Source organism: Bradyrhizobium sp. B117 (assembly GCF_038969555.1).
Classification (GTDB): Bacteria; Pseudomonadota; Alphaproteobacteria; order Rhizobiales; family Xanthobacteraceae; genus Bradyrhizobium.
In genome coordinates, this window is record NZ_CP152414.1 from 5239964 (window position 1) to 5353388 (window position 113425).

At 62.9% G+C, this 113425-nt stretch carries 106 protein-coding genes, 1 tRNA gene and 1 pseudogene (2 of these 108 cut by a window edge); 58 read left to right on the forward strand and 50 right to left on the reverse strand.

Annotated features, from left to right (window positions below; all coding sequences use genetic code 11):
* From AAFG16_RS25710 to AAFG16_RS25735, 6 genes are all read right to left on the reverse strand, one after another.
* Nucleotides 1-420 carry the 5' portion of a hypothetical protein gene (locus AAFG16_RS25710; RefSeq protein WP_342729820.1) on the reverse strand. It extends 72 nt beyond the left edge of the window, so the window shows 420 of its 492 coding nt (coding positions 1-420); it begins with the start codon at nt 418-420; its stop codon lies off the left edge, out of view.
* A 168-nt stretch (nt 421-588) separates the two neighbouring features.
* Nucleotides 589-1578, reverse strand: a complete 990-nt coding sequence (locus tag AAFG16_RS25715; protein ID WP_342729822.1) for a hydroxyacid dehydrogenase — start codon at nt 1576-1578, stop codon at nt 589-591.
* A gap of 34 nt (nt 1579-1612) precedes the next feature.
* A complete protein-coding gene (gene ugpC / locus AAFG16_RS25720; protein ID WP_283079188.1) occupies nt 1613-2713 on the reverse strand; it encodes a sn-glycerol-3-phosphate ABC transporter ATP-binding protein UgpC in 1101 nt (366 codons plus the stop codon).
* Nucleotides 2714-2733: 20 nt separating this feature from the next.
* Complete coding sequence (locus tag AAFG16_RS25725; RefSeq protein ID WP_342729824.1) at nt 2734-3645, reverse strand: carbohydrate ABC transporter permease; 912 nt, start codon at nt 3643-3645, stop codon at nt 2734-2736.
* Nucleotides 3645-4580, reverse strand: coding sequence for a sugar ABC transporter permease (locus tag AAFG16_RS25730; protein ID WP_283079190.1), 936 nt, complete (start codon nt 4578-4580; stop codon nt 3645-3647). Before AAFG16_RS25730 ends, AAFG16_RS25725 begins: the two co-directional genes overlap by 1 nt.
* 137 nt (nt 4581-4717) lie before the next feature.
* Entirely contained in the window at nt 4718-6058 is a 1341-nt protein-coding gene (locus AAFG16_RS25735; protein ID WP_283079191.1) for an extracellular solute-binding protein, read from the reverse strand.
* 472 nt (nt 6059-6530) lie between these two features.
* Between AAFG16_RS25735 and AAFG16_RS25740 the strand changes: the two genes are divergently transcribed.
* Together AAFG16_RS25740 and AAFG16_RS25745 are read left to right on the forward strand one after the other, a co-directional pair.
* The gene (locus tag AAFG16_RS25740; RefSeq protein WP_342729829.1) at nt 6531-7319 is read left to right on the forward strand and encodes a Spy/CpxP family protein refolding chaperone; all 789 of its coding nucleotides are present in this window, start codon (nt 6531-6533) and stop codon (nt 7317-7319) included.
* A gap of 111 nt (nt 7320-7430) precedes the next feature.
* A complete protein-coding gene (locus tag AAFG16_RS25745; protein ID WP_283079193.1) occupies nt 7431-7808 on the forward strand; it encodes a response regulator in 378 nt (125 codons plus the stop codon).
* A 128-nt stretch (nt 7809-7936) separates the two neighbouring features.
* Here the strand turns inward: AAFG16_RS25745 and AAFG16_RS25750 are convergent, their stop codons facing one another.
* From AAFG16_RS25750 to glk, 3 genes are all read right to left on the reverse strand, one after another.
* The gene (locus tag AAFG16_RS25750) at nt 7937-8092 is read right to left on the reverse strand and encodes a hypothetical protein (protein WP_283079194.1); all 156 of its coding nucleotides are present in this window, start codon (nt 8090-8092) and stop codon (nt 7937-7939) included.
* A gap of 145 nt (nt 8093-8237) precedes the next feature.
* On the reverse strand, nt 8238-8441 hold the full coding sequence (locus AAFG16_RS25755) for a hypothetical protein (RefSeq protein ID WP_342729831.1): 204 nt from the start codon (nt 8439-8441) through the stop codon (nt 8238-8240).
* 140 nt (nt 8442-8581) lie between these two features.
* Entirely contained in the window at nt 8582-9562 is a 981-nt protein-coding gene (gene glk, locus AAFG16_RS25760; protein WP_342740968.1) for a glucokinase, read from the reverse strand.
* A 267-nt stretch (nt 9563-9829) separates the two neighbouring features.
* On the opposite strand from glk, the gene pncA reads away from it, so the two are divergent.
* The 9 genes from pncA to AAFG16_RS25805 all read left to right on the forward strand — a co-directional run bounded on the left by pncA (nt 9830) and on the right by AAFG16_RS25805 (nt 20483).
* Entirely contained in the window at nt 9830-10456 is a 627-nt protein-coding gene (gene pncA, locus AAFG16_RS25765; protein WP_342729833.1) for a bifunctional nicotinamidase/pyrazinamidase, read from the forward strand.
* A gap of 16 nt (nt 10457-10472) precedes the next feature.
* Entirely contained in the window at nt 10473-11588 is a 1116-nt protein-coding gene (locus AAFG16_RS25770; protein ID WP_342729835.1) for an alpha/beta fold hydrolase, read from the forward strand.
* Between the two features lie 136 nt (nt 11589-11724).
* On the forward strand, nt 11725-13758 hold the full coding sequence (locus AAFG16_RS25775; protein WP_342729837.1) for an NAD(+) synthase: 2034 nt from the start codon (nt 11725-11727) through the stop codon (nt 13756-13758).
* A 479-nt stretch (nt 13759-14237) separates the two neighbouring features.
* A complete protein-coding gene (locus tag AAFG16_RS25780; RefSeq protein ID WP_283079199.1) occupies nt 14238-15053 on the forward strand; it encodes a sugar phosphate isomerase/epimerase family protein in 816 nt (271 codons plus the stop codon).
* A gap of 30 nt (nt 15054-15083) precedes the next feature.
* Nucleotides 15084-16721 carry an ABC transporter substrate-binding protein gene (locus tag AAFG16_RS25785; protein ID WP_342729839.1) on the forward strand — a complete coding sequence of 546 codons (1638 nt, stop codon included), beginning with the start codon at nt 15084-15086 and terminating at the stop codon, nt 16719-16721.
* Between the two features lie 3 nt (nt 16722-16724).
* Complete coding sequence (locus tag AAFG16_RS25790) at nt 16725-17708, forward strand: ABC transporter ATP-binding protein (RefSeq protein WP_342729841.1); 984 nt, start codon at nt 16725-16727, stop codon at nt 17706-17708.
* On the forward strand, nt 17705-18697 hold the full coding sequence (locus AAFG16_RS25795) for an ABC transporter ATP-binding protein (protein ID WP_342729843.1): 993 nt from the start codon (nt 17705-17707) through the stop codon (nt 18695-18697). Before AAFG16_RS25790 ends, AAFG16_RS25795 begins: the two co-directional genes overlap by 4 nt.
* Nucleotides 18697-19626: an ABC transporter permease gene (locus AAFG16_RS25800; protein WP_342729845.1), complete on the forward strand. Its 930-nt coding sequence runs from the start codon at nt 18697-18699 to the stop codon at nt 19624-19626. Before AAFG16_RS25795 ends, AAFG16_RS25800 begins: the two co-directional genes overlap by 1 nt.
* Nucleotides 19623-20483, forward strand: a complete 861-nt coding sequence (locus tag AAFG16_RS25805; protein WP_342729847.1) for an ABC transporter permease — start codon at nt 19623-19625, stop codon at nt 20481-20483. The genes AAFG16_RS25800 and AAFG16_RS25805 overlap by 4 nt, the downstream gene beginning before the upstream one ends.
* A 39-nt stretch (nt 20484-20522) precedes the next feature.
* Here AAFG16_RS25805 and AAFG16_RS25810 read toward each other — a convergent pair whose 3' ends face one another.
* Together AAFG16_RS25810 and AAFG16_RS25815 are read right to left on the reverse strand one after the other, a co-directional pair.
* Nucleotides 20523-21899, reverse strand: coding sequence for a SagB family peptide dehydrogenase (locus AAFG16_RS25810; protein WP_342740969.1), 1377 nt, complete (start codon nt 21897-21899; stop codon nt 20523-20525).
* A gap of 94 nt (nt 21900-21993) precedes the next feature.
* Nucleotides 21994-24240 carry a TOMM precursor leader peptide-binding protein gene (locus AAFG16_RS25815; protein WP_342729849.1) on the reverse strand — a complete coding sequence of 749 codons (2247 nt, stop codon included), beginning with the start codon at nt 24238-24240 and terminating at the stop codon, nt 21994-21996.
* Between the two features lie 905 nt (nt 24241-25145).
* Here AAFG16_RS25815 and AAFG16_RS25820 point away from each other — a divergent pair.
* The 5 genes from AAFG16_RS25820 to AAFG16_RS25840 all read left to right on the forward strand — a co-directional run bounded on the left by AAFG16_RS25820 (nt 25146) and on the right by AAFG16_RS25840 (nt 30408).
* Nucleotides 25146-26015 carry a VOC family protein gene (locus tag AAFG16_RS25820; RefSeq protein ID WP_342729851.1) on the forward strand — a complete coding sequence of 290 codons (870 nt, stop codon included), beginning with the start codon at nt 25146-25148 and terminating at the stop codon, nt 26013-26015.
* A gap of 200 nt (nt 26016-26215) precedes the next feature.
* Nucleotides 26216-28066: a dihydroxy-acid dehydratase gene (ilvD, locus tag AAFG16_RS25825; RefSeq protein ID WP_342729853.1), complete on the forward strand. Its 1851-nt coding sequence runs from the start codon at nt 26216-26218 to the stop codon at nt 28064-28066.
* Nucleotides 28067-28288: 222 nt separating this feature from the next.
* The gene (locus tag AAFG16_RS25830; protein ID WP_342740970.1) at nt 28289-28612 is read left to right on the forward strand and encodes a hypothetical protein; all 324 of its coding nucleotides are present in this window, start codon (nt 28289-28291) and stop codon (nt 28610-28612) included.
* A 315-nt stretch (nt 28613-28927) separates the two neighbouring features.
* A tRNA-Ser gene (locus AAFG16_RS25835) sits at nt 28928-29017 on the forward strand.
* Nucleotides 29018-29178: 161 nt separating this feature from the next.
* Nucleotides 29179-30408: an integrase arm-type DNA-binding domain-containing protein gene (locus AAFG16_RS25840; protein ID WP_342729855.1), complete on the forward strand. Its 1230-nt coding sequence runs from the start codon at nt 29179-29181 to the stop codon at nt 30406-30408.
* A gap of 293 nt (nt 30409-30701) precedes the next feature.
* Here the strand turns inward: AAFG16_RS25840 and fabG are convergent, their stop codons facing one another.
* From fabG to AAFG16_RS25860, 4 genes are all read right to left on the reverse strand, one after another.
* Entirely contained in the window at nt 30702-31382 is a 681-nt protein-coding gene (gene fabG, locus AAFG16_RS25845; protein ID WP_342729857.1) for a 3-oxoacyl-ACP reductase FabG, read from the reverse strand.
* Between the two features lie 69 nt (nt 31383-31451).
* Entirely contained in the window at nt 31452-32897 is a 1446-nt protein-coding gene (locus AAFG16_RS25850; RefSeq protein ID WP_342729859.1) for a coniferyl aldehyde dehydrogenase, read from the reverse strand.
* Nucleotides 32854-33111 (reverse strand): (2Fe-2S)-binding protein, encoded by a 258-nt coding sequence (locus tag AAFG16_RS25855; RefSeq protein ID WP_342729861.1) that lies wholly within the window; start codon nt 33109-33111, stop codon nt 32854-32856. The genes AAFG16_RS25850 and AAFG16_RS25855 overlap by 44 nt, the downstream gene beginning before the upstream one ends.
* A 46-nt stretch (nt 33112-33157) precedes the next feature.
* On the reverse strand, nt 33158-34045 hold the full coding sequence (locus AAFG16_RS25860) for a sterol desaturase family protein (protein ID WP_342729863.1): 888 nt from the start codon (nt 34043-34045) through the stop codon (nt 33158-33160).
* Between the two features lie 113 nt (nt 34046-34158).
* On the opposite strand from AAFG16_RS25860, the gene AAFG16_RS25865 reads away from it, so the two are divergent.
* The 6 genes from AAFG16_RS25865 to AAFG16_RS25890 all read left to right on the forward strand — a co-directional run bounded on the left by AAFG16_RS25865 (nt 34159) and on the right by AAFG16_RS25890 (nt 40653).
* Complete coding sequence (locus AAFG16_RS25865; protein WP_342729865.1) at nt 34159-35064, forward strand: LysR family transcriptional regulator; 906 nt, start codon at nt 34159-34161, stop codon at nt 35062-35064.
* A gap of 1037 nt (nt 35065-36101) precedes the next feature.
* Nucleotides 36102-36323: a DNA-binding protein gene (locus AAFG16_RS25870; RefSeq protein WP_342729867.1), complete on the forward strand. Its 222-nt coding sequence runs from the start codon at nt 36102-36104 to the stop codon at nt 36321-36323.
* A gap of 16 nt (nt 36324-36339) precedes the next feature.
* Nucleotides 36340-37962, forward strand: coding sequence for an AAA family ATPase (locus AAFG16_RS25875; protein WP_342729869.1), 1623 nt, complete (start codon nt 36340-36342; stop codon nt 37960-37962).
* 243 nt (nt 37963-38205) lie between these two features.
* Nucleotides 38206-38610, forward strand: a complete 405-nt coding sequence (locus tag AAFG16_RS25880; protein WP_080134401.1) for a transposase — start codon at nt 38206-38208, stop codon at nt 38608-38610.
* Nucleotides 38607-38954, forward strand: coding sequence for an IS66 family insertion sequence element accessory protein TnpB (tnpB, locus tag AAFG16_RS25885; RefSeq protein WP_080134400.1), 348 nt, complete (start codon nt 38607-38609; stop codon nt 38952-38954). Before AAFG16_RS25880 ends, tnpB begins: the two co-directional genes overlap by 4 nt.
* 70 nt (nt 38955-39024) lie before the next feature.
* Nucleotides 39025-40653 (forward strand): IS66 family transposase, encoded by a 1629-nt coding sequence (locus AAFG16_RS25890; RefSeq protein WP_194482923.1) that lies wholly within the window; start codon nt 39025-39027, stop codon nt 40651-40653.
* A 265-nt stretch (nt 40654-40918) separates the two neighbouring features.
* On the opposite strand, the gene AAFG16_RS25895 is transcribed toward AAFG16_RS25890, so the two are convergent.
* Together AAFG16_RS25895 and AAFG16_RS25900 are read right to left on the reverse strand one after the other, a co-directional pair.
* A complete protein-coding gene (locus AAFG16_RS25895; protein ID WP_342729879.1) occupies nt 40919-41887 on the reverse strand; it encodes a hypothetical protein in 969 nt (322 codons plus the stop codon).
* 182 nt (nt 41888-42069) lie between these two features.
* Entirely contained in the window at nt 42070-42273 is a 204-nt protein-coding gene (locus AAFG16_RS25900) for a hypothetical protein (RefSeq protein ID WP_342729881.1), read from the reverse strand.
* A 370-nt stretch (nt 42274-42643) separates the two neighbouring features.
* Here AAFG16_RS25900 and AAFG16_RS25905 point away from each other — a divergent pair, with 370 nt between their 5' ends.
* The 9 genes from AAFG16_RS25905 to AAFG16_RS25945 all read left to right on the forward strand — a co-directional run bounded on the left by AAFG16_RS25905 (nt 42644) and on the right by AAFG16_RS25945 (nt 50474).
* Nucleotides 42644-42820 (forward strand): helix-turn-helix transcriptional regulator, encoded by a 177-nt coding sequence (locus AAFG16_RS25905; protein ID WP_342740971.1) that lies wholly within the window; start codon nt 42644-42646, stop codon nt 42818-42820.
* Between the two features lie 497 nt (nt 42821-43317).
* Entirely contained in the window at nt 43318-43608 is a 291-nt protein-coding gene (hxsA2, locus tag AAFG16_RS25910; protein ID WP_342729883.1) for a His-Xaa-Ser repeat protein HxsA2, read from the forward strand.
* Complete coding sequence (locus AAFG16_RS25915; protein WP_342729885.1) at nt 43592-43933, forward strand: hypothetical protein; 342 nt, start codon at nt 43592-43594, stop codon at nt 43931-43933. Before hxsA2 ends, AAFG16_RS25915 begins: the two co-directional genes overlap by 17 nt.
* 17 nt (nt 43934-43950) lie before the next feature.
* Entirely contained in the window at nt 43951-45399 is a 1449-nt protein-coding gene (hxsB, locus tag AAFG16_RS25920) for a His-Xaa-Ser system radical SAM maturase HxsB (RefSeq protein ID WP_342729887.1), read from the forward strand.
* Nucleotides 45396-46604: a His-Xaa-Ser system radical SAM maturase HxsC gene (gene hxsC / locus AAFG16_RS25925; protein WP_342729889.1), complete on the forward strand. Its 1209-nt coding sequence runs from the start codon at nt 45396-45398 to the stop codon at nt 46602-46604. Before hxsB ends, hxsC begins: the two co-directional genes overlap by 4 nt.
* A 26-nt stretch (nt 46605-46630) precedes the next feature.
* Nucleotides 46631-47566 carry a hypothetical protein gene (locus AAFG16_RS25930; RefSeq protein WP_342729891.1) on the forward strand — a complete coding sequence of 312 codons (936 nt, stop codon included), beginning with the start codon at nt 46631-46633 and terminating at the stop codon, nt 47564-47566.
* Nucleotides 47567-47602: 36 nt separating this feature from the next.
* Nucleotides 47603-47947, forward strand: coding sequence for a KTSC domain-containing protein (locus AAFG16_RS25935; protein ID WP_342729893.1), 345 nt, complete (start codon nt 47603-47605; stop codon nt 47945-47947).
* Between the two features lie 97 nt (nt 47948-48044).
* Nucleotides 48045-48500, forward strand: coding sequence for a hypothetical protein (locus AAFG16_RS25940; protein WP_342729895.1), 456 nt, complete (start codon nt 48045-48047; stop codon nt 48498-48500).
* A 390-nt stretch (nt 48501-48890) separates the two neighbouring features.
* Nucleotides 48891-50474, forward strand: coding sequence for an NAD(P)/FAD-dependent oxidoreductase (locus tag AAFG16_RS25945; RefSeq protein ID WP_342729897.1), 1584 nt, complete (start codon nt 48891-48893; stop codon nt 50472-50474).
* Between the two features lie 452 nt (nt 50475-50926).
* Here the strand turns inward: AAFG16_RS25945 and AAFG16_RS25950 are convergent, their stop codons facing one another.
* The 4 genes and pseudogenes from AAFG16_RS25950 to AAFG16_RS25965 form a co-directional block, all read right to left on the reverse strand.
* Complete coding sequence (locus AAFG16_RS25950; RefSeq protein WP_342729899.1) at nt 50927-54307, reverse strand: AAA family ATPase; 3381 nt, start codon at nt 54305-54307, stop codon at nt 50927-50929.
* 1478 nt (nt 54308-55785) lie between these two features.
* Nucleotides 55786-56191: pseudogene (locus AAFG16_RS25955) on the reverse strand (hypothetical protein).
* Nucleotides 56192-56354: 163 nt separating this feature from the next.
* Nucleotides 56355-56624 carry a hypothetical protein gene (locus tag AAFG16_RS25960; protein WP_342729901.1) on the reverse strand — a complete coding sequence of 90 codons (270 nt, stop codon included), beginning with the start codon at nt 56622-56624 and terminating at the stop codon, nt 56355-56357.
* Between the two features lie 18 nt (nt 56625-56642).
* Complete coding sequence (locus AAFG16_RS25965) at nt 56643-56993, reverse strand: response regulator (protein WP_342729903.1); 351 nt, start codon at nt 56991-56993, stop codon at nt 56643-56645.
* A 1791-nt stretch (nt 56994-58784) separates the two neighbouring features.
* On the opposite strand from AAFG16_RS25965, the gene AAFG16_RS25970 reads away from it, so the two are divergent.
* On the forward strand, nt 58785-59141 hold the full coding sequence (locus tag AAFG16_RS25970; RefSeq protein ID WP_342729905.1) for a hypothetical protein: 357 nt from the start codon (nt 58785-58787) through the stop codon (nt 59139-59141).
* A gap of 120 nt (nt 59142-59261) precedes the next feature.
* On the opposite strand, the gene AAFG16_RS25975 is transcribed toward AAFG16_RS25970, so the two are convergent.
* A complete protein-coding gene (locus AAFG16_RS25975; protein WP_283079740.1) occupies nt 59262-60698 on the reverse strand; it encodes an IS1182 family transposase in 1437 nt (478 codons plus the stop codon).
* Nucleotides 60699-60763: 65 nt separating this feature from the next.
* Nucleotides 60764-60925, reverse strand: a complete 162-nt coding sequence (locus tag AAFG16_RS25980) for a hypothetical protein (protein WP_342729912.1) — start codon at nt 60923-60925, stop codon at nt 60764-60766.
* A 1100-nt stretch (nt 60926-62025) separates the two neighbouring features.
* On the opposite strand from AAFG16_RS25980, the gene AAFG16_RS25985 reads away from it, so the two are divergent.
* A complete protein-coding gene (locus AAFG16_RS25985) occupies nt 62026-62376 on the forward strand; it encodes a hypothetical protein (protein ID WP_283079233.1) in 351 nt (116 codons plus the stop codon).
* 319 nt (nt 62377-62695) lie between these two features.
* Here the strand turns inward: AAFG16_RS25985 and AAFG16_RS25990 are convergent, their stop codons facing one another.
* Together AAFG16_RS25990 and AAFG16_RS25995 are read right to left on the reverse strand one after the other, a co-directional pair.
* Nucleotides 62696-63133 carry an NUDIX domain-containing protein gene (locus AAFG16_RS25990; protein ID WP_342729915.1) on the reverse strand — a complete coding sequence of 146 codons (438 nt, stop codon included), beginning with the start codon at nt 63131-63133 and terminating at the stop codon, nt 62696-62698.
* 149 nt (nt 63134-63282) lie between these two features.
* Nucleotides 63283-63570: a DUF3551 domain-containing protein gene (locus AAFG16_RS25995; RefSeq protein ID WP_342740972.1), complete on the reverse strand. Its 288-nt coding sequence runs from the start codon at nt 63568-63570 to the stop codon at nt 63283-63285.
* Nucleotides 63571-64154: 584 nt separating this feature from the next.
* Here AAFG16_RS25995 and AAFG16_RS26000 point away from each other — a divergent pair.
* Nucleotides 64155-64346 (forward strand): hypothetical protein, encoded by a 192-nt coding sequence (locus AAFG16_RS26000; protein WP_027558095.1) that lies wholly within the window; start codon nt 64155-64157, stop codon nt 64344-64346.
* A gap of 436 nt (nt 64347-64782) precedes the next feature.
* A complete protein-coding gene (locus AAFG16_RS26005) occupies nt 64783-65103 on the forward strand; it encodes a DUF1476 domain-containing protein (protein ID WP_283079235.1) in 321 nt (106 codons plus the stop codon).
* Nucleotides 65104-65146: 43 nt separating this feature from the next.
* Here AAFG16_RS26005 and AAFG16_RS26010 read toward each other — a convergent pair whose 3' ends face one another.
* Nucleotides 65147-65737 carry a TIGR00645 family protein gene (locus AAFG16_RS26010; protein WP_342729920.1) on the reverse strand — a complete coding sequence of 197 codons (591 nt, stop codon included), beginning with the start codon at nt 65735-65737 and terminating at the stop codon, nt 65147-65149.
* Between the two features lie 157 nt (nt 65738-65894).
* On the opposite strand from AAFG16_RS26010, the gene AAFG16_RS26015 reads away from it, so the two are divergent.
* On the forward strand, nt 65895-66185 hold the full coding sequence (locus AAFG16_RS26015; protein ID WP_283079237.1) for a hypothetical protein: 291 nt from the start codon (nt 65895-65897) through the stop codon (nt 66183-66185).
* A gap of 34 nt (nt 66186-66219) precedes the next feature.
* Here the strand turns inward: AAFG16_RS26015 and AAFG16_RS26020 are convergent, their stop codons facing one another.
* Nucleotides 66220-66348, reverse strand: a complete 129-nt coding sequence (locus AAFG16_RS26020) for a hypothetical protein (protein WP_283079238.1) — start codon at nt 66346-66348, stop codon at nt 66220-66222.
* Nucleotides 66349-67154: 806 nt separating this feature from the next.
* Here AAFG16_RS26020 and AAFG16_RS26025 point away from each other — a divergent pair.
* Nucleotides 67155-68081 carry a septal ring lytic transglycosylase RlpA family protein gene (locus tag AAFG16_RS26025; RefSeq protein ID WP_342729923.1) on the forward strand — a complete coding sequence of 309 codons (927 nt, stop codon included), beginning with the start codon at nt 67155-67157 and terminating at the stop codon, nt 68079-68081.
* On the opposite strand, the gene AAFG16_RS26030 is transcribed toward AAFG16_RS26025, so the two are convergent.
* The gene (locus AAFG16_RS26030; protein ID WP_342729925.1) at nt 68075-69031 is read right to left on the reverse strand and encodes an alpha/beta hydrolase; all 957 of its coding nucleotides are present in this window, start codon (nt 69029-69031) and stop codon (nt 68075-68077) included. The two genes, AAFG16_RS26025 and AAFG16_RS26030, sit on opposite strands and share 7 nt — an antisense overlap.
* Nucleotides 69032-69184: 153 nt before the next feature.
* Here AAFG16_RS26030 and AAFG16_RS26035 point away from each other — a divergent pair, with 153 nt between their 5' ends.
* The 6 genes from AAFG16_RS26035 to AAFG16_RS26060 all read left to right on the forward strand — a co-directional run bounded on the left by AAFG16_RS26035 (nt 69185) and on the right by AAFG16_RS26060 (nt 75892).
* Nucleotides 69185-70447, forward strand: a complete 1263-nt coding sequence (locus AAFG16_RS26035) for a D-alanyl-D-alanine carboxypeptidase family protein (protein ID WP_342729927.1) — start codon at nt 69185-69187, stop codon at nt 70445-70447.
* A gap of 2 nt (nt 70448-70449) precedes the next feature.
* Complete coding sequence (gene tmk / locus AAFG16_RS26040) at nt 70450-71136, forward strand: dTMP kinase (RefSeq protein ID WP_283079242.1); 687 nt, start codon at nt 70450-70452, stop codon at nt 71134-71136.
* Nucleotides 71133-72179, forward strand: coding sequence for a DNA polymerase III subunit delta' (locus AAFG16_RS26045; protein ID WP_342729929.1), 1047 nt, complete (start codon nt 71133-71135; stop codon nt 72177-72179). The genes tmk and AAFG16_RS26045 overlap by 4 nt, the downstream gene beginning before the upstream one ends.
* A 109-nt stretch (nt 72180-72288) precedes the next feature.
* Nucleotides 72289-74292: a methionine--tRNA ligase gene (gene metG / locus AAFG16_RS26050; RefSeq protein ID WP_342729931.1), complete on the forward strand. Its 2004-nt coding sequence runs from the start codon at nt 72289-72291 to the stop codon at nt 74290-74292.
* A 12-nt stretch (nt 74293-74304) separates the two neighbouring features.
* Complete coding sequence (locus AAFG16_RS26055) at nt 74305-75081, forward strand: TatD family hydrolase (protein ID WP_342729933.1); 777 nt, start codon at nt 74305-74307, stop codon at nt 75079-75081.
* Nucleotides 75082-75094: 13 nt separating this feature from the next.
* Entirely contained in the window at nt 75095-75892 is a 798-nt protein-coding gene (locus tag AAFG16_RS26060; protein WP_283079246.1) for an MBL fold metallo-hydrolase, read from the forward strand.
* A gap of 159 nt (nt 75893-76051) precedes the next feature.
* Here AAFG16_RS26060 and AAFG16_RS26065 read toward each other — a convergent pair whose 3' ends face one another.
* The gene (locus tag AAFG16_RS26065) at nt 76052-76957 is read right to left on the reverse strand and encodes an AraC family transcriptional regulator (protein ID WP_342729935.1); all 906 of its coding nucleotides are present in this window, start codon (nt 76955-76957) and stop codon (nt 76052-76054) included.
* A gap of 488 nt (nt 76958-77445) precedes the next feature.
* Between AAFG16_RS26065 and AAFG16_RS26070 the strand changes: the two genes are divergently transcribed.
* Nucleotides 77446-77964, forward strand: coding sequence for a hypothetical protein (locus AAFG16_RS26070; RefSeq protein WP_342729937.1), 519 nt, complete (start codon nt 77446-77448; stop codon nt 77962-77964).
* Nucleotides 77965-78040: 76 nt separating this feature from the next.
* Here the strand turns inward: AAFG16_RS26070 and AAFG16_RS26075 are convergent, their stop codons facing one another.
* The 6 genes from AAFG16_RS26075 to AAFG16_RS26100 form a co-directional block, all read right to left on the reverse strand.
* Complete coding sequence (locus tag AAFG16_RS26075) at nt 78041-79690, reverse strand: acyl-CoA synthetase (protein WP_342729939.1); 1650 nt, start codon at nt 79688-79690, stop codon at nt 78041-78043.
* A 21-nt stretch (nt 79691-79711) separates the two neighbouring features.
* Nucleotides 79712-81601, reverse strand: coding sequence for a TRAP transporter large permease subunit (locus AAFG16_RS26080; protein ID WP_342729941.1), 1890 nt, complete (start codon nt 81599-81601; stop codon nt 79712-79714).
* 16 nt (nt 81602-81617) lie between these two features.
* Complete coding sequence (locus AAFG16_RS26085) at nt 81618-82637, reverse strand: TRAP transporter substrate-binding protein (RefSeq protein ID WP_342729943.1); 1020 nt, start codon at nt 82635-82637, stop codon at nt 81618-81620.
* 508 nt (nt 82638-83145) lie between these two features.
* Nucleotides 83146-83685 carry a DUF4863 family protein gene (locus tag AAFG16_RS26090; RefSeq protein ID WP_283079252.1) on the reverse strand — a complete coding sequence of 180 codons (540 nt, stop codon included), beginning with the start codon at nt 83683-83685 and terminating at the stop codon, nt 83146-83148.
* On the reverse strand, nt 83664-84413 hold the full coding sequence (locus AAFG16_RS26095) for a nitroreductase (protein WP_283079253.1): 750 nt from the start codon (nt 84411-84413) through the stop codon (nt 83664-83666). The genes AAFG16_RS26090 and AAFG16_RS26095 overlap by 22 nt, the downstream gene beginning before the upstream one ends.
* Nucleotides 84410-85618, reverse strand: a complete 1209-nt coding sequence (locus AAFG16_RS26100) for an ABC transporter substrate-binding protein (RefSeq protein ID WP_342729946.1) — start codon at nt 85616-85618, stop codon at nt 84410-84412. The genes AAFG16_RS26095 and AAFG16_RS26100 overlap by 4 nt, the downstream gene beginning before the upstream one ends.
* A 198-nt stretch (nt 85619-85816) precedes the next feature.
* Here AAFG16_RS26100 and AAFG16_RS26105 point away from each other — a divergent pair, with 198 nt between their 5' ends.
* Both AAFG16_RS26105 and AAFG16_RS26110 read left to right on the forward strand, forming a co-directional pair.
* Entirely contained in the window at nt 85817-86794 is a 978-nt protein-coding gene (locus tag AAFG16_RS26105; protein ID WP_342729948.1) for a LysR family transcriptional regulator, read from the forward strand.
* A 141-nt stretch (nt 86795-86935) separates the two neighbouring features.
* Nucleotides 86936-88132 (forward strand): Xaa-Pro peptidase family protein, encoded by a 1197-nt coding sequence (locus AAFG16_RS26110; RefSeq protein WP_342729950.1) that lies wholly within the window; start codon nt 86936-86938, stop codon nt 88130-88132.
* Nucleotides 88133-88165: 33 nt separating this feature from the next.
* Here AAFG16_RS26110 and AAFG16_RS26115 read toward each other — a convergent pair whose 3' ends face one another.
* The 5 genes from AAFG16_RS26115 to AAFG16_RS26135 form a co-directional block, all read right to left on the reverse strand.
* Nucleotides 88166-88891, reverse strand: coding sequence for a hypothetical protein (locus AAFG16_RS26115; protein WP_283079257.1), 726 nt, complete (start codon nt 88889-88891; stop codon nt 88166-88168).
* Nucleotides 88892-89162: 271 nt separating this feature from the next.
* On the reverse strand, nt 89163-89978 hold the full coding sequence (locus AAFG16_RS26120; protein WP_342729952.1) for a hypothetical protein: 816 nt from the start codon (nt 89976-89978) through the stop codon (nt 89163-89165).
* Between the two features lie 135 nt (nt 89979-90113).
* Nucleotides 90114-90779 carry a methionine ABC transporter permease gene (locus tag AAFG16_RS26125; protein ID WP_342729954.1) on the reverse strand — a complete coding sequence of 222 codons (666 nt, stop codon included), beginning with the start codon at nt 90777-90779 and terminating at the stop codon, nt 90114-90116.
* Complete coding sequence (locus tag AAFG16_RS26130) at nt 90769-91905, reverse strand: methionine ABC transporter ATP-binding protein (protein ID WP_342729956.1); 1137 nt, start codon at nt 91903-91905, stop codon at nt 90769-90771. Before AAFG16_RS26130 ends, AAFG16_RS26125 begins: the two co-directional genes overlap by 11 nt.
* A gap of 243 nt (nt 91906-92148) precedes the next feature.
* The gene (locus AAFG16_RS26135; protein ID WP_283079261.1) at nt 92149-93618 is read right to left on the reverse strand and encodes a DASS family sodium-coupled anion symporter; all 1470 of its coding nucleotides are present in this window, start codon (nt 93616-93618) and stop codon (nt 92149-92151) included.
* 210 nt (nt 93619-93828) lie between these two features.
* Here AAFG16_RS26135 and nthA point away from each other — a divergent pair, with 210 nt between their 5' ends.
* The 3 genes from nthA to AAFG16_RS26150 are packed head-to-tail and all read left to right on the forward strand — an operon-like array spanning nt 93829 to nt 95500.
* Nucleotides 93829-94464, forward strand: a complete 636-nt coding sequence (gene nthA / locus AAFG16_RS26140) for a nitrile hydratase subunit alpha (RefSeq protein WP_283079262.1) — start codon at nt 93829-93831, stop codon at nt 94462-94464.
* Nucleotides 94461-95120 (forward strand): nitrile hydratase subunit beta, encoded by a 660-nt coding sequence (gene nthB / locus AAFG16_RS26145; protein ID WP_342729959.1) that lies wholly within the window; start codon nt 94461-94463, stop codon nt 95118-95120. The genes nthA and nthB overlap by 4 nt, the downstream gene beginning before the upstream one ends.
* Nucleotides 95120-95500, forward strand: a complete 381-nt coding sequence (locus AAFG16_RS26150; protein WP_283079264.1) for a nitrile hydratase accessory protein — start codon at nt 95120-95122, stop codon at nt 95498-95500. Before nthB ends, AAFG16_RS26150 begins: the two co-directional genes overlap by 1 nt.
* Nucleotides 95501-95602: 102 nt before the next feature.
* On the opposite strand, the gene queC is transcribed toward AAFG16_RS26150, so the two are convergent.
* On the reverse strand, nt 95603-96316 hold the full coding sequence (gene queC, locus AAFG16_RS26155; RefSeq protein WP_342729961.1) for a 7-cyano-7-deazaguanine synthase QueC: 714 nt from the start codon (nt 96314-96316) through the stop codon (nt 95603-95605).
* A 126-nt stretch (nt 96317-96442) separates the two neighbouring features.
* On the opposite strand from queC, the gene mazG reads away from it, so the two are divergent.
* On the forward strand, nt 96443-97297 hold the full coding sequence (gene mazG / locus AAFG16_RS26160; protein WP_342729963.1) for a nucleoside triphosphate pyrophosphohydrolase: 855 nt from the start codon (nt 96443-96445) through the stop codon (nt 97295-97297).
* Between the two features lie 156 nt (nt 97298-97453).
* Here mazG and hflX read toward each other — a convergent pair whose 3' ends face one another.
* The 4 genes from hflX to AAFG16_RS26180 all read right to left on the reverse strand — a co-directional run bounded on the left by hflX (nt 97454) and on the right by AAFG16_RS26180 (nt 103238).
* The gene (gene hflX / locus AAFG16_RS26165; protein WP_342729965.1) at nt 97454-98851 is read right to left on the reverse strand and encodes a GTPase HflX; all 1398 of its coding nucleotides are present in this window, start codon (nt 98849-98851) and stop codon (nt 97454-97456) included.
* 11 nt (nt 98852-98862) lie between these two features.
* Nucleotides 98863-99111 (reverse strand): RNA chaperone Hfq, encoded by a 249-nt coding sequence (gene hfq / locus AAFG16_RS26170; protein WP_007591126.1) that lies wholly within the window; start codon nt 99109-99111, stop codon nt 98863-98865.
* A 336-nt stretch (nt 99112-99447) separates the two neighbouring features.
* Nucleotides 99448-100818, reverse strand: coding sequence for a sigma-54 dependent transcriptional regulator (locus AAFG16_RS26175; RefSeq protein WP_342729967.1), 1371 nt, complete (start codon nt 100816-100818; stop codon nt 99448-99450).
* A gap of 17 nt (nt 100819-100835) precedes the next feature.
* Nucleotides 100836-103238, reverse strand: a complete 2403-nt coding sequence (locus AAFG16_RS26180) for a PAS domain-containing sensor histidine kinase (RefSeq protein ID WP_342729969.1) — start codon at nt 103236-103238, stop codon at nt 100836-100838.
* Nucleotides 103239-103285: 47 nt separating this feature from the next.
* Between AAFG16_RS26180 and AAFG16_RS26185 the strand changes: the two genes are divergently transcribed.
* Nucleotides 103286-103660, forward strand: coding sequence for a histidine kinase (locus tag AAFG16_RS26185; protein WP_342729971.1), 375 nt, complete (start codon nt 103286-103288; stop codon nt 103658-103660).
* A 288-nt stretch (nt 103661-103948) separates the two neighbouring features.
* Here AAFG16_RS26185 and ntrC read toward each other — a convergent pair whose 3' ends face one another.
* The 3 genes from ntrC to dusB are packed head-to-tail and all read right to left on the reverse strand — an operon-like array spanning nt 103949 to nt 107574.
* A complete protein-coding gene (gene ntrC / locus AAFG16_RS26190) occupies nt 103949-105391 on the reverse strand; it encodes a nitrogen regulation protein NR(I) (RefSeq protein ID WP_283079273.1) in 1443 nt (480 codons plus the stop codon).
* Between the two features lie 9 nt (nt 105392-105400).
* On the reverse strand, nt 105401-106576 hold the full coding sequence (locus AAFG16_RS26195; RefSeq protein WP_283079274.1) for a nitrogen regulation protein NR(II): 1176 nt from the start codon (nt 106574-106576) through the stop codon (nt 105401-105403).
* Nucleotides 106573-107574: a tRNA dihydrouridine synthase DusB gene (gene dusB / locus AAFG16_RS26200; protein ID WP_342740973.1), complete on the reverse strand. Its 1002-nt coding sequence runs from the start codon at nt 107572-107574 to the stop codon at nt 106573-106575. Before dusB ends, AAFG16_RS26195 begins: the two co-directional genes overlap by 4 nt.
* Before the next feature lie 279 nt (nt 107575-107853).
* Here dusB and AAFG16_RS26205 point away from each other — a divergent pair, with 279 nt between their 5' ends.
* Nucleotides 107854-109035, forward strand: coding sequence for a bifunctional 2-C-methyl-D-erythritol 4-phosphate cytidylyltransferase/2-C-methyl-D-erythritol 2,4-cyclodiphosphate synthase (locus AAFG16_RS26205; RefSeq protein ID WP_342729974.1), 1182 nt, complete (start codon nt 107854-107856; stop codon nt 109033-109035).
* A 3-nt stretch (nt 109036-109038) separates the two neighbouring features.
* The gene (locus tag AAFG16_RS26210; protein ID WP_283079276.1) at nt 109039-109647 is read left to right on the forward strand and encodes a CinA family protein; all 609 of its coding nucleotides are present in this window, start codon (nt 109039-109041) and stop codon (nt 109645-109647) included.
* 6 nt (nt 109648-109653) lie between these two features.
* On the opposite strand, the gene AAFG16_RS26215 is transcribed toward AAFG16_RS26210, so the two are convergent.
* Together AAFG16_RS26215 and AAFG16_RS26220 are read right to left on the reverse strand one after the other, a co-directional pair.
* Complete coding sequence (locus tag AAFG16_RS26215; protein ID WP_342729976.1) at nt 109654-109917, reverse strand: hypothetical protein; 264 nt, start codon at nt 109915-109917, stop codon at nt 109654-109656.
* Between the two features lie 4 nt (nt 109918-109921).
* On the reverse strand, nt 109922-110110 hold the full coding sequence (locus AAFG16_RS26220; protein WP_283079278.1) for a hypothetical protein: 189 nt from the start codon (nt 110108-110110) through the stop codon (nt 109922-109924).
* 535 nt (nt 110111-110645) lie between these two features.
* Between AAFG16_RS26220 and AAFG16_RS26225 the strand changes: the two genes are divergently transcribed.
* The 5 genes in view from AAFG16_RS26225 to AAFG16_RS26245 are tightly spaced (at most 11 nt apart) and all read left to right on the forward strand, a layout consistent with a single transcriptional unit that may run on beyond the window.
* A complete protein-coding gene (locus tag AAFG16_RS26225; RefSeq protein ID WP_283079279.1) occupies nt 110646-111353 on the forward strand; it encodes a c-type cytochrome in 708 nt (235 codons plus the stop codon).
* Between the two features lie 11 nt (nt 111354-111364).
* The gene (locus AAFG16_RS26230; RefSeq protein WP_283086973.1) at nt 111365-112603 is read left to right on the forward strand and encodes a cytochrome c; all 1239 of its coding nucleotides are present in this window, start codon (nt 111365-111367) and stop codon (nt 112601-112603) included.
* An 8-nt stretch (nt 112604-112611) separates the two neighbouring features.
* Nucleotides 112612-112788, forward strand: coding sequence for a hypothetical protein (locus AAFG16_RS26235; RefSeq protein WP_018641890.1), 177 nt, complete (start codon nt 112612-112614; stop codon nt 112786-112788).
* Nucleotides 112785-113360 (forward strand): cytochrome C oxidase subunit II, encoded by a 576-nt coding sequence (locus AAFG16_RS26240; RefSeq protein WP_342729982.1) that lies wholly within the window; start codon nt 112785-112787, stop codon nt 113358-113360. The genes AAFG16_RS26235 and AAFG16_RS26240 overlap by 4 nt, the downstream gene beginning before the upstream one ends.
* Nucleotides 113347-113425, forward strand: the 5' end (the start) of a protein-coding gene (locus AAFG16_RS26245) for a b(o/a)3-type cytochrome-c oxidase subunit 1 (RefSeq protein WP_342729984.1). It continues 1544 nt past the right edge of the window; the window shows 79 of its 1623 coding nt (coding positions 1-79); its start codon is at nt 113347-113349; its stop codon lies beyond the right edge, outside the window. The genes AAFG16_RS26240 and AAFG16_RS26245 overlap by 14 nt, the downstream gene beginning before the upstream one ends.

The following is a 113425-nucleotide window of genomic DNA, read 5'->3' on the forward strand; positions in this document are numbered from 1 at the left end:
GCGGCGGTGTGCCTCGTCCTCGTGCTCGTCGACGAAGCGCACGGCGGCTTCGCTGGTCATCGGGCCGCTGACCACAGGCGCGGACTGCTCGCCGATGGTCTCGTGGACATAGTACTGTCCGTCGTCGCCGCGATGCACCGTCCATTTCAGGCGGATCGCCACCATCGGGCCGGGACCGACCTTGCTGTAGCCGTCGGCATCGGTGTGATCAGGCACCAAGGGCTGCTCGTCGACCACCGGATGCTCGTCGACCGCATGATGTTCTTCAGCATGTTCTTCTTCGGCGGTCGGCTGCTCACCGACGACGACCTCGGTCTCGCTGATGATCTCGATTTCGCGGACGACGAGGCCCGGCTCCGGGTGCTCCAAGATGCTTGCGATGGTCGCCAGCGCGTGGTCGGTCGGGTCGATCTCTGACAAGGGTCCATCCTCCAGCTCGACGCGGCCGGCATGTCTGTCCCACTGCCGCCGCGGCCGGATATATTACGCGGGTTCGATTAAGGCTGAGTTGGGGCCCGATCTGCACCAAAATGGGACGCATTCTGGCCTTCCGAAGGCGGGCGGATCACCCGCCCGCCTTTCGGTTTTTCAGCCGAGCACGTCCTGATTGATGACGTTCTGCCGGATCGGGTCGCCGTCCAGCACACTCAGGATGTTGCGCGCGGTCTGCTCGCTCATGCGCTGGACCGCCTCGACCGTGACGCCCGCGACATGCGGGGCCATGATGACGTTGGGCAGCGCGAACAGCGCGTTGCTGACCGGCGGCGGCTCCGCCTCGAACACGTCGATGCCGGCCCCGGCGATCTTGCCGGAGACGAGCGCGTCATACAGCGCCGCTTCCTTCACGATGCCGCCGCGGGCGGTGTTGATGAGGTAGGATTTCGGCTTCATCCGGCCGATCCGCGCCGCATCGAACAGGCCGACGGTCTCCGGCGTCTTCGGGCAGTGGATGCTGACGAAATCGGCGCTCGGCAGCGCGGCGTCGAGGTCAGTGACCGGCTCGCAGCCGGCGGCCTTGATGTCGGCGGCAGGCTTGTAGGGATCGTAGACCTGCACGTTCATTTCCATCGCCAGGCAGCGTTTGGCGGTGCGGCTGCCGATGCGACCGAAGCCGATGATCAGCACGGTCTTGCCGTAGAGGTCGAATGGCAGCATGCCGAGCCGGTCAGCCCATTTGCCGTCCTTGACGCAGGCGTGCATCTCATTGGCGCGCTTGGCGAGCGTCAGCATCATGAACAGCGCCGCTTCCGCGACCGAGGGCGAGTTCGCGCTGCCTGCGATCATCAGCGGCACCTTGCGGCGGGAGAGGGCGGGCACATCGACGGCGTCGTAGCCGACGCCGATGCGGGTCACCACCTTCATGTCCCTGGACGCCTCGAGCTCGGTCTCACCGAAGGCGGTGGCGCCGAGCGCCACGCCATGGACTGGCGCATGGCTCTTCAGCAGGGCCTCGAAATCCTTGGCCGAGATCAGGTTGGCAAACTCGACGAGCTCGATATCGTCCCGTTGGGTGAGGAGGGCACGTGCCCCTTGCGACAAAGTTTGTGTAACGAAAATCTTCTTCTTGTTGGTCGCCATTGCTCCCCGCCTGCTCGCGTTTCTTGAGCCGGCGTCACAGCACGACGCCGGTCTCCTCGTTTAGCAGGTGCATGTTGTTGAGGTCCATCGCCAAACGCATGGGAGCCCCGTCCGTAGCGCCGGCATTGGGATCGACGCGGCCGCACACGGGCGTGCCGTCGAGCCCGAAATAGACCAGAGTCTCCATGCCCATCGGCTCGGTGACGTCGAGCACCGTGTCGAAGGTCTCGATGCCCGGCCCGAGATGCGCATGCGCCTCGGTGAGATGCTCGGGCCGGAGGCCGAGCAGCAGCTTGTCGGTGCGGGGCAGCGCGTTGTAGCGCGCTGCGCGGGCCGGCGGCAGCGCGAAGGCGACGCGGTCGGTCAGGCGGATCTGGAGCGTGCCGCCGGAATCCTCGAGCCGGCACGGGATGAAGTTCATCGCGGGCGAGCCGATGAAGCCCGCAACGAAGCGCGTCGCCGGCTTGTGATAGAGCTCGTTCGGCGTGCCGATCTGCTCGATGCGGCCCTTGTTCATGACCACGACGCGGTCGGCCAAGGTCATTGCCTCGACCTGGTCGTGGGTGACGTAGACTGTCGTGGTGCGCACCTTCTGGTGCACCTTCTTGATCTCGATCCGCATCTGCACGCGGAGTTTCGCATCGAGATTGGACAGCGGCTCGTCGAACAGGAACACCTTCGGATTGCGCACGATGGCGCGGCCCATCGCGACGCGCTGGCGCTGGCCGCCGGAGAGCTGTTTCGGCTTGCGGTCGATCAGATCGGTGATGTCGAGCAGGCGCGCGGCCTCCGTCACCCGCGCCTTGATCTCGGCCTTGGGATAGTGCTTCAGGCGCAGCCCGAACGACATGTTCTCCGCGACCGTCATGTGCGGGTAGAGCGCGTAGTTCTGGAACACCATGGCGATGTCGCGGTCCTTGGGCGGCACGTCGTTGACGACATCGCCGCCGATCATGATGTCGCCGTCGCTGATGTCCTCGAGGCCTGCGATCATGCGCAGCGTCGTCGACTTGCCGCAGCCGGAGGGGCCGACCAGCACGATGAACTCGTGGTCGGCGATATCGAGGTCGATGCCGCGCACCGCTTCGACGTCGTCGTAACGCTTGATCACCTTACGCAGGGAAACCTCGGCCATTGCGCTTCAACCTCTCGCTCTCAACCCTTGGTCGCGCCGGCGGTCAGGCCGGCAATGTAATAGTCCATCAGGAAGGCGTAGATGATCAGCGGCGGCGCCGCGCCAAGCAGCGCGCCGGTCATGATCTGCCCCCAGTTGAACACGTCGCCCTTGATCAGCGTCGTGGTGATGCCGACCGGCAGCACGAGCTGGTCCACTGACGTCGTGAACACCAGCGGATAGAGGAACTGCGCCCAGGACACCGTGAAGGCAAAGATGGTCGCCGCGATCAGCCCGGGCAGCGCGACGGGGATGAAGATCCGCGTCAGGGTCTGCAGCCAGGAGGCGCCGTCGATGAGCGCGGCCTCGTCAAGCTCCTTCGGGATCGAGGCGAAATAGCCGATCATGATCCAGGTGCAGAACGGCACCGTCAGCGTCGGATAGATGAATACCAGCACGTACCATCTGTTGAGGAGGGTGATGCCGGTCAGGTCCTGGACCACGGCGAGCATCTTGAACAGCGGGATGAACAACAGGCTGTCCGGGATGAGATAGGTCAGGAACACGCCAGTCGCGAGCGTCGCCGAACCCCAGAACTTCATCCGCGCCAACGCGAACGCCGCGGGGATGCTGATCAGCATCGTGACGATCACGACCGTGATCGAGATGATCGACGAATTCCAGAAGAACCGCAAAAACTGGTTCGAGGTCAGGAGCTCGGCATAGTTGGACAGTGTCGGGTGAAACACCCACCACGGGTTGGTGGCCGCCGAGATCTCCGCGCTGCTCTTGAGCGAGGTGATCAGCATGTAGACCGGCGGCGTCAGGAAGAAGATCGCAAACAGCACGAGGAAGAAGTAGGACCAGCGCAGCGCCCAGGCGCGGTCCCGGCTCATGCTGCCATACTTGACCTTGCGGGAAGGCCCGGCCTTGTCGATTGCGAGGGTGCTCATCAGGCTTCGTTCCCCCGTTTGGAGACATCACGCAGGATGAAGATCGCTGCGACGGCGAGGATGGGCACCATGAACAACGAGACACAGGCGCCGAGCGGAATGTCGCTGCTCTGGATGCCGACCTGGAACGCCCAGGTGGCGAACAGATGCGTCGTATCGAGCGGTCCGCCGGAGGTCAGGATGCGCACGATGTCGAAATTGGCGAAGGTGACGATCAGCGAGAACAGGGTGGTGATGGCGATGATGTTGCGCATCATCGGCAACGTGACGTACCAGATCCGCTGCCACCAATTGGCGCCGTCGATCGCCGCCGCTTCATAGAGCTGGTCGGGCACGGATTTCAGCGCCGCCAGATACATGATCAGGAAGAACGGCGCGCCGTACCAGACGTTGACGAGGATGACCGAGAAGCGCGCCCAGAAGGTGTCGCCGAGCCAGGGGATCGGCCCGACACCGAAGAAGGAGAGCGTGTAGTTGAAGGCGCTGTAGGAGGGGTCGAACAGCCACAGCCAAGCGAGCGTGCTCATCGCCGGCGGGATCACCCAAGGCACCAGCAGCATGCCGCGCCATTTGCGCTGCTTCTTGCCGGGAATGTTATGGACGAAATGCGCGACGATGAAGCCGATCAGCGCCTTGAAGATCACGGCGGTGATCGCAAAGATGCAGGACTGCTTCACCACCATCCAGAACGTCTCGCGCTTGAACAGGAAGGTGAAGTTGCCAAGGCCGACGAATTTCGTCATCGCCTTGTTCAGCGTCGCCAGATAGAGCGAATAGAAGGCGGGATAGAGCACGAGCAGCACGATCAGGAGGATCAGCGGCAGCGTCAGGAAGAACGCGACCGTCGATTTTCGGCCCAGCGCGTTGCGCAGGCCCGATCCCTTGCGCGCGCCCGCACGTGCGACGCGACCTTGCTCAACGACGACATCGGCCATGTCAGAGTCCTTGGGTCAGCTTTTCGTAAACTGTCCAGCCGCGAAGCCAGCCATACCGGTCGGCTCCACGGTCGCGCGGATGGGGATGCCGAGGCGATATACGCGTGTGGCGTGAATCGCCTCGGCGCAGTCCCGGTCTAGCTCCGCATGAAGCCTTCGCATTCACCTTCGGCCCAGGCGAGCGCCTGATCCATCGTCTCACCCCGCGCATAACGCAGCGCCATCTTGGTCAGCGTCGCCTGGAAGTAGATCTGCTGCGCGATCTTGGGCGGCGCCGGCGACGCTGCGATCGACAGCGTCTGGTGGTTGTGCGGATTGGGATAGTGATAAAGCGTTCCCTTGGGCGGGCCTTCCTCGGCCCAGGTCTTCAGCGTCGTCATGTTCGCGTAGGCGGGCAGGTCGTAGCCACCGCTCGCTGCGACGAACTTTTCGATTGAGGACGGCTGGGACAAATAGGCGAGCAGGCTCTTGCCGGCCTCCTTGTTCTTGCCGAAGCTCCAGATGCCCCAGAAGTAAGGCAGGTACGGTGCGAACCGGCCCTTGGGCCCAGCGGGGAAGCCGTGCGTCCAGCATTGCTCGGCAACCTGGGGCGCATCGCGCTTGGCAACCGCCCAGGCGCTCGGCGGATTGAGGATCATCGCACCGCGGCCGGAGATCAGCCATTTGTTGTTCGAGGCATCGTCCCAGGACGGCGCGTCCGGCGGCAGCACCGCGATCAGCTTCTTGTAGAACTCCATGGCCTGGCGAACCTGATCGGTCTTCACCGTGATGTCGCCTTTAGCGTTGACGAGCTCGGCACCGAACGACTGGAAGATGGCGCCGGCCGTGTCGACGCTGTCGGTGGTCTCGCCGAGGCCGATGCCGAACGCAAAGCCAGCCTTCTGGCAGGCCTCGGCCGCCTTCAGGAACGTCTCCATGGTCCAGTTGTCGGCCTTCGGCGGGCTGCCGGCCGGATACATCTCCTGCACGTCGATGCCGGCATGCTTCTTCATCAGATCGATGCGCGAGCAGGGGCCCTTGATCTGGCTGCCGATCGTCGAGGGCACCGCAAGCCATTTGCCGCCGGCCTGGCCGAGATATTTGACGGTGCCGTTGACTTCGCCGTTCTGCTTGAGGATCGGCTCCATGACGTCGTTGACCGGCTCGAGATTCTCCGCATAGGCGTGCGGCCACCAGGTCGGCATCTGCAGGACGTCGTGACCGGACTTGGCCTGGGCTTCGGCGGCGACGGTCAATTCCAGCTTCTTGTTGTTGCTGGTGATGTAGTCGATGGAGACCTCGACCTTCTCCTTGGCCGCCCACTCGTTGACGAGGTCGGTGGAGGTCTTGTTGGCACCCGGTACCCAATGGTCCCAGAAGCCGATCGAGAGTTTGCCGGCGGCGTAAGCGCCCCGGACATAGGGCGCCGTGATCAGCGCCGCGGAGGACATTGCAGTGGCAGCCACAAATTGACGTCGCGTCAGTTTCTTGCGTGACATCTCGTTTCCTCGCTTGGGTGTTTTATTGTTCTGGTGTTTCCTCTGAACTCTTCCGAGCTCTTCTTGAATTCTTTTGGGAGTTTGTCGTTCGACGTTTCTTATTGATGCCGTCAGCTCGACGGCAAATTGGTAGCGCGATCAGATCATGATTGATCGCGTCTGTCGAGAAAACCGAACGGCTCGCGCCTAGAACTAACGTTGCGTCCGAACGCGCCGCAATGCTTAGCGCCCTTCTGCGCCGGACTTGAACCGCGGTCGATCCTATTGCGACGCACACATCGCACGAGCCCGCCTGGAACGCTCCGTGCGCAATTACGCCGCAGTTTCCGATAAGCCTGCGTAACCGCTTCGCGCGAAAGACTTTTCGGGCGTGGACAGCGATCGGCTGCGTCTGGACCTCGAAGCGGTGGAAACGATAGAGTTGCAACCGGCGGGTGGCTCCCACCCCGAGAGATCGACGATGGAGACGAGAATGATCAACCCGGCGCTGCCCGCGCGGCTTCACTTGCGGCGATGGTTCGCGCTGGGGTCCGTGCTCGCGCTGCTGCTCGGCGCCGCCGCGGTGGCGAATGCTCAAGGTTTGGTCAAGGGCGTTCAGGACGGCGCGGCGGCCGGGAACAAGGCCGCGGGTCCGGTCGGTGGCGTGCTCGGTGGCGCGATCGGCGGCGTGGTCGGCGTCTTCACCGGCGTGCTCGGCGTCGGCAACAACGGCAATCAGGCGCCGGCCGCCAAGGATGCCAATAAGGATGCCAGCAAGGACGCCAAGCAGCAGGGCGCGGCCAAGGATGCCAAGAGCGCCAAGGCGGGCAAGGGCGCCAAGGCGACCAAGGAAGCCAGGAATGCGCCGCAGGACGCCAAGGACAATAAGGATGTCACGGTTCTCACGCAGACTGGGGCGCCGCAGCTGACCGCCGATCAGATCGTCTCCAACAGCGATTCCTATATCGAGCGGATCAAGACCGAGCTGAACCTCACGCCCGACCAGGAGAAGCACTGGTACGGCTTCTCCAGCGCCATGCACTACCTCGGGCATAATGGTGCGGAGCGGCTCAACCTGCGGGTTGCGCGGGCCAAGCGGGATCCCCCTGACGACATCATCGAGCAGATGCGCAACGAGGCCCAATTCCTGATCGACCGCGCCGCTGACCAGCGCAACGTCGCCGACGCCGCCGAGCCGCTCTATTCGAGCCTCGATGACAAGCAGAAGCAGGTCTTCATCCAGGAGATGGTGCGCCTCAGCCACGAGCGCGGACTGGATTGATCAAGTTGAATCGGATCGGGCGCGCCTGAATTAACGGCGCCCGCCACGAATTCGTGAATCCTCTCCGCAATTCGGTTATGATTAGCTTCGCAAGCTGACTGCGGGGTTGATATGGCGGACGGACTCTCCGTTTTCCTGGTCGAAGACGAGGCGTTGATCCGGATGATGATCGCCGACATGGTGGAGGAGCTCGGCCACCACGTCGTCGCGGAAGCGGACAATGTCCGCGACGCCAGCGCCTTTGCCATGACCGCGCAGTACGATATGGCCATCCTCGACATCAACCTGATGGGCGTCTACGTCGATCCCGTCGCCGACCTGATCGAGCGCCGCGGAAAGCCGTTCCTGTTCGCCACCGGCTACGGGCCGGAGCTGCTGCCGTCCTTGCTCCGGCGCAGGCCGATCCTGCGCAAGCCGATCTCGATCGATCAGCTCAAGGCGATGATCGATTCGATGTTTCCGGAAGCAACAGTGAAGGCGCCGCACTGAGCGACGGCGAAGGCGCCGCGCTGGCGACGGCGAACGCGCCGCCAACGAAAATGGCCGCCCGGGAGAGGGCGGCCATTCCGCGCAATAATCTCATTCCAATAATCTAATTCCAATAGTCTAATTCAACGTCACATCAGGCCGGCGCTGAGGTCGATGCCGCGCGCCATCAGGCTGAACGAGGCGACGAGGCCCATGCAGCAGAACAGCAGGATAGCTTTGAAGGCAGAATCGGCAATACGCGTTTCGGTGGCAGCCGGCATCGCGGTGAGCGATATCATGCTCATGTTCATTCCCCCCTTGTGTTGATCCTGAATTGCATCAGGTGAGGGGAACTCTTAGAGCAAAAAGTTTGACGCGAGCTTTCGAGGGATCGTTAACGGAATCGCAATCCGATCGCGCATTCGACCGCCGCTACGGGATCGCCGAGCCTCAGCTGCGGCCGTTCTTCAGCACGGTGGCGATGGTGTGAGCCGTCATGGCGGCCCGGTCCGAGGCACGCTGCGCCGCAAGCCGGTCGCGGGCCTTTTCCTCGATCAGGAGCTCGATCAGGGCGAGCCGCTTGTCCTCGTCGTCCGCCTCGGTCAGCAGGCGGTGATAGCGGTGATGGTCGAAGCCTAGGTCCTGCTTGCGCATGTCACGCCCCCGCAACTACGCTACACACTGCGCGAATTGTTTCTCATCGGAAACGAAGGGGCAAGCACGATCCTGCGTGGAACCGCGTGTGAATTGCAATCAGCTGTGAATTACTGGAACCGGAAGAGGTCGCGCGTCCCTCAATCCGGATTGTGGTCGGCGAACATCCTCAGGCCGAGGAAGCTTGCATCGGGCTTGGTGACCAGCCGCGTCGGGATGTTGCGCAAGTAGTCCTGGAAGCGGCCCTTGGCCTCGAAGCGCGCCCGGAAGGCGGAGGCTGCGAGGAACTCCGGAAAGCGCGGCACGATTCCGCCGGCGATGTAGACGCCGCCGCGGGCGCCGAAGGTCACCGCGAGATTGCCCGCGACCGAGCCGAGGATGGCGCAGAACATCTCCAGCGTCGCGCGGCTGACGGGACAGCTGCCCTCGAGCGCCGCCTTGGTGATGGCGGCGGCATCGCGATGCGGCACCTGGGCGCCGTCGACCTCGGCCAGCGCCCCGTAGAGGCTTTGGAGGCCGGAGCCGGACAGCGCGCCGCGCTCGATGGAGACATGACCGAGGCGTCGCCGCAGGCAGGCGATCACGCGCTCCTCGCGCTCGTTCTCCGCCGGCAGGGTGGCGTGTCCCGCCTCGGTCACGACGGCCAGCCGTGCGCCGTGGCGCTCGACCAGGCAGGAGACGCCGAAGCCGGTTCCAGGCCCGACCACCAGCAACGGCTCTCCGGGCAGGCCGTCCTGTCCGCCGAGCGGGATCAGGTCGGCAGGCTCCAGGGCGGGCAGGGACCAGGCCACCACCTCGAAATCATTGAGCACATGCACGCTGCCCATGCCGAGGGCGGGCTGGAGCTCGTTGCCGTCGATGACCCAGGGGCTGTTGGTCATGACGCAGCGGTTGTTGGTGACGGGACCCGCCACGGCCAGCACCGCGCGTTGCGGCGGCACGCCGCCGGTCCTGCGCGCGAGAACATCGACAATGGCTTCCCGGACGGTCGGAAAATCAGCCACCTTCACATAGTCGATCGGTCCAGCGCCCTGGCTTCCGCTGTCCTGGCTCAGCGCGAAGCGCGCATTGGTGCCGCCGATATCGGCGAGAAGAATCTGTCCTGTCCTGCCGATCGTCATGACCATCCGGCCTCCGCAGCCTTGGCAGCTGCGGGAAACCTCTTCCTCCGCTCCATCGACGCAAGTCCGCATGCTGCGGATATCAGAGAATCCGCCCTTGGGTGCGGCTAGTCAACACGGACGCGGGCAAAGCGTTTCATTTCGGGCCCGATCGGCCGCCAATTTGAACCGAACGCGCTACGCTTGGTTGGTTGCGAAGCAGCGCGGGAAGATCGACATTGGGCGTGCCGCACCCCCAGTGCCGGGCAGATGGAATGAGACCCTGCAATGAAGATTACAGACCGCGACGTGCTGCTGGTGATCGACGTGCAGAACGACTTCTGCACCGGCGGAGCGCTTGCTGTTCCCGGCGGCGAGAAGGTCGTCCCGGCGATCAACCGGATTGCCCAAAAGTTCGCCAATGTGGTGCTGACCCAGGACTGGCATCCGCGCGACCATGTCTCTTTTGCGCCGAACCATGCGGGCAAGCAGCCGTTCCAGACCGTCGCGCTCGGCTACGGCACCCAGGTGCTGTGGCCGACGCATTGCGTGCAGGGCACGGCGGGCGCCGAATTTCATCGCGACCTCGACGTCGCCTGCGCGAGTCTCGTCGTGCGCAAGGGCTTTCGCCGCGGCATCGATTCCTATTCGGCGCTGTTCGAGAACGACCATTGCACGCCGACCGGCCTGCTCGGCTATTTGCGCGAACGCGAGCTGAAGACCGTGTTCGTCGCAGGTCTCGCGCTCGACTTCTGTGTCCGCTTCTCGGCGGAGGATGCCCGCAAGGCCGGGTTCGAGGTCGCCGTCATCGAGGACGCCTGCCGCGGCATCGATCTCGGCGGCTCCGTGGCCGCGACCCATCATAGTTTCAGGGAGCTCGGCATTTCGGTCGTCAGCCTCGAGGCGTTCCTGTAAGGCCCGTGAGATAGCCATGGTGGAGACGACAGGTAAACAGAAGGGCGGACCGGGACCGGTCCCGGACGAGGCGCTGCAGTGGCCGTTCACGGCGGCACGGCTCGCCATGGACGCCTGTTTCTGGTGGCTGGAGCGGGCCTCGCCGGAGCAGAACGACAGCAGCCTGCCATGGACGACACCCAACTCCGTCGCGCTGGAGCTTGCGACCATGCGCCTGCGCGATTGTTCGCGAACGCGCTCCGGCCAGCCGGCTCTGGTCTGTGCGCCCTATGCGCTGCATCGCGCCCTGATCGCCGACTTCGCGCCCGGCCACAGCGTGGTGCAGTCCCTGCAAAGCGGCGGCATCGACCGCGTCTATCTCACTGACTGGCGTTCGGCTACGCCCGACATGCGCTATCTCTCGATCGACAGCTATCTGTCCGATCTCAACCTCGCCATCGACGAGATCGGCGCGCCGGTCGATCTGATCGGCCTGTGCCAGGGCGGCTGGCTGTCGCTGCTGTATGCGGCGCGCTTTCCGGCCAAGGTGCGGCGGCTGGTGCTGGCAGGCGCGCCGGTTGATCTTGCGATCGACTCGGAGCTGTCGCGCCTCGCCCGCAATGCGCCCGAGCTGGTCTACGAGCAGCTCGTCGCGCGCGGCGGCGGCAATGTCAGCGGCGAGGAGATGCTGCGGTTCTGGTCCAAGGCGCCGAGCCGCGAGGACATCGCAGCCGCCTTGCAGAAGGACCTCACCGACGAGGAGGGCGGGGCGCTGCTCGCACGCTTCGATCATTGGAATAGTGAGACGCTCAACCTGCCCGGCAGGTATTATCTCGAGATCGTCAACTGGATATTCCGCGAAAACCGGATTGCCGCCGGCAGCTTCACCGCTCTCGGCCGTGCGGTCGATCTGAAGAACGTCAGGGCGCCGCTCTTCCTGCTGGCCGGGCTCGACGACGATGTGGTGCCGGCATCACAGGCGCTCGCCACCGCCAACCTCGTCGGCACGCCGCCAGCCTTCATCGCGGCGGCCTCCGAGCCCAGCGATCATCTCGGCCTGTTCATGGGTGCGCGGACCCACGCCCATGCCTGGCCGCGGATCGCCGAATGGCTGCTCGACGACCTCTCGGGCGTGCTGGCCCGCAGCGCCTGACCGCGCCAGGCGCCGGCCGGGCCGGCGCGCAAATCCGTTATGCATGATGGCGGATGGCCTGCACGGAGCGGGGTCGATGGGTTACATAGAGTCCAGAGCCGTCGGCACCGGCCGTGACGAGATTTAAGGGTACGCGATGACTTTCCATTCGATCTACGCCCACGGATTTGCGCGCGTGGCGGCCTGCGTCACCACCTCCCATGTCGCTGATCCCTCGGCCAACGCCAAGGCCGTGCTGGAGGCGGCGAATGCTTGCCACGAGCAGTCGGTGGCGGTCGCCGTGTTTCCCGAGCTGTGCCTGTCCGGCTACGCGATCGAGGATCTCGTGAAGCAGGATCCGCTGCTCGATGCGGTCGAGCGCGGGCTCGCCGCGATCGTCGAGGCCTCCTCGGCGCTGATGACCGTCCTGATCGTCGGCGCGCCGCTGCGGTTCGGCAACCGCATCTATAATTGCGCCGTCGTCATCCATCGCGGCAATGTCCTCGGCGTCGTGCCGAAGAGCTATTTGCCGACCTACCGCGAATTCTACGAGGGACGGCATTTCGCCTCCGGCGCCGGTCTCGCCGGAGAGACGATCACCTTCGGCGGGCTGCACGCACCGTTCGGCGCCGACCTGTTGTTTGCGGCCGAGGACGTGCCGGGCCTGACTATCGGCGTCGAGATCTGCGAGGACATGTGGATCCCGGTGACGCCGGCCTCGGAGCTGGCGCTCGCCGGCGCGAGCGTGCTGATCAATCTGTCGGGCAGCCCGATCACGATCGGCCGGGCGCGCTCGCGCGCGCTGCTATGCCAGTCGACCTCGGCGCGCTGCCTTGCGGCCTACGTCTATTCCGCCGCGGGGGCCGGCGAATCCACCACGGATCTGGCCTGGGACGGCCAGACCTCGATCTACGAGAACGGTGTGCTGCTGGCCGAGGGCGAGCGGTTCCGCCAGGGCGGCCAGATCACCACGGCCGACGTCGATCTCGACCTGCTGAGGCAGGAACGTGCCCTCATGGGCACGTTCGACGACAACCGCCGCCAGCGCGAAGGCTTCTATCGCAGGATCACCTTTGCCCTGAAGCCGCCGGCGGCCGACATCGGCTTCCAGCGCAGGATCGAGCGCTTTCCATTCGTGCCGAGCGACGAGAGCCTGCTCGAGCAGGATTGCTACGAGGCCTATAACATCCAGGTCGCAGGTCTCGTGCAGCGCATGCGCGCCACCGGCACCAAGCGCGTCGTGATCGGCGTCTCCGGCGGCCTCGATTCCACCCACGCGCTGATCGTCGCCGCCAAGGCGGTCGATCTGCTCGGCCTGCCGCGCGAAAACATCCTGGCCTACACCATGCCGGGCTTTGCCACCGGCAGCGAGAGCAAGACCAACGCGCTGGCGCTCATGAAGGCGCTCAAAACGACCTGGCAGGAACTCGACATCCGCACCACGGCGACGCAGATGCTGAAGGACATCGGTCATCCCTTCGGCAAGGGCGAGAAGGTCTACGACATCACCTTCGAGAACGTGCAGGCGGGCCTGCGCACCGACTATCTGTTCCGGCTCGCCAATCATCACGGCGGCATCGTCATCGGCACCGGCGATCTCTCCGAGCTCGCGCTCGGCTGGTGCACTTACGGCGTCGGTGACCAGATGGCGCATTATAATGTCAATGCGGGGGTGCCGAAGACGCTGATCCAGCATCTGATCCGCTGGGTGATCGCCTCAGAACAGTTCTCAGGCGACGTCAACAAGACGCTGGCGTCGATCCTGTCGGCCGAGATCTCGCCTGAGCTGGTTCCGGTCAAGCCCGGCGAGACGCCGCAGAGCACGGAAGCGTCCGTCGGCCCCTACGAGCTGCAGGACTTCAACCTGTTCTACACGCTGCGCTTCGGCCTGCGGCCGTCCAAGATCGCCTTCATGGCGCAGCACGCCTGGAAGGATGTCGCCAGCGGCGAATGGCCGCCGGCATTCCCGGCCGACAAGCGCAGGGCCTACGATCTTCCCGAGATCCGGCGATGGCTGGAGGTGTTCTTGCGCCGCTTCTTCGCCTTCAGCCAGTTCAAGCGATCGGCGATGCCGAACGGACCGAAGGTCTCGTCCGGCGGCTCATTGTCGCCGCGCGGCGACTGGCGCGCGCCATCGGATTCGAGTGCGGCGGCCTGGCTCGAGGATCTCGAGCGGAACGTGCCGAAATGATCCGATCGGGCAAATACTGATCGGATAGGGCAGCCTGAAACGATTTCGCGCCGCGCGGCTGATCAAGCCGGCGGCGCGAAACTGCATTCGATGCTGAAAGTTCCGAGGTCCGGAGTGCCTAGGAGTCCGGACCTCGTCACCTTGCCCCAGCCTTCAATCCCCCGCTCCATGTGGTCCCCCAACCCCATGTTGCGCGATCAGAGGGTGATGCCCCTGGAAGTGGCCGCCGATCGATGTCCCGCGATGTACGCGACATCGAAATAGGATTCCATTCCGGATCACTACGGACACGATTCAACTTGCTTCTGTGGCAAGTTGCACGTGCCTGCATCGGCCCCAGCGCCGCTGCACAACATCGATGCTGGCGATGCGCGGGATGTCCACATCTGCTCGACGCTGCGGAATCTCGGTTTCACGGGCCTGTCATTGAACTGGTCTAGCGCTGCTCCCGTCATCGCCGACGGTCAAGGGAGCAAGCCATGTCGAAGCCGGTGCTGGGCGCTGCGTTGTCCATCAAATCGATCCCCGCCCACCGCGACTGGCTTCTGGAACGGCAGCGCGATCTCGAAATCCAGGATTTCTTCCGCGCCGACCTGCTCGACAGCGACTGGCGCAGCACCGCGACCGAGATCAAGCAGATGCTGTCGGGCCACACCGGCCGTCTCGGCATTCATGGCCCGTTCTGGGGTTTCAAGATCGACAGCCACGATCCGATGATCCGCCAGGCCGTGACGAAGCGCCTGCTTCAGGGCCTCGATGCCGCCGAGTTCCTCGGCGCGACACAGATGGTGATCCATTCGCCGTTCACGACCTGGGATTACAACAATCTCGATCTCTCTCCCGACAACCGCAGCAATCTCGTCGAGCGCGTCAAGGCGACGCTCGCCGAGGTGATCGCACGCGCCGAGACGACCGGCTGCGAGATCGTGATCGAGAACATCGAGGACAAGGATCCGCGCGACCGCGTGCGGCTCGCCAAGGCGCTCGAAAGCAGCAAGGTCCGCGTCTCGCTCGACACCGGCCACGCCAACTACGCCCACATCTCCACCGGCGCGCCGCCGGTCGACTACTACGTCGAAACCGCCGGTGACATGTTGACGCATGTCCATCTCCAGGACACCGACGGCTTTGCCGACCGCCACTGGGCGCCGGGCGAAGGCAACATCCCGTGGGTCGCCGTGTTCCGCGCACTTGGCCGGCTGACGTCCAATCCGCGGCTGATCCTCGAGCTGCGCAACCACGACCACGTTCGCGCTGGCGCCGCGCATCTCGCCGCGCTCGGTCTCGCGGAATAGCCGATCCCACAAAGGGCAGGGGTTATCGTCATGAGCAAGTTCACCCGTCGCACCATCCTGAAATCCGGCGGCGCGGCCGCTGGCACACTGCTGCTGCCGCGCTTTGCGATCGCGCAGGGCGACAATCGTCCCTCGGTCACGATCGCCGTGCAGAAAGTGACCAACGCCAACGTGCTCGACGTGCTGCGCGAGCAGTCCAATGTCGGCGAGCGCGTGTTCTTCTCCTCGATCTGGGAAGGCCTGATCTCGAAGAACTGGCGCGGCAACCTCGAGGCCGTGCCGGGTCTTGCGACCGAATGGCGCCGCATCGACGACCAGACGGTCGAGCTGAAGCTGCGCCAGGGCGTCAAGTTCCACAATGGCGACGAGCTGACGGCCGAGGACGTCGTCTTCACCTTCAGCCGCGAGCGCATGTTCGGCGAGACCGAGGCCAAGAGCCGCACCACCATCCAGGCCTTCGAGAAGATTCCGACGCCGCGCCCGGGCAAGGAATTGCCGCCGGACGTGCCCGCCGTCGCCCGCCGCATCTGGCCGGACCTCGTGCGCGTCGATGCCGTCGATAAATACACCGTGCGCTTCTACAACGCGACGCCCGACGTCACGATCGAAGGCCGGCTCCAGCGCTACGGTCCGGACATCATGAACCGCCGCGCCTGGGAAGAATCCGCAAGCTATCTCGACTGGGCGCGCAAGCCTGTTACGACCGGCCCGTACAAGGTGGTCGAGCTCAGGCCCGACGTGTCGCTGACGCTGGAAGCGCACGACGAATATTGGGGCGGCCGTCCGCCGCTCAAGCGCATCCGCTTCCTCGAAGTCCCTGAAGTCGCAAGCCGCATCAACGGCCTGCTCTCGGGCGAATACCAGTTCGCCTGCGACATCCCGCCGGACCAGATCGCCGGTATCGAGAAGAACGCGGCGTTCGAAGTGCAGGGCGGCACCATCCTCAATCACCGCCTGACCGTGTTCGACAAGAACCACGCCGTGCTCGCCAATCCGCTGGTGCGGCGCGCCTTCACCCACGCCATCGAGCGCCAGGCGATTGTCGACAGCCTGTGGGCCGGCCGCACCCGCGTGCCGAAGGGCCTGCAGTGGGAGTTCTACGGCGACATGTTCAACGCCGACTGGAGCGTGCCGGCCTACGATCCCAAGCTCGCGCAGGATCTGCTCAAGCAGGCCAATTACAAGGGCGATCCGATTCCGTACCGCCTGCTCAACAATTACTACACCAATCAGGTCGCGACCGCGCAGATCCTGGTCGAGATGTGGAAGTCGGTCGGCCTCAACGTGCAAATCGAGACCAAGGAGAACTGGTCGCAGATCATGGAGCGTGCGCCGACCCGCGCCGTGCGCGACTGGTCGAACTCGGCCGCCTTCAACGATCCCGTCTCCTCACTGGTCGCCCAGCACGGACCGAACGGCCAGCAGCAGCAGATCGGCGAATGGACCAACGTCGAGCTGAACAAGCTGTCGGAGTTCCTGGAAACCTCGACGGACCGCGCTGCGCGCAAGAAGGCATTCCATCGCATGCTCGAGATCGCTGAGCGCGAGGACCCCGCCTATACGGTGCTGCACCAGAACGCGACCTTCACCGCCAAGCCGAAATCGATCAAGTGGAAGGCGTCGCCGGCTTTCGCGATGGATTTCCGCGCCGGCAATTTCGAGGCCTAAGCGGTGTCGCCGCTGGTCAGCATCCGGGACCTCGGCGTCGCCTTCAACGGCGTCGCGGTGTTACGCGGCGTCGATCTCACTCTTGGCAAGGGTGAGGCCCTCGGCCTCGTCGGCGAATCCGGCTCCGGCAAGTCGGTAACCTGGCTAGCCGCGCTTGGCCTGTTGCCGCCGCACGCGAAGGTCTCGGGCTCGGTGCGGCTCGACGGGCGCGAGATCCTCGGGGCGCCGGCCTCAGAGCTCGATCAGGTCAGGGGCGGGCGGGTCGCCATGATCTTCCAGGATCCGGCGAGCGCGCTCAATCCGGTGCTCACCATCCGCAAGCAGCTCTGCGAGGCCCTGGCGCTGCATCGCGATCTCCAGGGCGAAGCGGTCAGAGCGGAAGCGCTGCGGCTGCTCAATCTGGTCGGCATCCCCGATGCGGCGCGGCGGCTGTCCGCCTATCCGCACGAATTTTCCGGCGGCCAGGTCCAGCGCATCATGATCGCGATGGCGCTCGCAGGAAATCCCGATCTCTTGATCGCGGACGAGCCGACCACGGCGCTGGATGCCACCATCCAGGCGCAGATTCTGGAGCTGCTTTCCACCATCCGCCGCGAGATGGGCATGGCGATGGTGCTGATCAGCCACGACCTCGGCGTCGTCGCCGAGAACTGCGATCGCGTCGCGGTGATGTATGCCGGCCGCATCGTCGAGCAGGCGCCGAGCAACCAGCTCTTTGCCGATCCCGTGCATCCCTATGCTCAGGGCCTCATCGGCGCGCTGCCGCCGCTCGACGGGCCGCGCCGCCGTCTCACCGCCATTCCCGGCACCGTGCCCGATCCAGCGCACATGCCTGATGGCTGCGCCTTCGCGCCGCGCTGTGCGCTGTCAGCCGAGGCGTGCGGCCTTGGCGTGCCGACGCTCGCGCCGATCGCGGAGGATCGCGCGGTCGCCTGCATCCGGGCCGAAGCCTCGCGCCGCGCGCTGCTCGGGATCGCCGCCGAATGAGCGCGCCGCTCGTCGAGGTGTCCTCGATCTCGCGCAGCTATTCCATGCGCTCCGGAATGTTCGGCCGAGCTACCGCCGTGCATGCCGTGGACGGCGTGTCGCTGACCATTCCCAGGGGCGAGACGCTCGGCCTCGTCGGCGAGTCCGGCTCGGGCAAATCGACCACCGGCCGCATCGTGCTCGGCCTCGAGCCGCCTGATCGCGGCGAAGTGCGGTTCGGCGGCAAGCCGATGGCCGCGCCGGGAACGGCTGCGTGGCGCGCGCAGCGGGCGCGCATGCAGATGATCTTCCAGGATCCGCTGGGCGCACTGGACCGCCGCCTTCCGGTCGCCACCCAGATCCGCGAGCCCTTGGACATTCACGGCCTCGGCACACTCGCTGAGCGCGAGGATCGCGTGCGCGAACTATTGCGCGCGGTCGAGCTGACACCCGCGCATGGCGCGCGCTATCCGGGCGCGCTCTCCGGCGGGCAGCGCCAGCGCATCGTGCTGGCGCGGGCGCTGGCGACCAAGCCGGATTTCCTGGTCTGCGACGAGCCGGTCAGCGCGCTCGATGTCTCGATCCAGGCGCAGGTGGTGAACCTTTTGTGCGACCTCCAGGCGCAACTTGGGCTCACACTGCTGTTCATCAGCCACGATCTGCGCGTCGTCCGCCAGATCAGCAATGTCGTCGCCGTGATGTATCTCGGCCGCATCGTCGAGATCGGCAGCGCCGACGATCTCTTTGCGCGCCCCGAACATCCCTACACACAGGCACTGGTCTCGGCATCACCCGCACCCGGCCGCCGCAGTGCGGGCCGCATCGTGCTTTCAGGCGATCCGCCGAACCCGGCCGCGCGGCCTCACGGTTGCGCCTTCCACCCGCGCTGCCCGCGCGCTATTGCGCGATGCAAGAGCGAGGTGCCGGCGCTCTCAGCGGTCGGCAGTGACAGGCAGGTCGCCTGCCATCTCGTCACGGGGCCGCAGGCCGAAACGCGGGACGCGGCCTGATGGGACGCTATTTCGCCATTCGCATTGGACGCGCGGCCCTGACGATCGTTCTCGTCGTCACCTTCGCCTTCGTCGTGCTGCGGCTATCCGGCGATCCCGCGCTGATGATTTTGGGTCCGGAGGCGCCGCCGGAAGTCCTCGCGGCCTTCCGCAAGGCCTGGGGCCTCGATGATCCCATCTGGTTCCAGTATCTCGATTACTTCGGCGCCATTGCCAAGGGCGAGCTCGGTCGCTCCATGCGCGACGGTCGGCCCGCGATCGAGCTGGTGCTGGAGCGCATCCCGGCCACGCTTGCGCTGACGCTGCCGGCCTTCGTGTTCAAGGTCGCGCTCGGCATTCCCGCCGGCATCTATGCCGCGCTGCATCGGGGCTCCGCCATCGACCGCGCCGTGATGATCACGGCGGTCGCCGGCTTCACCGTGCCGAGCTTCGTCCTGGCGCTGCTGCTCGTGCTCGTCTTCGCCGTGCAGCTGGGCTGGCTGCCCTCGGGCGGACAGGATAGCTGGCGCCACGCCATCCTGCCGATCACGACACTCAGCCTCGGCGGCGCCGCCGTGCTGGCGCGCTTCACCCGCAGCGCCATGCTGGAGGTGCTCGGCCAGTCCTATATCCGCACGGCGTCGGCCAAGGGCGTGCCGTGGCGCAAGGTGGTGACGTCGCACGCGCTGCCGAACGCGGCGATCCCGACCGTCACCATCCTCGGCTTCATGGTGGGCACGCTGATCGCGGGCGCGGTCGTGGTCGAAAGCGTGTTTGCCTGGCCGGGAGTGGGGCGCCTGCTCGTCGTCGCCGTCGCCAACCGCGACCTCGCCGTCGTGCAATGCATCCTGCTGCTGGTCGCACTGACCATGGTGACGTCCAACCTGATCGTCGACTTCCTCTACGGCTTCCTCGATCCGCGCCTGCGCGCCAAGGGAGCGCACGCATGACCGACGCCACGCTGAAGGACAGCGCCGTTCGCCGCCGCATCAGCCTGCCGGCGATCCCGGTCTCGGTCGCGCTCGCGATCATCTGGATCGTCGCGATGCTGGTGATCGCGGCCTTCGCCGAGAAGATCGCGCCTTACGGCTTCACCCAGCTCGACCTGCGCAACCGGCTCTCCGCGCCCGGCAATATCGCGCATTGGCTCGGCACCGACGAACTCGGCCGCGACGTGCTGTCGCGCCTCCTGGTCTCGATCCGCATCTCGCTGCTGATCGCCTTCGGCGCGACCGCGATCTCGGCCGTGGTCGGCACCACGCTCGGCTTCTTCGCCGCGCATTTCCGCGGGGTGGTCGAGCAGCTCGTGCTGATGCTGACCGACTTCCAGGCCAGCATGCCGTTCCTGATCATGGCGCTGGCCGTGCTCGCCTTCTTCGGCAATTCGCTGCCGCTGCTGATCGGCCTGATGGGCCTCTTCGGCTGGGAGCGCTATGCCCGCATCGCGCGCGGCCTTGCCATCTCCGCCAATGCGCAAGGTTACGCCGCAGCCGTCCGCCAGCTAGGGGCGACGCCGGCGCGGATCTACTTGCGGCACATCCTGCCCAACATCGCCTCCACCCTGATCGTCTCGACCACGCTGGTGTTCCCCGAGGTGATCCTGATGGAATCGGGCCTGTCCTTCCTCGGCCTCGGCGTGCAGCCGCCGATGACCAGCCTCGGCAACATGGTCGGCTACGGGCGCGAATACCTGACCCGGGCGCCCTGGATCATGCTGGCGCCAGCCACGACCATTGTGGTCACGACGCTGGCGGTCTCCGTCATCGGCGACTGGCTGCGCGACCGGCTCGATCCGACGCTGCAATAGCGCGACTGGCTTGAGCCGTTCGCCGTTTTGCCGCCGCTTCTAGCCTTCGACCTCCGGCGTCCTGCCGCGCCCGAGCGCGAATTGACCGACCGGGCCCTCGATATGGAATTCCAACTCCGTCATTTTCGCGAACAGATCGATGTTCGTGCTGCCAATGGCGCAGCCGCCGAGGCCCATATCGGTCGCCGCCAGGTAAAGCGTCTGAATCAGGCTGCCGACATCCTTCAGGATCAACGAATATGCGATTGAGCTGTATTTCCAGGAGACCCGCGCAAAACGCGCAGCGATCGTGATGAGGATTTGTGGCTGACCCGGAGCGTCCATGGCGAACTGGGCGGCCGCCAAATGCGCCTGGAGTTGTTGGGCGGAAGCGCTGATCGCGACCAGCGCGTGGCTCCCTGCATCATAGTGGTAGAGTCCGCGCGCAAGCCCGTCGCAGTTGGCGACGGTAAGGTACAATTCCAGCTCGTACGCGCTGCCCGCCGACGGATAAGGCCTTGTGCTGTAGGTGACCTCGGGACCGCCCTCGAAATACGGCCCGCTCTTCCATTCGGACACGACGCGCGCGGTGGTGTCGAGAAACTGCGCGAGTTCGCCGAGCGTGACCGGATTCTTGTCGTCGAAATCCCGTGTTGAATGGCGTTCGCGCAACAGCTCCGGGAAGCGTGAGTGCGGTTCCGGGGAGGAGAATTCGCGCAGGTCAATCTTGCTGCCGGCCCAGGGCGCACGCACCGCCGGCGACGGCGGAACGACGTTCGCATAAGTGAAGGCGGCGCCGACCGGGTTGGCTTGCCGACCCTCCGTGCTCCGCGTGTGAAACACCAGATCGTGGAAATCCCAGAGTACGAGGTTGCCGTCGCCTTCGTTCACCCGCAGGCCTTGTCCGTCTTTCGCATCGAGCTTGAGCAGGATCTGGCTGTCGAGCAACAGTTCGAGCAGAGGGACGGTGGAGGACGCTATCTTCCGGTTGAGCTTGCCGATCTTCTGAGGCCGCGACAGCGCAGCAAGGGTGGCGGCGATGGCGGGATCGCCAATCCGGAACAGCGCGCCGGCGCGCGGCGATTCCAGCACCATTTCATTGCCGCGCCGGCGCAGAAAGGCAAAGCGCGACAACACAACGGTGTCCCGATTGCCCAGCTTCGCGCGCCGCGGCCAGTAGTCGGGGACTTGAGGCTCGATGACCACGAAGTCCTGCGTGTTACGCGAAGAGGAGAGGCGGTATTCCAGAAGCCCCTGCCGCGCCAGGCGATGCACCAGGGCGTCGATTTCCCTGGCGACGATGCTCTTGCCCGCAAACGAAGCGAGCGGAAGCCCGGTGTTCAGATCTCGCGCGCGGTCCATCGCGGCGGCGCTGAATTGTCCGAGGTTGACGGAATAGTCGTCCAGAAAGGCGGCGATGTTTCCGTCCGGCTGCATCTGGAGGGAGAAGCGATGGCTCAATCGGGCGGCGATGTCTGGCGCGATCTTCCTGGTCGGCTTTTTCCGGGGAGCGCGCACGAAGAGCAACCCTTCAGGTGTGTGGAAGGAATGAAGTCAGATCGCTTTCCGGTCGCGGCCGGTCCAACAATCCGAGCTTCACCGGCACATCGTAAAGGCGGCCCGGTGCGAAGCGGCGATAGAAATGACGCAGGCCGGGAACGAGCACTCTGACGACCGGAACCTCGACGTCGGGACGTGTCTGGTCGAGGACCAGGAAATCGTAGCCCGCACGGGCGGCGATCTCGACGCAGGCGATGACCTGGTCTCGTGTATTGTCGTGAAGCTTGAGGCTCGGCGCCGGGGGGACGATAGGGCGATCGCTCGGTATCAGGAACGGGTAGTCTTCCAGGCGCAGCGGTGTGACACCGTCGAGGGTCGGCTTCTCGCCGCTCGCGCCGCCCATCATGCCGACCGACATGAATTGGGTCAGCTCGGTGAGGGAGCGCAGCAGCGCTATACGGCGGTCGAAATGCGCGCCGGAACCGAACTCGATATTCTCGTGTCCATTCTGCATCCAGTGCATGATCGCCACGTAAGTCGGAATGCCGAGATCGGTGGTGATGTCGAGCACCCAAAGCTTGCGACCGGCTTCTGCAAATTGAGTTTGGAGATCCCGGACATAGAAATCGTCGAACTGCTCGAGATCGACCTCGGCGCGCTGCACCCGGTTGTACCACCAGATCGCGTAGGCATCGCGCTCGATCAGTTCGAGGAAGCCCTGGACAATCGCTTCGTCGCGGGTGTTGCCGGCCGCGCAGCCGTTGGAATCCGTATGAAAGCCGCCATAAAAGAAATACAGGAGGCCCGTCGGCAGATATCTGAAGCGTTTGTCGCGCAGCGATGAGACCGGCGACCACTCGGTCCTCGTCGATGGATCGAACGGCTCGGGCACCGGATGAGGATCGTCCGGTCGCTGGAGAAACCTGTTCTTGAACTGCGTTTCGCTGAAGAGCTGGACATCGTTGGGAAGAAGCGCCTCGCCAGGCGCGAAATCGGCAAATCGACGCGTCGTCCTGATCTCATCGCCCTGGAAAATGCCCGAATAGCGCTCGATCGATTCCATCAGCGCGCTGGCTTCGCCCTGCTCGGCGGTCGAGCCCTTGCCAAAGCTGCCGCCGCTCAATCCGGACCTGAGCTGGTCGATGCTGTGGGCCGGTGCGGAGAAATTATGCTGGGCGAAATAGTTGGTGTTCATCGGCAGGTCGACGTCGATTCGTTCGAGCCTGGACACCACGCCCGTCAATGGGCTCACATGCTTGCGGAAGCGCGACACGGTCGAGCGCGATGTCACGGTGCGGTATCCACCGCTGGTCATGACGAGCCTCTTGCCCTCGGCAATCTCGACCAGGGCCGGAGATCGGCGCGGGTTGTTCAGCTTCCTGCTGCCGCAGGTCGGACATTGCGGACGTCGCGTCACGTAGTGCTTGGCGATGGCGGCGCCGGTCAGGTCGAAGCTGGCGATGTGGTCACGCAGATCGGTGCGAAAGCCCGAGGCAATTGCCTTGGCGATCTCGACGGCTGCAAAATGGATTCCAGTCTGGCCGACGCTTTCTCTGACGAGCGGCGATGTGGCAACCGCGCGCGCCGGTCCCCGGTCGAGAAACCCCTTGATCTCCCGGTTGCGGATCATGCGATCGAACAGGCAGGTCCAGCAGGCGCTCTCGCCCGGTTTGAACACAGGCCCGACCAGCGGAAACGGGCCGGATGGCTGGACCAGCAACCAGGGCGTCTTGCCGGCCACACGTTCCTGGTTCAGTTCGGCGAGTCGCCGATCGAGATAGTCGTTCGCCAGCGTGATCGTGAGCTTCGGCGCTCGCTTGGCGATTTGAACACCGAGCTTGCTCAACGCTGCGGTCAGTTCCTTGGCGCCTTTGACGTCAATTGCCTCGACCTGCACCGGGCAATCGCGAAGATTTTGCTCCGCGATCTCCAGGGGCATGCCGAGGCTTGCCAGGAAACCGCCGACGGCATCGTCAAACGCTTTCGAGGTCCGCGCAACGATATATCGGCGATCGAGGAGCCGCTTGATCGCTTCCTCGATCTTGTCGGCCGGAAAGTGCCTCGAGAGCTGGCGAATGATCTCCGGCCAAGCCTTGCCATGTTTTCCGATCGCGGAGGCCAAGGCACAGTAGAGCTCGCCGTGCAGGAAGAACTTGCGATCCTCGGAATAGAGGCAAACCGCATCGGGAAGCAGGACGTAAGCGGTGAAGTTCGGTGCAAATCGGAGAACGTCTTTGCGGGTCTGCCGCGCAACGCGGGTCTTGCGAGTTGCAGTCATTGAGTCAGCACGCTGATCCTGTTGCCGTCACGCGGGATCCTCGGCGCAAGACCGATCGTCGCGACCGCGCGCCGGGCATTTTCCCAGAGAATTGAAACGAATTCAGCTGTCACCCGCAAGCCGCCGATGCAACCATCGTAGCGAAATCAAGCAATTGGCCGGCCCCTTTCCCGAGGCCGGCCAATGATCCATCAACCCGTGAATTTGACATTCGGAGCGCGCCGCGATTTAGCACCAGCGGCAGCGGCCCCACGATGCGCAGCAACCTGCGCATGATACGGCGCATCCGATCACACCAACGCCACAGCCGACTGCACAACCTGCACATCGGCAACCGACGCCACATCGGCAAGCACGGCAACCCCGACAGCCTCCGCAGCCGCGGCAACCGCCGCATCCGCGCCATGCCAGCTGCACGCGGCTGCCGGCGTTTTCCTTGTCGAAGAGATGGAAGGTGGCGAGGCTGACGTCAGCCATTTCCTCTTCATCGAGCGTGATTGCCTGACCTGTTCCAAGGTGCGGCAATTGTTGTACGTCGGGTGTCGGCACGGCGGACGCCGATGCGCCTCCCGCCAGCGAGAACGTCAACCCTGCGGCTCCGAACGCCGGCACGGCGACTTTGGTGACTCGCTTCTTCCCTTTAGACGTCCTCTTCGCCTGCCGCATGGTCAAACCTCCGAGCATTGCAAGAAGCATCCCAGCCGCGGTAAGTCTACGCTCAGGAAATAACACGAGCAAGAATTACGCGCACAAAAGCGCGGCGTTGCGCGTTCAGAATGTATTCATCTTCATGAACGGCATCGGCACGGCCAGTTGACGCAAGGCATCAACGATCGGCGCTCTTGGTGCGCGTGCAGCTTGGTGCAGTGCCGCAAGCGCATCGAATCCTAAACGGAGAGATCCGCGTGGCAGATCAATCAGGGCGTTTCGCTTGGTATGAACTCCTGACCACGGATGTCGCGGCGGCAGGCGCATTTTATCGCAAGGCTCTCGGCTGGGGCGTCAAGGATGAGTCGACCCCGGAACTGCCTTACATGGTGTTTCGTAGCGGCGGCGCTCCGCTGGGCGGACTTATGGATATCCCGGAAGAGGGGCGGAGATTGGGGGCGACGCCGAGATGGATGGGATACGTCGCCGTCGACGACCTGGACGCAACCGCCGCGCAGATCAGGCGTCTCGGAGGCACGATCCTTGTGCCGCCGACCGACACCAATATTGGCCGCATCGCAGTCGTTGCCGATCCGCAGAAGGCGACGTTCGGGCTGATCAAAGAACCAACCTATGGCCGACGGAAACCGGGCCGGCTGGACGAGCCGGGGCGCGTAGGCTGGCATGAGTTACTGGCCGCCGACCGGGCCGTGATCTTCGACTTCTACAGAGAACTATTCGGCTGGCAGAAGGCCGACGCTCAAAGCGAACCAGCGGCCTGGTATCAATTGTTTTCGGCGGGTGGGCAGACGGTCGGCGGCATGCTCACCAAACTTCCGAGCGTAGCGCAGCCGAGCTGGCTGCATTACTTCAATGTCGACGACATCGGTGCTGCCACGAAACATGTGAATGCTGGCGGAGGCCGGATCCTCCAGGGTCCGATCGAATTGCCCGATGGCTGCTGGATCGCACGATGTGTCGATCCTCAGGGTGCCCTGTTTGCGCTGCAGGGCGCTCGAGGTCAGACAAGCATTGAGCCATCCTCGGCCTCGGAAATCGGCTGGTCCGCCAAGTGGGGTGGCATTGCCTCCCAGGGGAGAATTGTGCTGCCCAAGCCGAAGCGCTAGCTACAGCGTCTGTCCGGCGCTGACGCGACCTTGCGATAGCCCGCGCCGGGAGCAGGGGAGGCCTGCGAAAGGCCGATCCGGCCCTGTCCGGCCCAAGTTCCCGTTGCACCGGCCCAGCCCGTGCGCTATCCGGCCGGAAAGGCCTGAGGCGGCTCCATATTTTCCCGCTGAGGCACCCAAACCCGAGGACGGAAACCGCCATGCCAGCCTATCGCTCCCGCACCACCACCCACGGCCGCAACATGGCGGGTGCCCGCGGCCTCTGGCGCGCGACCGGCATGAAGGACGCGGATTTCGGCAAGCCGATCATCGCGGTCGTCAACTCCTTCACCCAGTTCGTGCCCGGCCACGTCCACCTCAAGGACCTCGGCCAGCTCATTGCGCGCGAGATCGAGCAGGCCGGCGGCGTGGCGAAAGAGTTCAACACCATCGCGGTCGACGACGGCATCGCCATGGGCCATGACGGCATGCTCTACAGCCTGCCGTCGCGCGAGCTGATCGCCGACAGCGTCGAGTACATGGCCAACGCGCACTGTGCCGATGGCCTCGTCTGCATCTCCAACTGCGACAAGATCACGCCCGGCATGCTAATGGCGGCGCTGCGGCTCAACATCCCCGCCGTGTTCGTCTCGGGTGGCCCGATGGAGGCCGGCAAGGTCAAGCTGCAGGGCAAGACCAAGGCCGTTGACCTCATCGACGCCATGGTTGCCGCGGCCGACTCCAAGGTCAGCGACGAGGACGTCAAGGTGATCGAGCGCTCCGCGTGCCCGACCTGCGGCTCCTGCTCGGGCATGTTCACCGCCAATTCCATGAACTGCCTGACCGAGGCGCTTGGCCTTGCGCTGCCCGGCAACGGCTCGGTGGTCGCGACCCACGCCGACCGCAAGCGCCTGTTCGTCGAGGCCGGCCACACCATCGTCGATCTTGTCCGCCGCTATTACGAGCAGGACGACGCCTCGGTGCTGCCGCGCAACATCGCGAATTTCAAGGCGTTCGAGAACGCGATGACCCTCGACATCGCGATGGGCGGCTCGACCAACACCGTGCTGCATCTGCTCGCCGCCGCCCATGAAGGGCAGGTGGCCTTCACCATGCAGGACATCGACCGCCTGTCGCGCCGCGTGCCCGTGCTGTGCAAGGTCGCGCCGTCGGTCGCCGACGTGCATGTCGAGGACGTGCATCGCGCCGGCGGCATCATGGGCATTCTCGGCGAGCTCGACCGTGCCGGCCTGATCGACACCTCGGTCTCGACCGTGCACGCGCCGACCATGAACGATGCGCTGGAGCGTTGGGACATCAAGCGCTCCAAGAGCGAGGCGGTGCGCACCTTCTATCGTGCCTCGCCCGGCGGCATCCCCACGCAAGTCGCCTTCAGCCAGGAGCGTCGCTATGACGAGCTCGATGCCGACCGCGAGAAGGGCGTCGTGCGCGATCTCGAGCACGCCTTCAGCAAGGACGGCGGCCTTGCCGTGCTCTACGGCAACCTCGCGCAGGACGGCTGCATCGTGAAGACTGCCGGCGTCGACGCCTCGATCCTGAAGTTCTCCGGCCCCGCGCGCGTGTTCGAGAGCCAGGACGCGGCCGTCGAAGGCATCCTGGGCGGCAAGGTCGTGGCCGGCGAGGTCGTGGTCATCATCTACGAAGGCCCGCGCGGCGGCCCCGGCATGCAGGAGATGCTGTATCCGACCAGCTATTTGAAATCGATGGGCCTCGGAAAGGCTTGCGCGCTCGTCACCGACGGCCGCTTCTCGGGCGGCTCGTCCGGCCTGTCGATCGGCCATCTGTCGCCGGAAGCCGCCGAAGGCGGCAACATCGGTCTGGTGCGCACCGGCGACATCATCGCCATCGACATCCCGAACCGCAGCATCACGCTGGAGGTCTCCGACGAGGAGCTCGCCAGCCGCCGCGCAGCGGAAGAGGCGAAGGGCGATGCCGCCTGGCAGGCGACCGGCCGCAAGCGCAACGTCTCCACCGCGCTGCAGGCTTACGCCGCACTCACCACCAGCGCCGCGCGCGGCGCGGTGCGCGAGGTGAAGCGTCGCTCGAACTGAGCATTGCGCCGTTCGCACAGCGTGCGCATAGTCAATAAGTTCTGAACGGCCGGCGAAAGCCGGCCGTTCGTATTAAGGATGCCCCGACGAACTTCGGCGGCCCGGGATTTTGCGGCGTATAGTGCGCGCGACCTTCGCAAATCCATTTCGGGCAACTGGGGCGCCACCACAATGTCTCGTACTCTCGCTGTTGTTTTCTCCACGGCCGTCGCCGCGATTTCGATGACGGGCGCAGCCTCGGCCGGCTGCTACAATTGCTACGCGCCGCCGCCGTGCCAGACCTGCTACCAGCAGCAATACGTCGCGCCGCAATACCGCACATTCGACGAGACCGTGATGGTGTCGCCGGGCGCCGTGGTCGCGCATCGCACGCCGGCGCAGTACCGCACCGTGATGGTGCCGCAGACCGTGATGGTCGCGCCGCCGGGTGTCCAGTACGAGCGCATCCCGCCGCAATATGCGACGCGCCAGCGCGTCGAGATGGTCTCGCCCGGCTATTCCTATTACGCCCCGGTGCAGATGGGCTGCGCGTCCTGCGGCTACTGAGCCAAGGCAGCAACGAAGAATTTGATGCGGCACTCCCCCGGGGCGCCGCATTGCTTTTGGGCGCAGCGAACGAGGCCCGGAAACGGAGGCGAATCCAAACCGGGCCTCGCAACCAGCGACGCCCTGGGAGATGTCGCCAGCGTCCGGGATTGCTGAGCGGCCGACCTGTGTCGGTGGCCGACGCGTTGCCTGAAGCTAAAGGAACAGCCTGACGCTCGCCTGACAGAGGACTGGGTGGAGGGGCTCGAGGCGAGGGCGCCAACTTCGCGTTGCCTTGCGCCACCGACTGCGTTAAGCGACAGCCATTCCGGGTTTGGAAGGGTGGCCGAGTGGTTTAAGGCACCGGTCTTGAAAACCGGCGTGCCCGCAAGGGTACCGTGGGTTCGAATCCCACCCCTTCCGCCAGTATATTGTTCTCCTCTGTTCGCAATCGTTCGAACTCCACAGCGAAATCAGTGACTTGCGCCGAAAAGCTGTACTTCGCAGTTCTCCGGTGTTCTCTCTAGTCGGGACGCTGACCGTAGCTTTAGACCGTGGGTTCGGAGGACGGTTTTCCTGGAGGAATAATGGCTGGAAGGCTCAAACCACTCGACGTTGATCGCCAAACCAAGCCCGGCAAATACGCCGACGGCGGTGGGCTTTATTTGATCGTCACAGGACCAACTTCGAAAAGCTGGTCGTACCGATTCTGGAAGGACGGCAAGGAGCGTTGGCACGGCCTCGGCTCCTTGAAGGATGTGTCGCTAAAGGACGCGCGACTCGCACGCGATGCTGCGCGGCTGCGCGTGAAGGGCGATCGCAGCACCGCCGGCGTGGACATTGTCCAGGAGCGGCGACAGGCGCGACAAGAGGCGAAAGCCGTCGAGGCCAAGGTCGTCATGCCAACGTTCGAGGAGTGCGCGGAAGCCTACATCCGGGCGAACTGGTCGACCTGGAGCGAGAAGCATCGCGATCAATGGCCATCATCCCTCAAGCGCTACGCCTATTCCACCATCGGCAACCTGACGATCCGAGAGATCAAGCCGAGCCACATCCACGATCTGCTGAAGCCAATCTGGGTGGAAAAGCGGGAGACCGCGAACCGTGTCCGCGGCCGGATCGAAACGATCATCGCGAAGAACGTCGATATCGACGATCCGGACTTCCGCAATCCGGCTGAATTGACAAGGCAGCTGCGTGAAAAGTTGCCAAAGCGCTCCAAACGGGTTGTCCGCCATCATCCTGCCTTGCCGTACAGCGAGGCGCCGGCCTTCATGAAGCTCCTTGCCGGTGCGCCCGGGACGGCTGCCGCCATGCTGCGTTTCCTGATCTTCACAGCTTGCCGCACGAACGAGGCCGTCGACGGGCGGTGGTGTGAAATCGATCGTCCGGCCGCCACCTGGAAAATCCCCGGTGAGCGGATGAAGATGGACCAAGACCACCACGTTCCCTTGACAGATCCCGCGCTGGCGGTGCTCGACGAGATGGGCGATGGCAGCCAAGGTGAACTGATCTTTATTAATCCCGATGGCGGAGCATTCTCCGAAAATGCGATGCTCGCGGTACTTAATCGTCTCGGCTACGGACACGTCACGGTGCATGGCTTCCGGTCTACCTTTGCCACCTGGGCCGAGGAATGCACCGACTATCCTGATGGAGTCCGCGAGGCTGCGCTTGCCCATAAATACAAGAGCGAGACTACTGCGGCCTATCAACGTGGCCAGAAGCTGGAAAAGCGACGAGCGCTGATGAAAGATTGGGCCGCATTCTTGACCGGTGCCAAGGTGGTCTCATTGGAGGATCGGAGGGTAGGATAGCCTTCGAGCTGAGCCAAACATAGGCGAAGGAACTACAAGGTGATTCGATGAGACGATCCAATGTCCGCTAGTCTTCATACAGCGACGAAATAGTGGGAGTTCGGATAACGCCCGCTAAGGGCCCACAAGCGGTCCTGAGCCATGGCGAAGGTCTGGTCTTCGGTGGGCGTGGGGTCGGCATCGGTTTTTCCGGCACCTATACGGCGCGGAGTGCGAAGCCACCGCGCTGGCAGGCAAGCGGAGCATTCGGTTTCGGGCGGTGCTTCGGAAGCTGGTAACGGCGTAAGCGCGCGTCAGACCCGTCCGTTGACCGGCAGCAGCGCGCCGGTGACGGCACTGGCGGCGTCGCTCGCCAGGAAAAGGATAACATCGGCGAGTTCCTCCGGTGCGACCCATTTGGCGGGATCGGCCTTCGGCATGCTGGCGCGGTTTGCCGCGGTATCGATGATCGAGGGCAGCACTGCGTTCACTGTGATCTTGCCTTTCAATTCGGCAGCGAGTGACTCTGTCAGCTTGTGCACGCCCGCCTTCGACGCCGCATAAGGACCCATGCCGGAGCCGGCCTGCAGTGCGCCCATCGCGCCGATATTGACGATGCGGGCTGCGTGCGAATTGAGAAGATGCGGGATCGCGGCGCGGGTAGCGTTCAGCGCCGTCTCGACATTGAGAGCGTACATGCGCTGCCAGGCTTTGGGATCGCCGTCGGCAATGGTCTCGAAGGTAAACCCGCCGGCAATATTGATCAGCGCATCGATTGCGCCGAAATGCGCCGCCGCGGCATCGACCGCCTTTTTCGCCTGGGCGGCGTCGGTCAAGTCAACGCCGCCGAGTTCGATCCGCTCGGCGGTTGCGGCGAACGGCGGCGCCGCATGATCGATGCCCGCGACGCGCGCGCCCCGCGAATGTGCTTCCTCGGCGACCACCTTGCCAAGCGCGCCCAGCGCGCCGGTGATAACAACGACTTTACCCTTCATGATGGTCTCCGCGCGAATGAGAATGAAGCCGGGCCGCAGCCAATTGGTTAGGAGGATCAAGCGCGCACATCACGTCTTCCACTTGATCATCGTCCGCAGGATGCTCATTGGGCGGCCGGAGTAGGGCGGCTGAAATAGCATTTGGATCGGCGAGAGAGGGCCTTGGTAGAAGACCGGGCGCAATTTTGAAAAGGTGTTGAACCCCTCGCGCGCGTGGTAATGGCCCATGCCGCTCGCCCCGACCCCACCGAATGGCAGGTCGTGCTGGCCGACGTGCAGCAGAGCTTCATTGACCGATACGCCACCCGACATGACCCGCGAGATGTAGAAGTCGCGCAGCTCGGCATTGTGAGTGAATGGATAGATTGCCAACGGGCGGTCGTGACTATTGATATAATCGGCGACCTCCTGCCGATCTGCATAGGTCTTGATCGGCAAGATCGGACCAAAGATCTCGCGCTGCATGACAAGCATGTCTTCGGTCGGATTTAACACGAGATGCGGCGCAAATTTGCGACGCTTCGCGTCCGGAATCTGCTGTTCCGCAAGATTGACCAGGACCGCGCCCTTTGTACGGGCATCCTCCAGCGTCGCCTGCAGCCGCGTGAAAGACCGTTCATCGATGATCGACGTGTAGTCCTGCCCATTGATGTCCGGGAAGCGGTCGTCAAACAGTCGCCGGCAATGGCGGACGAACTCGTCCTCACTTCCTTTGGGCAGAAACATGTAGTCGACATTCGTACAGATCTGACCGGCATTGAACATCTTCGCCCAGAGAATGCGCTCCGCCGCTGTTTTGACCGGGAAGTCAGGCCCAACAATCGCAGGTGCCTTGCCGCCCAGTTCAAGCGTGACAGGGGTGAGGTTGCGGGCCGCGTTGGTCATGACCGAGCGCCCGGTGGCACCGGATCCCGTGAACAGCAGATGGTCGAAGGGCAATGACGAGAATCCCGGTCCTCGTCCGCCGCCATCGTCGAAAAAGGCAAGCTTCTCTCTCGGAAAATACTTTGGGGAAATGCGCATCAGAACCTGGGCGAGCGCTTTCGAATTTTCCGACATCTTGACCATCGCTCGATTGCCGGCCGCCAGAATCGCTGCGAGTGGGCAAAAGCTGAGATTGAGCGGAAAATTCCAGGGAACGATGACCCCGACGACGCCGAGCGGCTGCGGGATGACACGATTGCGCGCGAGCGGATAGGTCATGAAATCGACGTGTCTGCGCTGCGGCTTCATCCACTTCTTCAAATTTTTGGCGGCATCGGCGATCGTTTCGAGGACGACGAAGTATTCGGCGAACAGGGTCTCGAATTCAGACCGGTTGCCGTAGTCGGCGTTGATCGCCGCGACCAACTCGTCCTTGTTGTCCTTCAGGAGCTGAGCGAGCGCTTTCAAATCGGCCTTGCGCTGAGCGTAGGACGGCTCCGACGCCGCCAGATAGGCCGCACGCTGTTTGTCAAAGCAGGACTGAAATTCAGTGGCAATGGCGATCGAACGGAAATTGACAGGCACGTTCATGATGTATCAACTCCAGGTTAGTGCACGCTTGCGTCCGCACGACGGAGCCGGGTCTTTCATCCATGATCCGCTTGATGGCGTGAGTGCAGCGGCCGCACTGGGCGCTGCATCCGAGGCAGGCATACACCTCGCTCATCCGAGGCCGTCGCTCCTCTTTTGCGACCACTGACCGCACCTGATGGTCGCTGAACACGTTGCAAGAACAGACGATCATCGCCTTCTCCTAAACAATACCGATGAGGTGCGGTCGTTCATGCGGCCTACTTTTTGGCTTCGGTTTGCAGGTCGGCTTCGGTGAAGCCATAGCCGCCGGGGCGCAGCGCCGAATGCTCGCGCTTGGAGTGGACCAGCGGGTAGAACATCTGCGTCGTCCAGCGCTCCGGGCCAAACAGGATGTCGTCCTGCAGGCCGACCTTGGCCGGATATTTGCGCGTGATATGCGCGGTGCCGAACAACACGTCCCAGAAGAATAGCAGGTTGCCGAAATTGCCCTTGTAGTGGCCGATGCCATCTTCGTTGGTGAGCGCGTGATGCGCCTGGTGCGTGGCCGGCGTGGAGATGGTGCGCTCCAGCACCCACATCAGCGGATGCAGCACGCGGATGCGGTACAGCGGCGCGTCCCACGCCCAGGCGCAGTGCGCGCCCAGGATGACCGCCAGCTTGACCACCAAATACGCCGCATAGATCGGGCCGAAGCCAAGATAAACCGCCACGCCGCCGATCCACAGGCCCGGCATCATCAGGTAGTAGAAGAAGTTGTTGCGGTAGGTAATGCGCACGCTCATGTAGGCCGCGCTGTGGTGCGCGCGGTGCAGCGGCCAAAGCAGCGGCGTGTGCGAGGCGCGGTGCCAGAGGTACTGCGTGAGGTCATCGCCGATCAGCAGCAGGCCGGCCATGGCCCACCACGGCAGGTTGGCCCAGGCGTTGTGCTGCGCGGGCATGAGCCAGTTGCACAGCGCGTTGCTGCCCAACAGTGCGATCGGCTGGGTGATGGCGATCAGGCTGACGAACATCAGCACCTCCAGCCAGGTGTCGTTGGCTGTCGCGTTGTCTCGCACGGTGGTCTGGTAGCGACGGGTGATGACCTCCATGGCGGCAAAGCCCAGGATGAAGGCGCCGATCAGGAGGTATTGCAGTTGCGAGCTCATGTGGGGTCTCCTCTCGCTCACATGTTTTTTTATCGTGGGAACGATTTTAGGAGTGCCAACCCGATGCGTCTAATGCATAGTTCTCATTATCTTGATGCAAGGAGCGCATTACCATGGATCTGCGCCGCCTCAACCACGTCGTCGCCCTTGCCGACACCCTGCATTTCGCCCGCGCCGCCGAAGCTGTCCACCTGAGTCAGCCGGCCTTCAGCCGCAGCATCCAGGCCATCGAGAGCGACTTGGGTATCCGCCTGTTCGACCGCGACGTGGGTGATGTCCGCCCAACCCCGGCCGGCGAATTCGTCATCGAGCGGGCGCGCAAGCTGCTCTTCGAGGCACGCTGCCTGCAGCGTGACGTGGATCTTTACCGCGGCAGCCAGCTAGGCGACACGGCGTTCGGTGTAGGGCCGCTGTTGACGGCCACCCTTATGCCACGTGCGCTTGTGGCGCTTCGCCGCCAGCACCCGCAGTTGGCGTTGCGCATGGAGGTCGGCAACTCGGTGCAGTTGCTGGAGAGTCTGCGTACCGAGAGCATCGAGTTCTTTGCCGCCGATGTGCGCGACATGCCCAGGGAGGCCGCGCTGGAAATCCAGCTGATCGGGGGGCAACCGGCCAACCTGTATGTGCGGGCAGGCCATCCGCTGGCTGGGCGCGAGCACACGCTGCAGGAAGTCTGGGCGTACGGTCTTGCGGTACCTAAGCTGCTGAGCCCCTCAACGGTTGAACTGGCCGCTTTGCTGGGCCTGCCTGAGGGCCAGGATGCCACCATTGCGCTCGAGTGCGACAACTATGGCATGCTCAAGACTGTCGCGCTCACCACCGATACCGTTCTGGGTGCGACGGACGCGGCGGTACGAGAGGAGCTGGAGTCCGGCGCGCTCGTTCGTCTTGTCGTGCAGGGCTGGCTGTCGCCGCCGTCGAGCACGGGCATCGTCCGTTTACGAGGGAGAACCTCGTCGCCGGCAGCCAAGGCAGCGATTGCAGCGATTGTGCGGGCCGCCGGCGAGATCAACGTGTAGGCGCCTTACATCACCCGACGCATGGTCCGTGCGGAATACCGACCTCTTGAAGCGGTCAAATAAGCAACGGTGCTTGGAGCCAGCAAACTTCCGGTTGGGGTCACAAGCCGGCATCCAGTCGCTCTAAGACCTGCGTCTGCTTCCTACCCCAAAAGCCGACACCTCCGCGCTCCGTGATTGCGAGACCCTGCTTCGAAGCCATGACCGTAGATTTCAACCGTAGCTATCAAGCAAAGCCGCAAAAGAGCGAACACAAACAAAGCGATTTGGAGGAGGGAGTATCCTCGAAGAGTGGCATCACATCGATACGGCATCGACGCGGGTCGATCACCTTCAAGGAAGTAGGCCTGCCGCCCAACGTGGCGTCCGCTTGCTGTTTCTGTTGGACGGCGAGTGGAACAGTGAGACATCTCTGCTGAGGCGACTGGTACCTTGGACACTGTCACTGCGCAGCCGAACGTGACATTGTCAGCGGCCGCTGTGTTGGCGTCGGCAGAGGTGATCGCCAATGGGCATCGCCCAGTTGTCCGGTCGAAGCCGCAAGCCCAACGACATCGCTCGAGAAGCTCGCTTCACAGCACCTCTCTATCCCCAACAATTTACGCGATGAGCGCCTGATCAAGGTGAGCCGGCTGAAGCACAGGCAGAGGCAACAGCGCAATCGTATGACCTAAATTACTAGTTGGCAGGCAACGCGCTTTCGACGCCCGATATCCGCGTTTGCGCAAAGGGATGCGCAAAAAGATCATATAGATCAATCCGAGAGCAACTTGCACGGCAGCATTAGGTCACGTCCGGCAATCTATCGACCCGGCACTCGTCCCGTACCGGTTCTCTATCGGTACCGAACCGGTACGGGACTGGTACTGAACCGGTACGGTACGGTCTTCGCGCATCAGCTCGGCACCCGGTACTAGCGAGACGCTCGCTCAGCATCTCCTCCTCTTTCTGCCTCATTCGCTTGTGTTCTTTGGTGTTCGTTTGGACCAACGATAGCCAAGAAAGTACATTCAATGTCATCTCATGTAGCCGAAGCGATGAACACAACCTACGGCAACAAGCGCTCGATTGTGGCGAGCGTGAACGAAGCAATGATCGCCCTGAAGATCGGGCGCGCTAAGATCTATCAGCTTCTCAATTCGGGAGAGTTGGAAAGCTACCGCGAGGGCGGTTCGCGCAAGATCTTGTGGCGTAGCATTGAGTGCTACGTTGAGCGCCGGCTCGCCGAAGAGATTAAGCGTCGCACGGGCGCTGCGTAGGCTAGAAAACGAACCGATGCGCTTGGCGATCCAATCTGAACAGCCGGCGGACGTGCCGGCGTTTGAGCCGCAACATCATGATCAAGCCACGCCAATCATGATCGAATCGGCAGATGTTTCCGACTGTTGCGGCGCCGCGGAAGGCGCAGCAGCGTCGAATATTGAGGCGATCCTTTTTAATCAAATTCCTTCTAACGACGACCGTCCTGGTATTTCCGTCGAGATGGACGCCAATGATCTCCCGTTGGAGATAAAAAGCGTGCTCCAGAGTTGGATGCGGACGCTGGCGGGGACCGATCGGAACGTTCTAGCGAGGCAGTTTGTCCGTGCGGCAACTGAGATTCTGCGGCTTGCATCGATCGGTGAACAGTCGAATGTCCGCCTGCAGCTTGTTGATTACCTGCATGTGATGGGCGCACAGCACGGTCTCTCGCAAGAGGCCGTAGTTACTCTCATTGACTCGGCAGTCCTTGCGTCGTCCGACCGTCGCTCGGACGAAACGTCGCTGGCCGCAGTATCTGAACTCGATGCGTCGCTGCCTTTTGAATTGAGCAACACCCGTGCTCTCAAGTTCACCCATTTCGACGATTGCGGCGACTTCGCCAACAAGCAATGGCTTCTGAAGGGGATCGTTGCACTGGGGGAGACGTCTGCCTGGATCGCGCCTCCGGGCGCCGGTAAATCGGCGCTTTTGACAGAGATCGCAATTCACTGCGCCGCGAAAATTGACTGGCAGGGGCATCGTGCAAGGGCCAGCTGCGGGGTGGTGGTGTTCGCATTGGAGCGGGGCGACCTCTTCAAGCGCAGGCTGTACGTCTACCACCAACGGGACGGGCTAACGGGTCTGCCAATTGTCGTAGTCGACTCCGTCATCGACTTGATCGATCCAGGTTGCGTCGAAACCATCGTTTCCACAGTGAAGGCCGCTGAACAGCGGTTCGGTCGCGAAGTGGGACTTATCATCCTTGACACCTACGCCAAGGCTATTGCGGCGGGCGGAGGTGACGAAGACAAGGCGCGGGACCAAAACAGGGCCGCCGCCAATCTGCGACGTGTACACGCGCTTCTGAACGTACATGTTGCCCTGGTCGGGCATACAGGTAGGGACGAGAGGCGCGGGGCGCGGGGTAGCAATGCCCACGTGGGCGATGTCGACGTCATGGTGCAGATCAGCGGGAAGATCACCAAGACTGCACAGGTCGTCAAGGGTAATGATCAGCCCGAGCGTGTGATCGCGCGGTTTAAGCTCGAAGCCTTCGAACTCGGCCGGGATGAGGATGGGGATTCCATTACCACTGCAATCGTCGCCGGCGAAGGTGCTGAGGGGCCTATCCACGCTAACAATCGCAGGACAAAAACAAAGGCTGAGGAAGCTTTGCGCGTCCTGTTTGAGTGCATATCCGATAGCGCAACTCCGCGATCGGGTGACGATCGAATACCGGCAGAGGCTAGCGTTGTCACAATGGACGTTTGGCGGGATCGCCTCAAGCGGCACTCGATCATTAATCCGGCGGGCAACTGGCGCGAGCAATTCAAGCGCGTCCATGTGACGCTGAAAAAGTCAGGTCTTATAAGCATTTGTGGCGACTTTGTTTGGCCATCACAAAGCATCACAACTCGTCACAGCGAAGGTCTGTGACGCCGTCCATCACGTGTCACGTCACACTTGCCCCCTTTAAAGGGGGCAAGTGAGGTGACGTAGCCCCATAGTTCGGGGCGGGACAATTCGAAAAAAGGGCGGTGAGACATTGCGTGTCCATCCCATTCTAGGCGGTACATCGAGAGGGGGCGTAGGCTTTCCTCGCTTGGCTCTCCGAAATGGGGTCTCCCTCCGGTGAGGGCCGCCTTGTCGGGTTAATACCAGTGCTGTGTAACAGCCCTTATGGACAGCAATAAGTTCAGTGCTCAGATTGAACGGTTCGAGGTTGTCGAGACTGGCCGTCGCCGTCGCTGGACCGATGATGAGAAACTCAAGATCGTTCTGGAGAGTTTGCAGGCCCCGCGCGCGGTCTCGTCGACAGCACGACGATACGGCATCTCGCGCTCGCTCCTGTTGACTTGGCGACGATCGTTTGGGACGCGGACGAGCAATACTGAACAACCTCAGCCAGCGTTTGTGCCAGCGATGGTGATGCCGGACCAACCGCCGGCGCCGCCAGTAACTTTAGCGGGGCCAGCGAGCGGACGCATGGAGATTGTCGTCGGCAAGGCCTGTCGGGTGATCGTGGACGCCGGCGTTGATATGACCGCGTTGTCTCGCGTATTGGATCTGCTGGAGCGGCGATGATCCCGATCGCGGCAGGGGCGAGGATCTGGATCGCAACCGGTCACACTGACATGCGCAAAGGCATGCAGGGTCTGGCATTGCTGGTGCAGGAGGGGCTGGGGCGGGATCCTTTTGCCGGCGACGTCTTTGTGTTCCGTGGTCGTGCTGGCACCCTGATCAAAGCCCTTTGGCACGACGGGATCGGGCTGTCGCTCTACGCCAAGCGACTGGACCGTGGCCGCTTCATCTGGCCGGCGACGGTGGATGGCGTGGTATCGCTGACCGCAGCTCAGATGGGCTATTTGCTGGAGGCGATCGACTGGCGCAATCCCCAACACAGCTGGCGGCCGCAGAGCGCAGGATAGGTTGCGCAATAGTCCCGTGAGATTGCAAAAAGCGCACGCCAAATCGTCGCTTTTGTGATTCCATCGGTGCATGGGTGACGGTCCCCAGAAGCTGCCGGAAGACATTGAGGCGCTGCAAGCGGCGTTGCTGGCGACGCGCGCCGAACTCGCCAGCGTTCGCGCCCAGCAGTCCGACGACCATGCTCTGATCGCTCACCTGAAGCTGCAGATCGAAAAGCTGAACCGTGATCGTTATGGCCCTCGCTCGGAGCGTACCGCAAGGCTGCTGGATCAGCTCGAACTGACGCTGGAGGAGCTCGAGGCCTCAGCGACTGAGGACGAACTCGCTGCCGAAATGGCCGCGGCCAAGACGACGAAGGTGGCCTCGTTCACGCGCAAGAGGCCGTCGCGCCAGCCGTTCCCGGACCATCTGCCTCGCGAGCGGGTGCTCGTGCCGGGACCTGTGGCGTGCGCCTGCTGCGGCGGAGCGAGGTTGTCCAAGCTCGGGGAGGACATCACCGAGACGCTGGAGGTGATCCCGAAGTCCTGGAAGGTGATCCAGCACGTCCGGGAGAAGTTCAGCTGCCGTGATTGCGAGAAGATCAGCCAGTCCCCGGCGCCGTTCCACGTCATCGACCGTGGTTGGGCCGGCCCCAGCTTACTGGCGATGGTGCTGTTCGAGAAGTTCGGCCAGCACCAGCCGCTGAACCGTCAGGCCGAACGCTATGGCAAGGAAGGCGTGCCGATCAGCCTGTCGACCCTCGCCGACCAGGTTGGTGGCTGCACTGTTGCGCTGACGCCCTTGTTCCGGCGCCTCGAGGCCCATGTGCTGAGTGCCGAGCGATTGCACGGGGATGACACGACGGTGCCGGTCCTGGCCAAAGGCAAGACCGACACCGGCCGCATCTGGGTCTATGTACGCGACGACAAGCCTTTTGGCGGGCAGGCCCCGCCGGGAGCAGTGTTTTATTACTCGCGCGATCGCGCGGGCGAGCATCCCCAGGCCCATCTGGCCGGCTACAACGGCATCTTCCAGGCCGATGCCTATGGCGGCTATGGCAAGCTTTACGACCCGAGCCGCAACGTAGGTCCGATCCTGGAAGCGGCGTGTTGGGTCCATGCCCGACGACCGTTCTTCGTGATGGCTGATCTGGCGGAGAATGCGCGCCGCAAGGTACAAGGCAAAAAGCCAGCGGTGATCTCGCCTCTGGCACTGGAAGCAGTCCGTCGGATCGACGCCTTGTTCGAGATCGAGCGAGGCATCAACGGCGAGACGCCCGAACGGCGCCGGGCCGTCCGCCAGGAGCTGAGCGCGCCGCTGATGGCCGATCTGAAAGTCTGGATGCGTGAACAACGCGCCAAGCTCTCCCGGCGCAACGACGTTGCCAAGGCGATGGACTACATGCTCAAGCGCTGGGATGCGTTTACCCGCTTCCTCGACGATGGCCGCATCTGCCTGTCGAACAACGCCGCCGAGCGAGCCCTGCGCGGCATCGCCCTGGGGCGGAAGTCTTGGCTGTTCTGTGGCTCCGACCGCGGCGGCGACCGTGCCGCGATGATGTACAGCCTGATCGTCACAGCCAAAATGAACGACGTGGATCCACAAGCTTGGCTCGCCGACGTCCTGGCACGCATCGCTGCACATCCCGTACAACGGCTCGACGAACTTTTGCCCTGGAATTGGCGCGACCGAAATAAGCAAGTCAACCAAGCAGCCTGAGTGACCGCTACGCGGTCCTCACCGGATGCTTACGAAATGGGCGCTACAGCCGATATAGATGTTCGGCGAAGATATGAAACAATGCTGCTTTTGTGGAACAGCAAATGGGACAGTGAAACATCTCGACGGCACCGAGACGCTCAAGGAAGCAGCGCGGAGGTCACCGCTCGAGCGTCTCCGGACTCCTCCGAGATAATGGAGAAGAGGCTGGCCTGACGCCGCTTCCGAAATTGGACGCGTATTAAAGATTGGAGGCTTTGCCGACCTAAGTACCATTGCGCAAATGACTCCGGAGCCTCTCTAGGCACTGGATGGCCGCAGGAGCATTCGAAGCCTCCTCTGCAAGATCGTAGATCAGGCCGATGAGCATTCCGGTATGTGATGTAGGTTCTGGCGACCACACTTGGAATCGTTTCTGGCCCGCCGGCGTCCGACAGTCGACCTTGATCGTGATGCCGTCCAAACCCATTCTCCCGTTGATATCGAACGGCCCAGCCATGATGGCGTTCAGTTCGGCCCAGAATCGCGCGGCCTCATCTGGCGCAACGATTTCTCGGCAAGTGAACGGGTGCTCGAATAGGCTTGCGGCTGAACTCAACTCCACGATCGTACAGTTCGGTTCAGCGATCACCCGCAGCAAGGTTTCAGCATCGAACGAGGGACGAAGTAGGGCTTCTGCAATCCAAAGCGTCTCGACTCGACGACTTTGATGTTGGGACGGGCACGGGTAGCTGCCGAGGATCGGCGGGTTTTTGAGCATTTTTGCGGGGATCGCCAACACTTCCTCCGCTAGATCAATATCCTTATCGGGTACCTCTAGCACTTCGGCAATATTCTGAAGCGGTGAACCTGTCGCCTGCTGGCTATCGCGCCCCAGCACCTCGCGCCGGCTTGGTGTCTGGCGATTGATCATGTCTTTGGTAAATCGCTTCACATAAGGTTTGCAGTGTAGAATTTCTTCCTCATCCAGGCCCATGCTGGCCAAATGTCCGACTATAGCTTTCACGATGGTGCGCGGATCGGTACAGCCTGGAGGCAGATGGGCTACTGCAGCATTCAGATAGGGGACTGCTTGGCGATATTTATCGGCGTCGAGTTCCGGTTCTTCCAAACTGAGGCGCTCTTGCTCTATCGCTTTCTCAGCGAGAAGTCGGCCCACAGCCGCAAGTCCCGAGAGCCGGGCCTTCTTTTCGCCGGTAGCTAGGCTGGCTTTCGCATCCAGGTGCTTGGCCATTTCTAGATGTTGGCGGGAAGTCCATCGCATCAAAGTAGGACCCGACGAGCGTGCCATCTGGTGAATGGGTGGCGATCGCAATGGCGACCGAGTGGTTTTCATCGGCAAGTAGTGGATGACATGCCGCCTCCCAATCGATTGGTGAGGCAATTCAGCGGTCCGGGCGGGACAGGAAGCTCCGGCTACGACGCGGGTTGGGGGACCTGCACTACTATTGGTTGCTGAGGACGGGAAGCAGCACGCCGCGCTGCAGCCATGTTGTCCTCGTAGTCACCCTGCGCTTTCCGCTGCACGTTCTCGAGAATGGCTTGGTCTGCAGCGATCTTCTTGGAAACGTCGATGCCGCAATGGAGCTGCTCCAGCATCAACAGCCCGATCCGTGTCATTGCCCTATCAGCCGGGAGAGCGCCTGAAATAACGGTCCTCTCCACTCGTTGGATTTCGGCGCACACCGGAGCCGTCCAACGCCCATCTGCGGCCTCGGTTGCCGGCGCAACCGGACGTACCGGCCCCGTCGTCTCGACCCGTACGCCGAACGACGATAGGTCCTCCGTCCCCTTTGCAGGGGCGAGACATACCAAAGCCAAGACTATCGCCGTCGCCGCTTCTCTGCTTTTGACGATCATTTCCAACCCTATCGACCCGCCAAATACGATTGTAACTTAAAAGCGGTCGTCTTAAAAGCAACAAGGCGCCGAAATGGGTCTTGTGAAAAGGACTCACAAGGGGCCGCTGCGAGACACTTTGGCGCGAAATATGCGCCGGCTTCGGGCTGTCCGTGGGCTTAGCCAGGAGGCCTTGGCCCACGATTGTGGAATCAACCGAACATATCTGAGCGGCGTTGAGCGATCCGAGCGCAACGTTTCAATCGACAATATTGCCCGCATTGCGAAAGGCCTCCGCGTTCCAGCGTCAGAGCTGCTGGAGGACTAAGGCACAGACCGTGTGATTTGCATCGGCCCTGATACAGCGGAACGGGGCTCCTCCACACCATATATGTTACGCACTGGATTGTTTGGTATTTCGGTCCGGAGCTAGCCAGCGGGCCTAAACAACTACGGTTGTAAGCTACAAATGGCGGCCAGATCGGCCTTCGCTGGGGTAGCGCGCGCATCGGATGTCGCGTCACGTTGCAGAAGTCGGCCCCGTCTTCCGACAATGCAGCCAACTTCGGCGCGGGGCGTCGCCCTTTTCGTCTGCTAATAAAGGTGAATGCATTGCGCCGACGTTGCGTTTTTCCACCAGTTTCTGACGAAAACATCGCTTCGCCTGGCCCCGTTTTTCGAGACAAAGCGTAGCATTATCAATTCGGTGCCGAAACGCGCAGCGGATGGATCTGTCCAGCACTCGGCCAATGGAACTATAGACTTCTTGCCCTCGAGAGTTGTAAGAGTGCATATTCTTTGAGCAAATAAGCAATGGGGGGCTATATGACTGAGAAGTCAAAAGTTGTGCTTTCGCTTGGTGCTGCGCTCGCATCACTTACCGGAATGTCAGTTCAGGGAGTCGAGGCCAAGGCAGTAGTTGCCAACGAAACGACCGCGGTGGCGGCCGAAAACGCTGGCACCAACCTTCAGGCAAACGCCCACTATCAGGTGGGTGAAGACCTTCTTGGGTTCGTCATGACGAAGCAGGCCGACGGCACCATCGTCGCCCAGCATGCCTCCCACGCGTCGCATGCTTCACATGCCTCTCATGCGTCCCATGCCTCCAGCCGCTAAACTTCCTGCGGCGTCTCAGGTCGAGGTAGCTGTCGATTTCGATTCAAGCATCCAAAGCCTCAGTGCTTTGGATGCGGCAGCGTATCGCCTGATCGGAACGGCGACCTGTCAGGTTGACCGGGCGGGCGACCGCTACGTTTGCCGCCTGGTTTCTGCGCAAAAGGGAGCCGTGCTCAGTTCGGACGAACTGAAGGAGCGGTTTCTGCACCTTGTTGCCGACGAAAACCTGCGGGCTCGCGTCGCGGACAAAACCGAAGGCGTTCGGAATGTAATCCTTGCACTTGCCTTTGGGGCCCTGGCCGCCAACAAAAATGATGCCGGATAAAGTCCTGCCGGAGGACCATGGCGCGGTTTCTACGTCCTGAGAGCTTCAGCGCGGCAACGGAAGACCTTTCGTTGTTGCCGTTCAATTTTGAGCGCGCCGGAGCAAACCAATATCTCGTCGCCAACATGGTTGGCGATTTCGTCCGCCTGTCTGAAGATGAACTGAGCCGGCTTGTCGACCTTCAGGTCAGGCCCGGCGACGGCCTATACGAAAAGGCTTATGCCGCTCATCTGGTCACCGGAGCGAACCAGAAGGCACAGCGGCAGCTTTTGGCGGCGCGACTGAGAAGCCGGATGTCGTTCCTGCAGCAGACGACCCCGCTCCACATTTTTGTCGTGACGCTGCGGTGCGAGCACTCTTGCCCTTATTGCCAGGTTTCGCGTCAAAGCACCGACCGCTCACGTTTCGACATGAACGAACAGACCGCGATGCGTGCCCTCGACATAGCGTTCGCCAGCCCAACGGCACGGATCAAGATTGAGTTTCAGGGCGGGGAGCCACTTCTCAATTTTCCGCTGATCAGGAAGATTGTTGCCGCTGCGAAGGCTCGGTCCGGGAAGAAGCTCGACTTCGTCATCGCCTCAAACTTGGCCTTGTTGGACAACACCGTTCTCGAATTTTGCAAAGAGAACAAGGTCCTGCTCTCAACTTCGCTCGACGGTCCAGCCGACCTGCACAACAAAAACCGTCCCCGACCCGGTGCAAACAGTCATGAACTAGCTGTTGCTGGAATCCGGCGAGCCAGGGAGATTCTAGGTCCCGACAGGGTCGGGGCCTTGATGACTACCACGGAGGCGAGCCTCGACCGCGTCGATGAGATCATCGACGAATATCTCCAACTAGGGCTGGATGGCATCTTCCTGCGCCCGCTTTCGCCGTTCGGATTTGCGATCAAAACAAAGCAGTTCGTCAAGTACGACGCGCAGAAGTGGCTTGCGTTCTACGAGCGAGGATTGCGCCGGGTTCTGGAGATCAACCGACAGGGGACCCCGTTCCGGGAGTTCTACGCGGCGCTGCTTCTCACACGGATGCTCTCGGACCGACCCATCGGTTACGTTGATTTGCGCAGCCCCGCCGGCGCCGGTCTCGGCGCGCTGGTCTACAACTATGACGGCAGTGTTTTCGCTTCGGATGAAGGCAGGATGCTGGCCGAGACCGGTGACAACGCTTTCCGGCTCGGTCATGTCGAACACGACAGCTACAATTCGCTCATCCTGTCGGATAAGCTGATCGGAGCGATTTCGTCGTCGCTGACGCAGTGCGCCCCCGAATGCTCGACCTGTGTGTATGAGAGCCACTGCGGTGCGGACCCCGTCTATCATCACGCGACGCAGGGTGACGCCCTGGGAATCAAACCTCTGTCGGCATTTTGCGCTCGGCAAAAAGGCATCATGGGCCTTTTGCTGGACATTCTGGAGAACTCTCCAGAAGATGCTGCCATCTTGCGACGATGGGCCGCCGCATGATCCTTCCTCTCTATGGCACGGCCTCGCAGAGCGCTGGATTTTCCTCGGACAAGGCCCGATCGGTCCTCAGGCTCCGGTCGGTCGACAGTGCCGCCGAACGTCAAGTGGCTGATTTCGCGCTCGCCAGAACGCCAGGCGACATCCGGCGCGCAATAGAAGCCGATTTCCCGTCCATCCTTGTCGTCTCCGACGGCGCAATCGATCTACCCGGTACGTTCACAGGACGGCTCGTCGCCGTTCCCCCGAAGTATGACTATCTCGCGGACGGCGATGTCATCGGTTTCGATCATGCATCGAGGAGATTCCGCACGCTGTATCGCCGGAATTCGGCGCACAACTCGTTTCTGGTCACGGAACGGTGCAACAACTATTGCCTGATGTGCTCGCAACCACCGAAAGATGTCGATGACCGGTGGATACTCAACGAAATAAAGGAAAGCCTGCCTCTTATTGATCGGGCCACCCGTGCGCTGACGTTCACCGGCGGAGAGACCTTGTCGGATTGGGAAGATTTCACCGGCGTCCTGAAGGAGTGCCGCGACCGGCTGCCGGCGACCGCCATCCAGGTCCTCACCAACGGCCGCGCTTTCTCCGACTCGCGGATTGTCGATGCTTGGAAGGAGATCGGCCACCCGAACCTGATGGCTGCCATTCCGGTCTATGCTTCGGTCGATCATGTCCATGATCACGTCGTGCAGGCCAAGGGTGCGTTCGACGAGACGATCCTGGGCATTCTGAAGCTCAAGGACCGGGGACAACGGGTCGAAATCCGCGTCGTCCTGCATGCATTGACCGCGCCGATCATCGAGGACACGGGTCGGTGGATTGCCCGCAATCTGCCGTTCGTCGACCACGTCGCGTTGATGGGCCTTGAAAACACGGGCTTTGCAATTGCAAACGATGCTATGCTCTGGATGGATCCGGTGGACTATGGCGACGGACTCGCGAGGGCCGTCGATCACTTGAGCGCCGCTGGCGTCAACGTGTCGGTGTACAATCTTCCCAAGTGTGTTCTTCCAAAATCTGTCTGGCCGCACGCGCTCCAGTCGATCTCGGACTGGAAAAACGGCTTCGTGGAAGAATGCGATCGCTGCGACGCGAAAACCACGTGCAGCGGCTTTTTTACAACCGGCCGTCCGCGGTTCAGTCGCGGCGTACGCGCGATCACTGCCCAACGAGACGAAGTGACCACTTTGGCGGATTAGCAGGCCACGGAACCAGGAGAACGAACATGAAGATCGGTAATGGTCTCATCGCTGCTGCGGTTGTATGCAGCATCTTGGCGGCTCCGGCTTTCGCAAAGACTGCAAAGGAATGCACAGCGGAGTGGCGCGCCGACAAGGCCGGCATGCAAGCTCGCGGCGTGACCGAAAAAGCGTACGTTGAAACATGCAGGGCTGGGGCGGAACCGACCGCTGCCGCGCCGGTGGCGAAGCCGACAGAGGCGCCGCCGCCGGCGGTGACAGCCACTGGATCAAAAACCGCAAAAGAGTGCACCGCCGAGTGGCGCGCCGATAAGGCCGGCATGCAAGCCCGCGGTGTGACCGAAAAAGCGTATGTTGAACAGTGTAGGGCAGGCACGGCGCCTTCGGCTTCCGCCCCTCCGCAGCGGCCGAGCGCTGCAACGCCTCCACCCGCTGCGGCGCCGTCACCGTCAACCAGCACGTCGGCTTCCCAGAAGACCGCAAAGGAATGCGTAGCCGAATGGCGGGCCGACAAGGCCGGCATGCAAGCCCGCGGCGTCACCGAGAAGGCCTATGTCGAGCAGTGCAGGGCCGGCGGCACAATGCCGACTGCGACTGCCCCCGAACCCAAGCCAACCCCCGCGGCGCCCCCGCCAAGTCGGCCGGCACCGACCGCCACGCAAGCTGCACCAGCCCCCGCGCCGCAAAAGCCGGCCCCCACGACGACCGCGGCACCTGCGCCGGCTCGGCAAGCCTCCACGCCGAAAGACCAGACAACGCTGGAGGCCGGGCAGTTTGCAGACGAAGCTTCCGCAAAAGCGCGCTGCCCGACCGACACCGTCGTCTGGGTTAACTTGCCGTCGAAGGTCTATCACTTTGCGGGAACGAAGAGCTACGGCACTACGAAACGCGGCGCCTACATGTGCGAGAAGGAGGCAATAGCCGCCGAAGATCGCGCCTCAAAAACCGAAAAACATCCCTGAGTTCCAACGCGGGTCTAGTGTAAGGAGACATTTTAAATGTTTCGGTTTGCCGTCCTCATCGCAGCTTCTCTCGCCGGCGCTACCTGGGCGGCGGCAGAGACGGTCGACGTAAAGTACTACGGCAAGCTTGATCTTGCGCCCTTTGCCTGCACCGATGTCTCGCGGAGCAGCTTCATCAATCGCGCGTGCTACGACAAATCTCAGCAGTTCATGGTCGTGCAATTGAGGTCGGCGTACTACCCGTATTGCGAGATGCCGGCAGCGACCTTTGAAGCCTTTCTGACCGCACCGTCGATGGGGCAATACTACAATGCCAACATCAAGGGCTCTGGCTCAGACGGGCCGTTCGACTGTCGGACGCACCGAGTTCCTAGGTATTAGATCTTCCGGAATAGCATCGCTGCCAAGAATAGACCCTGCCGTCAGATGGCACAAACGAGGCTTTCCTGAGCTTCGTTTACTAGCGGAAACTTCTTCGATGAATGCGCAGCCAACACGCCGCCGAACGGCTTGGCACGAAGCGGGGCACGCTGTTGCTTCCTGGGCGATGGGATTCACCGTCACACTCGTGTCGATCCGCCGGGAAGGCGAAAGCTATGGGCGCTCGCAGCATGCGCCCGCGGGTGACTGCAGCGTTTTGTCTGAGCGCAAGCGCGAAAGCATTGTGGCGATGGCGGGCTGGGCAGCGGAGCTTGCGTCTGGCGAGGTCGGAGACGGTCCAACCTACGATTCCGGAGACCTTAGTTGGGTGGTGAGCACGATCGATCAGCATGCTCCGGCAATGCTTGTTGCTGAACTAGGCTGGGCAGAGTCCGAGGCTCATCGCATCGTCATCGAAAACATAGACCGCGTCAGCCGACTGGCCAGCCAATTGCTCATACAGGAGGAACTTTCGAACGCTGCCGACATCAAAAAGGTGATCGAAGGACACTGACGTTTAGTGCAGCCGTTCTGGCGTTGCTCATCGTCTCTGCCTTCTGATACGCCGCGAGGATCACCGCTCCTCCAAACAGCATTGGCCAAGCCGTTGAACTCCTTGCAAATGCCGACGATTCACCCGAAGCTAGTGTGAAAAGCTACGGTGACGAGCTACGAATGGTTCCGCGCTATTCGGCACTGCATCGAGTTTGCGGAAGGGGACTTCGTCTCGACCGCGTAGGCTCGGCGCGATTGGGCGAGCGGCCGTGCGCGCCAAGTCACCAATCCAGGGAAGATTTGGCGTGATCCGTGATCGAGCCATCATTTGCCTCCGATGATAATGAGACAGAATTAGGCTGAACAGCGAAGATCATTTCTGACACGATCGCAGCGGCAGGAGCGTCCCATGAGCGTCTCCCAACTCACGAAGCGCGTTCGGCGCGAGCTGACTTATTTGGACTATCCGGCTCGGGAATGGACAGTCCCGCGATTTATAGACGGCGTGAAGGTTCTGGACGTTCTGATTGTCGGCGCTGGACAGAGCGGGCTGGGAATAGCCTTCGGTTTGAGGCTTGAGCGTATAGTAAACTTCAGGATCATCGATCGTCGCCAAAATGGCTTTGAAGGGCCTTGGCGAAGTTTTGCTCGGATGAAACAGTTGCGCACGCCGAAAGAGGTGACTGGCATTGATTTCGGCATCCCGAGTCTGACGGTGCGGGCGTGGTACGAAGAAAAATTTGGGCGTCGAGCATGGGATCGGATAGATACCCTCCCTCAGGAGATCTGGCGATCTTATCTGGATTGGTATCGGGACGTCTTGGATCTCCCGGTCGAAAACGACGTCGAATTAACATCGATTGAGCCTGTAGGTGATCTCCTTCTTGCTCATATCCGTCGTGCCGACGGGATTGAGCGCGTACATGCAAGAAAGATCGTTCTCGCAACGGGCTTTGAGGGAAGCGGTAGCTGGCGCGTTCCTAAGTCTCTGGTTATGTGTTTGTCAGCAGATCTTTATGCGCATTCGGCAGATGACATCGATTTTCGCAAGCTCGCGGGAAAACGCATTGGCATCCTTGGTGCAGGGGCATCCGCTTTTGACAATGCAGCTCTTGCACTTGAGATGGGCGCCGCGCGAGTAGACCTCTGCTTCCGCCGTTCGGAGATACCACGAGTCAACCCACTTACCTGGATGAATTTCGCCGGCATGTTGGGCCACTTCGGGGAGCTGACGGACCTGGACCGCTGGCGATTCATGCGCCACATTCTTGTGGAGCTTCCTGTCCCGCCCACACAGGACGCCTATTGGCGATGCCTCAAGTTTGAGAATTTTGCCTGGCATCCCAACTGCGACTGGAGCTTCGTTGAGGAGGCATGCGGTGTTGCGAGGGTCCGAAGCATCGATCGCAGCTTCGAATTCGACTTCCTGATCTTCGCGAGCGGAGCCGAGACGGATCTCTCGGCACGTCCGGAGCTCGCTCTATTCTTTGAGCAAATAGCCCTTTGGCGCGACCGCTTCACGCCTCCACGCGGCGAGGAGAGCGAGCTACTCGCGCGCTATCCCTATTTGGGCCAAGCCTTTGAATTCACAGAGCGGCACCGGGGGGCCGCTCCGTTCCTGCGGAGATTACACAACTTCACGTTCGGAGCGATCTTGAGCAATGGTATATCGGGAGCGGCCATCACGGGAATAAAGTATGGAGTGCGGCGGCTCGTAAACGGTATCGCACGTGATCTGTTTTGCGAGGACTCGGCCACCTACTATCGCGATCTACTGTCATACCGGACGCCCGAGCTACGCACCCTGGACAATGCGTTTGTTTGGTTAAGCCAGATCGGCAGTGAGGCGACCAATTTTGAGAGCTTTGCCAAACAGCTGGATCAACACCAGTTTGCCATGCTTCGCTTGTTGCAGCGAAGGCCCGAGCATGACCCTCCGGCTGTTCGGATCGCCCGAACCGGTCGCACGAAGCGCACCTCACGACCGAAGTAGCAAAAAAAGAATCGGAATTGAAAGCTATGTCGGTGCTCGTGAGATGGGTAACGTTGCCGTTGGTTCTCGCGCGCCACGACACCACTGCGCAGCAGGAGGGCCGATCGAGTTGAAGAATGCCGTTTGACTACAGGCCCGTGATATTGGAGAATATTACATTCCACCGTTGCACATCGTGATCACCGCCTGACGACCTCTACCAACGGGAGCGTAAGCAATGGCTTTCATCGCATTTGCGAAGTTGATCAAATCTGCCCCATTGACCCCCGAGCAGCGAAAAGAACTCAAGAGTATTCTTTTAAATCGCGAGAAGCAGCTCAAGAAGGCAATCAAAGATGTCGAGAGCGCCCTTGCCAGGCTTGAACGAACGGGCAGTAGGGCTCGAGAGGGGTCGAAGGGGAGGCGGTGATTGGAAGCTGGTCAGTTGACGGGAGTAATGTTGAGAGGCGTGGCTAGCAGTTGCTATGATCTGGCTCCTCTTTCAGTCCTGAAACTGCGCTCAGTTCGTTCACGAGAGTCCTAGCGTCTGCCAGATCGGGTGTATCTCGACCTTCTGTGAACCAATTGTATATTGGCTTTACGAGGGACCTAGCTTCGAAATATCTGCCTTCCTTACTCCAATGCCGCGCTAGACAGATCGAGGCACGCAACTCCCACCAGCGGGCTTGTTGTTGCCGCGCAATCGCCACGGCCTTCTGCAGCTCGGCCTCTGCTTGGTCATGCCTGCCGAGCTTTAGGTTGATGCTGCCGCGAAGACGATGCAACTCGGCCTCAAAGAACCTCTCGCCTGTTGACTGCACCATCTGAACGCCTTCTTCGAGCAGACGAAGTCCAACTTCCGGTTCTCCGAGTTTGGAATGAGCGAGGGCGAGATGGCCCAAGTAGAGAGTGCGACGGCCTCGTTCAGAATTGCGGTAAGTTGCCGCCAAGGCGCTGCGCATCAGGTCGATTCCGGCTTGAAGTTCTCCTGCTTGGGCTAATAGTGCTCCACGGAAAAAACGTGCTCTTCGTTCGATCGCCGCGAATTCATGCTCAACGCTGAGTGATATCGCCTCGTCGGCGTGCGCCAAGGCACGCTGTGCGTCGCCCCCGATTATTCCCAAAATGACTACGTTCCCCAGAGCAAGCGCGGTTGTGAAGCTTTGTTGCCTCGTTCGAGCAAGAGTTTCGGTCTGCTCGAGGATCCTTGCAGATTGGTCAGGATAACCAAGCACCAATAGGGTCGACGAGAGCCAAGCTAGGCTGTTCACCGCGTCATCGACTCCAAAGCGGCGATAGGTCGATATCGTGACTGGATTGGTTGAGCACAACGAGAGCGCACGCTCCAGGTGGTTGCGCGCGTCGGCGAACACGCCTGTGCAATGCAGCGTCTGTCCGATGAAGCGTGTGGCTAAGACAGAGACGCCAGGATGATCATACTCTCCGGCCAGCGCAAGGCATTGGTGGGCATCCTCGAGTGCTGTGCTATACTCTGCGCGCATGCTGTGAGCTAGGTAATTGCCCCATAGGATCGTCATTCGCTCTTCGAGGCTCGCACATTCGCCAAGCAGCGCGCGAGCTCGCGAGAAGACCCGTAATGTTTCAGGCGCAGCGTCGCCCTCAGTCGCGGCGACTGCTGGCCCAAGAGACAGATAGAAATCCAGTTCCTTGCGGTCGCGTTGTGGTGAACTCCGCAGCTGTCGGATCAGCTCCAGCCCTCGCGCCAGATGCTTTACGGCCTCGGCATTGGAGGACCGGCCGAGCGCACGCTTTCCGGCCTTGAGCCAATAATCAGTAGCCTGTTCAAGTAGGCCGGCTTCGGTGAAATGATGCGCAAGAATTTCAGGGTCGTTCACGGCGGCTGTCTGGAATTCTTCCTCCAGGGCGCGCCCAATTTGAGCATGGAGCTGCCGCCGTCGTGTTTTCAGTAGGCTTTGATAAGCCGCATCTCGCACTAATGCGTGCTTGAATGTGTACACCGCATCCGGCAAGTCACCTTGTCGGAAAATGAGTCCGGCCTGTTCGAGTTCAGAGAGGGATTGCTGCAAACGCGTCTCCTCTCGAGCGACCACAGCTCGTATCAAGCAATAGGGAAATTCACGACCGATGGTAGCGCCGATTTGGGCAATCTCCTTAACTGAGTGCAGGCGGTCGAGCCGCGCCATGAGGGAATCGTGAAGGGTTTCTGGGATCGCGAAAGGCGGCAACGGACTGCCGAGTTGATAGCGATCTTGATCTTCAACCAGAATTCCCGCTTCGAGGACAGCCTTTGTGAGTTCCTCGACGAAAAGTGGATTTCCATCCGTCTTGGTTATGATCTGTTTCATCACGTCGGTCGGAAGCGCACGGCCATTGGCCACCTGGGTGGCCACGCCTTTAACATCGTCGGGATTGAGCCGTCCTAACGTCAGGCTTCCAACATTTGCAAGTCCTGTCCAAGCAGGCTCAAACTCTGGTCGAAAGGTAACCAGCACAAGGATAGGCAGCAGACGGGCTCGTTCGACGATGAGGTCGAGCAGTTCGAGGGTGGTGTCGTCGGCCCAGTGAACATCTTCGAAGAGCAAGAGGATCGGCTGTTTGCGCGATCGGCTCTCGAAATGATCGAGCAGCGCGGCAAGTGTGCGTCGACGCTGCTGTGCGGGACTTAGCTGCAGTGCCGGATAGCGGCCTTCGAAGGGGATTGATAGCAATCCAGCGAAAAGTGGTGCCACGGCCTCAAGTTCCGGCGCTTTCAAAGCGAGCAGCGCCTCCAGCTTATCGAGCCGCTTCTCGGCCGCATCCTCCGCTTTGATCCCAGCGCTCCTCTCCAATTGCTCTACCACGGGATGAAGTGCACTGTTGGCGTGATAAGGCGAACACTGATAGCGACATTGCACTTCTGATAGATGGCTACCTGCACATTCCGTCAGAGCGGTTGCAAGCCGTGATTTGCCGATACCTGGCTCACCGGAGATGAGGATGATCTGGCCTTCGCCCGCCCGAGCCAAATGCTGGCGTTCCAACAGGAATTTCAATTCGGAATCGCGGCCGACGAGATAGCTGAGCTCTGCCGGTCGTACCGCCTCAAAGCGGCTCTTGGAGGCCGAGAGGCCCTTAACGACCCAAGCGCTGACGGGCGTGCTAATGCCTTTGAGATGGTGTGCGCCCAAATCGCGAAGATCAAAGATATCGGCGAGAAGACGGCGCGTAGACTCGGCGACGACCACCGTATTCGGCTCGACCAAGGCTTGGACTCGAGCCGCGACATTAGGAGCGCCTCCAACTACGGAATGCTCACGAAGTTTGCCTTCACCGCCGAGGTCGCCCACGACCACCATTCCCGTAGCGATGCCGATGCGTACTGCAAGAGGTTCACCTGCGCGCGTTTCAAGCCGTGCGACAGCAGCAATGATGTCTAGTGCTGCTCTAACTGTTCGTTCGGGATCGTCCTCATGTGCAATGGGATAGCCGAAATAGGCAAGTATGCCGTCTCCACGAAAGTCCGCGAGAAAGCCGTCATAGGAGCGCGTTATACGAGCACAAGCGGCGTGATAAGCATCGATAACGGCACCCATATCTTCCGGGTCAAGCCGGGCCGCCAAGGCGGTCGAATCAACCAAATCACAAATCATCACTGTGAGATGACGCCGTTCCGCGAAGGGCGCAACTGCAGCGTTCGGGACAAGTGAGGGAGGGCGAGAGGGAAGTGCATTTATCCCGCTCATGAGGCGCTTCCGATCGCCGAGCGGGATACCGATCTTTTCGAAGTCCAGTTCCGTCAATTGCGGTAGCACATCGCAATCTATGGCGTTCGCGATGAACAGGGACTCATGCCGTCCGAGGCCCAGCCCTCTCAGCCACGTCCTGATTTCCATGCCAGGATCCTTGTGAGTAGCAGGTGGTTCAGCATCTCAGAGCCTGATCTTAGTTCAGGCAGTCCAATCCTACTTCATTAAAAGACTGATTCAATGATCATACCGCGCCGCACGGTAGCATGCCGTCGTGGCTGGAGATGTGAACAGCCTCGCAATTCGTCGCGTCTGAATACCTGTGAAACGGGGTGAGTGTTTTCTGCACGGGAGACTGGCGCGCGTCGGTTGCAATTCTTGAATTACTGCGAAGAAGGTTGGTTATATTGGGCTCAAGCCGCACACGCACGGATATTCCGTTCGAAGACCAATCGACATCGACTAATGGCCAACTATATTCGTTGGCAAAGCTGGCGGATAACTGAGGGGCTTTTCCCGATGCTCAGCGGAGACAGTCCGCGATGGGCGCAGACGCCACTTCAGATATCATCGCCTTTGCGCAACACCGAACTCGCCTGAAATCCCTATCGCGTCGTCCTTCCAGCCAGTCAGCCACAGTTCGATCATCGGGCGGAGCCAAAGAGTTCAGTTGCGTCCAAGTCTTTGGATAGGGGAGAGCGCTGCATCAACAACAAAGGCCGCAGTGGCAAGCCACCGCGGCCTGCCGGTTAAAATGTGTAGGTGAAATATGGGATCCAGCCCTGGCACGCAGATTAAGCACGCAGCCTTTGATCGGGCGGCCGCGCACTACAAGGTCCTCGCCTCCGTGCTGGAAAGCGCGATTGAGCAAGAAGAGGCCGCGAACATGAAGGTCGCTGGTTAGGACAGATTCCTCGCCCAATATTGCCCGCCGATTCACATAGACTAACGCAACTGATGAAAAGGATGCGGCCTACTCGCACTACGCGGAGCGAATGGCCGAGGCAACATGGCGAGCGAGAGAGGGGCGAGAGCGAGCAGTTTTTTTGTTCGGATGGGAGGCGCTGGTTGGATGGTTTACGATCGGGAGCGCAAGGGACCGGCGCTGATCGGAACTGACTGGGCGGCCAATCTGACGAAGGAGCAGGCAGAACGGGCGTACCAAGCGCTCTCCCGCTCAGACGGGGGCCCTTCTCCTAGCGTCCGGCGGGTTCTCATAGCGAAGTCCCGATCGTCGCTGGGTTTTCCCTATCGAAGCTTTGGCACAAACAGCATAGCCAGCCCGATCTAACTTAAGTTAAGACTGGGCATGGGCAAAGAACTCCTCGTGCGTGTGCTTGCCATCGGCGCCGGCGTTTTCACCGTCGCCGCCGCAACGGCGCTCATCTTCAGCCTTTGATCTATCTCAAATAGCGCACGCAATCGGCGTGCATCCTCCCATCCTGACGGGAGGCGACCATGACCATGCGACCGTGGATGTTGCATGCGCTTGCGTGGGGCACAGCTGCTGCAGGCTTGATAGCCATTGTTTCGATGAGCATGTAGGGCGGCCAATGCGCAGGCTCAAAGCCGACGCGCGCCTCAGTCAATCTTGACGCCGCACGCAGGGCAGAAACTGTGATCGCTCAGCGCTCCCCCGGCCACCAGACAGATGGCGGGTTAGTGGCTGAGATTCGTGTGGTCCGCAAGGCGACCAAATGACTGCTCTTGAATGGCCGTCCTTGGCGCTCGGAGCACTGCCGGCAGCGCATGTACCGTTCCAGCTCGTGGATCGGGGTGGTCTTCGCGCGCCTGACGATGTCCAGCGCGACCGTCTGGTGGGTGTCGCAGCCGAGGCACTTCACCTCCAGATAGCGGTAGCCGGCATTGAGGGCCTCCCCGAGGGTGGGGGAGGGCGCCTCGGAAACCGAGCATGCGGGCATTCCAGGCCTGGCAGGCGAGGATGTCCGCGTCCTTGCGGGCGTCGCACGCGCGTTCGGCCAGAACGCGCACGGTTGTCCCGAACAGGTATTCGCGCGACTTCGTGCTCATTGCAGATTGATTCCGCCGGAAGGGTCCGGAAGCAAGCCGCTAGCCGTAGATGCACCGCTGCGCGCATTGCCAGTGCTTGGTCAAGCGTGTCGTGCGCTGAACGGCGCATGAGCGGAAACCAGGAAAGGATGGCACAGCCGGGGCTTTAAGGGGGACTCTCGCGCTATCGGCTCTCTGCGATAACGCGCAGGACAAATAAAGTATTTTGGAATTCGTCGGTGAGCCGCCATTCCCGACCGGGCACCAGATCGCCGTCAATGCCCTGCAAAATCTGACCGGCCATCACCGTGGCCTCCTTCCAGGCGGCGTCTCGGTCAGCCAATTCCTCGCCGACGTGATCGGTGGCGGTATGACCGTAAAAAACATGGAAGAAGTAGCGCGGCATCTTCGGCGTGCGAAATAGAAAATGGCAATGCGGCAGTAACGCCGCCAAGTTTGGATCGGTTCCGCGTCAAGCCTTGCCCAGCAATTCCGCGATGCAGCGTTCGAGTTGGTCTATCCGAAACGGCTTTCTGAGCATCGGGCGCTGACGGTAGGCTTCCGGGACGCCGTCGGAGCCGTAGCCGCTGGCGAATGCGAACGGGACGTTACGTTTGGCAAGGGCCTGGGCCACCGGTTCGACGCTGCAGCTCCCCAGCGACACGTCGAGGAGGGCCATGTCAAAGGCCGAGTCGTTGGCGTGCTTCATCGCCGATGCCACATCGTTGGCTTCGGCTGCGATGTTATGGCCAAGGTCGGCCAACATGTCAGCAACCATCATGCGGATGAGGGCTTCATCTTCCACTAACAATATCGAAGCCAACGGCTTTGCTCCCCTACGCCCCTCTATGCTTATTGCCGTGTGATTTTGGTCGCGTTTACGAATGCTTGGAGTGCAACAGCACGAAGCTCGCCTAAACTCCCTTGGCCTGCTTCCGCCGCCTGCAAGAGCTGCTCGGCGATCAAGCGGCGGCCTTGATGATCGCCGCCGTGTGGAAGCTCGCGCAGGTCTCCTCGAGCACAAACTCCATATTCGACTTTACGCGGTCGGACACAATCATCCAACTTTCTCCGGTTTCAATGTCGGGAAGTTCTCGCAATTATGGATTTCGGCCAGAGGTGCGTCAATATTGCCGCGCTAGGCGACGGCAGACCGTGCCCGCCAATGCGGGCGGCTCGGCAGCCGGCCGATCTTCCAGCCCACGATGACCACGCGCACGGTGTCGTCAAAAAAACGGCCCCGACTCTTCGCATCCAAAGTTGGGGCCGAACGCACAGGGGCCAGCAGAGGGCTCATCGCCAGCCCAAGGTCAGCATGCATTTGCGCCGGGTCGCTGGCGATAAACCAAGTTAGCTAAGCCAGGAGGCTGATTTGCCAATGGGTGTCCTCACCAGGACATGATCACCATGCCGTCTGATGGTCGGCGCTCGGGGGCACGTCCTGACACTCCGACGCCCGGTGACCGCAGCACCAATGCCAAGGCTTTGCAGGATGGCGACGGAACATATGCCGTTCATTGACCCAACCCGCCTCGACGACGAAGGCCGCAGCGAACTCAATCGCTGCGGCCCCGGGACGACCGTTATAAACACCGTAGCTATTCTTCCGAGGCGCAAGAAAAGTCCCGTTGAATCAACAAGCTTGACAGGACACCCCTTCCGCCAGTCAAGGCTAAAAACCCAATATTTTCAATATTTGTCGGTTTTAACTCACCAAACGCGACTAACCAGTCGATGAAAAGTTGTGACTGTTCTCCCTGCCCAGTGGGCGCGAATTTAAGGCGAGAACGGGCCAATCGCGGGCAGCCCGTTGCTCTCCCCATCTACGCATTCCCTTCGCAGGATAGGCTGGCAGCATATTGCCGCTTTCTTCGAGCGGTCGGTGTAAAGTTCGAAGAAAGCGGCGCCGGACAGGCCGGGGCTTTTCGCCCACAATAACGCGCGGCTTTTTAGAGTTACCTTGGCTCCCGCCACGTTGCCGGTTCGCAGGGAGGTTGTTTGTACGGACCTCCGGCATACTGGCCCTCGTCTGGAGCCCGGACGCAGTGAACGACGCGGGAGGGATCGATGACTGCGCCGTTACTGTCGCGCCAACCTCGGTTTAAACCTGCACCCAGGGTTGCCGGTTCGCAGGGAGGTTGATTGTACGGACCTCCGGCATACTGGCCAACGTCTGGAGCCCGGATGCAGTGAACGACGCGGGATTCGTGGATGACTACGCCGTTTTTGTCTACCCAATCTGCCATGGCCGGAGTAGCGAGCATGGTTGCGGCGATCAATCCTACCGAAACATATTTGCTCATTTGCGCATCTCCATGGTTGTCGACTGATTGAAATGCAATTTATTTCTAGCGACGACGCGCTTCATCAAGTGTTGATCTACATCAAGCTCGTTTCCAAACACGGCGGCGGATGACCGCTCTGGGTCAAGAGCGGGCGTCAGCTTATCTGTGGAGCGGCGTCCGGCTTCCCTCAGACAGCAGACGTCGCGACGGCTCTCGTGGTGTTCAGCTTGGGGCCATACGCGGACATCGCCAACCAAAGCGCGCCTTGACCAAATCTGTGGCTATGCGTGAGAGTACCGAAGACTTGGGTACCGGATTGGAGCAATGTCATGGTCCAAGCAACTCGATTGGCTGTGGGTAGCCTAATCTTGCTGACAACGATGGTTAGGCCCGGCGGTGCAGCGGAGCAACAGTTCGCTTGCAAAGGACAGGTCGTTCAAGAAATGACCAATCCAGCCGTTCAACCAAGACCAATCGATCTGAACGTGACGTTGGGCGACAAGAACAAGCTGTCCATAACGACCGGCGACGGGAAAATCCTTGCTCCCCGCATTACCAGCAACAACAAGATCCAACTTAAGTTTGCGACTAAGGAGTTTGCTGGAGAATATTTTCACTATACCGGCGATTTATTCCTCATCTACAACTCTGGGCCACTCGCGCGGCTCAATTGTTCGCGCTCCTGATCCCGTTGGCATGCGAGCGAATGTCCGCCATTGCGCATTGGCGGCTTCCGCTTTGGGTCTTGGCCGTGTAAAAACGATCTCAAAGGGCCTCGGTCCCGGAAGCGGGGAGCCGCGTGTGTCTCAGGCCCCGATCGCAGCGATCAGCGGCTTGATCCCGACGATGTTCATGACCCGTGTCAGATTATAGGCCAGCACCGAGAGTGCCATTTCGGCGGCTACTTTTGGAAGCGTTTTGGTGAGGAAGTGTGTCGCTCCCATGCGGGCCTTCATCGTGCCGAACGGATGCTCGACTGTCTCTCGACGCTGGCGCATGGCTTGTGGGTTTGCATCGAGACGCTGCTGCACAGCCTCGAGCAGATGCTCATGCTCCCATCGTGGAATCCGCCGCTCTGGCCCTGTCGTGCACTGCGATTTAAGCGAACAATTTTGACAGGCCGTGGTCCAGTAGCGCCGTAGCCGCTTCCCGTCTTCCTCGCTCGTGAAGCGATAAGGCAGTTGCTCTCCAGCTGGGCAGCGATAGGCGTCCTCTTCAGGCAAATAGACAAAATCCTGCTTGCCGAAGCGCCCATCCGACTTGGCACCCGACGTCTGTGGCTTGGGCAGAGTTACCGTGATGCCGGCCTCGTGGCACGCGAGGATCTCCACGCTGCTGAAGTAGCCGCGATCGGCAACGGCCTCGAGCGCATCGGTCTGGAGCACTTCTTTCGCCTGCTTTGCCATATTGGCCAGTTGAGCCCGATCTGAGCCGCTGTTCGTTACCTCATGGGTCACAATCAGATGGTGCTCGGTATCCACGGCGACCTGCACATTGTAGCCGACGACGCCGGAGCCGCGGCCGCTCGTCGCCATCGAGCGGCTATCGGGATCAGTCAAGGAGATTTGCTGGTCAGGCGATGCAAGCATCTGCTTCTCGTAAGCGGCAAGCTTGCCCATTTCCTCCTTCAGCTTCGTCAGCTTTTCGGTAAGCCTCGTCACCTTCGTGGCCAGGGCCTCCGTCGGCTCCTGCCGGTCGGCCGTGTCAAGTTGGCCTAGATACCGCGCGACGCTCTCCTCCAGCTGGGAGCGTCGCCGCTCCACCTTCGCCCGGGTGAAGTTCCTGTCCCGGTTGTTCACCGCTTTGAACTTGCTGCCGTCGATGGCAACGCTCGCCGTCGTCAGGAGACCCATCCCACGGCAGAGTTCAACGAAGCGCGCACACACCCTGCGCAGCGCCAGGCCATTGTCCTTGCGGAAGTCGGCAATCGTCTTGTGATCGGGAGTGAGCCGACCCAGCAGCCACATCAGTTCGACATTGCGTCCGGCTTCTCGTTCGAGCCGCCGACTCGACTGCACCCGGTTCAGATAGCCATAGATGTAGAGCTTCAAGAGAACCGAGGGATGGTACGATGGCCGACCGGTCGCCGCCGGCTCAACCTCGAAGCTCATCTCGGCCAAATCGAGCGCATCGACAAACGCATCGATCACACGGACAGGATTACTCTCGTCAATGAAATCATCGAGGCATTCCGGCAACAGCGTGCATTGCCCACGATCCGCCTCCTCAACGAAGCGCCTCATCGATTCCCCCAAAAAGAATCACCGGAGAATCATAGCAGCGGCACAGCGTTTTCACACAGCCAGGGTCATAAGCCGCCGATGATCGACCGAACTGGCAGCTTCCGCTTGATAACCGAAAGGTCGAGAGCAGCTAGGTTCACGTAGGCGGTCTTCAGCGCATCGACTGCGCTGGCGTATGCTGCACCGGCGGCGACTCGCTGGGTCATCAGTTGTGACAGTGTGCTCATTTGGGAGCTCTCCTATGCGGCTGCACAACATCGACGGTTCGAGCCGGACCGTCAAAAATAGCCGATCGAGATCAGAAGGCGCTACAAGGCGTCACGAGCGGTCATGAATGGTCATCGGACGGATGTCGCGTCACGATTTCCACAGCCATATAAACCGCGATGGTTAGACAGTTTGTTGGGTGCGCGAAGTCCATGAGCGATGACAATGCTCCGGGAGGAGGGCACGTCCGTCGTCCTAGACTTTCGATTGATCTGCTGTCGCCACGCTGCACGGAGTTCTGCGAATTCGGCCGGGTGCGCCTCTCGGACCTTTTTGGTCGGCACCATGAAGCGGACCTTTTCGTCCGCGCGCCATCTTTCGATTACGTGAATATGTCGGGAAGCGGCAATCCATCGCCGAAATCCATTTGCTGCGCATCGCCAGCATTGTGATTTGTCGACGCTGTATAGTAGCGAATCGCCATCCACGGCGTTGGGATTAGCTTCGATCGAGAATGCACGCACGCTCCGATATGGCCCAATCGATATCGATTGGTTCGGGCCAACGCTAATGGTTCGGTTTGAAGCAAGACTTCGCACGACACCACTCACATGGTCCGATTTCGACCGGACGATAACAATGTCGCCGGGCTGCAACCCCGTTGTGTCCGACCGGCCGCTTCTCACGGCATCGACTATCGACACATGAATTCCCCCGGCGATGCGTTGCGAAGCAGGCAGAATCACCTAGTTCGGTAGCGGAGGTCAAATAACCGCGCGCTTCACCTCACCGCATCTGTCTGCGCGTCAACGCTCGGCTGTTGGGTCTTGCCGCCAGGCCAAGGCTACAGTTCTCTGACTCCATCGCAACAGCCGAACTGGTTCGTTACGAACAGCGGCATGTCGGCTTCGGGCGCGATGCTGTCCTTCAATTCACCAGCGCGACCGCAACCCTCGATGGGGCCTGGCGTCAAGCCTTGCGGCCTTCCGCGCGGTCGCAAGGATCCACAGCCAATGAGCTGACAGCGCTCCCTGAGGGAGTGGATGAATATGACGAAACTGAGCCGCTTGCGGCGCCGCGCTCCACCTGTTTAAGTTGCGAGGGCTTGGAGTAGGCGATTATGAAATGGCATTTATCCACTTCAGCGCTCATCGTTTTGGTGCTGATCTTCACCAGCAATTGCGCAGCCGCATTCAACTATAAGTACGTTGGCGACCGTAGCGCCGGGTACGACAAGAAGATCAACGGCGGCAAAGGCTGCTTCATGGGTGATTGCAGTAAACGGCAAGAGCGGCTCAATGCTCAGCGGCCTGCTATTAGCTGCTCTTCTCGTGCCGATTCTTGCCGCAGGAAGAACAGCCTCAATCCAAACATGGCTTCACGATGTGAGCCTGCCCGCCTAGCTTGCCTCAAAACCGGTACTTTCGTCACGCTATCCGGTGAACAAAGAACCGTTGATCTGAGGGAATGAGCGAGGCGACTTAACAGGAGCTTGCCGGTCGTTTTCGGATGCAATCCGGCAACTGATCGAGATCGGATTGAAAGCGCCGCGGGAGAAGGGCAGGGACTAAAGCGAGCGATTTTCATCGGCCGCGAGTTTTGCCACGCCGCCGAGAGCTGCTGATGCTTGCAGTGCTGCTACTGGTCGGGACACCCATCGACTGGATCATCGTCGAACTGTGGGTGCAAATGCCGAAAGACTGAGTGTCTTCCCCACCCACGACCGGCAGTAGCTCGCGCGCGTTCAAGAGGATTGTGTTCGAAGACATGTTCCTCTCCTGGTCCGTGGTTCACGTCAGCGGAGCCGAGCCTCCCAGGAATGCCTCCAGGGCAACCAAGGTCAGTGGCGTCATCTCCGCGCGAAATTTGTCTAGTTCTGTTGGATGGATGGCGACTAGCTTGCCTTCGCTCACGAGCAGATCCGAGCTCGGAATATTGCGGGCCACAAAGACTTCACCACAGAGACGCTTTGCGATTTTCTCGGGATCGGCGCCGTTCAAACTGACGAAGAACTCGAAGTCCGCAGCAGATCCCTTGTAGCCAATCTCCTCGGCTACTTCCCTTACAATGCATTCGAGAGGACTTTCGGCCGGCTCCCGACGTCCGCCGAACAGGGCGATCTTGCCGGGATGCACGATTCCCGGAACCTCGTCCCTAAGCTGAAGCAACAAACAGCCTGCCGTGTCGATGAGAATTGCGGCCGCGAAATCTCGAATTTCCTGCTTCAAAAGTAACGGTCCTTATCATACTGACCACCCGTCAATTCCTCAGGTGGAGGCCCGCCAGCGTGAACCGGCGGGCCCGATTTGCTCAGCGAGTCTTTCGAGGGGGCTCATTGGCTGTCGGGAGTTCTCTTTGAGCCGTGGGTCATGCTGGCCTAGTAGGGATACCATTGACCGCGATAGCCGCTGCCGGCGAAGGCGTGGAGCGGGTTTATACCGCAATAGGCGTTCGTACCTGATGCGGTTGCCATGCACTGCTCGTAGGTTGCGAATTGGCAATTGCCCGGGTAGCCCCAGATCCGCCCCTGCAAGCAGTAGAGATCAGCTGGGCCGCTCTGGGAAACGTAGCCTTGGCGATATTGCCGGGCGGTCGTAGGCGAGATCGAACCCGCCGACACCAGAATTAAGCCAGCTGATACAATCGCGAGAAGCAGGCGATTCATGCTCATGTTCACCTCCTGATTTCGTTCTCGCCAATCGAATTTGAGTGGCGCCTTCGGATAATGTCTACAGTGTCGCAGCTCACTCCCCGTTGGAGAATGTCTCCGGTTCTCGGTTCAACCGGTGCCGAGAAAGCGGGCGCACGCGCATGTCTTCCCGGATGACCAATATGAGCTAGCGGTCGCGCCTTGCTTCGCAAGAGCACTCCGGCTCTGAAGAGACCTGCTCGCCGGCGGTCGCGAGGCAGCGGTCAGGCGAGAGACGGGAAGGCAAGTGCGCAACGTGAGGCGGTGCCGGCAATGCCGTGACGGATTTTCCGAAGTTGGCAGAATGCCACTGTTTTGCCCGACGTGTCAAACGGCTTTCCGCGGCGCATCAAAAAAGGGCTTGTACCAGCACGACTTGGCTACTGTGCATGGGGTTGTTTTCGATATTTGTTTGAGCGTCCGCCGACAAGGCTGATGGCTTCGAGTCCAAGTCGGTTTGCTACCGCTAAGGTCCTGAATAGGCGGACGTTTCGGTTGAGCTAGGGCCCCGGAGGGGGTGAGGGTGCGGAACTCTTTCCTCACCTCCACGTTATCTCGGCATGACTGAAGACCTGTCCTATCGACGCAAACCCCTGACCCCTGAACAGCGCCAGGCGCGCGATGCGGCGCGCCGGATCGAGGCCGAAAAGGCCATGCGCGATCACGAAGAGGCGCAGAAGGCGTTTTACGCCAACAAGGAACGGCTCAAGGCAGAACGCCTCGCGCGGGAGGCCGCAGCCGCGAAGGCCTGACGGATCCCACGCGTCGCGCCGAAATAGCTCTCGACGAGATCTTGCGACCGCGGCCGGCCCTAGGGCCGGCCGGAGACCCGCGCCACGCTCAAAGCAAGCTCGAGCACTTGCACGGCCCCTGCAAAGAGGCCGCGGGCGAAGCGGCCTCGATGGCTTCGGCTGCGATGCGGCAATCGTTGGCGACCTCGATCAGCTCGCTGCCCGCGAGGTCCACGGTGGAGAGGACCGCCTGCTAGGGGCTACCCGTTCAAGCCGTCGAAACTCTCGCAAGGTCGCTGTTCAAGCGTCAGCGCTCTCCCGCCACACAGGGAGAGGCTTGACGGCGTTTGGCTTCCGCCGGAAGCTTCAGATGATCCCAAACTGACGCGACCCCACGGAGACGATTGCTCCCAGCCAGTTTCGATCCTCTTGAAGCGAAAACGAGATGGAGCTGACCATGACCACGTTCGACAAGCGCGAGCAGGGCTTCGAAGCCAAATTCGCTCACGACGAGGAGCTCATGTTCAAGGCCGCGGCGCGGTCAAACAAGCTGCTCGGGCTGTGGGCCGCGGGCCAGCTCGGGCTCAGCGGCGATGCGGCTTCGAATTATGCGACGGCGCTGGTGACGGACAGTCTGGCGAGCCAGACGATCGACGAGGTCGTGACCAAGGTCTCGGGCGATCTCGCCGCCAGAGGCGTGACGCGCGAGCAGGTCGCGGCCAAGCTACAGGAGTGCCTGCACCAGGCGCTCGCGCAGCTCGAAGCAGACAAGCAATAGGGCCGGCCTTGGTGCCTCGGTCTTGGCACCTGGTCTTGGCGCCTCACTCGGCATGCCTGCGCATGCCGGAATCGCTGAGCTTGTCGACATAGGCAATGCCGAGCGCCGAGACGATGAAGGTGATGTGAATCAGCACCTGCCACATCACGCCGGTCTCGGTGAAGCCGGCGCGGCTGGAGCCGAGATTGCCGGCCTCGATGAAGGTGCGCAGCAGTGCGATCGAGGAGATGCCGATGATGGCCATGGCGAGCTTGATCTTCAGGACGCTCGCATTGACGTGGCCGAGCCATTCCGGCTCGTCGGGATGGCCCTGGAGGTCGAGCCGCGAGACGAAGGTCTCGTAGCCGCCGACGATCACCATCACCAGCAGGTTCGAGATCATCACGACGTCGATGAGCGCGAGCACGCTCATCATGATCTGCTGTTCGGTGAGGTCGAGCGCGTGCCAGGACAGATGCCAGAGCTCCTTCAGGAACAGCGCGATATAGACGCACTGCGCCACGATCAGTCCGAGATAGAGCGGCAGTTGCAGCCAGCGCGAGCCGAAGATGATCATCGGCAGGATGCCGAGACGCGGCGCGGGCAGGCGGGGCAGGGAATGTGGGCCAGTGTTGGGCTCGAGCTCAACCGACATTCAGGCAGCATCCTCGCGAGCGAAATGATCTTGCATTCTGTACCCCGGCAAGATGGCGGGTGGAAGACGCGGGCCGCGCTCGGCCTTTCGCGGGTGGTGCCGTCTCGTGTTACTCTGCGGGCGGCCGCGGCACGGCGGCCTGGATGGGGAGGCGGGTGTGTCCTGGAGTGGGTTGGGCAAAGCGGTGGGCGGGGTTGCGCTCGCTGTCGCGATCTTCGTTGGCGCCGGCAGCACGGACGCTGCGGCGACGCCGCTGACGCCGTTTCGCTACGAGGCGCAGGCGCAGCGCCATTGCCCGCATGACCAGGTGGTCTGGCTCGATTTCCGGAAGGGCGTCTACTACGGCAAGGGCCAGAAGCGTTACGGCCAGGGTTTCGATGGCAGCTTCGTCTGCCGGAGCGAGGCCCGCGATAGCTTCTATCGCCGCTCGCTGCTCGGCCTGCGCTGAGCGGCCGGTGATTCGGAGGTTCGGCTGACGCCGGTTATTTCTGGTTCGGCAGCTTCACCGGCACGTGCGGGGAGGAGCTGACGGTCCGGGGGCTGCCGTCGGGGTAAGTGCGGTCGCCGCGGATCAGGGATTCCAGAACAAGAAAGAATTTCTCTGCGAGCATTTGCGTCACCCTCGTTGGTGATGGCCTCTTGAAATTACGTCGAGGCGCCGAACGCGAAAATTCAATCAACTAAACGGGAACAGGCCAATGGCGGGCAGGAACGCATGCTGCGTCGCAGTGTAGCCCTGGTCGGAAAAAGCGAAACTGCCGATCGTGCTCAGCCGAAGGCGAGGGCCACGAGGCTCGAGCAGAGAAGGACCAAGCCACCGGCAGTCAGCGCCAGGAAGCTATCCGATACGAAGTCATGGTTGCGCATGGGACACCTGCCACTCTCGTTTTTGATGCTCGGTCGGATTGATTAAAAATGTCCGAACGTGCTGCCTTGAAAGAGGTGATGCTTGCCAACCGTACGAGTGCCTCAGGCCCTCGTGCGGTAACCTTCAAACGCATGGGCCAGGAAGATCCCCGCGCTTACCAGACCCATCAGTGCCGAAACCGTCTCGATCATCGTTAAATTCCAATTCGCCCCTGCCAGCCGAGAAGACGCGTGCGGCCTTGCACAGTCAAAAGAATTCCAGGGCGGCGGGCGACAATGGGGGTGGAGTGAGGTTTTGGCGCAACAGAGTGTCCGGCCGTGGCACAGCGCAGGGCGCCAGCGGTCCGTAGATCAACGGGGAGAAGCGAACGCCCCGTTTACCATTCCGCTGTGATCGCCGTGGGCTCCCCATTTCCGCCGTGTTCGGGTTGCGTTATCCTTACTGCTTCCGAGCGGTGGTGGGCCGCTTCGGATTTGAACGACCGGACAGCGCTCCCCCGTAGCCAAAGCGGGTTGGGGTACGCCTCCGGCGAAGTGGTATTTGGGGCACATGGGGATCCGACGGTCAGATTCGGTTTTGCGGGCCGCGCGCGGTGTTGCGGCAGTCGCAACCTGCCTTGCGCTCGCCAATTGCGCCTCGTCCAACAAGTTCGCCAGCCGCGTCGATCCGAAATATGGCGTGTCCTCGAGCCCGCGCGTCGTGGCCTGGGGCGACCCGGTCCCGAAGGGCGGCGGCACCTACCGCGTCGGCAAGCCCTATGTCGTGGCGGGCAGGACCTACGTGCCGGAGGAGGACGTCAACTACCGCGCCGAGGGCATGGCGTCCTGGTACGGCGATGACTTCCATGGCCGCCTGACCGCCAACGGCGAAGTGTTCGACATGGGCTCGCTGACGGCGGCGCATCCGACCCTGCCGATGCCGTCCTATGCGCGTGTGACCAACGTCTCGAACGGCAAATCGCTGATCGTCCGCGTCAATGACCGCGGCCCCTATCACGGCAACCGGCTCATCGACGTCTCGAACAAGGCTGCCGAACTGCTTGAATTCAAAGGCAATGGCGTCGCCAAGGTGCGTGTCGAATATGTCGGCCGGGCGCCGCTCGAAGGCTCCGACGACCGCCAGCTGATGGCGACCTTGCGCACCGGCATTCCGGCGCCGTCGCCCTCGATGGTGCGGGTCGCGTCGGCAAGGCCGTTCGTGCCGGAATTGCCGTCATCGAGCCGCGGCGCGATTCGCGGCGAGGTTCCGATGCCGGAGGGGCGGCCCTACAATCTCGGCAACACCTCCGCCGACATGGCCTCGCTCAACGCGACCTCGGAGATGTCGGCCTCGAGTCGCAGCCGGGGCCGGGCGCTCCAGAACGCGCGCGCGGTGTCCTATGACGCGAACGGCCGCTACGCGACCGAGAGCGCTGCCGATACCTCGGACGGCGCCGCCGAGGCCCGCAGCATCCTGAGCGGCCGCGGCCTCTACTGAGCCGCGCTCTCCCTCAAGAACTTCACCAGCGCGGCGTTGACCTCGTCGGGGCGCTCCTGCTGCACCCAGTGGCCGGCGCCGTCGATGATCAGCTTGCGGGTCAGATTTGGCAGCACGCGCTCGAGTTCATTGACGCGTTTGGCGCCGATCAGGCCGGTGATGACGGCGTCCTTCGAGCCGGCAATGAAGAGCGAGGGTTGGCGGATCTGCGCATCCTGCCAGGGCGCCGTCAGCTCCCAATTGCGGTCGAGGTTGCGATACCAGTTCAGCCCGCCGCGGAAGCCCGACTCGCGGAAGCTCTCGGTGAAGGCGGCGAGATCGGCCTCGCTGAGCCAGTCCGGCAGCGGCTCCTCGCCGGTGGCGTGGCCGAGAAAGCCCTTGCCCTCCTGCACGAACATGGCGGCGCTGGGATCGGCAAGGCCACGGCCGCCGAGCACGATACGCATGGTGCGGGCGACGTCGCGCTCGAGCTCGGCCTCGGCGACGCCGGGGGGCTGGAAATACTGCCAGTAGAAATTGGTGACGCCGGCCTGGCGCAAGAGATCGAGCGGCCTGTCGCGGCCACGGAACGGCGGCGGCACGCTCAGGCCCGCCACCGCCGTGAAGATGTCGGGCCGAAACAGCGCCGCATGCCAGGCGACCGGCGCCCCCCAGTCGTGGCCAACCACCATCGCCCTGGTCTCGCCCAGCGCCTGCACGAGGCCGACGATGTCACCGACGGTGTCGAAGATCGAATAGGCGCCGATATCGGCCGGCGCGGCGCTCTTGCCGTAGCCGCGCATATCGGGGGCGACGACGTGAAACCCGGCGGCTGCCAGCGCCGGGATCTGGTGGCGCCAGGAATGGGAGAGCTCCGGCCAGCCATGGCACAGCACCACCAGCGGACCCTGGCCGGCTTCGCGGATGAAGAGGTCGATCCCGTTGGCCTTGATCACGCGGGTGGAGGACATCGCTTTTCCGCCTTGTTTCAGGGGTTTGGTCGCCGAACATGAGGTGCCACGATAGGGGCGTGGCGCGAATCGTGCAAACTCGGGTGCCGGCACCCAGCCGCGTGTTGTTCGCGCCGGTTCCAACTGTTAGAACGCCGCTCTCAGGGCTTGGCCATGGCATTTCGTCTCATTCCGCTCCGTCGCAGCCGGTGCACCGCCGGAGCGCTGGTGCGTGGGCTGATCGCGACAGTTTTGGCGGCGAGCGTGGGCTGGGGCGGGATACTCCACGCCGCCAACCAGAGTGTTCAGGGCGCCAAGAAGACGGAAGAGGCCGGCTTCGACGGCGATGCGCCGACCGCGATCCTGATCGAAGCCTCCAGCGGCAGTGTGCTGTTCGAGAAGAATGCCGACGAGCTGCGCGCACCCTCCAGCATGATGAAGCTGATGACGGCGGAGGTCGTCTTCAACGCGATCAAGAAGGGCGACATGAAGCTGACCGACGAATACCGGATCAGCGAGAATGCCTGGCGCAGGGGCGGGGCGCCCTCCGGCGGCTCGACCATGTTCGCTGCGATCAACAGCAAGGTCTCGGTCGACGATCTTCTGCATGGCGCGATCATCCAGAGCGGCAACGACGCCTGCATCGCGCTCGCCGAAGGCATCGCCGCCAACGAGAAGATCTTTGCCGCCGACTTCATGACCAAGCGCGCCCGCGAGCTCGGCATGACCAGATCGACCTTCGGCAACTCCAACGGTCTGCCCGACCCCGGCAACAAGATGACCGTGCGCGAGCTCGGTATCCTCGCCCGGCACATCATTCTGGACTTCCCCGAATTCTACAAACTGTTCGGCGAGAAGGAGTTCACCTGGAACAAGATCCGCCAGCCCAACCGCAATCCGCTGCTCAATTCGATGGAAGGCGCTGACGGCCTCAAGACCGGCTACACCAAGGAAGGCGGCTACGGCATGGTCGGCTCTGCCGTGCAGAACGGCACGCGGCTGATCGTCGTCGTCAACGGGCTGGAAGACCCCGAGGATCGCGCCACCGAAGCCAAGAAGATGCTGGAATGGGGCTTTCGCAATTTCGAAACGCGGACCCTGATCGCGGCCGACCAGCCGGTCGGCTACGCAAAGGTGTTCGGCGGCGAGAGCCGCTCGGTGAAGCTGGTCGCCAAGACGCCCGTCAAGGTGATGGTGCACAAGAACGGCAGCGACAAGCTGATCGCGCGCATCGTCTATAGCGGCCCGGTGCGCGCGCCCGTGCAGGAAGGCCAGCAGGTCGGCGTGGTCAGGGTCTGGCGCAGCGGCAACATCGCGGTGGAGACGCCGGTCTATGCGGCGGAAGCGATCGGCACCGGCTCGACCATGCGCCGCGCGATCGACGGTGCCAGCGAGCTGGTGATCGGCATGTTCCGCGCAGGCGCCGAGAAGCTCTGATCATGAGTGAGAGCGCGGTCAAGCGGCCGTCTGGACGGGGACGCTTCATCACCTTTGAAGGCGGCGAGGGGACAGGCAAGTCGACCCAGATCAAGAAGCTCGCCGACCGCCTCAAGGCGGCGAGGATGCGGATCCTCGTCACGCGCGAGCCGGGCGGCTCGCCGGGCGCCGAGATCATGCGCCATCTGGTGCTGTCGGGGATGGGCAAGCTGCTCGGCCCCGAGGCCGAGACGCTGCTGTTTGCGGCGGCGCGTGACGACCATGTCCGCACCGTGATCGAGCCCGCGCTCAACCAGGGGGCCTGGGTGCTGTGCGATCGCTTCGCCGACTCGACGCGCGCCTATCAGGGCAGCCTCGGCCGCGTGCCGACCGCGCTGATCAACGCGATGGAGCGGGTCACGATCGGCGACCTCAAGCCGGACCTCACCATCATCCTCGATTTGCCGGTCGAGATCGGCCTCGAGCGCGCAGCCGCGCGCCGCGGCAGCGGCACGCCCGACAGGTTCGAGGGCGAGAAGCTCGCTTTCCATCAAGGCCTGCGCGAGGCCTATCGCAAGATCGCCGCGGACGAGCCCGGACGCTGCGTGCTGATCGACGCCAATTCCGACCCCGACACGGTCGCTGGAAGAGTCTGGACCGCGGTCCGCGAGCGCCTCCTTCCCACGCCCGCCTCGGTGATTTCAGCATGAGCCCGCGCCAGGCCGAGCGGGAGACGGCTATTCCACATCCGCGCGAGACATTTAGGCTGTTCGGCCATCGCGAGGCTGAGACCGCGCTGCTGACGGCCTATCGCAGCGGTCGCATCCCGCATGCCTGGCTGATCGGCGGGTCGCAAGGCATCGGCAAGGCGACGCTGGCTTATCGCATGGCGCGCTTCGTGCTGGCGCACGGCCAGCCGCTGGCGCCATCCGTGCAGCACGCCGAGGATCTCGCGATCGATCCCGACGATCCCGTGGCGCGTCAGGTCGCCGCGAGCTCCCATGGCGGCCTGCTGACACTGGAGCGCACCGCCAACGATCGCGGCGTGATGCGCACCGTCATCACCGTCGACGAGACGCGCGAGACCATCGGCTTCTTCGGCTCCACCGCGGCGGCCGAAGGCTGGCGCGTCTGCATCGTCGACACCGTCGACGAGCTCAATCCGAACGCGGCCAACGCGCTTCTGAAAATCCTGGAGGAGCCGCCGCAGCAATCGCTGTTCCTGCTGGTGAGCCACGCGCCGGCACGCGTGCTTGCCACCATCCAGTCGCGATGCCGCAAGCTGCGTCTGCGGCCGCTGGCAACGGATGACGTGATCGGCGCGGCGGCTGTCGCGGCTGACCTCGATGCGAACGATCGAGCGCTGCGCGAGGCGGCGGAGGCTTCGGAGGGCAGTGTTGCGCGCGCGCTGACGCTGCTCGGTGGCGACGCGCTCAAGCTCCAGCAGCGCACGGCGGCGCTGCTTGCGCGTCTGCCGCAGGTCGATCCGCGCGAATTGCACACGCTCGGCGATTCCCTCGGCACCAGCGACCGCGTCGCGCTCGCGGCCTTCGTCGACGGCATCGATCGCTGGATCGCGGAACGCCTGCGTGCGGATGAGGCCAATGCGAACCAGAACCTGCCGCGCCTTGCGCGCCTAGCTGAGGTATGGGAAAAGATCGTCCGCGCCGCGCGCGACACCGAAACCTACAATCTGGAGCGCAAGCCCTTGGTTTTCTCGGTGTTCGGCTGGCTGGCGGACGCAACGCGCTAGAGCATGATGCGGCAAAGTGTGCAGCGGTTTTCCGAAAGGATCATGCTCAAGACAATAATCGAACGCAGGTTCGTTTCCAGATTTTGAGAAGCCGGTAAAGGAATTCGTCGTGGCAACGCGAGCTAAGAAAACTGCCGAGGGCAAAAGCAGCAAGAAGGCTGCGAAGAAAGCCACGAAAAAGGCTGCGAAAGCGCTTGCGCGCAAAGGTGCCAAGAAGGTCAAGAAGACCAAGAAGGCTGCCGCCAAAAAGGGTGTGAAGAAGACGGCGAAGAAGGCCGGAAAGAAAGCTGCGAAGCAGCAGGTCGTCGCCAAGAAGGCAGTGACGAAGGCGGCTAAAAAGCCAGCCAAAAAAGCAGCCAAGTCTCCGGTGACGAACAAGGCTCCGGCGAAGAAGGTGGCCAAGAAGGCGGCGGTGACTGCGCCTGTCGCGATGGCCGCACCGGCTCCCGTCGCCACGCCGCCGAAGGCTGTGAAGCCCAAGGCGTCGAAGCCCAAGGTATCGAAGCCGAAGGCACCGCCCGCGCCAAAGCCCATTGCAGCTCCGCAAGCCGCGTCCGCAGTCGCCCCCGCGCGCGACAACGTCTTCTACATCACGACCGCGATCGCCTATCCCAATGGCCAACCGCATATCGGCCACGCCTATGAAGCGATCGCCACTGACGTGCTGGCGCGCTTTGCGCGGCTCGACGGCAAGGACGTATTCTTCCTGACCGGCACCGACGAGCACGGTCTGAAGATGGTCCAGACCGCTCAGAACGAAGGCCTGACACCAGCAGCGCTCGCGACCCGCAACGCCGGCCGCTTCAGGGAGATGGACGAGCGGCTGAACGTGTCGTTCGACCGCTTCATCCGCACCACCGAAGAACAGCACCATCGCTCGACCCAGGAGATCTGGCGGCGCATGGAAGCGAACGGCGACATCTACGCCGACACCTATGCCGGCTGGTACTCCGTGCGTGACGAGGCCTATTACGCCGAGGACGAGACGCGCCTGAACGACGACGGCGTGCGGCTCGGGCCGCAGGGCAGCCCGGTCGAATGGGTCGAGGAGAAGAGCTATTTCTTCCGCCTGTCCGCCTATCAGGACAAGCTGCTGAAGCTCTACACGGACAATCCCGATTTCATCGGCCCGGATGCGCGCCGCAACGAGGTGATGAGCTTCGTCAGGAGCGGCCTGCGCGACCTCTCGATCTCGCGCACGACGTTCGACTGGGGCGTCAAGGTGCCCGGCGACGAAGAGCACGTGATGTATGTCTGGGTCGATGCGCTGACCAACTACATCACCGGCGTCGGCTTCCCCGATGAGAGCGACAAGAACTGGCGCTACTGGCCGGCGGACGTCCACATCATCGGCAAGGACATCATCCGCTTCCATGCGGTCTACTGGCCTGCATTCCTGATGTCGGCCGGCATTCCCGTGCAGAAGCGGGTCTATGCCCACGGCTTCCTGTTCAACAGGGGCGAGAAGATGTCGAAGTCGGTGGGCAATGTGGTCGACCCCTTCAACCTCGCCGACCAATATGGCGTCGACCAGATGCGCTATTTCTTCCTGCGCGAGGTGCCGTTCGGACAGGACGGCAACTACAACCATGAGGCCATCGTCGCGCGCATCAATGCCGATCTCGCTAACGATCTCGGCAATCTCGCGCAGCGCTCGCTGTCGATGATTGCAAAACAGCTCGGCGGCGTGCTGCCGGAGCCCGGCGAGTTCAGCGACAACGACAAGGCGATCCTGGCGATGGCCGACGGCATGGTCGCCGCGTCACGTGAGGCGATGGCGACGCAGCAGATCCATCAATGGCTCAATGCCGTGTGGGCGGTGGTTGCGGAAGCCAACCGCTATTTCGCGGGCGAGGCGCCGTGGGCGCTCGCCAAGACCGATCCTGCGCGGCAGAAAACGGTGCTGTACGTTACCGCCGAAGTCGTGCGCCAGATCGCGATCCTGGCCCAGCCAGCGATGCCGACCGCGTCCAGCTTGTTGCTCGACAGCCTCGGCATCCCCGCTGGTGAGCGCGATTTTACGATGCTCGGCGGCGACAAGCGCATCGCGCCCGGCTCGACGCTGCCCGCGCCGACGCCGGCGTTCCCGCGCTACATCGAGCCGGCGGCGTAAGGCGTTCCGACGATGCTGGTCGACAGCCATTGCCATCTGGATTTTCCGGACTTTGCGGAAGATCTCGACGGGATCGTGTCGCGAGCCCGTGCGGCCGGCGTCACGCGGATGGTCACGATCTCGACGCGGGTGAAGAAGCTCGACCAGCTTCTCGCCATCGCCGAGCGGTTCGACGACGTCTACTGCTCGGTCGGCACCCATCCGCACAACGCGGATGAGGAGGACGGCATCACGCCCGACGAGCTGATCGCGCTGACGCAGCATCCACGGGTCGTCGCGCTCGGTGAAGCCGGGCTCGACTATTTCTACGACAATGGCTCGCCGGAGGCACAGGCGAGGGGCTTTCGTGCCCACATCGCCGCCGCGCGCGCGACCGGCCTGCCGCTGGTCATCCATACCCGCGAAGCGGATGAGGATTGCGCGCGCATCCTGGAGGAGGAGGCGGCCAAGGGATCGTTTCGGGCCGTGCTGCATTGTTACACCGGCGGGCGTGATCTGGCGCTGAAGGCGGTGTCGCTCGGGCTGTATATCGGCTTCACGGGCATCCTGACCTTCAAGAAGTCGGAGGCCCTGCGCGCGCTCGCGGCCGAACTGCCGTCCGACCGTATTCTGGTTGAAACAGACTCGCCCTATCTTGCGCCCGGCAAGTTCCGGGGCAAACGCAACGAACCGGCTTATGTGGTCGAGGTCGCCAAGGTACTCGCCGAGACGCGCGGCGTGTCGCTCGAAGAGATCTCGCGCCAGACCACCGACAATTTCTTCCGCCTGTTCTCCAAGGTGAAAGCGTAAGATTGGGAGCCGCATGACGCTGACGCTGACGATCCTGGGTTGCGGCTCCTCCGCCGGCGTGCCGCGCCCGGCGCTCGGCTGGGGCGCCTGCGATCGCAACAACCCCAAGAACCGCCGCCGCCGTTGCTCGCTGCTGGTTGAGCATGCCGGCGAGCACGGCACCACGCGGATCGTCATCGACACCTCGCCTGACCTGCGCGAACAGCTCATCGACGCCAATGTCGATCACATCGATGCGGTCTTCCTGACCCACGAGCATGCCGACCAGACCCACGGCATGGACGATCTGCGCTCGGTCGTGTTGCATATGCGCAAGCGCATTCCGACCTATTTCAATCAGTCGACCGCGAAAGACATCATGGCGCGGTTCTCCTATTGCTTCATCTCGCCGGAGGGCAGCGACTATCCGCCGATCCTGACGCGGCATTCCATCGAGGCCGGCGAGAGCCAGACCATCTTGGGGAAGGGCGGTGCGGTGAAGATGACGGCCTTCCTGGTGCAGCATGGCCAAATCCCGGCGCTCGGCTATCGCATCGGCAACGCGGCCTATACACCTGACCTCAACGACATCCCGCGCGAGAGCTGGGGGGCGCTGGAGAACCTCGATCTCTGGATCGTCGACGGCTTGCGCTACACCCCCCATTCCAGTCATTTCAGCATCAATGATGCGCTGTCCTGGATCGAACGCTTCAAGCCGAAGCGCGCCGTCATCACCAACATGACCGCCGATGTCGATTACGAGGTCATCAGGCAATCGCTGCCCGCGGGCGTGGTGCCGGCCTATGACGGCATGCGGCTGGAGACGCATTGATGGGGCGTGGTCACCAAGCGTAGCGCAGCACGGCCTTGCCGTATAGCGCGCATCAGGTTCTTTCGAATCGCGTCGAAGTGAGGAGACACGGCGTCAATTCACGTTTGGATGTGGGCTGAACCGGCCCGTGTCATCTCGCGATAGTCGGCCCCGTAAGGATCAGCCTTTGCGAACCAATCGCCAGCGTCCTGGCGTGGCGCCCATTGCCGCTGAGAATGCTCTGGTAAAGTGGCTCTGATCCGCGAAGCCACATTTGATCGCAATCTCGGTGAGTGACAACGTCGAGTCCGCCAGCAGAACCTTGCTTTGCTCGATACGCTGATTCATCAACCATCGGTGCGGTGGTGTTCCCGTGCTGACCCTGAACGCGCGGGCAAAGTGGGCGGCTGACACGCCGCACTCGCTGGCGATTCGCGCCAACGCGATCTCGCCATCGAGATTCGCGCGGATGAGTGCCTTCGCCGTCCGAAGTTGCCATGGCGCCAATCCGCTGCGGCAGGAGCGATTGCGAGGGTGGCTGACGGCATATCTCTTGAGGAAATGAATATTGAGCGCCATCGCGACGTGGCCCACGAACAGCTCGTTGGCCTCATGCGGTCTTTCCAGCATCGGCAGAAGGCAACCGCCCAGATGAGCCAGTATTGGATCGAGGAAGCTCGCACCCGCGACAACGTCATATTCGACGCGGCCAACGTCAAGCTCGTTCGCCAGCTCATTCAGCGCGTTGTGCGGCAGATACAGGTAAAGGAAGTCAAAGGGATCCTGGAAGTGAACGATCGTTTCACATCGCAAATCGTAGATGCTCGTCTCGTCCTTCAATGCGCCCTTGGGCGCGTAGCGACCATCCACCCACGTCTCGGCTCTTTGATGTTGCAGTCGAAGGCAAAGCGCAAAGGCCTCGTCGGGAGGGGACGGCAGGGTCGGATCGCCGACCGGTCCGGAATATGCCATCCGCACCGCGGCGAACGTTCCCTTCTGTAGCGACTTGACGAGGCCCGAGTTCGGCTTGCGGATCATTGGAAATAGCTTCGCAAGCCGAACGCCGTAGAGACCGTCATCGGTCATCATCTGCTCCCAATGCACGGTCGGAGGCGATTGGTCCAATCTGCATTCAGTCCTGTTGCCGCGTCTCCTCGCAGGCTGGTTTTGATCAATCGTGGCTCAAGACGTTCAAGCGCCAAGGGGCGGCCGTCCTTAAAGTTAGGTTCGCATCGGGTTGCCACCGGAGCAGTTAAATGCATTTGATAACGATCTATCTATAGTTGCAAGTTTGCATGATTGCAAATGAGCAGAGCTACCCGAAAGAGCCACACGAGAAAGATAATTCATCATCGATCGATCAATTTAATCGAGGCTCTCTCAAGCTGTCGTCATGGCCTGCTCCCAATGCGAGGCCGGAGACGACTGGTCCAATCTGCATTCGACCCTGTTGCTGCGTCTCCTTGCAGGCTGGTTTTGATCAATCGTGGCTCAGGACGTTCAAGCGCCACCGGTCGGGTGCTCCTAGAGTTCGGCAGCACGTCCCTTTCACGCCGGCCGCCTTTGGAGCATTGATGTATTTCACAACGATCAAACCGCACGTCATGTCGGCGTCGGCGCAGACCAATCTGTCTTCCCTGGAAGATCTCGTCCGCGCTGCCCGCTCTCGGTTCGCCGCGCTTGCGGACAAACTTACTAAATTGCAAGCCAGTCCGTTATCGAAGATTCCGAGCGAGTGGAGTTCACGTGACAACAATCCGGGCGGCGGTGCACACGGTCTGGCGGGCGTGACCGAGGATCTGATCGATATCGTCACCGTCATGGATCGGATGGCCGGCGAGCTCTTGCTGGAATCTAGGCAGTTATGGGAATCCGTCGGATTTGTCTCCGGTAACGTCCACAAGATCAGCTTTGGACGATGGCGATTGCTGGGTAGCCGGAAGCGGAACGATCTGTTCGCCGTCGCGGTCGACGAAAGGCTCAGGCGGACGCCGCGCTTGGTGATCTCGCTGCTGGAGGTGGCAACTATATTGGATGGAGCGGTTGCAGACCTACAACCAGTCACGACCGGAAAGGGGGTTGGCAACCCGTAGCAACGCCTCCACGGATCACCGGGACGCCATACCGCGCAAGAACACCTCAATACGTAGACAGGTCCATGGAGTCAGCTCAGGTCGAGATCGCCTTCGCCGATCCCACCTCGTTGCGCAGCAGGAATTTCTGGATCTTGCCTGTGGAGGTTTTCGGGATCGGTCCGAACACGACGGTCTTCGGCGTCTTGAAGCCGCTCATATGCGTGCGGCAGAACGCGATGATGTCGGCCTCGGTTGCGCTCGCGCCGTCCTTCAGCTCGATGAAGGCGCACGGCACTTCGCCCCATTTCGGATCGGGCTTGGCGACCACGGCGGCGAACAGCACGGCCGGATGCTTGTAGAGGACGTCCTCGACCTCGACGGAGGAAACATTCTCGCCGCCGGAGATGATGATGTCCTTGGAACGATCTTTGATCGTGACGTAGCCGTGCTCGTCGAGCACGCCGAGATCGCCGGTGTGAAACCAGCCGCCCTCGAACGCTTCCTTCGTCGCCTTCTCGTTCTTCAGGTAGCCCTTCATCACGATGTTGCCGCGGAACATGACCTCGCCGATGGTCTCGCCGTCGCGCGGGACCTCCTGCATCGTCTGCGGATTGATGACGGTGACGGCTTCCTCGAGCGGGTAGGGCACGCCCTGGCGCCGCTTCATGCGGGCCCGCTCGGCGGCAGAAAGGTCGTCCCAGCCGGGCTGCTCGGCGCAGACGGAGGCGGGGCCGTAGACCTCGGTCAGGCCGTAGACGTGCGTCAGCTTGATCCCGATGTTTTCCGCGCCTTCGAGCACAGCGACCGGCGGCGCAGCACCGGCGATCAGGCCGACGACGCGGCGCGCGGCATTGCCTTTGGGCGCGTCGGGCGCGTTGATCAGCGTGTTGTAGACGATCGGCGCGCCGCACATGTGGGTGACGCCGTGCTGCTTGATCAGCTCGAAGATTTTTGTCGGCTCGACCTTGCGCAGGCAGACATTGATGCCGGCGGCCGCCGCGATGGTCCAGGGGAAGCACCAGCCGTTGCAGTGGAACATCGGCAGTGTCCAGAGATAGACCGGATGCTGGCCGAGATTGCCGGCCAGGATATTGCTGACGGCGTTGAGGTACGCGCCGCGATGATGGGTGACGACCCCCTTGGGATTGCCCGTCGTGCCCGAGGTGTAGCTCAGCGCGATCGCATTCCATTCGTCGCCCGGAGAGATCATCGTGAAGTTCGGATCGCCTTGCGCGACGGCAGCCTCGTATTCGATCTCGCCGATGCGCTTGCCGCCCTTGAAGGCGGCATCGTCGACGTCGATTACGAACGGCTTCGGTCCGCTCATTTGCGCCAGCGCATCGGTGATCACGCCGGAAAATTCGGGATCGACCAGGATGATCCTGGCGCCGCCATGATCGAGCTGAAATGCGATCGAGGGCGCATCGAGGCGGATGTTGAGCGCGTTGAGCACGGCGCCAGTCATCGGCACCGCGAAATGCGCCTCGTTCATCGCCGGGATGTTCGGTAGCATCGCCGCGACGGTGTCGCCGACGCCGATGCCCTTGCCGGCGAGATATGAGGCAAAGCGCTTGCAGCGCTCAAAGGTCTGCGCCCAGGTGAAGCTGCGGCCTTCATAGACCGTGCTGACGTGGTCGGGATAGACGGCGGCGCTGCGCGCAAGGAAGCTGAGCGGGCTCAGCGGCACGTAATTGGCGGGTGTCTTGTCGAGTCCGATATCGTACTGGTTCTGCCGTCCACTCATCGACACCCTCCTCAAACCGCCTCAAAGGAATCCGATCGAGATCCAGGGGAAGATCGCGACGATGATCAATCCCACCAGCAGCGCCAGCAGATAGCCCCAGATCGGCCTGATGCCTTCGGCCGGATCGACGCGTCCGATGGCGCAGGCGGCATAATAGCCGACGCCGAAGGGCGGGGCGAATAGCCCGATGCCCATGGCGAGGATGATCACCATGGCATAGTGCACCTCGTGCACGCCGACGGCGCGGGCGATCGGAAACAAGAGCGGCCCGAACAACACGATCGCCGGAATGCCCTCTAGCACGCTGCCGAGAATGGTGAAGGCGAGGATCGAGACGGCGATGAAGGTCGCAGCCCCCCCTGGCAAGCCGGTCATTGCGGATGCCAGCGAGCGCGAGAAGCCGGATTGGGTCAGGCCCCAGGCCATGCCGGTGGCCGTGCCGATGATCAGCAGGATCGCGCCCGACAGCGCTGCGGTCTCGATCAGCATCGGAAACAGCCGCCGCCAGTCGAAGCGGCGGTAGACGAGCAGGCCGACCAGGGCGCCATAGACGATGCCGATGGTGGAGACCTCGGTCGCCGTCGCAATGCCCTCGACCACGGCGTAGCGGATCACGAAGGGCAGCGCGAGCGCGGGCAGGGCGACGATGAAGCTCCTGCCGATCTCGCTGCCCGTGGCGCGGCGGACATGGCTCATGTCTTCGTGGCGGTAGCGCCACCACACCAGCATGCAGAGCGTGACCGCGAGCACGACGCCGGGCAAGAGGCCGCCGGTGAAGAGGGCGGCGATCGAGACGCCGGTGACCGAGCCGATGGTGATCAGTACGAGGCTCGGCGGGATGGTCTCGGTCTGCGCGCCGGTCGCCGCCAGCAGCGCGACCAGATCGCCGGGCTTGGCACCACGCTGCTTCATCTCCGGGAACAGCACCGGCGCGACGGCCGCCATGTCGGCGGCCTTGGCGCCTGATATGCCGGAGACCAGGTACATGGCGCCGACCAGCACATAATGCAGGCCGCCGCGGACATGGCCGAGCAGGCTCGCCAGGAACGCCACCATGGCCCGCGCCATGCCGGTCATCTCGATCAGCAACCCCAGGAACACGAACAGCGGTACCGAGAGCAGGATGAGGTGGCTCATGCCCTCATCCATCCGTCCAACCAGCACCATCACGGGCGTGCGCGTGGTCAGCGCCAGATAGCCGAAGATGGCGAGGCCAAACCCGAACGCAATGGGAACGCCGGCGAACACGCAGAAGCCGGCAACGCCGACGAAGAAGATGACGAGGTTGAGATTGCCGAGCGGCCGCAAGTATGGCTGTGCCAGCCAGAACAGGCCGACGACGACAGCGACGGACAGCGCGGCCATCAGCACCATCCGGTAATCGGCCGCGCGCGCGAGCCGCAGCAGCGCGAACGCCGCCATCAGGCCGATGCCGGCTGGCAGCGCCGCGGCGCGCCAGATGTTCGAGATCTGGAGCGCCGGCGTGGTGATGAAGCTTTCTTCGTAGGCATATTCCCAGGACGGCCAGACGATCAGCACCAGGAACGCCAGCGCGGCGCAGACAGCGACCAGATCGAGCCACGCCCGCATCGCCTGGCCCGCGCTGGCGACGACGGCAGTCATCCGCATGTGCTCGGAACGGCGGAACGCCGCCGCCGCGCCCAGCATCGCGAGCCACAGGAACAGGATCGAGGCGAGCTCGTCCGACCAGATCAGCGGCCGGTGCAGGCCGTAGCGCGCGACCACGCCCGCGAACAGGATCGCGATCTCGGCGACGACCAGGATCGCCGCCGGGATTTCAACGAGGAGGCCGAGCAAGCGCTCGAGCGATGCCAGCAGCGAAGGTCGGCGAGGGGACTGAACAGCCGCCTCGCCCGCCACTTCGTTCGCTTCGACCTCGACACGAGCCATGACGGCTCCCAACGCGTTACGACAGCTTGCCGACGGCCTTTTCCAGGAGGTCCCAGGCCTGGTCGCCATACTTGCCCTTCCACTCGGCATAGAAGCCGGCGGAGCGCAGCTTGTCGCGGAACGGCGCCACGGCGGGCTGGTTGAAGGTCAGGCCCTTGCCCGCGAGTTCCTGCTGGAGATTGGCATTGAGCTTGGCGGTGTCCTCGCGCTCCTTCACCGCGGCGGCATTGATGTGCTTGGCGACGATGGTGCGCACGTCTTCCGGCAGCGCGCTCCAGGCTCTGCGGTTGGCCAGGAACCAGAAGCCGTCCCACATGTGGTTGGTCAGCGAGCAGTACTTCTGCACCTCGTACAGCTTGGCGGTCGAGATGATCGCCAGCGGGTTCTCCTGGCCCTCGACGATCTTGGTCTGGAGCGCGGAATAGACCTCGCTGAAATTGATCGAGGCGGGCGCGGCGTCGAACGCCTTGAACATCGAGGTCCACAGCGGCGACACCGGGACGCGGATCTTGAAGCCCTTGAGGTCGTCAGGACCGTTGATCGGCTTGCTCGAGGACGTGGTCTGGCGGAAGCCGTTGTCCCAGATCTTGTCCATGACCTCGAGGCCGGCCTTCTTGATCTCGCCGCGGACATGGGCGCCGAGATCGCCGTCCATGGCCTTCCAGACCGTGTCGTAGTCCGGGAACGCGAAGCCGATGCCGTTGATCGAAGCGGCTGGCACCAGGGTCGACAGGATCAGGCCCGACAGCGTGAAGAACTCGACGCCGCCGGAGCGGATCTGGCTCAGCATGTCGGTATCGGACCCGAGCTGGTTGTTCGGGAAGATCTGGAGGTCGAACTTGCCGTTGGTCGCGCTCTTGATCGCCGCCGCCATCTCGCGGGCGCGGACGTTCAGCGGATGGGTGTCCGGCAGGTTGTTGGCGTATTTGTAGGTGAACTCGGCGCTCTGGGCGCGGGCCACATGGGGCGCACTGAGGCCGCCCAGGACCGCGGTCGCGGCGGAGGCCTTGAGAAGCGTGCGTCGGGAAAAACTCATGGGTCTGCTTCCTCGGAAGGTTTGTTGTTGTTCTGAGATGCAAACCTATACGGACGTCAGGTCAGAAGGTCATCTGCGATCTCGCGAGGTCTCGCTTATTGCAGCCGGGCACCATCACGGCAATATCGGCTTTCGGCACAGGCGCCGGATTCAAAATCTGAAAAACAACCCCATGCACAGTAGCCGTCAAGCGCTGAGGCGATGGTCCGAGCCGGAAGTCCGAAAACGCGTCGAAGCGAAGACGTCATGGCAGGAATTCCGCCTAAATATTTGATCTAATTGCGTATAAATATATTCCATAATATACCTTATGCGAATTATGGATATGGCTGTTCGGACCTGTGCCGCTCGGCCGTTGGTCGCCCGAAATCCCTCCTCGATGGTCATGTCTGGCGGTCTTGCAGCTTGTCGCCGTCGCGACGGATCGCCGCCGCGTGGACTCGGCTGGGCCTTCTTCACATCGGGTGACGCTTGCGGGCGGCGTCACCCGGGATCGTCCGGCCGTCCGTCAGGACGGCGCTGCGAAGTCATACGAGATGCGTCCGGCGGGTAGATAGAACAGCGCGATGACGGCGCCGCCGCGGACCTCGGGATAGTGCCGGCTGCCGGGGTCGGGCGCCGTCCAGCCGGGCCCCTGCCAGCCCTGCAGCCCCTTCAGCTGGGCGCCCTTGTTCAGCGGCACGACCAGGTTCAGCTCGCCATAGGGGTGACCATGATACTGCCCGCGCAGCACGTCGTGCTCGTCCTCGTCCTTGAAGCGGCGCGGATCGGTGCTGTTCATGTAGACGGCCGTGATGCTGAACTGGAACGTCTCTGGCACCGGCTCCAGAATGCGGCTGCGCCGGTAGTTCGGACCATCGACCTCCTGGTTCGCCGCCCAGCCTTCGGCGACCCCGAGCTTAATGAGGCGGGCCAGGTCCTGATAGAGCTGGCTGCCCTCACCGTATTTGTCATTGAGCCACTGCTCCATCTCCGCGCCGGGCGTCATGTCCTTGACCTCGCGCAGAAACGGAATGCTGCACGCAATCAGTTCGTCTCGGCTTCCCATGGCCTTGTCCTTTCCATTTGGGTTGCACTTTGTTCTTCGAAGCCCGCGAAAGAAGCGAACTCCGCAAGGTCCGCGCGCGGCATCAGCCTGCCCAGGGGCTCGTTCCTGGCGCGGCCGATCGAGATGCCGCACACCACCATCTGCTCTGCCGGGATCGACAGCAGCGGACGCAGGATCCGGTGATATTTCGAGAACGTCTCCTGCGGACAGGACTGAAGCCCCTGGCCTGCCGCGGCCAGCAATACGTTCTGGACGAACATGCCGAGGTCGAGCCAGCTCCCGACCTCCAGGCGCCGGTCGATGGTGACGATCAGCCCGACGGGCGCGCCGAAGAACGCATAGTTCTTTGCGGTTTGGGCGGCCCTCGCCTCGATATCGGTCTGGGCGATGCCGAGCGAGCCGTAGAACAATCGGCCGAACTGCTGTCGTCGCTGCCGGTAGGGTTCGGGCAGGTCGCTGGCGTAATAGCTGTACTCGGACACGTGCGCGTCGCGCGCGGTTTCGTGCGCCTTGCGAAGTGCGGCCGACACGTTGTCCTTGGCGGCGCCCGCCAGCACATGGACGTGCCAGGGCTGGATATTGGCGCCGCTTGGCGCAAACCGCGCCACGCGGAGAATCTGCTCGATGGTCCCTCGCCCGACCGGCTCGCCCGAGAAGTCGCGGCAAGCGAAGCGGCCTGCGATGATCTCGTCGATACGGTTCGGCGCAGCCGCGCCCGCGCCGGTCATGGCTGCTTCAGGAGCGGACATCCACCCTGCTCCATCGGCCGGAATGCTTCGTCACCCGGGATCGTCGCCAGCAGGTCGTAATAGTCGAACTTGTATTTGGACTGCTCGGGCGACTTGACGCGAAACAGATACATGTCGCGGACCAGCCGGCCGTCCTCGCGGATCCGGCCATTCTTCGTCATGAAATCGTTCACGGGCAGCTCGCGCATCTTGGCGGCGACGGCCGGCCCATCCAGCGTGCCGGCCGCCTGAACTGCCCTGAGGTAGTGCATCACCGCGCCGTATGTGCCGGCGTGGATCATGGTCGGGACTTTCTGGGTCTTTGCGATGAAGCGCTTCGACCACGCCCGCGTGTCCTCGTTCAGATCCCAATAGAACGCCGAGCTCAGCATCAGGCCCTGGGCGCTCGGGAGTCCAAGACTGTGAATGTCGGCAATGAACACCAGCAGCCCGACAAGCTTCTGACGCTGCGTGATGCCAAATTCGCCGGCCTGCTTGACGGCGTTGATGAAGTCGCCGCCGGAATCGGCCAGCGCGATCACGTCGGCCTTCGAGGACTGCGCCTGGAGCAGAAAGGAGGAGAAGTCCGGCGTGTTGATCGGATGTTTCGCGGCGCCGAGCACCTTGCCGCCCATGGCGTGGATGACCTTGCGGCTGTCGGCCTCGAGCTGTGCGCCGAGGGAATAGTCGACCGAAATGAAGTACCAGGACTTTGCGCCGAGACGCGACATCGCCCGCGTCGTTCCCTGTGACAGCGCATAGGTGTCGTAGGTCCAGTGAATGCCGGTCGGCGAGCATTCGTCGCCGGTGAGGCGGGATGTGGCAGCGCCGGTGGCGAGGAACAGCTTCTTCTTGTCGCGCGTGATGCCCTGCACCGCCAGCGCGACCGCGGAGTTCGGCACGTCGAGAATGACCTCGACGTTTTCGTTTTCGAGCCAGCGCCGGGCGATGGTCGCGCCAACATCGGCCTTGTTCTGATGGTCGCCCGCGACGATCTGGATGCTGCGCCCCAGCACCTGACCACCGAAATCGTCGACGGCCATTTGCGCGGCGACGACCGAGCCCTGGCCGCCATTGTCGGCGTAGAGCGAGGACATGTCGGTGAGGACGCCGAGCTTGACCGGACCATCCTGCGCAACGGCTGGCGCCGCAAACAGCGCCAGTGCTATTCTGAAAGCTCCGATCGACATTCCGCAGGATTGCATTGCCCGTCTCCTCCAAATCCGGCGCGGGGATCATGACGGGATCGAGCAATTGCGGAAGTGAAACTCTTGCAGAGTGATCCTGAACGACCTTCAGATTGGTGAGGCGCTCGGTTGCGTCGGCTGCATGTATGGCCTTAACTGGACGCGATCGCAGGTGCGTAACGGGCGCGCGATCCGCCTTGAGACGGTGTGCTGCTCGTGGCTGTTTCCTTCAAGACCCTGGACCTGAACCTGCTCAAGGTCTTCGACGCCGTCATGGAGGAGCGCAGCGTGCTGCGGGCAAGCCAGAGGGTTGCCCTCAGTCAATCCGCCGTGAGCCATTCGCTCGCCCGGCTGCGCGAGATGCTGGAAGACGATCTGTTCGTGCGCACGGCGACCGGCATGCAGCCGACGGCGCGCGCATTGACAATGGCTCCACAGGTTCGCGAAGCCCTGCGGTCTCTCGAGGCGGCGGTCGAGCGGCCGCGCTTCGTTCCGGCGGCCTCCACCCGGCAGTTCACCCTCGCCGCCAACGACTTCACCACGATGGTGCTGGCCTCACCGCTCCTGAAGATACTGAAGGCCGAGGCGCCGGCGATCGACCTCATCATCAAGCCGGTGACGCGGATCGACCTCGCCGAGCAGATCGACCTTGGCCGCATCGACGTTGCGATCGGCGTCTTCTCGGATCCGCCGAACCGCTTCCGCACCTCGCTGTTGTTCGAATATGACGACGTGCTGATCGTCGGCGGAAAGCGCAAGCTCGGCCGGATCGACAACGCGGCCCTGGCACGCATGCCATTGGTCGTCGTCTCGTTCGGCGGCGAGCAGGAGGGAGCAATCGGAGGCTTCATCTCCGAGCGCGGCCTTGCCAGGCGATCGGAAATGTATGACCGCCCGGCGCTGGAACGCGCCCTGTCGGAAAGCGACCGGCCGCCGCGCATAGCCGTATCGCTGCCGCATTTCCTCGCCGTGCCCGCCCTGCTCGCGGACTCCGAGTTCGCAGCCATCGTTCCGCGTCCATTGGCGCGGGCCTTCCAGCGCGCGCATGCGATCACGACATACGAGCTGCCTTACGCCACAACTTCTGTCGAGGTCCGGCTGTTGTGGCATGAACGTATCGCGGGTGAGCCATCGCATGACTGGCTTCACGAGACCTTGAGGCGCGCGACCGAAGACCTCAGGCGTGGACGCTAGCTGAACACGCTCTTGGCCTGGTTCCATTTTTCATGAATGCGACCAGACGAGCGCGCGGGCGTGGAGGTTGTGCTAGACTGGGCACCGCATTCCTAACAGAGATCAACAAGGCGGCCTGAACCGCCGCTCAGGGAGTTCGTCATGCAGGAGAACGTCGCCCAGGCAGGCCGCTCGCGCGCCATTCCCTTCGATGCAGCCAAGCTCGACCGCCTGATGGAAGCCGCCGGCCTCGACGTGCTGGTCGCAACCTCCAAGCACAATGTGCAGTACCTGCTGGGCGCCGAGCGCGCGATCTTCTTCGACTACATGGATGCCATGGGCGTCAGCCGCTATCTGCCGGTCCTGGTCTATCCCAAGGGCGCGCCGGAGAAGTCCGTCTATATCGGCCACCGCCTGGAGACCCATCAGCGTGCCGTGGCGCCGCCATGGGTGCCGCAGCTGCGGACCGAGTCCAACGGCTCGGTCGATGCGGTGACGCGGGCCGTCGGCCTGATCAAGGACGCCAGCGTGCCTTTGAAGCGGGTTGGGGTCGAGATGGCATTCCTGCCGATGGACGCCGGCAAGGCGTTGGCCGACGCCCTGCCCGGCGCAGAGCTCAAGGACGCGCTGCTGGTGCTGGAGCGGCTGCGCGCGGTGAAGTCGTCGGAGGAGCTGGCAACACTCAAGACGGCGTCCGAGCTCGTCATCGCCTCCATGCTGGAGGTGATCGGGAAGCACGGCTCCGGCACGACCAAGCAGCAATTGTCGGACGCCTTGCGCGTCGCCGAAGCCAATCGCGGCCTGACCTTCGAATACTGCCTGCTCGCCTGCGGCAGCAGCCACAACCGGGCACCGTCATCGCAGCGCTGGGAGCAAGGCGACGTACTGTCGCTCGATTCCGGCGGCAATTATCACGGCTATATCGGCGACCTCGCGCGCATGGCCGTGCTCGGTGAACCCGATGGCGAGCTGAAGGATTGCCTCGCCGAGATCGAAGCGGTGCAGCGCGCCGCCTTTGCCGCGGTCCGGCCCGGCGCCATGGGCGGCGACATCTACGTCGCTGCCGAGCGGGAGCTCGCAAAAATCACCCAGCGCGAGTGCACGGACTTCCTGGCCCACGGCATGGGTCTCGTCAGCCATGAGGCCCCTCGCCTGACCGCCAAGGGCCCGGTTCCCTACGACGACACGGATGCCCGCCTGCCGCTCGAACCCGGCATGGTGGTCTCGATCGAGACCACGATGAAGCATCCGAAGCGCGGCTTCATCAAGCTCGAGGACACCGTCGCGGTGACGGCGAGTGGGTACGAGATATTTGGCGAGGGGGGCCGCGGGTGGAATTTGGGCGCGAGCGGGCTCTAATTAGGCACGGCTCTTCAGCAAAACTGCTAGTGCTTACGATTGAGCTGCTGCATGATTCCACATCACGAGAGTCCCGTCGCTTCCGACATAGTACGTCTTGCTCGGATCTTTGAATATTGAGGCGTTGTGATTGTAAGTGAACGAGCCATTCATGGATGCACCGGTTTCACCGCCTTGCAGTATGGTCGTGTTGTGGAAGTTCAAGTCGGGAATATCTTGGGCGCTTACAACCGTAACTTGCCGATCTCGAACAGCCTGCAAGTAAGCCTCTGCCTGGGTTTTGAGCGTGGAGTCAGGCTCGTCCGCCGCTGCCTGCGCCGCTCGCGCTTCTTCATTCTTATACCAGTCGTTGATCTCTTGTGGCGTAGACGGCGGCGCGTTGAAGACGTCATTAACGGTCTCGGTAAAGTTGCTCACCGTCCCATCAGGGCGCCTATGGTCGTTTATTAGCTTCTGAAGATGATCCGAGAGGGCGGCAAAGCCATTTGGTGAGGCGCTGGAATTGCCTTTCCTGTTTCCGTCGGCAGACGAACGTTGCGCCGCGAGTTTATCCGCCGCGGCTTGTTCAACTTTTGCCCGAGCCAGAATAGCTTGCGCTCGATCCGAGAGATCCACGGTATCGACGGGAGTCCGAGAAGCAGAAGATGACTGGCTTGAAGAGACGGTTCCACTCCTCCCCACGTCACTCTGTGAGCTCTGACGCAAAAGCGATAGCAACGCGTCGTTCGCGTTAGAATTTGCAGTGGAAATGGTGCTCATGTGATCCGCCCCTACCTCTGATAAAATTCGAGAGTGAGGATTCCAAGAGTCGCTGTGTTCTGCAATCTGCGGAAATGCAAGGATTCGGGCTGATTTCGTCAATAATCGGTTAAATGTTCGCCGTCCGAAGCCCAGCAGAGCCGCCTTGATCGTCCGCTAGAGAGATTCCCTGAGGGAAGACCGCCCTCACCCGGCGCTTCGCGCCGACCTCTCCCGCAAGCGGGCGAGGTTCATGAGCCAGCCGCCGGCGCGTCGACCAAAGTGAGCTGATCTACCGCGCCAGCAGCATCTCCAGTTGGCTCTGCGCCTTCTTCACGGCGTCCGCGAACCAGCCCTGGCTGGGCGCTTCCTTCGCAAAGCACTTGGTGTAGGCGTCCATCGCCTGGTTTTCCTTGGCGATGGTGTCCTGCGGAGCCTTCCTGGCCATCATCTGTTTCCAGACTTTTTCGCAAGTCGGGATCTCCGCCGTCTTCACGGCTTCGCTTGCGGCGAGGAAGTAGACCTTGTCGCCCTGGATCGCGACGACATCGATTTCATGCGGCGCTCCCTTGAGGTCGCCATTGCCGCGGATGCCGAGCACGGCGACCGCAGCGCTCGCGCCGGCGGGCTTGGTGACCGGCAGCTCGGCATATTTGGCGAAGGCTGCGTCCTGGATCGCTTGATAGTAGAAGTTGTCCGACTCGAAGGCCGCGCCCGCCTCCTGCGGCATGCCGTCCGCGCGGTGCTCGGCGAGCCAGTGCTTGAGCAACCCGACCGTGGTCACGACGGCTTGCAGCTTGTCGCCCTCGGTGGCGAAGCCGAGCCCGTCGAGATGGCCGAAGCCGATGTCGCCCTTGAACAGCGTGTCGACGTTCGACGTCCCCTCCGCCGGCAGCCCCTTGATCGCGATCGGTCCGACCAGGCCGCGCAGCACGCCTGCCAATTCCTTGAGCGCCGCATCATGCTGCTTGGAGGTCTCGTCGTTCTCCTTGGCCTTCGAGAATTTTGTGATGTAGCGGTCGCGCAGGTCGAGATAGTGCTGCTCGGGCGCGGCCGCATGGTCGGGCGCAGCCAGGGCGAGCAGGCAGAGCAAGGCAAGCGATCTCATGACGAATTCCGGACGACTGGGCGCGATCTCCCGTCTTTGTGCCGGTGCCGGGTGCGAAGGTTCATCCGCAGGAGCGGAAACGCCGCTTCCGGCGCGCCCTACCCTTGCGACGGCACGTCCCGATATCGTAATGCGTCAGCGATGCCGCAGCCGGCGGTTGACCCGGCGCGCGAGATAATCGCCTGCGCTCTGCACCAGCTGCACCAGCGCGATCAGCACGACGACGACGGCGAGCATCATCTCCGGCATGAAGCGCTGGTAGCCGTAGCGGATGCCGAGATCGCCAAGTCCGCCGCCGCCGACCGCGCCGACCATGGCGGAGTAGCCGAGCAGGCTGACCACGGCGAGGGTCAGTGCCAGCAGCAGGCCCGGCAGCGCTTCGGGGATCAGCACCTTGAGCACGATCTGGATCGGCGATGCGCCGAACGAGGATGCGGTCTCGATCAGGCCGCCGTCGACCTCGCGGATCGCGCCTTCCACGAGGCGCGCGATGAAAGGTGCGGATGCGATGGTCAGCGGCACGATGGCCGCGGTCGAGCCGATCGAAGTGCCGGCAATGAGTCGTGTGAACGGGATGATCGCGACCACAAGGATGATGAAGGGCGTCGAGCGCGTCGCGTTGACGATGATGCCGAGCACGCGGTTGACCAGGGGCGCGGCGAACAGCTCGCCCTTCCGGCTGGTCGCGAGAAAAACGCCGAGCGGCAGGCCGAAGACGGTGCCGAGCAGCGCCGCGATGCCGACCATGTACAGGCTCTCGAAGGTGGCCTGGAGGATCAGGTTGAGGAGTTCAGGCGACATAGCCGAGACGCTCCGCTGCGAATTGATGTTGAGAGAGCCAGGCGAGCGTCCGCGCGACCGCGTCCTCGCCACCGGGAATACCTAATGTCAGCGCGCCCACATGCTGGCCGCCGATCTCGTCGATGCGGGCCGACAGCAGCGCCACGTCGAGGCCGAGTTCGCGCGCAAGCCGCGCCACCAGCGTGTCGCCGGCCCCTGCCCCGCGCACCTGGACGCGGATCACGGCCTGCCCGCCGGCAGACGGCTCCGCCACGATCCGGCTCGCCAGCGAGACCGGCAGACTGTCGCCGATCACCTCGGCGAGGAAGGACTGCGTGATCGGATGTTTTGGACGGGTGAAGATGTCGGCGACATGGCCGCGCTCGACGACGTGGCCGGCATCGAGCACCACGACTTCCTTGGCGAGCTGGCGCACCACGGACATCTCGTGGGTGATCAGCACGATGGTCACCCCGAGCTCGCGGTTGATGTTCGCAAGCAGGTCGAGGATGGCGCGTGTGGTCTGTGGATCCAGCGCCGAGGTCGCCTCGTCCGACAAGAGCACGTCCGGCCGCGTCGCCAGCGCGCGGGCAATGCCGACGCGCTGCTTCTGGCCGCCGGAGAGTTCTGAGGGATAACGATCGTGCTTGTCGGCGATGCCGACGAGAGCGAGCAGGTCAGTGATGCGGGCCTTGATGTCGGCCTTGGCCCAGCCGGCGATCTCGAGCGGCAGCGCGATGTTGTCGGCTGCGGTGCGCGACGACAGCAGGTTGAAGTGCTGGAAGATCATCCCGATCGAGCGCTGCGCCAGCCGCAGCTCGCGCCCGGCCAGCGCGGAGATGTCCCTGTTGTCGACGATGACGCGGCCCGTGGTCGGCTTCTCCAGCCCGTTGATGAGCCGCACCAGGCTCGATTTGCCCGCACCAGAGCGGCCGATCACGCCGGTAATGGAGCCGCGCGGGATCGCGAAGTCGATGTCGCGCAGCGCGTTGACGCCGGGCTTACCGCGATAGGCCGGATAGGTCTTCGAGATACCTTCGAAGCGGACCATTGCGTCCGGCGCGGCGGCGGATGAAATCGCTTCGGGCGGCGCGATCGGTTGTCCGATCGCAAGCGATTGGTGGGCATTCATGGAAGTGGCCTTCATGCACAATAATTCGCTTGCTCGCAGGCCGTTCAGACGTGCGGCAAGCCGGGTCGCAGCGAGCGACGAGAAATGGAACCGCGAGCCAGCGCTGGGAAGAAACACGCTGCACCGCAGCACGCACCATTGCCCGTTCGGCTCCTGCTTGCAATGTCAGATATTTGCGGGGAGTTAGAGGAAATTTTCTAGAATCCTCCCCGGCGGAGAAAATTCATCTGCCGGGGCTGCGGCCGCCAAGCCGGCTCATCAGACCTGCAGCCACGGCAACACGATCAATAGAAGCCCCGCGAAATAGAGCAGCCCGAAGATCAGGCCAAAGCCCCAGAACTGGCCCTTCCCGATATAGCCGCTGCCGAAATACATCGGGGCCGGCCCCGTCGCGTAAGGCGAGATCACGCCCATCAGGCCGAGCGAATACATGCAGAGCATGGCGAGCGTCACGACCGGCAGGCCGGGAATGCCGGAGCCGACCGCGAGCACCACCGGCAGCACGGCGGCGGCATGCGAGGTGATGCTCGAGAAGAAATAGTGGATCCAGAAGAACAGCGCGACCAGGAGGATCATCGCGGTCGACGGCGACAGCCCCGCGAGCGGTTTTGCGTATTCGGTCGCGAACCATTTGATGAAGCCGATCTCGTTGAGGCCCGAGGCCAGCGTCAGGAGCGAGGTGAAATAGAAGAACACCTCCCAGGCGCTCTTCTCGCTGACGATGTCGGCAAACTCGATCACGCCCGTCACCAGCATCAGGGAGATCACGATGAACACGACGGTGGTGGCGTTGACGAAGTTCGAGCCGATCCCGGGAACGTGGATGTCGGGGCTCGAGCCCGCGATCCACAGGAACATCGCGAGCAGGATCAGCGCCAGCATGATCCATTCGTTGCGCGACATCGGTCCCATCTCGGCGAGCTCCTTCGCCGCCCATTCGGAGATCTCCGGGCTGCGCTTCACTTCGGGGCGACACACCACGTAGCTGAGCAGCGGCACCACGATCATCAGCAGGAGGCCGAGCGGCGCAAAGCCGATGAACCACTGCGCCCAGCTCACCTCGACCCCGGCGGTTTTCTTGGCGATGGCGAGCGCGGCGGCATTGGGCGCGAGTGCAGTGAAGAACAGCGAGCTGGTGATCGCGGTTGCCGCGAACGCGGTCCACATCACATAGGTGCCGATCTTTCCGGCGGTCGGCCCGGGCTCGGAGCCGTAGATGCGCGGGATGTTGCTGATGATGGGATAGACGATGCCGCCGCTGCGCGCGGTGTTGGAGGGCGTCGCCGGCGCGAGCAGGAAGTCCGACATCGCGACCGCATAGCCGAGGCCGAGCGTGTTGCGGCCGAGCCGCTGCACCAGCACCAGCGCGATGCGGCGGCCGAGCTGGCTCTTGCGATAGCCGATCGAGAACACGAACGCGCCGACGATCAGCCACACCGTGCTCTCGGCGAAGCCCGCCAGCATCCAGCGCAGCGACTTGCCGGGATCGGGATCGATATAGCCGGCAACGCCCGCCACCGTGAGGCCGATAAAGCCGACTGCGCCGACCGGCATCGATTCCAGGATGAGCCCGGTGATGACGGCGGCGAACACGGCGAAATAGTGCCACTGATTGGCGTTGAGCCCTGACGGCACCGGCCACAGATAGATCGCCAGCCACACCACGAGCGGCGCGACCAGCCTCCAGCGAAACCCTTTTGCTTCAGGCGCCTGCGAGCCAGCGGCCATGGGCCCTCCCCTCGATCATCGTTGCATGATGCGGACCGTTGGCCGGGCCGTCATTGTCCCCTCAAGGCCGTATACGGCAGACGCCGTGGGGCGACAATGGCCGTTTCCGGCTCTGCTCGTCGTCGCGCAAAGCGGCGTCACGAACACGTGGGCGGATTGCGCCGCAACGACGGCTCGACAGCCGGGGACCATTGCGCCTATCTTCGGCTCATGAGCCAAAATCACGACCACCATCATCACCACGATCACGATCATTCGGAGCTGTCCGAGACCGAGCTGCGCGTGCGCGCGCTCGAGACGATCCTGACCGAAAAGGGCTATGTCGAGCCGGCCGCGCTCGATGCGATCATCCAGGCCTATGAGACCAAGATCGGTCCGCATAATGGCGCGCGCGTCGTCGCCAAGGCCTGGACCGATCCGGCGTTCAAGCAGGCGCTGCTGGAGGACGGCAGCAAGGCGATCGGCACGCTCGGCCATGTCAGCCGCGTCGGCGATCATCTCGTCGTGGTCGAGAACACGCCCGCGCGCCACAACATGGTCGTGTGCACGCTGTGCTCCTGCTATCCCTGGGAAATGCTGGGGCTGCCGCCGGTCTGGTACAAGGCCGCGCCCTACCGCTCGCGTGCCGTGAAGGACCCGCGCGGCGTGCTCGCCGATTTCGGCGTCGGCCTGCCAAAGGACATGGAGATCCGTGTCTGGGACTCCACGGCCGAGACGCGCTTCCTGGTGCTGCCGATGCGGCCCGAGGGTACCGAGGGCTGGAGCGAGGAACAGCTCGCTGAACTCGTGACCCGCGATTCCATGATCGGCACCGGCTTTCCGAGCAAGCCCGGAGCGCCGTCGTGAACGGCGTCCACGACATGGGCGGCATGGACGGCTTCGGCAAGGTCGAGCCCGAGCCGAACGAGCCGATGTTTCATGAGGAATGGGAGTCGCGCGTGTTGGCCATGGTGCGCGCGATGGGCGCAGCCGGTGCCTTCAACATCGACACCTCGCGCTTCTACCGCGAGACGCTGCCGCCGCATGTGTATCTGTCGAGCTCCTACTACAAGAAATGGTTTTTGGGCCTCGAGGAGATGCTGATCGAGAAGGGCTACCTGACGCGGGAGGAGGTCGCTGCCGGTCACGCCATGCAGCCCGGAAAGGCGCTCAAGCACGGCAAGTTCGATCTCGCCAATGTCGAGCGCGTGATGGTGCGCGGCAAGTTCGCCCGCCCTGCCCCGGCGCCGGCGAAATTCAAGATCGGCGATCGCGTCCGCGCGAAGAACATCCATCCGACCACGCACACACGGCTGCCGCGCTATGTCCGCGGCCATGTCGGTGTCGTCGAGCTCAACCACGGCTGCCACGTGTTTCCGGACTCGGCGGCGATGGAGCTCGGCGAGAATCCGCAATGGCTCTACACCGTGGTGTTCGACGGCAACGATCTCTGGGGCGCAGACGGCGATCCGACGCTGAAGGTCTCGATCGACGCGTTCGAGCCCTATCTGGATCCGGCGTGATGAGCAGCACCGCTGCTGTCGCCGCGACGGCGGCAATCCCGAGCATCCCGCGCGATGACGACGGTCCGGTGTTCCGCGCACCCTGGGAGGCGCATGCCTTCGCGATGGCATTGACCCTCCACGAGCGCGGCGTGTTCACCTGGCCCGAATGGGCCGCAGCGCTCGCCGACGAGATCAAGCGCGCGCAGGCCGCCGGCGACCCTGATACGGGCGAGACCTACTATCTGCACTGGCTCGCCACACTGGAAGGCCTCGTCGCGCGCAAGGGCGTGGCGTCGATGGAGACCCTCCATCGCTATCGCGACGCCTGGGACCACGCGGCGGACCGCACGCCACACGGCAAGCCGATCGAGCTGCGGCCGGAGGATTTTGCGGGGTAGTTGCCTCACCCGTCATTGCGAGCGCAGCGAAGCAATCCAGAATCCCTCCGCGGCGGCAGTCTGGATTGCTTCGTCGCTTCGCTCCTCGCAATGACGGCGGAACTACCGCCCCGCCGCAAACTCCCGCCACCCCTTCGCCCGCAGGCTGCACGCCGGGCACTCGCCGCACCCAAAACCCCAATCATGCTGCGCGCCGCGTTCGCCGAGATAGCAGGTGTGGGACTGCTCGCGGATGAGGTCGACCAGCCCCGCGCCGCCGAGATCGTGCGCCAGCTTCCAGGTCGCGGCCTTGTCGATCCACATCAGCGGCGTGTGCAGCTCGAACTTGCGGGCCATGCCGAGTGAGAGCGCGGCCTGCATGGCGCGGATGGTGTTGTCGCGGCAATCGGGATAGCCGGAATAGTCGGTCTCGCACATGCCGCCGACGATGTCAGTGATGCCGCGCCGGTAGGCCAGCGCCGCGGCAAACGTCAGGAACACCAGATTGCGGCCGGGCACGAAGGTGTTGGGCAGGCCGTCGGCGCCCATCGCGATCGCGACGTCGCGCGTCAGCGCGGTTTCGGACACGGCCGCCAGGGTCGGGATCGACAGCGTATGGCTCTTGCCGAGCTTAGCGGCCCAGTCCGCGCGCAGGCCCTTGAGACCGTCGAGCAGACGGTCGCGGCAGGCAAGCTCAATGGCGTGGCGCTGGCCGTACTCGAAGCCGAGCGTCTCGACGCGCGCGAAGCGGCTCAGCGCCCAGGCGAGACAGGTGGTGGAATCCTGGCCGCCGGAGAACAGCACGAGCGCGGTTTGTGATGAAAATGCGTCACTCATGGCCCGCGCTTTAGCATTGCGCGCGCGGCCCGCCAATCGGTGGAAATCGGCCTGTTTCGCCGCGCCGCGCTGGGAACGGCGGCCCGCTTTTGGCATAAGTCTCTGGACCCAGGAGAACGGCCCGCAATGACCCCTTCCCGCGACATTTCCCGCCTGATCGAGATCATGGCGGCGCTCCGCACGCCGGTGACCGGGTGCCCCTGGGACCTCGAACAGGATTTTTCGACGATCGCGCCCTACACGATCGAGGAAGCCTATGAGGTGGTCGACGCCATCACCCGCGGTGATCTCGATGATCTCAGAGAGGAGCTCGGTGATCTCCTGCTCCAGGTCGTGTTCCACGCCCAGATGGCGTCGGAGCAGAATGCCTTTGCGTTCGGCGACGTCGTCGAGGCCATCACGCGAAAGATGATCCGGCGCCATCCCCATGTCTTCGCCGACAAGGAGGGCAATCTCGCCCCGCACCACGTCAAGGAAATCTGGGACCGCATCAAGGCCGAGGAGAAAGCCGAGCGCGCAGCGCGAAGGCCGCCGGAAGACGTGCCGCCGCACAAATCGCTGCTGTCGGGCGTGAAGGCCGGCCAGCCGGCGCTGACCCGCGCGATGGAGCTTCAGCGCAAGGCCTCCACCGTCGGCTTCGACTGGAACGATCCGCGCGCGGTCTTGCAAAAGATCCGCGAGGAAGCCGACGAGATCGAAGCCGCGCTCGATCGCAACGACAAGCAGGAGATCGCCGAAGAGACCGGCGATTTGATGTTCGCCCTCGTCAACCTCGCCCGCCACGTCGATGCCGATCCGGAAGCCGCGCTGCGCGCGACCAACGCGAAGTTCGAGCGGCGGTTTGCGTTCATCGAGCGGGCGCTGGAGGCGCAGGGACGCACGCTGGAGCAGGCGTCGCTGGAAGAGATGGACGCGCTGTGGAATTCAGCGAAGGGTGACGAGAAGCCGGCGTCAGAGCGGCGCAAGGAAGCGCGCCGTTAGCTCAGCTGTCGTCCCGGCGAAGGCCAATTCGTAGGGTGGGCAAGGCGAAGCTTGCCCACGACATCGAACTCATGCGGAGGAGAGACATGGTGGGCACGGCGCTCGCGCGCCTTTGCCCACCCTACGAGGGCTACGCTTGTCCGGGACGACTGCGGATTACGCCGACAGACGCGGCACGGCGTCGAACCGGTTCACCACGATATCCCGCTTGGTCTCGTCCACCCGTACGGTCATGTCGAAGCGGCCGTCATGCAGCTCCTTCGCCAGCACCTCGGAATTGCGGTGCAGCCACGAGATGCCGGCGCCGTCGGCGGCGTCGATGGAGAGATCGAGCGTGGTGCGCTTGGCGGCAAGGCGCTCTTCGATTGCGGCGAGTAGTGCATCGATGCCCTCGCCCGACACCGCGGAGACCAGCATCGCCGGATGATCCTCCGGCCTGCGCGCGGCGATGTTCAGAAGCTCCTCGCGCTGCTCGGGATCGTAACGATCGATCTTGTTCCAGACCTCGATGATGCGGCCGGAGTCATCAGGGTTGATGCCGAGCTGGCGCAGCACGGCGTCGACGTCGCTCTGCTGGGCCTCGGCGTCCTCGTGCGAGATGTCGCGCACATGCAGGATGACGTCGGCCTCCAGCACCTCCTCCAGCGTTGCGCGGAAGGCGGCGACGAGCTGGGTCGGCAAATTGGAGATGAAGCCGACGGTGTCGGACAGCATCGCCTTGCCGCCATGCGGCAGGTTGAGCGCGCGCAAGGTTGGATCGAGCGTGGCGAACAGCATGTCCGCGGCTTGCACGTCGGCGCGGGTCAGGCGGTTGAACAGCGTCGACTTGCCAGCATTGGTGTAGCCGACCAGGGCGACCACGCGGTACGGCACGCGCTGGCGGCCGGCGCGGTGCAGTCGCCGCGTGGCTTGTACCTTCTTCAGCTCGCTTTCGAGCTTGGTGATGCGCTCCTGGATCAGGCGGCGGTCGGCCTCGATCTGGGTCTCGCCGGGGCCGCCCATGAATCCGAAGCCGCCGCGCTGGCGCTCCAGATGGGTCCAGGACCGCACCAGGCGCGAGCGCTGGTAGTTGAGATGCGCCAGCTCGACCTGGAGCGCGCCCTCCTTGGTCTTGGCACGGCGGCCGAAGATTTCGAGGATCAGCCCGGTGCGGTCGAGCACCTTGGCGTGCAATTCCTTCTCGAGATTGCGCTGCTGGATCGGCGCCAATGCGCAATCCATCACCACGAGCTCGACGTCGAGGCTCTTGGCCAGCGCGGCGATCTCCTCGACCTTGCCCTTGCCGATATAGGTCGCGGGCCGGATCTGGCTGATCGGCGCGATGATGGCGTCGGCAATGACGAGGTCGATCGCGCGCGCGAGGCCCGCGGCTTCGTCGAGCCGGGCCTCGGCGTCACGCTGAACATGATTAGGAAGGACATGGCTTTCCGATTGCGCGTCGGCACTTCCCGCGCGCGCTCGCAAGTAGGGGCCAATGACAAGCACCCGCCCCGTCTGCTTAGCCCCTGCCGACCGCGGACGGTCGGCATCCCCGTCGAAATTCCGGGGTTCCAATCAGATCACTCTCAAGCCGGCTGATCCTCACCGCCTTCGAACAACTGAATCGGAGCGCCCGGCATGATGGTCGAGATCGCATGCTTGTAGACGAGCTGCGAATGACCGTCGCGCCGAAGCAGCAAACAGAAATTGTCGAACCAGGTCACGATGCCCTGGAGCTTCACTCCGTTGACCAGAAAGATCGTCAGTGGCGTCTTCGTTTTGCGAACGTGATTAAGGAAGGTGTCCTGTAGGTTTTGTGCGCGGTCTGCCGCCATTGTTTTTTTCTCGCTTTGAGTTTCTTTTTATTGCGCCGGTTGCGCCCCGCTTTTCAAAATATGGGGTCTCATCCGGTTGCCGCTCCTCATGAGATCCCCCTCGGAGGAACAGCGGTTCGATTAGAGGGCAGGACGGGTTATTAGGCAAGCCGCTTCACGCGGCAGACCCCGTCCGTTTTCTCCGAAAAACTACGGAAATAGATGATTTTCCTCGCTAATCTCTAAGGTGTGGCCGCAACGTCGCGCCACCAGAGCCATTCCCGACAGAAACTGAAGGGAGGCGCTGGATTCCTGCTTTTGACGCGCCCTCTGTATGCTGACCAGTATCCCGCATCGTCAGCCGACGCCGAGCGCCTTCAACTTCCGGTGCAAAGCCGACCGTTCCATGCCAACGAACTCGGCCGTACGAGAAATATTTCCTGAAAAACGGCTGATCTGTGCAATCAAATAGTCGCGCTCGAACACTTCGCGCGCCTCGCGCAGCGGCAGGCCCATGATGTGCTCGCCATTGTTGCTGGTCGGCATCGCCGGTACCATGGAGCCGACGTCCTGCGGCAGCATGTCGGCGGTGATGATCACCTCAGGGCCGCCCGCGGCCAGAATCATGACCCTCTCAACGTTGTTGCGGAGCTGGCGCACATTGCCGGGCCAGACATGCGATTGCAGCACCGCCATCGCGTCCTGTCCGATCTGCCGCTTGGGCAGGCCGCTGCCGGCCGAGATCTGCTCCATGAAATAGTCGATCAACTCCGGGATGTCCTCGCGCCGCTCCGACAGCGCGGGCACGCGGATCGGCACCACCGAGAGGCGATGATAGAGGTCCTCGCGGAAATGGCCGGCCGCGATCTCCTCCTCGAGATTGCGTGCGGTCGAGGAGATGATGCGCACGTCGACCTGCACCTTGGCGGTGCCGCCGACGCGCTGGAACGACTGCTCGACCAGGACGCGAAGGATCTTGTTCTGGGTCTCGCGCGGCATGTCCGCGATCTCGTCGATGAACAGCGTGCCGCCATGGGCCTCTTCGAGTGCGCCGGGCTTGCGCGGCTGCTCGCCATTGGACTGCTCGACGCCGAACAGTTCGTGCTCCATGCGCTCGGGCGTGATCGCGGCGGCGTTGATGACGACGAAGGGACCATCGGCGCGGCCCGAGGCGGTGTGCAGCGTGCGCGCGGTCAGCTCCTTGCCGGCGCCGGCGGGTCCGACGATCAGGATGCGGCTGTTGGCCTTGGCCGCGCGCTCGATGGTCTGGCGCAGCTGGTTCATGCTCGGCGAGCGGCCGACGAGCGAGCTTGCGCTCGGCGCGAGCTGCTTCAGCTCCTTGACCTCGCGCTTGAGCCGCGAATTCTCCAGCGCACGGGTTGCGACCAGGATCAGCCGGTCGGCCTTGAAAGGCTTCTCGATGAAGTCGTAGGCTCCGCGCTTGATCGCGGCAACCGCGGTCTCGATGTTGCCGTGGCCGGAGATCATCACGACCGGCAGATCGGCGTTGTCCTTCTTGACCTGCTCCAGCAGCTGCAAGCCGTCGAGCTTGGAGCCCTGGAGCCAGATGTCGAGGAACACCAGGTGCGGCCTGCGGTTGGCGATCTCGGCGAGCGCCGTATCGCTGTCGCGCGCGGTCCTTGTGACGAACCCCTCGTCTTCGAGAATGCCCGCAACGAGATCCCGAATATCGGCCTCATCATCGACAATCAGAATTTCACTAGCCATGGGTCGCGCCTGTCTTCTCAGCTGCCTGTTGAGGCTTCGATTTTCGTTGAATCATTGGTCTTTTCTGCCGGCTCTTTGGTTTGGGCCGACGGTCGTTTTGTTTCTTGCGCCTGGTCCTTGACAGCGGCGCTGGCCGGCTCACTGGCAACGTCCTTGCCCGCCGGTGCGGCCTCGGCTGCTTCGGACTTCGCGGGCTGGCCGGAGATCGCAAAGCGCAGGCGCATCCACGCGCCACGCTGGCCCTCGCGGAAGTCGGAGGCGTCCTTCAATTCGATGCGCCCGCCATGGTCCTCCAGCACGCGTCCGACGATGGCAAGGCCAAGGCCGGTGCCTTTGGCGCGCGTGGTCACGTAGGGTTCAAGCAGCCGCGAGCGCGCGACCTTGGGCAGGCCGATGCCGTTGTCGATGACGTCGATCAGCACGTCCGCGCCCTCGCGCGAGACCACGACGTCGATACGACCCTTTCCGCCGTCCTTGCCGAGCTCCTCCGGCGGGACCTGCTCGATCGCCTCGGTGGCGTTCTTCACGATGTTGGTGACCGCCTGCGAGATCAGCCGCCGGTCGAACTGGGCGCGCAGCGGGTCTTCCTTGAACTCGGCCTCGATATCGAGCTCGGGATGGGCGACCTTCATCAGGAACACCGCCTGCCGCACGGTGTCGGCGACGTCCTCGCCTTCCATCACCGGTTTCGGCATCCGCGCGAAGCGCGAGAACTCGTCGACCATGCGCCTAATGTCGTCGACCTGGCGCACGATGGTGTCGGTGCACTGGTCGAAGATCTGCTTGTCCTTGTCTTCTGTGATGGTCTTGCCGAACTTGCGGCGGATGCGCTCGGCCGACAGCTGAATCGGCGTCAGCGGGTTCTTGATCTCGTGGGCGATGCGGCGCGCCACGTCGCCCCAGGCCGAGGTGCGCTGCGCCGAGACCAGCTCGGTGATGTCGTCGAGCGTGATGATGTAGCTGTCGTGCGGCTGGTTCTTCTCGGCGCTGACGCGGACCGAGAGATTGCGCTCGGTGCCGTCGCGGGTGATCGTGATCTGGCCCTGCACCAGGCGCTGGGTCCCTTCCCGCGCCGTCTTCATCATCTCGTCGAGCTCGGGCAGCACGTCGGAGAGCGGATGGCCGAGCGTCTCCGCTTCGGAGTGCCCGATCAGCTTCTCAGCGGAGCGGTTGAGGATGCCGACGCTGCCGGAGGTATCGACGCCAATGATGCCGGCGCTCGCCGAGGACAGCACGGCCTCGATGAAGCGGCGGCGGCTGTCGATGAGGTCGCTGGCGTTGACGAGCTCGTCGCGCTGGCTGCGCAACTCCTGCGTCATCTTGTTGAAGGTCTCCCCGAGCTGCGCGAGGTCGCCCTCCGACTGGTGCACCGGCACCTGGACATGCAGGTCGCCGGTCGAGACCCTGTGGGCCGCGTTCATCAGCCGCCGGATCGGCGAGACCAGCGAGTTGGCGAAGTTGAGGCCGATCAGCACCGAGGCCATCAGAATCGTCAGCGCGATCACCGCGAACATCAGCGCAAAGGCGACCTGGATGCCGAGCCGCCGCGACTCGATCTGGGCGTATTCGGCGACGCTGACCTCGGTCTGCTTGAGCTGGGCCACCACATTGGGATCAAGCGGCCGCGCGACGTAGAGGAAGGTGTCGTTGAAGGCGCGCAGGCGGATCACCGCCGCGACGAAGCTCGCATCCGGCAGCACCGCAATCTCGGGCTCGGATTCGTTGACATTGCTGAGGAAGTCCGGGGCCGGCGGCGAATAAGCCAGCCGCATGCCGGTGTCGGCGGATTCCAGGATGTTGGTGTTCTTGTCGATGATCATCGCGCCCGGCAGATTGCGGGAGCCGGCACTCGCGGTCAGCAGCTCGCGGAACGAGCGGCGATCCTGGTCATAGAGCGGCCGCGCATGGGCGATGTCGTTGGCCATGCCGATAATGTCGCCGCGGATCAGTTGCGCGTGGTCCTGCATGTAGGCCCGCGCGATCGTCAGCGAATTCTGGATCACCTCCTTGGTCGGGCCGGAGAACAGCCGGTCGAGGCCGCGCTCGATGGTGACATTGGCGACGACGGCGACCAGCACCGCCGGCAGCACCGCCACGATCGAGAACAGGCTGACGATCTGGACATGGAGGCGTGCCGCCGCCCGTCCGCGGCGTCGCGCCAGGATCAACTGCCAGAGTTCCCGGACGATGATGCCGACCAGGAACAGGATGGTGGCGGCATTGATCAGGTAGAATGAGCGGACCACCTCCGGCGTCGGCTCGATCTGAGTGAGGCCGGTCAGGACCAGGAAGGTCAGCAGGGCCGACAGCAGCGCCATGGCCACGGCCAGCGGGGCCAGCCAGCGCCGTACCGACCAACGCCGCGGCTCTTCCGGTGGGGCCGTGTCGAAGTGTGCGGCCGAGGTCTCTGCGCTGATCATTCCGGCAATGGTGCTGAAAACGGGGGTCCGCGGCGGGGCGGATACTGATGTATTCGTACCACATTGTTGCCGAATTGCGACAATTCCGCGGCGTCTCAGCCGTGGCGGGCCGGCGCATCCACAGGCCTGTGCTAAAGCGCGATGGCATGAAGGTGAATTACCATCGCGCTTTAGGCTATTGTTTGAGCATGATCTTTTCGGAAAACCGCTACGCACTTTTCCGGATCATGCTCGAGCTGGCCGGAACGGATTGCCGCCCTTCCGGCTTGACCGGCATGGATAGGTTCTTTCTCGCAATCATGGTGTCGGCCGTTCTGCTGCTGATCGTGGCCGCCGATTTGCTGGTCAATGGCCCGGCCAGGCAGGACCACACGGCGGAGATGGCCAATATGCAGCCGGTCGTCGCGCGCCTGATCAGATAGCGGCGACAACTGCGCTCAGCGGCCGCATAACTATTCGAACGTTCCTGCGGAACATTCCGGCCCGATCCGGACTTCTGCTCACCGCGCCAGCCACAACGGCCAGCGCGATCCGGACAGGCTCAGCTCCGCTGTGGTAGGGGGAGCTGAGCCACCTCCGCGCAAACGCGTCCAGCGTTTGTCGCGAAGACTAAAGCGCGATGAGATTTGGATGAATAGTCATCGCGCTTTAGGTTGTTGTTTACGCATGATCTTTCCGGAAAACCGCTTCGCACTTTTCCGGATCATGCTTTAGCCCCCGCTCCGGTAGACCTGGATATCGAGGTCCCGGATCTTCTTGCGCAGCGTGTTGCGGTTGAGGCCGAGCAGGTCCGCGGCGCGGATCTGGTTGCCGCGGGTCGCCGCGAGCGCGGCCGTGAGCAGCGGGACCTCGATCTCCTTGAGGATGCGGTGATACAAGCCGGGCGGCGGCATGCCGTTCGGAAAGCCCTGGAAGTGCGAGGAGAGATACGCCTCTACCGCGCCGCCGAGATTGTCGACGCCCTGCTGGACCGCAGCCCCCGGACTGACCGACGGCGGGGCCAGCTCGCCGTCGATGACGGAGGCGGTGATCACGTCCTGCGGATAGAGCGCGGCGAGGCGCCGGGCGAGGTTTTCGAGCTCACGCACGTTGCCGGGCCAGCGGTGCTGCTTCATCCGTTCCAGCGCCAGGGCATCCAGCTTCTTCGGCGGCAGGCCGTCCTTTTCGGCCAGCGTGAAGAAGTGCCGCACCAGATCCGGCAGGTCCTCGATGCGCTCGCGCAAGGGCGGCAGACGCAGCGGCACGACGTTGAGGCGGAAGAACAGATCTTCGCGGAACAGACCCTGCTGGATCAGGACGCGCAGATCCTTGTTCGAGGCCGCGACGATGCGCACGTCGGTCTTGATCGGGGTGCGGCCGCCCACGGTGGTGTATTCACCCTGCTGGAGCACGCGCAGCAATCGCGTCTGCGCCTCCATCGGCATGTCGCCGATCTCGTCCAGGAACAGCGTGCCGCCCTCGGCCTGCTCGAACCGGCCGGAGGCGCGGGTGTTGGCACCGGTGAAGGCGCCACGCTCGTGGCCGAACAGCTCGGATTCGATGAGGTCGCGCGGGATTGCGGCCATGTTGACGGCGACGAACGGGCCGTTGCGGCGCTTGCCGTAATCGTGCAGCGCGCGCGCTACCAGCTCCTTGCCGGTGCCGGACTCGCCCGTGATCATCACGGTGAGGTCGGTCTGCATCAGCCGCGCCAGCACGCGGTAGATTTCCTGCATCGCCGGCGAGCGGCCGACCAGCGGGATCGCCTCCATCTCGGCGTCCTCGTCCGGCGTCGAGACCCGTTCCTTCGGCTCGGCCAGCGCACGGCCGACGATGGCGATCAGCTCCTTCAGGTCGAAAGGCTTGGGCAGATATTCGTAGGCGCCGCGCTCGGAGGCGCGGATCGCGGTCATGAAGGTGTTTTGCGCGCTCATGACGATGACGGGCAGGTTCGGCCGCATCTTCTTGATCCGCGGCAACAGGTCGAAGGCGTTTTCGTCCGGCATCACCACGTCGGTGATGACGAGATCGCCCTCCCCCTGGCTGACCCAGCGCCACAGCGTGGCGGCGTTGCCGGTGAGCCTGACTTCATAGCCGGCGCGGGAAAGTGCCTGATTGAGAACCGTGCGAATGGCGGTGTCGTCATCAGCAACGAGAATGCTACCTGCGGGCATTGTTAATCCTCATTTTGCCCCCTGTGACGCAGACGACGACTTCCCGGCAGAGCCGTCGCGACTGCTGTGATCGGCATGTTTCACCGATGTGGAATACATCGGCATCAGCACGCGGAAGGTGGTTTTGCGCGGCTGAGATTCGCATTCGATGATGCCCCCGTGATCGCCGACGATCTTCGCGACCAGCGCCAGGCCAAGGCCCGAGCCGGTCTGCTTGGTGGTCACGAAGGGGTCGAACAGGTTGGGCAGAAGATCGTCCGGCACGCCTGGTCCATTGTCCCTCACGCAGAATTCGAGCGGCAGGGATACCCGGGATTTTTGACCGGGGACTGACAGGCGCACGCCGGGGCGGAATGCGGTGGTGAGCTGGATCTCGGCGTCGGGCACGTCGATCAGGGCTTCGGCGGCGTTCTTCACCAGGTTGAGGAACACCTGGATCAGCTGGTCCTGGTTCGCCAGCACCGGCGGCAGAGAGGGATCGTAATCCTCGATGAAGCGGATGTTGCGGGCAAAGCCCGACTGCGCCAGCCGCTTCACGTGGTCGAGCACGGAATGGATGTTGACGGGCCCGCGCACCACGGGGCGCTCGTCGCCGAACACCTCCATGCGGTCGACCAGCGTCACGATGCGGTCGGCTTCGTCGCAGATCAGCCGCGTCAACATGCGGTCCTCGGACGAGGCCTGCTGCTCCAGCAGCTGCGCCGCGCCGCGGATGCCCGAGAGCGGATTCTTGATCTCATGCGCGAGCATGGCTGCTAGCGCTATCACCGAGCGCGCGGCGCTGCGGTGGGTGAGCTGGCGATCCATCTTGTCGGCGATGGTGCGCTCCTGGAGCATCACCACGATATGGCCGGGCCGCTCCGTCAGCGGGGCGACATGCAAGTCGACCTGGCGGTCGCCGCCGCCCATGCGCGGCGTGCCGAGATCCACCTTGTATTCGTTGACCGGCGAGTTCGAGGAGCGCACCTGGTCGATCAGCGCCAGCAAGGGACTGCCGAACGGCACCAGCTCTTTCAGCGACTGCCGCCTCAGGAACTGCGTCGAGATCTCGAAGAAGGCCTCGGTCGCGATATTGGCGCCGACGATCTTGCCGTCCGGCCCGATCAGCAGCACGGGGTTGGGCAAGGCATCGAGGATCGCGTCGCTGTCGGACGGCGGCCGGCGATGTTCAGCGGCTGAGCTCATGCAGCAGCGCTCCATGCGAAGTCGTCGAAGGCATCCTGCAGCGACTGGTGGACGAGGCGCGGATCCTCGGAGGTGAGGATTGTCTGGCGCCAGGCCTTCAGTTTCTCCGCCGGCGCGCGGCTCGCTTGCGCTGCGACATCGAGCGCCCAGCCGAGATGTTTGCGTGCGTGCCTGAGGCCGATGCGCAGACCGTAGAGCGCGCAGACGCCTTCATAGAGGGTGCGGACGTAATGCAGCTGCGTTGCGAGCGACGGCGTGGCTTCGGCCGGGCCGCCCTTCAGGCGGCGGCCGATCTGGCCGGGCAGCCAGGGCTGCCCTTGCGCGCCGCGGCCGATCATCACGGCATCGGCGCCGGAGGCCTCGAGCGCGGCCAGCGCTGTCTCGTAGGTCGTGATGTCGCCATTGACGACGAGCGGAATGGAGATGGCCTCGCGCACGGCGCGGATCGCATCCCAATCGGCCTCGCCCTTGTAGAACTGGCAGCGGGTGCGGCCATGCACGGTGACGAGCTTGACGCCGGCGGCCTCCGCGCGGCGCGCCAGCTCAGGCGCGTTCCGGGTGCGGTCGTCCCAGCCGAGCCGCATCTTCAGCGTCACCGGCACCTTCACCGCGGCGATGGTTGCCTCGATCAGGCTAACGGCATGGTCGAGGTCGCGCATCAGGGCCGAGCCGGACTGGCCGCCGGTGACGTGACGGGCCGGGCAGCCCATGTTGATGTCGATGATGTCGGCGCCTTCGGCTTCGGCGATGCGGGCGCCTTCCGCCATCCAATGCGCCTCGCAGCCGGCGAGCTGGACCACATGCGGGCCGATTCCGGTCGCTTCGCAGCGCAAACGGGACATCCGGTGGCCATTCGCGAGCTCATCGCTGGCCGTCATTTCGGAGACGACGAGCCCTGCCCCCAGCTCGGCGGTCAGCTTGCGGACGGGCGAGTCGGTTACCCCCGACATCGGCGCCAGGAAGACCGGGGTGGCGACATCGATATCGCCTATTTTCAACGGCTTAGAGCCTGATACTGCCGAGCCGGTCACTGGGGTCTCGTTGACTTGGCAGGGCCTCATCGCACCTGCCACGACCTATCTTGCGCACAATTCTTGTGCAGTCAAGCGTCATGCCTACAGTTTAGACAGTTCTGCAAATCTTTCAAGTGCAGTGCAGCAAAATGCTGTTTCCCACAATCCGGGAAACCCCCTTTTATTGCGGGCCTGCCGTGCTAGAGGCATTCCAACAATCACCCTTCCCGACTCCATTCATTAGCAACTGAGTATTTGAGTCCTATGGCGAAATCACAGCGCACCGCAGTCGTCCTCGTCGCGGCCGGACGCGGCCTGCGCGCAGGCGCCGGCGGGCCGAAGCAGTATCGGACGATCGGCGGCGTGCCGGTGATTCATCGCGCCATGGAAGCCTTCAGCCGCCACCCCGATGTGTTCGTGGTGCAGCCCGTCGTGAACCCCGATGACAGCGCCATGTTCACGGCAGCGGTCGCAGGTCTCAGGCATGAGCCGCCGACCAATGGCGGCGCGACGCGGCAGGCCTCGGTGCTCGCAGGTCTCGAAGCGCTGGCGAAGCACGAGCCTGACATCGTCCTGATCCACGACGCCGCGCGGCCCTTCGTCTCGGCAGGCGTGATCTCGCGCGCGATCGAGGCGGCGAGCCGCACCGGCGCTGCGATCCCCGTCGTTCCCGTCACCGACACCATCAAGCTCACCGGCGCGAGCGGCGATGTCGAGGACACGCCGGACCGCTCAGCCTTGCGAATCGCGCAGACGCCGCAATCCTTTCGTTTCGATGTCATCCTCGAAGCGCATCGTCGCGCGGCAAAGGACGGACGCAGCGATTTCACCGACGATGCCGCGATTGCCGAATGGGCGGGATTGACGGTTGCAACCTTTGAAGGCGATGTTGCCAATATGAAGCTCACCACCCCCGAGGATTTCGTGCGCGAGGAAGCGCGCCTGGCCAGCCTGCTCGGCGACATCAGGACCGGCACCGGCTACGACGTGCATGCCTTCGGCGAAGGCGACCACGTCATGCTGTGCGGCGTGCGCGTGCCGCACAGCAAGGGCTTTCTGGCGCATTCCGACGGCGATGTCGGCCTGCATGCGCTGGTGGATGCCATCCTCGGCGCGCTCGCCGACGGCGACATCGGCTCGCACTTTCCGCCGAGCGATGCGAAGTGGAAGGGCGCCTCCTCCGACCAGTTCCTGAAATACGCCATCGAGCGCGTTACGGCGCGCGGCGGCCGCGTCGCCAATCTCGAGGTCACCATGATCTGCGAGCGACCGAAGATCGGTCCGCTTCGCGACACCATGCGCGCGCGCATCGCGGAGATCTCGGGCGTCGACATCTCGCGCGTCGCGGTGAAGGCGACCACCAGCGAGCGGCTCGGCTTCACCGGCCGTGAGGAAGGCATCGCGGCCACCGCGAGCGCCACCATCCGCCTGCCCTGGAGCATCTAGGCCATGGCCGGCAGCGACGCACGCGCCCTCTCCCGCTCGCTGCTCGACCTCTGCCGGATGCGCAAGCTGACGATCGCGACCGCCGAATCCTGCACCGGCGGCCTCGTCGCCGGCGCGCTGACCGACATTCCCGGCTCCTCGGATGTGATCGACCGCGGCTTCGTCACCTATTCCAACGACGCCAAGCGCGCGATGCTGGGTGTGGAAGCCGGCACGCTGACGAATTTCGGTGCCGTCAGCAAGGAGACCGCGACCGCGATGGCGGTCGGCGCACTGGAGCGCGCCGACGTCGATCTCGCGGTCGCCATCACCGGCATTGCCGGCCCAGGTGGCGCTACGCCCGGCAAGCCGGTCGGCCTCGTGCACTTTGCCGCCGCCGCCCGCGACGGCCGCATCATCCACCGCGAGCATCGTTTTGGCGCGATCGGCCGTAGCGCTGTGCGGCAGCGCTCGGTGGTCGAGGCGCTACGCATGCTGATGGATCTCGCTCGCGGCCCGCAGGTCCAGGCCAAGCCGCAACGCGCCGCCGCAAGCCGCCTGCGGCCGCGTGTGACCCGCTCGCCGCGACGCCATGCCGTGAAGCGCAGGTCGCCACGGTCACCGAGAGGCTGAAGCACCTCACGCCGCAAGCAGCGCGCTCGCATGATCGAGCACGCACTGCTTGACCGCGTCGGCCTCCGACGGTTTCGCCCTCGCGCTGACCGTCAATTCCAGGATCGGCGCCGCGGGATTGGCGACATCGAGGACCTTGGTGACGGAGACGGCAGGCGCGGCCTGATCGTCGATGCGCGAGTCGTTGCGCAGTTCCTGCAGAATCCGATCCGCCAGGATTGCGCGGAGCCTGTCATCGGGCGGCGCGCTGCGTCGGCCCGTTGGCTCCATCCGGCTACGAGGCTGCCCGCGACCGGCGCTCGGTCCGATGAATGACGGGGAGTTTCTGCTCGATCGCTTTCGCCAGCACCGTCCCTGTGGTCCGGCCGAGCTCCTTGGCGATCACGGTGATCGGCTTGGTGCCTGCGAGTGTCTTCAGCCTGCTAAGATCCTGCTCACTCCACGATTGCTTCCAGCGTGCCATGTCCCTCGGTCCAACTACAAAAGCCCCCGCGCCTATCTCGCATTCTGGTTGAGTCTATTGAGGAGTGCTGCTGAATCAGGTGTGCCGCGGACAGCAAGGGGTGTTCCGTCAGCTCGAAGCGTTTTGGCACAAACTGCACTTGTCGCCCCTGGGGGGCGGAGTTTGAGTCATGGGTTGCGTGCCGGACCGAAGCGCCTCGGGCGGCACAAGCACTTGGGTTGCCCAGCCGGCAAGACAGACCAGCGCCGGGTCAATTGCCGCGGGAAAATATTCCGCTTTACCGAACTTCGGAATTGTCGCGTCTTCCACCTGCCGCATCCCTGTCGGAGAGGCGTATCGCGATCGTCACGGCGTTATGTCCGGTTTTCAAAAAGCACGCAAACTTTGTTGAATTCGATCGGGATCGCGCATGGGAACGACGCGACCAAACGTCACCACTCGCGTCCGATCTTGCGCCGGAAAATATTGGCGCAATAATGCCGTTCTACGTTGTGATCCGGAATCAACCGGACCAACATTATGGAGGGCGACGAAAGTGTTCGCTCGCGCCGCGGCCTCGGCCGCCGTGATCATCACCTTGGTCGCCATTGATGGTGCGGCCGCACAATCGACCAACCAGCCGCCGGATACCATGGCGGCGCGGGTGGAGGCGTGCACACCCTGCCACGGCAACAAGGGCGAAGGCACCAGCGACGTCTATTTCCCGCGCCTTGCCGGCAAGCCCGCCGGCTATCTCTACAATCAGCTGCTCGCCTTCCGCAGCGGCCGGCGCAAATACCCGCCGATGAACTATCTGTTGGAGTTTCTGCCCGATCCGTATCTCGAAGCGATGGCTGAATATTTTGCCGGCGAGCATCCGCCGCTGCCGCAGCCCGTGCCGAGCGAGGTCAGCAAGGACGTGCTGGCGCAGGGCGAGCTGCTGGCCACCAGCGGAGATGCCGGTCGCAACATACCGGCGTGCGTGAGCTGTCACGGCCCGGGCCTCACCGGCATGCAGCCTGGCATCCCCGGCCTGCTCGGCCTGCGCGCCGCCTATGTCAGCGCGCAGCTCGGCGCCTGGCGCTACGGCACGCGCACGGCGAAGTCCCCCGACTGCATGCAGATCGTCGCCGGACACCTGACGGAAGCAGATGTTACCGCCGTCGCAGCCTGGCTTGCGACGCGGCCGGCACCCGCCAATCCGGCTCCCGTGCCGAAAGGCACCTACGCGCTGCCGTTCGGCTGCGGCAGCCAGCCCAACTGACGAGGCGGATGATGGGCTCGAAACTGTCGATCGCATTCCTCGCCCTCGCCGCGCTCACGACAGTCGCGCAGGCGCAGGACAAGAGCACCGACATCATTGCGCGCGGCGAATATCTCGCCCGTGCCGGCGATTGCACCGCCTGCCACACCGCGCCTGAGGGACAGCTGTTCGCCGGCGGCCGCGCCATGCCGACGCCGTTCGGCACGCTCTACACCTCCAACATCACGCCGGACCCCGATACCGGGATCGGCAAATGGAGCGCCGACGATTTCTACAAGACCATGCACAGCGGCCGCTTCCCGGACGGCGGGCTGATCTATCCGGCGATGCCGTTCGCGTCCTACACCAAGGTCACGCGCGCCGACAGCGACGCGATCTTCGCTTACTTGCGCTCGATCCCGCCGGTGAATCAGAGGAACCGGCAGCACGAGCTGCGCTTTCCCTATGACAACCGCCAGCTCATCCTCGGCTGGCGCACGCTGTTCTTCCGCGAGGGCGAGTTCAAGCCCGATCCGACCAAATCGGCGGAATGGAATCGCGGCGCTTATCTCGTCGAGGGCCTCGGCCATTGCAGCATGTGCCATTCGCCGATCAACGCGCTCGGCGGCACCTCGCAATCGGACGCCTTCAAGGGCGGCCTGATCCCGATGCAGAACTGGTACGCGCCCTCACTCACCTCCAACCGCGAAGCGGGGCTCGGCGACTGGAGCATCAAGGACATCACTGACCTGCTCCAGACCGGCGTCTCCGCGCGCGGCGTGGTCTACGGGCCGATGGCCGAGGTCGTGCACAACAGCCTGCAATATCTGAGCGACGAGGATACCAGGGCGATGGCGGTCTACCTCAAGGGCATCGCGGAAGGCTCCTCGTCGCCGCCGGCAAGCTCGGCGCTGCCGACGACCGAGAGCAGCCTGCTGATCAGCCTCGGCAAGACCGTCTACGACAAGAACTGCGCGAGCTGTCACGGCACGCAGGGCGAAGGCAAGCCGCCGCACTGGCCGCCGCTCGCCAACAACCAGTCGATCGAGATGCAGTCGGCGGTCAACCCGATCCGCATGGTGCTCAATGGCGGCTATCCGCCGGGCACCAAAGGCAACCCGATGCCGTACGGCATGCCGCCCTTCGCGGGGCTCCTCTCCGACAACGAGGTGGCCGCCGTCGTCTCCTACATCCGCACCGCCTGGGGCAATCGCGGCACGCCGGTCTCGGCGCGCGACGCCAACGAGCTGCGCTCCGCACCGCTGAACTGAGAGACGTCATGATCAATTCCGATCCGCCGACCAGCCCAGCCGCCGCCGACCAGGCCGTCGAGGAGGTCGTGGCGCAAGGCCCCTCCGGTGCGATCGTGCTTGCCGGCATCGCGACCGCTTGCGTCGTCGCGATGTGGCTCGCCTTCTACCTGTTCGTGTTCCTGCCGCGCGGGCCGCTGCAATGAGTGCAGAAGAAACCCATGAAAACGGCAGCGCCAGCGCTGAGGTCGCGGCCCGCGTCGAGCGGCGCTGGGCCACCATCGCGGTGATCATCATCGTGGCAATGGCGCTGCTGGCGGCCTTCGCCGGCATCCATCGTGCGACCATGCCACAGCCGCGCGTCGAGACCACCGATCCCTCGCGGATCCATCTGTCCGGCGAATTCGTCGAGAGCAATCTCGGCAGCGTGCTGGAGGCCAATGGCAATGTCACCGTGCGCGCGATCGGCCAGCAATATTCCTTCACGCCGGCCTGCATCGTGGTCCCCGTCGATACGCCGATCACGCTGCGCGCCACCAGCGCCGACGTCGTCCACGGCATCCTGGTCCAGGGCACCAACATCAACACCATGCTGGTGCCGGGCTACGTCTCCGAGCAGCTGATGCGCTTTACGAGGACCGGTGACTATCTAATGCCCTGCCAGGAGTTTTGCTCCTTCGGCCACGAGGGCATGTGGGGCAAGGTCAGGGTGATCGACAAGACCGAATTCGCTGATCGTGCGAAGGGCGGCGGGAGGCTGAGCTGTGTTGGCCAATAGGAAGCTCATTCTCGCTCATTTCTGGCTGGCCTTCGGCGTGTTCGGCGTCGCGCTCACGCTCGGCG

What these genes read in the sequence shown, in the direction of transcription:
- AAFG16_RS26220 (WP_283079278.1), bottom strand. Translation starts at nt 110,110, where the DNA reads ATGGCACGCTGGAAGCAATCGTGGAGTGAGCAGGATCTTAGCAGGCTG.
- ntrC (WP_283079273.1), bottom strand. Translation starts at nt 105,391, where the DNA reads ATGCCCGCAGGTAGCATTCTCGTTGCTGATGACGACACCGCCATTCGC.
- AAFG16_RS25775 (WP_342729837.1), top strand. Translation starts at nt 11,725, where the DNA reads ATGACTTTCCATTCGATCTACGCCCACGGATTTGCGCGCGTGGCGGCC.
- AAFG16_RS25905 (WP_342740971.1), top strand. Translation starts at nt 42,644, where the DNA reads ATGCGCCGGCTTCGGGCTGTCCGTGGGCTTAGCCAGGAGGCCTTGGCC.
- AAFG16_RS25795 (WP_342729843.1), top strand. Translation starts at nt 17,705, where the DNA reads ATGAGCGCGCCGCTCGTCGAGGTGTCCTCGATCTCGCGCAGCTATTCC.
- AAFG16_RS25980 (WP_342729912.1), bottom strand. Translation starts at nt 60,925, where the DNA reads ATGAGCACACTGTCACAACTGATGACCCAGCGAGTCGCCGCCGGTGCA.
- hfq (WP_007591126.1), bottom strand. Translation starts at nt 99,111, where the DNA reads ATGGCGGCAGACCGCGCACAAAACCTACAGGACACCTTCCTTAATCAC.
- AAFG16_RS25945 (WP_342729897.1), top strand. Translation starts at nt 48,891, where the DNA reads ATGAGCGTCTCCCAACTCACGAAGCGCGTTCGGCGCGAGCTGACTTAT.
- tnpB (WP_080134400.1), top strand. Translation starts at nt 38,607, where the DNA reads ATGATCCCGATCGCGGCAGGGGCGAGGATCTGGATCGCAACCGGTCAC.
- ilvD (WP_342729853.1), top strand. Translation starts at nt 26,216, where the DNA reads ATGCCAGCCTATCGCTCCCGCACCACCACCCACGGCCGCAACATGGCG.
- AAFG16_RS26235 (WP_018641890.1), top strand. Translation starts at nt 112,612, where the DNA reads ATGATCAATTCCGATCCGCCGACCAGCCCAGCCGCCGCCGACCAGGCC.
- AAFG16_RS25950 (WP_342729899.1), bottom strand. Translation starts at nt 54,307, where the DNA reads ATGGAAATCAGGACGTGGCTGAGAGGGCTGGGCCTCGGACGGCATGAG.
- fabG (WP_342729857.1), bottom strand. Translation starts at nt 31,382, where the DNA reads ATGAAGGGTAAAGTCGTTGTTATCACCGGCGCGCTGGGCGCGCTTGGC.
- AAFG16_RS25815 (WP_342729849.1), bottom strand. Translation starts at nt 24,240, where the DNA reads ATGACTGCAACTCGCAAGACCCGCGTTGCGCGGCAGACCCGCAAAGAC.
- AAFG16_RS26150 (WP_283079264.1), top strand. Translation starts at nt 95,120, where the DNA reads ATGAGCAGCACCGCTGCTGTCGCCGCGACGGCGGCAATCCCGAGCATC.
- AAFG16_RS25735 (WP_283079191.1), bottom strand. Translation starts at nt 6,058, where the DNA reads ATGTCACGCAAGAAACTGACGCGACGTCAATTTGTGGCTGCCACTGCA.
- AAFG16_RS26000 (WP_027558095.1), top strand. Translation starts at nt 64,155, where the DNA reads ATGACTGAAGACCTGTCCTATCGACGCAAACCCCTGACCCCTGAACAG.
- nthA (WP_283079262.1), top strand. Translation starts at nt 93,829, where the DNA reads ATGAGCCAAAATCACGACCACCATCATCACCACGATCACGATCATTCG.
- AAFG16_RS26075 (WP_342729939.1), bottom strand. Translation starts at nt 79,690, where the DNA reads ATGAGTGGACGGCAGAACCAGTACGATATCGGACTCGACAAGACACCC.
- AAFG16_RS25880 (WP_080134401.1), top strand. Translation starts at nt 38,206, where the DNA reads ATGGACAGCAATAAGTTCAGTGCTCAGATTGAACGGTTCGAGGTTGTC.
- AAFG16_RS26205 (WP_342729974.1), top strand. Translation starts at nt 107,854, where the DNA reads ATGGCGAAATCACAGCGCACCGCAGTCGTCCTCGTCGCGGCCGGACGC.
- AAFG16_RS26065 (WP_342729935.1), bottom strand. Translation starts at nt 76,957, where the DNA reads ATGACCGATGACGGTCTCTACGGCGTTCGGCTTGCGAAGCTATTTCCA.
- AAFG16_RS25900 (WP_342729881.1), bottom strand. Translation starts at nt 42,273, where the DNA reads ATGACACGGATCGGGCTGTTGATGCTGGAGCAGCTCCATTGCGGCATC.
- AAFG16_RS26135 (WP_283079261.1), bottom strand. Translation starts at nt 93,618, where the DNA reads ATGGCCGCTGGCTCGCAGGCGCCTGAAGCAAAAGGGTTTCGCTGGAGG.
- AAFG16_RS25860 (WP_342729863.1), bottom strand. Translation starts at nt 34,045, where the DNA reads ATGAGCTCGCAACTGCAATACCTCCTGATCGGCGCCTTCATCCTGGGC.
- AAFG16_RS26125 (WP_342729954.1), bottom strand. Translation starts at nt 90,779, where the DNA reads ATGTCGCCTGAACTCCTCAACCTGATCCTCCAGGCCACCTTCGAGAGC.
- AAFG16_RS25895 (WP_342729879.1), bottom strand. Translation starts at nt 41,887, where the DNA reads ATGGCCAAGCACCTGGATGCGAAAGCCAGCCTAGCTACCGGCGAAAAG.
- AAFG16_RS26020 (WP_283079238.1), bottom strand. Translation starts at nt 66,348, where the DNA reads ATGCTCGCAGAGAAATTCTTTCTTGTTCTGGAATCCCTGATCCGCGGC.
- hxsB (WP_342729887.1), top strand. Translation starts at nt 43,951, where the DNA reads ATGGCGCGGTTTCTACGTCCTGAGAGCTTCAGCGCGGCAACGGAAGAC.
- AAFG16_RS25780 (WP_283079199.1), top strand. Translation starts at nt 14,238, where the DNA reads ATGTCGAAGCCGGTGCTGGGCGCTGCGTTGTCCATCAAATCGATCCCC.
- AAFG16_RS26035 (WP_342729927.1), top strand. Translation starts at nt 69,185, where the DNA reads ATGGCATTTCGTCTCATTCCGCTCCGTCGCAGCCGGTGCACCGCCGGA.
- AAFG16_RS26210 (WP_283079276.1), top strand. Translation starts at nt 109,039, where the DNA reads ATGGCCGGCAGCGACGCACGCGCCCTCTCCCGCTCGCTGCTCGACCTC.
- AAFG16_RS25935 (WP_342729893.1), top strand. Translation starts at nt 47,603, where the DNA reads ATGTTTCGGTTTGCCGTCCTCATCGCAGCTTCTCTCGCCGGCGCTACC.
- AAFG16_RS25745 (WP_283079193.1), top strand. Translation starts at nt 7,431, where the DNA reads ATGGCGGACGGACTCTCCGTTTTCCTGGTCGAAGACGAGGCGTTGATC.
- AAFG16_RS25985 (WP_283079233.1), top strand. Translation starts at nt 62,026, where the DNA reads ATGAAATGGCATTTATCCACTTCAGCGCTCATCGTTTTGGTGCTGATC.
- hxsA2 (WP_342729883.1), top strand. Translation starts at nt 43,318, where the DNA reads ATGACTGAGAAGTCAAAAGTTGTGCTTTCGCTTGGTGCTGCGCTCGCA.
- AAFG16_RS25975 (WP_283079740.1), bottom strand. Translation starts at nt 60,698, where the DNA reads ATGAGGCGCTTCGTTGAGGAGGCGGATCGTGGGCAATGCACGCTGTTG.
- AAFG16_RS26080 (WP_342729941.1), bottom strand. Translation starts at nt 81,601, where the DNA reads ATGGCTCGTGTCGAGGTCGAAGCGAACGAAGTGGCGGGCGAGGCGGCT.
- AAFG16_RS26115 (WP_283079257.1), bottom strand. Translation starts at nt 88,891, where the DNA reads ATGAGCACCATTTCCACTGCAAATTCTAACGCGAACGACGCGTTGCTA.
- AAFG16_RS26070 (WP_342729937.1), top strand. Translation starts at nt 77,446, where the DNA reads ATGTATTTCACAACGATCAAACCGCACGTCATGTCGGCGTCGGCGCAG.
- AAFG16_RS25930 (WP_342729891.1), top strand. Translation starts at nt 46,631, where the DNA reads ATGAAGATCGGTAATGGTCTCATCGCTGCTGCGGTTGTATGCAGCATC.
- AAFG16_RS26175 (WP_342729967.1), bottom strand. Translation starts at nt 100,818, where the DNA reads ATGGCTAGTGAAATTCTGATTGTCGATGATGAGGCCGATATTCGGGAT.
- AAFG16_RS25740 (WP_342729829.1), top strand. Translation starts at nt 6,531, where the DNA reads ATGATCAACCCGGCGCTGCCCGCGCGGCTTCACTTGCGGCGATGGTTC.
- AAFG16_RS25855 (WP_342729861.1), bottom strand. Translation starts at nt 33,111, where the DNA reads ATGATCGTCTGTTCTTGCAACGTGTTCAGCGACCATCAGGTGCGGTCA.
- AAFG16_RS25830 (WP_342740970.1), top strand. Translation starts at nt 28,289, where the DNA reads ATGACGGGCGCAGCCTCGGCCGGCTGCTACAATTGCTACGCGCCGCCG.
- AAFG16_RS25800 (WP_342729845.1), top strand. Translation starts at nt 18,697, where the DNA reads ATGGGACGCTATTTCGCCATTCGCATTGGACGCGCGGCCCTGACGATC.
- glk (WP_342740968.1), bottom strand. Translation starts at nt 9,562, where the DNA reads ATGACGATCGGCAGGACAGGACAGATTCTTCTCGCCGATATCGGCGGC.
- AAFG16_RS26085 (WP_342729943.1), bottom strand. Translation starts at nt 82,637, where the DNA reads ATGAGTTTTTCCCGACGCACGCTTCTCAAGGCCTCCGCCGCGACCGCG.
- AAFG16_RS25785 (WP_342729839.1), top strand. Translation starts at nt 15,084, where the DNA reads ATGAGCAAGTTCACCCGTCGCACCATCCTGAAATCCGGCGGCGCGGCC.
- AAFG16_RS26180 (WP_342729969.1), bottom strand. Translation starts at nt 103,238, where the DNA reads ATGATCAGCGCAGAGACCTCGGCCGCACACTTCGACACGGCCCCACCG.
- queC (WP_342729961.1), bottom strand. Translation starts at nt 96,316, where the DNA reads ATGAGTGACGCATTTTCATCACAAACCGCGCTCGTGCTGTTCTCCGGC.
- AAFG16_RS25755 (WP_342729831.1), bottom strand. Translation starts at nt 8,441, where the DNA reads ATGCGCAAGCAGGACCTAGGCTTCGACCATCACCGCTATCACCGCCTG.
- AAFG16_RS25890 (WP_194482923.1), top strand. Translation starts at nt 39,025, where the DNA reads ATGGGTGACGGTCCCCAGAAGCTGCCGGAAGACATTGAGGCGCTGCAA.
- AAFG16_RS25750 (WP_283079194.1), bottom strand. Translation starts at nt 8,092, where the DNA reads ATGAGCATGATATCGCTCACCGCGATGCCGGCTGCCACCGAAACGCGT.
- AAFG16_RS26045 (WP_342729929.1), top strand. Translation starts at nt 71,133, where the DNA reads ATGAGCCCGCGCCAGGCCGAGCGGGAGACGGCTATTCCACATCCGCGC.
- AAFG16_RS26185 (WP_342729971.1), top strand. Translation starts at nt 103,286, where the DNA reads ATGTATTCGTACCACATTGTTGCCGAATTGCGACAATTCCGCGGCGTC.
- AAFG16_RS25940 (WP_342729895.1), top strand. Translation starts at nt 48,045, where the DNA reads ATGAATGCGCAGCCAACACGCCGCCGAACGGCTTGGCACGAAGCGGGG.
- AAFG16_RS26095 (WP_283079253.1), bottom strand. Translation starts at nt 84,413, where the DNA reads ATGACCGGCGCGGGCGCGGCTGCGCCGAACCGTATCGACGAGATCATC.
- AAFG16_RS26055 (WP_342729933.1), top strand. Translation starts at nt 74,305, where the DNA reads ATGCTGGTCGACAGCCATTGCCATCTGGATTTTCCGGACTTTGCGGAA.
- mazG (WP_342729963.1), top strand. Translation starts at nt 96,443, where the DNA reads ATGACCCCTTCCCGCGACATTTCCCGCCTGATCGAGATCATGGCGGCG.
- ugpC (WP_283079188.1), bottom strand. Translation starts at nt 2,713, where the DNA reads ATGGCCGAGGTTTCCCTGCGTAAGGTGATCAAGCGTTACGACGACGTC.
- tmk (WP_283079242.1), top strand. Translation starts at nt 70,450, where the DNA reads ATGAGTGAGAGCGCGGTCAAGCGGCCGTCTGGACGGGGACGCTTCATC.
- AAFG16_RS26110 (WP_342729950.1), top strand. Translation starts at nt 86,936, where the DNA reads ATGCAGGAGAACGTCGCCCAGGCAGGCCGCTCGCGCGCCATTCCCTTC.
- AAFG16_RS25715 (WP_342729822.1), bottom strand. Translation starts at nt 1,578, where the DNA reads ATGGCGACCAACAAGAAGAAGATTTTCGTTACACAAACTTTGTCGCAA.
- AAFG16_RS26010 (WP_342729920.1), bottom strand. Translation starts at nt 65,737, where the DNA reads ATGTCGGTTGAGCTCGAGCCCAACACTGGCCCACATTCCCTGCCCCGC.
- AAFG16_RS25840 (WP_342729855.1), top strand. Translation starts at nt 29,179, where the DNA reads ATGGCTGGAAGGCTCAAACCACTCGACGTTGATCGCCAAACCAAGCCC.
- AAFG16_RS26060 (WP_283079246.1), top strand. Translation starts at nt 75,095, where the DNA reads ATGACGCTGACGCTGACGATCCTGGGTTGCGGCTCCTCCGCCGGCGTG.
- AAFG16_RS25970 (WP_342729905.1), top strand. Translation starts at nt 58,785, where the DNA reads ATGGTCCAAGCAACTCGATTGGCTGTGGGTAGCCTAATCTTGCTGACA.
- AAFG16_RS26090 (WP_283079252.1), bottom strand. Translation starts at nt 83,685, where the DNA reads ATGGGAAGCCGAGACGAACTGATTGCGTGCAGCATTCCGTTTCTGCGC.
- hxsC (WP_342729889.1), top strand. Translation starts at nt 45,396, where the DNA reads ATGATCCTTCCTCTCTATGGCACGGCCTCGCAGAGCGCTGGATTTTCC.
- AAFG16_RS26030 (WP_342729925.1), bottom strand. Translation starts at nt 69,031, where the DNA reads ATGTCCTCCACCCGCGTGATCAAGGCCAACGGGATCGACCTCTTCATC.
- AAFG16_RS26240 (WP_342729982.1), top strand. Translation starts at nt 112,785, where the DNA reads ATGAGTGCAGAAGAAACCCATGAAAACGGCAGCGCCAGCGCTGAGGTC.
- AAFG16_RS25875 (WP_342729869.1), top strand. Translation starts at nt 36,340, where the DNA reads ATGCGCTTGGCGATCCAATCTGAACAGCCGGCGGACGTGCCGGCGTTT.
- AAFG16_RS25870 (WP_342729867.1), top strand. Translation starts at nt 36,102, where the DNA reads ATGAACACAACCTACGGCAACAAGCGCTCGATTGTGGCGAGCGTGAAC.
- AAFG16_RS26100 (WP_342729946.1), bottom strand. Translation starts at nt 85,618, where the DNA reads ATGCAATCCTGCGGAATGTCGATCGGAGCTTTCAGAATAGCACTGGCG.
- AAFG16_RS26120 (WP_342729952.1), bottom strand. Translation starts at nt 89,978, where the DNA reads ATGAGATCGCTTGCCTTGCTCTGCCTGCTCGCCCTGGCTGCGCCCGAC.
- AAFG16_RS25865 (WP_342729865.1), top strand. Translation starts at nt 34,159, where the DNA reads ATGGATCTGCGCCGCCTCAACCACGTCGTCGCCCTTGCCGACACCCTG.
- AAFG16_RS25725 (WP_342729824.1), bottom strand. Translation starts at nt 3,645, where the DNA reads ATGAGCACCCTCGCAATCGACAAGGCCGGGCCTTCCCGCAAGGTCAAG.
- AAFG16_RS26195 (WP_283079274.1), bottom strand. Translation starts at nt 106,576, where the DNA reads ATGAGCTCAGCCGCTGAACATCGCCGGCCGCCGTCCGACAGCGACGCG.
- AAFG16_RS25805 (WP_342729847.1), top strand. Translation starts at nt 19,623, where the DNA reads ATGACCGACGCCACGCTGAAGGACAGCGCCGTTCGCCGCCGCATCAGC.
- AAFG16_RS26005 (WP_283079235.1), top strand. Translation starts at nt 64,783, where the DNA reads ATGACCACGTTCGACAAGCGCGAGCAGGGCTTCGAAGCCAAATTCGCT.
- AAFG16_RS25770 (WP_342729835.1), top strand. Translation starts at nt 10,473, where the DNA reads ATGGTGGAGACGACAGGTAAACAGAAGGGCGGACCGGGACCGGTCCCG.
- AAFG16_RS25915 (WP_342729885.1), top strand. Translation starts at nt 43,592, where the DNA reads ATGCCTCCAGCCGCTAAACTTCCTGCGGCGTCTCAGGTCGAGGTAGCT.
- AAFG16_RS25995 (WP_342740972.1), bottom strand. Translation starts at nt 63,570, where the DNA reads ATGAATCGCCTGCTTCTCGCGATTGTATCAGCTGGCTTAATTCTGGTG.
- AAFG16_RS25850 (WP_342729859.1), bottom strand. Translation starts at nt 32,897, where the DNA reads ATGAACGTGCCTGTCAATTTCCGTTCGATCGCCATTGCCACTGAATTT.
- AAFG16_RS25730 (WP_283079190.1), bottom strand. Translation starts at nt 4,580, where the DNA reads ATGGCCGATGTCGTCGTTGAGCAAGGTCGCGTCGCACGTGCGGGCGCG.
- AAFG16_RS26215 (WP_342729976.1), bottom strand. Translation starts at nt 109,917, where the DNA reads ATGGAGCCAACGGGCCGACGCAGCGCGCCGCCCGATGACAGGCTCCGC.
- AAFG16_RS26130 (WP_342729956.1), bottom strand. Translation starts at nt 91,905, where the DNA reads ATGAAGGCCACTTCCATGAATGCCCACCAATCGCTTGCGATCGGACAA.
- AAFG16_RS25810 (WP_342740969.1), bottom strand. Translation starts at nt 21,899, where the DNA reads ATGCAGCCGGACGGAAACATCGCCGCCTTTCTGGACGACTATTCCGTC.
- AAFG16_RS26230 (WP_283086973.1), top strand. Translation starts at nt 111,365, where the DNA reads ATGGGCTCGAAACTGTCGATCGCATTCCTCGCCCTCGCCGCGCTCACG.
- pncA (WP_342729833.1), top strand. Translation starts at nt 9,830, where the DNA reads ATGAAGATTACAGACCGCGACGTGCTGCTGGTGATCGACGTGCAGAAC.
- AAFG16_RS26025 (WP_342729923.1), top strand. Translation starts at nt 67,155, where the DNA reads ATGGGGATCCGACGGTCAGATTCGGTTTTGCGGGCCGCGCGCGGTGTT.